Source organism: Nocardia sp. IBHARD005 (assembly GCF_052814245.1).
The window spans coordinates 3,721,587-3,834,848 of sequence record NZ_CP199935.1 but is presented as its reverse complement, the minus strand read 5'-3'; the positions used below and the strand labels follow the sequence as shown (position 1 = coordinate 3,834,848).

109 protein-coding genes, 2 tRNA genes, 3 rRNA genes, 4 pseudogenes and 1 riboswitch (2 of these 119 running past the window's edge) are annotated in these 113,262 nt (G+C 66.9%); of the genes and pseudogenes, 40 read left to right on the top strand and 78 right to left on the bottom strand.

From position 1 onward, the window contains the following. The 8 genes and pseudogenes from polA to ACTWPB_RS17880 form a co-directional block, all read right to left on the bottom strand. Positions 1-813 carry the 5' portion of a DNA polymerase I gene (gene polA / locus ACTWPB_RS17915; protein ID WP_446221760.1) on the bottom strand. Its footprint begins 1,920 nt before the window's first position, so only the first 813 of its 2,733 coding nucleotides appear in the window; its start codon is at positions 811-813; its stop codon lies beyond the left edge, outside the window. A gap of 631 nt (positions 814-1,444) precedes the next feature. Continuing rightward, positions 1,445-2,140: an ABC transporter ATP-binding protein gene (locus ACTWPB_RS17910; protein WP_446226395.1), complete on the bottom strand. Its 696-nt coding sequence runs from the start codon at positions 2,138-2,140 to the stop codon at positions 1,445-1,447. 138 nt (positions 2,141-2,278) lie between these two features. Then, positions 2,279-3,193, bottom strand: a pseudogene (locus ACTWPB_RS17905) (ABC transporter ATP-binding protein); the annotation flags it as partial. 41 nt (positions 3,194-3,234) lie between these two features. After that, positions 3,235-4,659, bottom strand: coding sequence for a branched-chain amino acid ABC transporter permease (locus tag ACTWPB_RS17900; RefSeq protein WP_446221759.1), 1,425 nt, complete (start codon positions 4,657-4,659; stop codon positions 3,235-3,237). Next, positions 4,656-5,693 carry a branched-chain amino acid ABC transporter permease gene (locus ACTWPB_RS17895; RefSeq protein WP_446221758.1) on the bottom strand — a complete coding sequence of 346 codons (1,038 nt, stop codon included), beginning with the start codon at positions 5,691-5,693 and terminating at the stop codon, positions 4,656-4,658. The genes ACTWPB_RS17900 and ACTWPB_RS17895 overlap by 4 nt, the downstream gene beginning before the upstream one ends. 72 nt (positions 5,694-5,765) lie before the next feature. Next, positions 5,766-6,923: a branched-chain amino acid ABC transporter substrate-binding protein gene (locus ACTWPB_RS17890; RefSeq protein ID WP_446221757.1), complete on the bottom strand. Its 1,158-nt coding sequence runs from the start codon at positions 6,921-6,923 to the stop codon at positions 5,766-5,768. 272 nt (positions 6,924-7,195) lie between these two features. Further along, the gene (locus tag ACTWPB_RS17885) at positions 7,196-7,807 is read right to left on the bottom strand and encodes an ANTAR domain-containing response regulator (protein ID WP_446221756.1); all 612 of its coding nucleotides are present in this window, start codon (positions 7,805-7,807) and stop codon (positions 7,196-7,198) included. A 167-nt stretch (positions 7,808-7,974) separates the two neighbouring features. Beyond that, positions 7,975-8,061 (bottom strand) — tRNA-Leu (locus ACTWPB_RS17880). 112 nt (positions 8,062-8,173) lie between these two features. Between ACTWPB_RS17880 and ACTWPB_RS17875 the strand changes: the two genes are divergently transcribed. From ACTWPB_RS17875 to ACTWPB_RS17865, 3 genes are all read left to right on the top strand, one after another. Beyond that, on the top strand, positions 8,174-8,659 hold the full coding sequence (locus ACTWPB_RS17875; RefSeq protein ID WP_446226394.1) for a monooxygenase family protein: 486 nt from the start codon (positions 8,174-8,176) through the stop codon (positions 8,657-8,659). Between the two features lie 215 nt (positions 8,660-8,874). Continuing rightward, positions 8,875-9,498 carry an arsenate reductase/protein-tyrosine-phosphatase family protein gene (locus tag ACTWPB_RS17870; RefSeq protein WP_446221755.1) on the top strand — a complete coding sequence of 208 codons (624 nt, stop codon included), beginning with the start codon at positions 8,875-8,877 and terminating at the stop codon, positions 9,496-9,498. Positions 9,499-9,690: 192 nt separating this feature from the next. After that, entirely contained in the window at positions 9,691-10,074 is a 384-nt protein-coding gene (locus ACTWPB_RS17865; protein WP_446221754.1) for a hypothetical protein, read from the top strand. 41 nt (positions 10,075-10,115) lie between these two features. On the opposite strand, the gene ACTWPB_RS17860 is transcribed toward ACTWPB_RS17865, so the two are convergent. The 9 genes from ACTWPB_RS17860 to ACTWPB_RS17820 form a co-directional block, all read right to left on the bottom strand. Beyond that, positions 10,116-11,012: an acyl-CoA thioesterase gene (locus ACTWPB_RS17860; protein WP_446221753.1), complete on the bottom strand. Its 897-nt coding sequence runs from the start codon at positions 11,010-11,012 to the stop codon at positions 10,116-10,118. A gap of 2 nt (positions 11,013-11,014) precedes the next feature. Continuing rightward, the gene (gene pyk, locus ACTWPB_RS17855; protein WP_446226393.1) at positions 11,015-12,433 is read right to left on the bottom strand and encodes a pyruvate kinase; all 1,419 of its coding nucleotides are present in this window, start codon (positions 12,431-12,433) and stop codon (positions 11,015-11,017) included. A 310-nt stretch (positions 12,434-12,743) separates the two neighbouring features. Further along, complete coding sequence (locus tag ACTWPB_RS17850) at positions 12,744-13,286, bottom strand: NINE protein (RefSeq protein ID WP_446221752.1); 543 nt, start codon at positions 13,284-13,286, stop codon at positions 12,744-12,746. A gap of 11 nt (positions 13,287-13,297) precedes the next feature. Next, the gene (locus ACTWPB_RS17845; protein ID WP_446221751.1) at positions 13,298-13,438 is read right to left on the bottom strand and encodes a hypothetical protein; all 141 of its coding nucleotides are present in this window, start codon (positions 13,436-13,438) and stop codon (positions 13,298-13,300) included. 72 nt (positions 13,439-13,510) lie between these two features. Then, the gene (gene lgt, locus ACTWPB_RS17840; RefSeq protein WP_446221750.1) at positions 13,511-14,665 is read right to left on the bottom strand and encodes a prolipoprotein diacylglyceryl transferase; all 1,155 of its coding nucleotides are present in this window, start codon (positions 14,663-14,665) and stop codon (positions 13,511-13,513) included. Positions 14,666-14,869: 204 nt separating this feature from the next. Continuing rightward, complete coding sequence (locus ACTWPB_RS17835; RefSeq protein ID WP_446221749.1) at positions 14,870-15,646, bottom strand: ESX secretion-associated protein EspG; 777 nt, start codon at positions 15,644-15,646, stop codon at positions 14,870-14,872. Then, positions 15,643-16,989, bottom strand: a complete 1,347-nt coding sequence (locus ACTWPB_RS17830; RefSeq protein ID WP_446221748.1) for a PPE domain-containing protein — start codon at positions 16,987-16,989, stop codon at positions 15,643-15,645. Before ACTWPB_RS17830 ends, ACTWPB_RS17835 begins: the two co-directional genes overlap by 4 nt. After that, entirely contained in the window at positions 16,989-17,384 is a 396-nt protein-coding gene (locus ACTWPB_RS17825) for a hypothetical protein (RefSeq protein ID WP_446221747.1), read from the bottom strand. Before ACTWPB_RS17825 ends, ACTWPB_RS17830 begins: the two co-directional genes overlap by 1 nt. A 31-nt stretch (positions 17,385-17,415) precedes the next feature. Continuing rightward, complete coding sequence (locus ACTWPB_RS17820) at positions 17,416-17,964, bottom strand: DUF3558 domain-containing protein (protein ID WP_446221746.1); 549 nt, start codon at positions 17,962-17,964, stop codon at positions 17,416-17,418. A gap of 531 nt (positions 17,965-18,495) precedes the next feature. Here ACTWPB_RS17820 and ACTWPB_RS17815 point away from each other — a divergent pair. The 3 genes and pseudogenes from ACTWPB_RS17815 to ACTWPB_RS17805 all read left to right on the top strand — a co-directional run. Then, entirely contained in the window at positions 18,496-18,999 is a 504-nt protein-coding gene (locus tag ACTWPB_RS17815) for a YbaB/EbfC family nucleoid-associated protein (protein WP_446221745.1), read from the top strand. Next, positions 18,996-19,316 carry a type VII secretion target gene (locus ACTWPB_RS17810; protein WP_446221744.1) on the top strand — a complete coding sequence of 107 codons (321 nt, stop codon included), beginning with the start codon at positions 18,996-18,998 and terminating at the stop codon, positions 19,314-19,316. The genes ACTWPB_RS17815 and ACTWPB_RS17810 overlap by 4 nt, the downstream gene beginning before the upstream one ends. Next, positions 19,317-19,709: pseudogene (locus ACTWPB_RS17805) on the top strand (WXG100-like domain-containing protein); the annotation flags it as partial. It abuts the gene before it with no gap. On the opposite strand, the gene ACTWPB_RS17800 reads toward ACTWPB_RS17805, so the two are convergent. From ACTWPB_RS17800 to ACTWPB_RS17785, 4 genes are all read right to left on the bottom strand, one after another. Then, positions 19,611-20,210 carry a hypothetical protein gene (locus ACTWPB_RS17800; protein ID WP_446226559.1) on the bottom strand — a complete coding sequence of 200 codons (600 nt, stop codon included), beginning with the start codon at positions 20,208-20,210 and terminating at the stop codon, positions 19,611-19,613. The pseudogene ACTWPB_RS17805 and the gene ACTWPB_RS17800 sit on opposite strands and share 99 nt — an antisense overlap. 512 nt (positions 20,211-20,722) lie before the next feature. Further along, positions 20,723-20,986, bottom strand: coding sequence for a hypothetical protein (locus tag ACTWPB_RS17795; protein WP_446226558.1), 264 nt, complete (start codon positions 20,984-20,986; stop codon positions 20,723-20,725). 126 nt (positions 20,987-21,112) lie between these two features. Further along, a complete protein-coding gene (locus ACTWPB_RS17790; protein WP_446226557.1) occupies positions 21,113-21,436 on the bottom strand; it encodes a hypothetical protein in 324 nt (107 codons plus the stop codon). A gap of 220 nt (positions 21,437-21,656) precedes the next feature. Next, entirely contained in the window at positions 21,657-21,998 is a 342-nt protein-coding gene (locus ACTWPB_RS17785) for a hypothetical protein (RefSeq protein ID WP_446226556.1), read from the bottom strand. A 123-nt stretch (positions 21,999-22,121) separates the two neighbouring features. On the opposite strand from ACTWPB_RS17785, the pseudogene ACTWPB_RS17780 reads away from it, so the two are divergent. From ACTWPB_RS17780 to ACTWPB_RS17765, 4 genes and pseudogenes are all read left to right on the top strand, one after another. After that, positions 22,122-22,670, top strand: a pseudogene (locus tag ACTWPB_RS17780) (toxin glutamine deamidase domain-containing protein); the annotation flags it as partial. 79 nt (positions 22,671-22,749) lie between these two features. Continuing rightward, positions 22,750-23,301 (top strand): hypothetical protein, encoded by a 552-nt coding sequence (locus ACTWPB_RS17775; protein WP_446226555.1) that lies wholly within the window; start codon positions 22,750-22,752, stop codon positions 23,299-23,301. A gap of 365 nt (positions 23,302-23,666) precedes the next feature. Next, entirely contained in the window at positions 23,667-26,432 is a 2,766-nt protein-coding gene (locus tag ACTWPB_RS17770) for a hypothetical protein (RefSeq protein WP_446226554.1), read from the top strand. 10 nt (positions 26,433-26,442) lie between these two features. Then, on the top strand, positions 26,443-27,534 hold the full coding sequence (locus ACTWPB_RS17765) for a hypothetical protein (RefSeq protein ID WP_446221743.1): 1,092 nt from the start codon (positions 26,443-26,445) through the stop codon (positions 27,532-27,534). Between the two features lie 107 nt (positions 27,535-27,641). Here the strand turns inward: ACTWPB_RS17765 and trpA are convergent, their stop codons facing one another. The 5 genes from trpA to ACTWPB_RS17740 all read right to left on the bottom strand — a co-directional run bounded on the left by trpA (position 27,642) and on the right by ACTWPB_RS17740 (position 32,937). Then, a complete protein-coding gene (gene trpA, locus ACTWPB_RS17760; RefSeq protein ID WP_446221742.1) occupies positions 27,642-28,442 on the bottom strand; it encodes a tryptophan synthase subunit alpha in 801 nt (266 codons plus the stop codon). Next, complete coding sequence (gene trpB / locus ACTWPB_RS17755) at positions 28,442-29,710, bottom strand: tryptophan synthase subunit beta (RefSeq protein ID WP_446221741.1); 1,269 nt, start codon at positions 29,708-29,710, stop codon at positions 28,442-28,444. The genes trpA and trpB overlap by 1 nt, the downstream gene beginning before the upstream one ends. Continuing rightward, positions 29,707-30,528, bottom strand: a complete 822-nt coding sequence (trpC, locus tag ACTWPB_RS17750; protein ID WP_378921480.1) for an indole-3-glycerol phosphate synthase TrpC — start codon at positions 30,526-30,528, stop codon at positions 29,707-29,709. Before trpC ends, trpB begins: the two co-directional genes overlap by 4 nt. Positions 30,529-30,652: 124 nt before the next feature. After that, positions 30,653-31,402 carry a TIGR02234 family membrane protein gene (locus tag ACTWPB_RS17745; RefSeq protein WP_446221740.1) on the bottom strand — a complete coding sequence of 250 codons (750 nt, stop codon included), beginning with the start codon at positions 31,400-31,402 and terminating at the stop codon, positions 30,653-30,655. Continuing rightward, on the bottom strand, positions 31,399-32,937 hold the full coding sequence (locus tag ACTWPB_RS17740) for an anthranilate synthase component I (RefSeq protein ID WP_446221739.1): 1,539 nt from the start codon (positions 32,935-32,937) through the stop codon (positions 31,399-31,401). The genes ACTWPB_RS17745 and ACTWPB_RS17740 overlap by 4 nt, the downstream gene beginning before the upstream one ends. 133 nt (positions 32,938-33,070) lie before the next feature. Here ACTWPB_RS17740 and ACTWPB_RS17735 point away from each other — a divergent pair, with 133 nt between their 5' ends. The 4 genes from ACTWPB_RS17735 (at position 33,071) to ACTWPB_RS17720 (ending at position 35,145) form a co-directional block, all read left to right on the top strand. Further along, entirely contained in the window at positions 33,071-33,349 is a 279-nt protein-coding gene (locus ACTWPB_RS17735) for a hypothetical protein (protein WP_378957320.1), read from the top strand. A gap of 73 nt (positions 33,350-33,422) precedes the next feature. Next, on the top strand, positions 33,423-33,893 hold the full coding sequence (locus ACTWPB_RS17730; protein ID WP_446221738.1) for a peroxiredoxin: 471 nt from the start codon (positions 33,423-33,425) through the stop codon (positions 33,891-33,893). A 67-nt stretch (positions 33,894-33,960) separates the two neighbouring features. Next, positions 33,961-34,533 (top strand): permease, encoded by a 573-nt coding sequence (locus ACTWPB_RS17725; protein ID WP_446221737.1) that lies wholly within the window; start codon positions 33,961-33,963, stop codon positions 34,531-34,533. Between the two features lie 144 nt (positions 34,534-34,677). Continuing rightward, positions 34,678-35,145 carry a MarR family winged helix-turn-helix transcriptional regulator gene (locus tag ACTWPB_RS17720; RefSeq protein ID WP_446221736.1) on the top strand — a complete coding sequence of 156 codons (468 nt, stop codon included), beginning with the start codon at positions 34,678-34,680 and terminating at the stop codon, positions 35,143-35,145. On the opposite strand, the gene hisI is transcribed toward ACTWPB_RS17720, so the two are convergent. Further along, positions 35,142-35,486 carry a phosphoribosyl-AMP cyclohydrolase gene (gene hisI / locus ACTWPB_RS17715; protein WP_378637196.1) on the bottom strand — a complete coding sequence of 115 codons (345 nt, stop codon included), beginning with the start codon at positions 35,484-35,486 and terminating at the stop codon, positions 35,142-35,144. The two genes, ACTWPB_RS17720 and hisI, sit on opposite strands and share 4 nt — an antisense overlap. Further along, positions 35,483-35,578, bottom strand: coding sequence for a hypothetical protein (locus ACTWPB_RS17710; RefSeq protein ID WP_446226392.1), 96 nt, complete (start codon positions 35,576-35,578; stop codon positions 35,483-35,485). The genes hisI and ACTWPB_RS17710 overlap by 4 nt, the downstream gene beginning before the upstream one ends. 30 nt (positions 35,579-35,608) lie before the next feature. Here ACTWPB_RS17710 and ACTWPB_RS17705 point away from each other — a divergent pair, with 30 nt between their 5' ends. Then, positions 35,609-35,761: a hypothetical protein gene (locus ACTWPB_RS17705; protein ID WP_446226553.1), complete on the top strand. Its 153-nt coding sequence runs from the start codon at positions 35,609-35,611 to the stop codon at positions 35,759-35,761. Here ACTWPB_RS17705 and hisF read toward each other — a convergent pair. The 4 genes from hisF to ACTWPB_RS17685 all read right to left on the bottom strand — a co-directional run bounded on the left by hisF (position 35,748) and on the right by ACTWPB_RS17685 (position 38,422). Continuing rightward, a complete protein-coding gene (gene hisF / locus ACTWPB_RS17700; protein ID WP_446221735.1) occupies positions 35,748-36,563 on the bottom strand; it encodes an imidazole glycerol phosphate synthase subunit HisF in 816 nt (271 codons plus the stop codon). The two genes, ACTWPB_RS17705 and hisF, sit on opposite strands and share 14 nt — an antisense overlap. Positions 36,564-36,568: 5 nt before the next feature. Then, positions 36,569-37,390 (bottom strand): inositol monophosphatase family protein, encoded by an 822-nt coding sequence (locus tag ACTWPB_RS17695; RefSeq protein ID WP_446221734.1) that lies wholly within the window; start codon positions 37,388-37,390, stop codon positions 36,569-36,571. Between the two features lie 8 nt (positions 37,391-37,398). Then, positions 37,399-38,130: a bifunctional 1-(5-phosphoribosyl)-5-((5-phosphoribosylamino)methylideneamino)imidazole-4-carboxamide isomerase/phosphoribosylanthranilate isomerase PriA gene (gene priA, locus ACTWPB_RS17690; RefSeq protein ID WP_446221733.1), complete on the bottom strand. Its 732-nt coding sequence runs from the start codon at positions 38,128-38,130 to the stop codon at positions 37,399-37,401. 133 nt (positions 38,131-38,263) lie between these two features. Continuing rightward, complete coding sequence (locus ACTWPB_RS17685) at positions 38,264-38,422, bottom strand: hypothetical protein (protein ID WP_446221732.1); 159 nt, start codon at positions 38,420-38,422, stop codon at positions 38,264-38,266. Positions 38,423-38,456: 34 nt separating this feature from the next. Between ACTWPB_RS17685 and ACTWPB_RS17680 the strand changes: the two genes are divergently transcribed. Then, positions 38,457-39,017 (top strand): hypothetical protein, encoded by a 561-nt coding sequence (locus tag ACTWPB_RS17680; RefSeq protein ID WP_446221731.1) that lies wholly within the window; start codon positions 38,457-38,459, stop codon positions 39,015-39,017. Here ACTWPB_RS17680 and ACTWPB_RS17675 read toward each other — a convergent pair whose 3' ends face one another. Continuing rightward, positions 39,018-39,620: a maleylpyruvate isomerase family mycothiol-dependent enzyme gene (locus tag ACTWPB_RS17675; protein ID WP_446221730.1), complete on the bottom strand. Its 603-nt coding sequence runs from the start codon at positions 39,618-39,620 to the stop codon at positions 39,018-39,020. A 124-nt stretch (positions 39,621-39,744) separates the two neighbouring features. Here ACTWPB_RS17675 and ACTWPB_RS17670 point away from each other — a divergent pair, with 124 nt between their 5' ends. From ACTWPB_RS17670 to ACTWPB_RS17660, 3 genes are read left to right on the top strand one after another with little or no spacing between them, the layout of a single operon-like run. Next, positions 39,745-41,103: a DUF2786 domain-containing protein gene (locus ACTWPB_RS17670; RefSeq protein ID WP_446221729.1), complete on the top strand. Its 1,359-nt coding sequence runs from the start codon at positions 39,745-39,747 to the stop codon at positions 41,101-41,103. 49 nt (positions 41,104-41,152) lie between these two features. Beyond that, on the top strand, positions 41,153-41,944 hold the full coding sequence (locus tag ACTWPB_RS17665; RefSeq protein ID WP_446221728.1) for a helix-turn-helix domain-containing protein: 792 nt from the start codon (positions 41,153-41,155) through the stop codon (positions 41,942-41,944). A gap of 52 nt (positions 41,945-41,996) precedes the next feature. Continuing rightward, positions 41,997-42,968, top strand: a complete 972-nt coding sequence (locus ACTWPB_RS17660; protein ID WP_446221727.1) for an alpha/beta fold hydrolase — start codon at positions 41,997-41,999, stop codon at positions 42,966-42,968. Positions 42,969-43,005: 37 nt separating this feature from the next. Here the strand turns inward: ACTWPB_RS17660 and hisH are convergent, their stop codons facing one another. From hisH to ACTWPB_RS17605, 11 genes are all read right to left on the bottom strand, one after another. Continuing rightward, positions 43,006-43,635, bottom strand: a complete 630-nt coding sequence (gene hisH, locus ACTWPB_RS17655; protein WP_446221726.1) for an imidazole glycerol phosphate synthase subunit HisH — start codon at positions 43,633-43,635, stop codon at positions 43,006-43,008. Further along, entirely contained in the window at positions 43,632-44,246 is a 615-nt protein-coding gene (gene hisB / locus ACTWPB_RS17650) for an imidazoleglycerol-phosphate dehydratase HisB (RefSeq protein ID WP_056824871.1), read from the bottom strand. The genes hisH and hisB overlap by 4 nt, the downstream gene beginning before the upstream one ends. A 23-nt stretch (positions 44,247-44,269) precedes the next feature. Next, positions 44,270-45,397, bottom strand: a complete 1,128-nt coding sequence (locus ACTWPB_RS17645; RefSeq protein ID WP_446221725.1) for a histidinol-phosphate transaminase — start codon at positions 45,395-45,397, stop codon at positions 44,270-44,272. Continuing rightward, positions 45,394-46,731 carry a histidinol dehydrogenase gene (gene hisD / locus ACTWPB_RS17640; RefSeq protein WP_446221724.1) on the bottom strand — a complete coding sequence of 446 codons (1,338 nt, stop codon included), beginning with the start codon at positions 46,729-46,731 and terminating at the stop codon, positions 45,394-45,396. Before hisD ends, ACTWPB_RS17645 begins: the two co-directional genes overlap by 4 nt. A 130-nt stretch (positions 46,732-46,861) precedes the next feature. After that, the gene (locus ACTWPB_RS17635) at positions 46,862-48,460 is read right to left on the bottom strand and encodes a protein kinase domain-containing protein (RefSeq protein ID WP_446221723.1); all 1,599 of its coding nucleotides are present in this window, start codon (positions 48,458-48,460) and stop codon (positions 46,862-46,864) included. Between the two features lie 88 nt (positions 48,461-48,548). Next, the gene (locus ACTWPB_RS17630) at positions 48,549-50,291 is read right to left on the bottom strand and encodes a penicillin-binding transpeptidase domain-containing protein (RefSeq protein ID WP_446221722.1); all 1,743 of its coding nucleotides are present in this window, start codon (positions 50,289-50,291) and stop codon (positions 48,549-48,551) included. Positions 50,292-50,358: 67 nt separating this feature from the next. After that, complete coding sequence (locus ACTWPB_RS17625) at positions 50,359-52,407, bottom strand: acyltransferase family protein (protein WP_446221721.1); 2,049 nt, start codon at positions 52,405-52,407, stop codon at positions 50,359-50,361. Between the two features lie 132 nt (positions 52,408-52,539). Next, positions 52,540-53,400, bottom strand: a complete 861-nt coding sequence (locus tag ACTWPB_RS17620) for an arylamine N-acetyltransferase family protein (RefSeq protein ID WP_446221720.1) — start codon at positions 53,398-53,400, stop codon at positions 52,540-52,542. Between the two features lie 65 nt (positions 53,401-53,465). Continuing rightward, positions 53,466-54,458 (bottom strand): alpha/beta hydrolase family protein, encoded by a 993-nt coding sequence (locus ACTWPB_RS17615; RefSeq protein WP_446221719.1) that lies wholly within the window; start codon positions 54,456-54,458, stop codon positions 53,466-53,468. Between the two features lie 149 nt (positions 54,459-54,607). Next, a complete protein-coding gene (locus ACTWPB_RS17610) occupies positions 54,608-55,588 on the bottom strand; it encodes a TAXI family TRAP transporter solute-binding subunit (protein WP_446221718.1) in 981 nt (326 codons plus the stop codon). A gap of 47 nt (positions 55,589-55,635) precedes the next feature. Next, positions 55,636-57,729, bottom strand: coding sequence for a TRAP transporter permease (locus ACTWPB_RS17605; protein ID WP_446221717.1), 2,094 nt, complete (start codon positions 57,727-57,729; stop codon positions 55,636-55,638). A 169-nt stretch (positions 57,730-57,898) separates the two neighbouring features. On the opposite strand from ACTWPB_RS17605, the gene ACTWPB_RS17600 reads away from it, so the two are divergent. Then, the gene (locus ACTWPB_RS17600; protein ID WP_446221716.1) at positions 57,899-59,077 is read left to right on the top strand and encodes a winged helix DNA-binding domain-containing protein; all 1,179 of its coding nucleotides are present in this window, start codon (positions 57,899-57,901) and stop codon (positions 59,075-59,077) included. A gap of 45 nt (positions 59,078-59,122) precedes the next feature. Here ACTWPB_RS17600 and ACTWPB_RS17595 read toward each other — a convergent pair whose 3' ends face one another. Next, positions 59,123-59,482, bottom strand: coding sequence for an Rv2640c family ArsR-like transcriptional regulator (locus tag ACTWPB_RS17595; protein WP_446226391.1), 360 nt, complete (start codon positions 59,480-59,482; stop codon positions 59,123-59,125). 99 nt (positions 59,483-59,581) lie between these two features. On the opposite strand from ACTWPB_RS17595, the gene ACTWPB_RS17590 reads away from it, so the two are divergent. The 4 genes from ACTWPB_RS17590 (at position 59,582) to ACTWPB_RS17575 (ending at position 62,049) form a co-directional block, all read left to right on the top strand. After that, the gene (locus tag ACTWPB_RS17590; protein ID WP_446221715.1) at positions 59,582-60,100 is read left to right on the top strand and encodes an ArsI/CadI family heavy metal resistance metalloenzyme; all 519 of its coding nucleotides are present in this window, start codon (positions 59,582-59,584) and stop codon (positions 60,098-60,100) included. Between the two features lie 75 nt (positions 60,101-60,175). Next, a complete protein-coding gene (locus ACTWPB_RS17585) occupies positions 60,176-60,547 on the top strand; it encodes a metalloregulator ArsR/SmtB family transcription factor (protein ID WP_446221714.1) in 372 nt (123 codons plus the stop codon). Continuing rightward, positions 60,544-61,623: an ACR3 family arsenite efflux transporter gene (arsB, locus tag ACTWPB_RS17580; protein WP_446221713.1), complete on the top strand. Its 1,080-nt coding sequence runs from the start codon at positions 60,544-60,546 to the stop codon at positions 61,621-61,623. Before ACTWPB_RS17585 ends, arsB begins: the two co-directional genes overlap by 4 nt. 15 nt (positions 61,624-61,638) lie before the next feature. Further along, entirely contained in the window at positions 61,639-62,049 is a 411-nt protein-coding gene (locus ACTWPB_RS17575; protein ID WP_446221712.1) for an arsenate reductase ArsC, read from the top strand. Positions 62,050-62,102: 53 nt separating this feature from the next. Here ACTWPB_RS17575 and ACTWPB_RS17570 read toward each other — a convergent pair whose 3' ends face one another. Continuing rightward, complete coding sequence (locus ACTWPB_RS17570; protein ID WP_378932282.1) at positions 62,103-62,819, bottom strand: NUDIX hydrolase; 717 nt, start codon at positions 62,817-62,819, stop codon at positions 62,103-62,105. Between the two features lie 78 nt (positions 62,820-62,897). Here ACTWPB_RS17570 and nadA point away from each other — a divergent pair, with 78 nt between their 5' ends. Beyond that, positions 62,898-63,935 carry a quinolinate synthase NadA gene (nadA, locus tag ACTWPB_RS17565; RefSeq protein ID WP_446221711.1) on the top strand — a complete coding sequence of 346 codons (1,038 nt, stop codon included), beginning with the start codon at positions 62,898-62,900 and terminating at the stop codon, positions 63,933-63,935. Positions 63,936-64,437: 502 nt separating this feature from the next. Here nadA and ACTWPB_RS17560 read toward each other — a convergent pair. Both ACTWPB_RS17560 and ACTWPB_RS17555 read right to left on the bottom strand, forming a co-directional pair. Next, positions 64,438-64,656 (bottom strand): hypothetical protein, encoded by a 219-nt coding sequence (locus tag ACTWPB_RS17560; protein ID WP_446221710.1) that lies wholly within the window; start codon positions 64,654-64,656, stop codon positions 64,438-64,440. Between the two features lie 261 nt (positions 64,657-64,917). Further along, a tRNA-Thr gene (locus tag ACTWPB_RS17555) sits at positions 64,918-65,014 on the bottom strand. Positions 65,015-65,229: 215 nt separating this feature from the next. Between ACTWPB_RS17555 and ACTWPB_RS17550 the strand changes: the two genes are divergently transcribed. After that, positions 65,230-65,580, top strand: a complete 351-nt coding sequence (locus ACTWPB_RS17550) for a hypothetical protein (RefSeq protein ID WP_446226390.1) — start codon at positions 65,230-65,232, stop codon at positions 65,578-65,580. Between the two features lie 114 nt (positions 65,581-65,694). After that, a complete protein-coding gene (gene nadC / locus ACTWPB_RS17545; RefSeq protein ID WP_446221709.1) occupies positions 65,695-66,555 on the top strand; it encodes a carboxylating nicotinate-nucleotide diphosphorylase in 861 nt (286 codons plus the stop codon). A 147-nt stretch (positions 66,556-66,702) separates the two neighbouring features. Here nadC and ACTWPB_RS17540 read toward each other — a convergent pair whose 3' ends face one another. From ACTWPB_RS17540 to bioB, 6 genes are all read right to left on the bottom strand, one after another. Next, positions 66,703-66,870, bottom strand: a complete 168-nt coding sequence (locus ACTWPB_RS17540; protein WP_446221708.1) for a hypothetical protein — start codon at positions 66,868-66,870, stop codon at positions 66,703-66,705. Between the two features lie 99 nt (positions 66,871-66,969). After that, on the bottom strand, positions 66,970-68,109 hold the full coding sequence (locus ACTWPB_RS17535) for an AI-2E family transporter (RefSeq protein WP_446221707.1): 1,140 nt from the start codon (positions 68,107-68,109) through the stop codon (positions 66,970-66,972). Positions 68,110-68,170: 61 nt separating this feature from the next. Next, a complete protein-coding gene (locus tag ACTWPB_RS17530; protein ID WP_446221706.1) occupies positions 68,171-68,704 on the bottom strand; it encodes a DUF1353 domain-containing protein in 534 nt (177 codons plus the stop codon). A gap of 60 nt (positions 68,705-68,764) precedes the next feature. Then, positions 68,765-69,385 (bottom strand): DUF2567 domain-containing protein, encoded by a 621-nt coding sequence (locus ACTWPB_RS17525; RefSeq protein WP_446221705.1) that lies wholly within the window; start codon positions 69,383-69,385, stop codon positions 68,765-68,767. A 29-nt stretch (positions 69,386-69,414) separates the two neighbouring features. Next, entirely contained in the window at positions 69,415-69,639 is a 225-nt protein-coding gene (gene bsaP / locus ACTWPB_RS17520) for a biotin synthase auxiliary protein BsaP (RefSeq protein ID WP_446226389.1), read from the bottom strand. A 108-nt stretch (positions 69,640-69,747) separates the two neighbouring features. Further along, positions 69,748-70,761, bottom strand: a complete 1,014-nt coding sequence (gene bioB, locus ACTWPB_RS17515) for a biotin synthase BioB (protein WP_446221704.1) — start codon at positions 70,759-70,761, stop codon at positions 69,748-69,750. A gap of 150 nt (positions 70,762-70,911) precedes the next feature. Here bioB and ACTWPB_RS17510 point away from each other — a divergent pair, with 150 nt between their 5' ends. Next, positions 70,912-71,496, top strand: coding sequence for a TetR/AcrR family transcriptional regulator C-terminal domain-containing protein (locus ACTWPB_RS17510; protein ID WP_378957473.1), 585 nt, complete (start codon positions 70,912-70,914; stop codon positions 71,494-71,496). Here the strand turns inward: ACTWPB_RS17510 and ACTWPB_RS17505 are convergent, their stop codons facing one another. Together ACTWPB_RS17505 and ACTWPB_RS17500 are read right to left on the bottom strand one after the other, a co-directional pair. Continuing rightward, complete coding sequence (locus ACTWPB_RS17505; RefSeq protein ID WP_446221703.1) at positions 71,497-72,642, bottom strand: alpha/beta fold hydrolase; 1,146 nt, start codon at positions 72,640-72,642, stop codon at positions 71,497-71,499. A gap of 69 nt (positions 72,643-72,711) precedes the next feature. Then, complete coding sequence (locus tag ACTWPB_RS17500; RefSeq protein ID WP_446221702.1) at positions 72,712-73,500, bottom strand: DUF6597 domain-containing transcriptional factor; 789 nt, start codon at positions 73,498-73,500, stop codon at positions 72,712-72,714. 62 nt (positions 73,501-73,562) lie between these two features. Here ACTWPB_RS17500 and ACTWPB_RS17495 point away from each other — a divergent pair, with 62 nt between their 5' ends. Next, positions 73,563-74,150: a TIGR03086 family metal-binding protein gene (locus ACTWPB_RS17495; RefSeq protein ID WP_446221701.1), complete on the top strand. Its 588-nt coding sequence runs from the start codon at positions 73,563-73,565 to the stop codon at positions 74,148-74,150. Between the two features lie 10 nt (positions 74,151-74,160). Here the strand turns inward: ACTWPB_RS17495 and ACTWPB_RS17490 are convergent, their stop codons facing one another. Genes ACTWPB_RS17490 through ACTWPB_RS17465 form a run of 6 tightly spaced genes read right to left on the bottom strand, consistent with a single transcriptional unit; the run spans position 74,161 to position 78,813 of the window. Then, a complete protein-coding gene (locus tag ACTWPB_RS17490; RefSeq protein ID WP_446221700.1) occupies positions 74,161-74,325 on the bottom strand; it encodes a hypothetical protein in 165 nt (54 codons plus the stop codon). Beyond that, positions 74,322-74,729 carry an MFS transporter gene (locus ACTWPB_RS17485; RefSeq protein WP_446221699.1) on the bottom strand — a complete coding sequence of 136 codons (408 nt, stop codon included), beginning with the start codon at positions 74,727-74,729 and terminating at the stop codon, positions 74,322-74,324. Before ACTWPB_RS17485 ends, ACTWPB_RS17490 begins: the two co-directional genes overlap by 4 nt. Before the next feature lie 46 nt (positions 74,730-74,775). Next, positions 74,776-76,125, bottom strand: coding sequence for an LLM class flavin-dependent oxidoreductase (locus ACTWPB_RS17480; protein ID WP_446221698.1), 1,350 nt, complete (start codon positions 76,123-76,125; stop codon positions 74,776-74,778). Next, positions 76,122-76,886, bottom strand: coding sequence for an ABC transporter ATP-binding protein (locus ACTWPB_RS17475; protein ID WP_446221697.1), 765 nt, complete (start codon positions 76,884-76,886; stop codon positions 76,122-76,124). Before ACTWPB_RS17475 ends, ACTWPB_RS17480 begins: the two co-directional genes overlap by 4 nt. Further along, on the bottom strand, positions 76,862-77,722 hold the full coding sequence (locus ACTWPB_RS17470) for an ABC transporter permease (RefSeq protein ID WP_446221696.1): 861 nt from the start codon (positions 77,720-77,722) through the stop codon (positions 76,862-76,864). Before ACTWPB_RS17470 ends, ACTWPB_RS17475 begins: the two co-directional genes overlap by 25 nt. Next, positions 77,722-78,813 (bottom strand): ABC transporter substrate-binding protein, encoded by a 1,092-nt coding sequence (locus tag ACTWPB_RS17465; protein WP_446221695.1) that lies wholly within the window; start codon positions 78,811-78,813, stop codon positions 77,722-77,724. The genes ACTWPB_RS17470 and ACTWPB_RS17465 overlap by 1 nt, the downstream gene beginning before the upstream one ends. Positions 78,814-78,890: 77 nt before the next feature. Continuing rightward, positions 78,891-79,037, top strand: a riboswitch (cobalamin riboswitch). Between the two features lie 18 nt (positions 79,038-79,055). On the opposite strand from ACTWPB_RS17465, the gene ACTWPB_RS17460 reads away from it, so the two are divergent. The 3 genes from ACTWPB_RS17460 (at position 79,056) to ACTWPB_RS17450 (ending at position 82,053) form a co-directional block, all read left to right on the top strand. Further along, positions 79,056-80,087, top strand: a complete 1,032-nt coding sequence (locus ACTWPB_RS17460; RefSeq protein ID WP_446221694.1) for a FecCD family ABC transporter permease — start codon at positions 79,056-79,058, stop codon at positions 80,085-80,087. A gap of 167 nt (positions 80,088-80,254) precedes the next feature. Continuing rightward, positions 80,255-81,022: an ABC transporter ATP-binding protein gene (locus ACTWPB_RS17455; protein ID WP_446221693.1), complete on the top strand. Its 768-nt coding sequence runs from the start codon at positions 80,255-80,257 to the stop codon at positions 81,020-81,022. Then, entirely contained in the window at positions 81,022-82,053 is a 1,032-nt protein-coding gene (locus ACTWPB_RS17450) for an ABC transporter substrate-binding protein (RefSeq protein WP_446226388.1), read from the top strand. Before ACTWPB_RS17455 ends, ACTWPB_RS17450 begins: the two co-directional genes overlap by 1 nt. Positions 82,054-82,122: 69 nt before the next feature. Here ACTWPB_RS17450 and ACTWPB_RS17445 read toward each other — a convergent pair whose 3' ends face one another. The 8 genes from ACTWPB_RS17445 to ACTWPB_RS17410 all read right to left on the bottom strand — a co-directional run bounded on the left by ACTWPB_RS17445 (position 82,123) and on the right by ACTWPB_RS17410 (position 92,244). Next, positions 82,123-82,617, bottom strand: a complete 495-nt coding sequence (locus ACTWPB_RS17445; protein ID WP_446221692.1) for an SRPBCC domain-containing protein — start codon at positions 82,615-82,617, stop codon at positions 82,123-82,125. Between the two features lie 36 nt (positions 82,618-82,653). After that, positions 82,654-83,115, bottom strand: a complete 462-nt coding sequence (locus tag ACTWPB_RS17440) for an ROK family protein (protein ID WP_446221691.1) — start codon at positions 83,113-83,115, stop codon at positions 82,654-82,656. 60 nt (positions 83,116-83,175) lie between these two features. Next, positions 83,176-83,292: ribosomal RNA gene (gene rrf / locus ACTWPB_RS17435) — 5S ribosomal RNA — on the bottom strand. Positions 83,293-83,413: 121 nt separating this feature from the next. Beyond that, positions 83,414-86,548: ribosomal RNA gene (locus tag ACTWPB_RS17430) — 23S ribosomal RNA — on the bottom strand. Between the two features lie 334 nt (positions 86,549-86,882). Continuing rightward, positions 86,883-88,399, bottom strand: a 16S ribosomal RNA gene (locus tag ACTWPB_RS17425). The 16S, 23S and 5S rRNA genes sit together here, the layout of an rRNA operon. 435 nt (positions 88,400-88,834) lie before the next feature. Then, positions 88,835-89,515 carry a dethiobiotin synthase gene (bioD, locus tag ACTWPB_RS17420; RefSeq protein ID WP_446221690.1) on the bottom strand — a complete coding sequence of 227 codons (681 nt, stop codon included), beginning with the start codon at positions 89,513-89,515 and terminating at the stop codon, positions 88,835-88,837. Continuing rightward, positions 89,512-90,666 (bottom strand): 8-amino-7-oxononanoate synthase, encoded by a 1,155-nt coding sequence (locus tag ACTWPB_RS17415; RefSeq protein ID WP_446221689.1) that lies wholly within the window; start codon positions 90,664-90,666, stop codon positions 89,512-89,514. Before ACTWPB_RS17415 ends, bioD begins: the two co-directional genes overlap by 4 nt. 288 nt (positions 90,667-90,954) lie before the next feature. Continuing rightward, positions 90,955-92,244, bottom strand: a complete 1,290-nt coding sequence (locus ACTWPB_RS17410; RefSeq protein WP_446221688.1) for an adenosylmethionine--8-amino-7-oxononanoate transaminase — start codon at positions 92,242-92,244, stop codon at positions 90,955-90,957. A gap of 288 nt (positions 92,245-92,532) precedes the next feature. Here ACTWPB_RS17410 and glgX point away from each other — a divergent pair, with 288 nt between their 5' ends. Beyond that, entirely contained in the window at positions 92,533-94,635 is a 2,103-nt protein-coding gene (gene glgX / locus ACTWPB_RS17405; protein WP_446221687.1) for a glycogen debranching protein GlgX, read from the top strand. A 48-nt stretch (positions 94,636-94,683) separates the two neighbouring features. After that, on the top strand, positions 94,684-97,071 hold the full coding sequence (gene treY / locus ACTWPB_RS17400; protein ID WP_446226387.1) for a malto-oligosyltrehalose synthase: 2,388 nt from the start codon (positions 94,684-94,686) through the stop codon (positions 97,069-97,071). 143 nt (positions 97,072-97,214) lie between these two features. Here the strand turns inward: treY and ACTWPB_RS17395 are convergent, their stop codons facing one another. Both ACTWPB_RS17395 and ACTWPB_RS17390 read right to left on the bottom strand, forming a co-directional pair. After that, positions 97,215-97,631 (bottom strand): hypothetical protein, encoded by a 417-nt coding sequence (locus tag ACTWPB_RS17395; protein WP_446221686.1) that lies wholly within the window; start codon positions 97,629-97,631, stop codon positions 97,215-97,217. A 43-nt stretch (positions 97,632-97,674) separates the two neighbouring features. Then, on the bottom strand, positions 97,675-98,031 hold the full coding sequence (locus ACTWPB_RS17390) for a nuclear transport factor 2 family protein (protein ID WP_446221685.1): 357 nt from the start codon (positions 98,029-98,031) through the stop codon (positions 97,675-97,677). A gap of 148 nt (positions 98,032-98,179) precedes the next feature. Here ACTWPB_RS17390 and ACTWPB_RS17385 point away from each other — a divergent pair, with 148 nt between their 5' ends. Then, entirely contained in the window at positions 98,180-100,954 is a 2,775-nt protein-coding gene (locus tag ACTWPB_RS17385) for an ATP-binding protein (RefSeq protein ID WP_446221684.1), read from the top strand. Positions 100,955-100,966: 12 nt separating this feature from the next. Here ACTWPB_RS17385 and ACTWPB_RS17380 read toward each other — a convergent pair whose 3' ends face one another. Further along, on the bottom strand, positions 100,967-101,182 hold the full coding sequence (locus ACTWPB_RS17380; protein WP_446221683.1) for a hypothetical protein: 216 nt from the start codon (positions 101,180-101,182) through the stop codon (positions 100,967-100,969). 97 nt (positions 101,183-101,279) lie between these two features. Between ACTWPB_RS17380 and ACTWPB_RS17375 the strand changes: the two genes are divergently transcribed. Together ACTWPB_RS17375 and ilvA are read left to right on the top strand one after the other, a co-directional pair. Next, positions 101,280-101,714, top strand: a complete 435-nt coding sequence (locus ACTWPB_RS17375; protein ID WP_446221682.1) for a nitroreductase family deazaflavin-dependent oxidoreductase — start codon at positions 101,280-101,282, stop codon at positions 101,712-101,714. A 98-nt stretch (positions 101,715-101,812) separates the two neighbouring features. Next, positions 101,813-103,156, top strand: coding sequence for a threonine ammonia-lyase IlvA (gene ilvA / locus ACTWPB_RS17370; protein WP_446226386.1), 1,344 nt, complete (start codon positions 101,813-101,815; stop codon positions 103,154-103,156). 91 nt (positions 103,157-103,247) lie between these two features. Here the strand turns inward: ilvA and ACTWPB_RS17365 are convergent, their stop codons facing one another. After that, complete coding sequence (locus ACTWPB_RS17365) at positions 103,248-104,396, bottom strand: RNA-guided endonuclease InsQ/TnpB family protein (RefSeq protein WP_446221681.1); 1,149 nt, start codon at positions 104,394-104,396, stop codon at positions 103,248-103,250. A 22-nt stretch (positions 104,397-104,418) separates the two neighbouring features. Between ACTWPB_RS17365 and tnpA the strand changes: the two are divergent. Next, positions 104,419-104,827, top strand: a pseudogene (gene tnpA / locus ACTWPB_RS17360) (IS200/IS605 family transposase); the annotation flags it as partial. 92 nt (positions 104,828-104,919) lie between these two features. Here tnpA and ACTWPB_RS17355 read toward each other — a convergent pair. The 3 genes from ACTWPB_RS17355 to ACTWPB_RS17345 form a co-directional block, all read right to left on the bottom strand. After that, complete coding sequence (locus ACTWPB_RS17355) at positions 104,920-106,170, bottom strand: serine hydrolase domain-containing protein (protein ID WP_446221680.1); 1,251 nt, start codon at positions 106,168-106,170, stop codon at positions 104,920-104,922. A 75-nt stretch (positions 106,171-106,245) separates the two neighbouring features. Next, on the bottom strand, positions 106,246-107,997 hold the full coding sequence (gene treZ, locus ACTWPB_RS17350) for a malto-oligosyltrehalose trehalohydrolase (RefSeq protein WP_446221679.1): 1,752 nt from the start codon (positions 107,995-107,997) through the stop codon (positions 106,246-106,248). Positions 107,998-108,042: 45 nt separating this feature from the next. Next, complete coding sequence (locus tag ACTWPB_RS17345; RefSeq protein ID WP_446221678.1) at positions 108,043-109,959, bottom strand: hypothetical protein; 1,917 nt, start codon at positions 109,957-109,959, stop codon at positions 108,043-108,045. Positions 109,960-110,103: 144 nt separating this feature from the next. Here ACTWPB_RS17345 and ACTWPB_RS17340 point away from each other — a divergent pair, with 144 nt between their 5' ends. Next, a complete protein-coding gene (locus tag ACTWPB_RS17340) occupies positions 110,104-110,676 on the top strand; it encodes a TetR/AcrR family transcriptional regulator (RefSeq protein WP_446221677.1) in 573 nt (190 codons plus the stop codon). 84 nt (positions 110,677-110,760) lie between these two features. Then, complete coding sequence (locus tag ACTWPB_RS17335) at positions 110,761-111,957, top strand: Cmx/CmrA family chloramphenicol efflux MFS transporter (protein WP_446221676.1); 1,197 nt, start codon at positions 110,761-110,763, stop codon at positions 111,955-111,957. Between the two features lie 60 nt (positions 111,958-112,017). On the opposite strand, the gene dnaE is transcribed toward ACTWPB_RS17335, so the two are convergent. Then, positions 112,018-113,262 carry the 3' portion of a DNA polymerase III subunit alpha gene (dnaE, locus tag ACTWPB_RS17330; RefSeq protein ID WP_446221675.1) on the bottom strand. The gene runs 2,346 nt beyond the window's last position, so 1,245 of the gene's 3,591 nt are visible here — the last part of the coding sequence; its start codon lies beyond the right edge, outside the window; it ends in the stop codon at positions 112,018-112,020.

The window sequence follows — 113,262 nt, the reverse complement described above, 5'->3', positions numbered from 1 at the left end:
CAGCGGCACCTCGCGCACCATCTCGGTGAGCTGGCGGTTGAGCACCACACTCGACAGGTTCGCGCGCAGCGATTCGCCGACCTTGCCCTTCACCTGGTCGACCCGGTCGACCAGGGTGGCGAGGTCACCGTATTCGCGAATCCACTTGGCGGCGGTCTTCTCCCCCACGCCGGGAATGCCGGGCAGATTGTCGCTCGGGTCGCCGCGCAAGGCCGCGTAGTCGGGGTACTGCGCGGGGGTGAGGCCGTATTTGGTCTCCACCTCGGCCGGGGTGAAGCGGGTCAGATCCGAGACGCCCTTCTTCGGGTAGAGCACGGTGACCTCGTCGTTGACCAGCTGGATCGCGTCGCGGTCGCCGGTGACGATGAAGACCCGGTAGCCCTGAGCGACGGCCTGGGTGGTGAGGGTGGCGATCACATCGTCGGCCTCGTAGCCGTCGATGGCCATCACCGGAATGCCCATCGCGCCGAGCACGTCCTTGGTGAGTTCGACCTGCCCACGGAACTCGTCGGGGGTGGCGCTGCGATTGGCCTTGTACTCCGGGTACGCCTCGGTGCGGAAAGTCTTGCGCGACACGTCGAACGCCGCGGCCACATGGCTCGGCTTCTCGTCGCGCAGCAGATTGATCAGCATCGAGGTGAATCCGTACACCGCGTTGGTGGTCTGACCCGTGACGGTCTTGAAGTTCTCCGCCGGTAGCGCGAAGAAGGCGCGATAGGCGATCGAATGCCCGTCCAGGAGCAGCAGCGTAGGCCGCTCCCCCTCGAGGGCGGTGGTCGTTGTCGATGCCTGCGCAGTCGTCGGTGAACTCACCCGCACGAGTCTAGGGATACCCCCCGACAGAACGACCACCGCCACGACCGCGCACGCCCCACCCAGCCACACCGCGCAACCCCGAGTCCGCAGCCCTACCGCACTCCCAGCCACACCCGTAAACCCCGAGTCCGCAGCCCTACCGCACTCCCAGCCACACCCGTAAACCCCGAGTCCGCAGCCCTACCGCACTCCCAGCCACACCCGTAAACCCCGAGTCCGCAGCCCTACCGCACTCCCAGCCACACCCGTAAACCCCGAGTCCGCAGCCCTACCGCACTCCCAGCCACACCCGTAAACCCCAAGTCCGCAGCCCTACCGCACTCCCAACCACACCCGTAAACCCCAAGACCGCCATGACCGCACTACCAACCCCGCACCCGCGACCCCGAGGGAGCGGCGGCCACGAAGTGGCCGGTCGCGGCCGGGTCGCCGGTTAGCCGCCGGGGCGTACGCGACGAAGGAGCAAGCCCCGGTGGCTAACCGGCGGCCCCTCAGGGCCGCGACTCGAGCGCGCCAGCGCTCCAATAAACACAGCGTCAAACCTGCCTGGGACTACCGAACACAGACCGTCCCTCGCACCCGCGACTGTAGGCGCCATAGTCGTCGCGGGCGCGAGTACTCCAACGATTCAGTCGACGCCCAAGTAGGCCGACATCACCGCGGGGTCGGTCAACAACCCCGCACCGGGACCGGACTTGGTGACCTCGCCGGTTTCCAGGATGTAGGCGCGATCGCTGCGGGTCAGGGCCTGTTGCGCGTTCTGTTCCACGAGCAGCACGGTGGTGCCCTGGCGGTTGATCTCGCTGATGATCCGGAAGATCTGCTGGATCACCATGGGCGCAAGACCCATCGACGGTTCGTCGAGCAACAGCAGCTTGGGCCGGGCCATGAGGGCGCGGCCGATGGCGAGCATCTGCTGTTCGCCACCCGACATCGTGCCGCCGACCTGCTTGCGGCGTTCGGCCAGGCGGGGGAACAGTTCGAAGACCCAATCGAGGGTTTGCTGGTATTCGGTCTTCTTCTCGAAAGGCCTGCCGTAGCAACCCATGTCGAGGTTCTCCGCGACGGTCATGCCGGGGAACACCCCGCGACCTTCGGGCGCCTGGATGAGACCCTCGACCACCCGATCGTGGGCCTTCATCGTGGTGATGTCTTTGCCCTGGAACAGGATCCGGCCCGAGGTGAGCGGGAGCAGGCCCGACATCGCCCGCATGGTGGTGGTCTTGCCCGCACCGTTGGCGCCGAGCAGGGTCACCAGTTCGCCCTGGGCGACCGAGAGCGAAATGCCGTGCAGCGCTTCGATCCGGCCGTAGTTCACGACCATGTCCTGCACCTCGAGCAGCGGCACCGCCTTCTCGGCAACGGCTTGCGGCTCGTCCTCGCGCGCCTGCACCACAGCGGCCGCAACCGGCGACGGGGTCGCCCCCTCCTCCGCGGCGGCCACGGATTCCTCACGCACCTCGGCGATGGTGTCCGCGTCGGGCACGCCGAGGTAGGCCGCGATCACCGCCGGGTCCTCGCGCACCGCGGTGGGCAGGCCGTCGGCGATCTTGCGCCCGAACTCGAGGACCACGATCCGGTCGGTCACGCCCATCACCAGGCGCATGTCGTGCTCGATGAGCAGCACGGTGTAGCCGTCGTCGCGGATCTTGCGGATCAGATCCATCAGCGCCGACTTCTCGCTGGGATTGAAACCAGCAGCCGGCTCATCAAGACACAGCAGTTTGGGTTCGGTGGCCAGCGCCCGCGCGATCTCGAGTCGGCGCTGATCGCCGTAGGACAGATTGCGGGCCTTCTCCACCGCGCGCGGCGCGATGCCGACGAACTCGAGCAGCGCCATGCCACGTTCGATGGCGTCACGTTCCTCGCGTTTGAACTTCGGCGTACGGAACACCGCGCCGGGCACCGAGGTGGTATGGCGAGCGTCGGTGCCGACGACCACGTTCTCCAGCGCCGTCATCTCGCCGAACAGCCGCACGTTCTGGAACGTGCGCGCGATACCCATCCGGGTGATCTCGTTGCGCTTGGTCTTGGCCAGTGGCCGACCGTCGAAGTGCACACTGCCCGACGCGGGCTTGTACACGCCGGTGATCGCGTTGAAGCAGGTGGTCTTGCCCGCGCCGTTAGGGCCGATCAGGCCGAGGATCTCGCCGCGACGGATCTCGAAGCTCACCCCGTCGAGCGCGGTCAGACCGCCGAACTTGACGGTCAGCCCGTCGGTGCGCAGCAGCGGCTCGCCGACAGCGGTCTCGATCGCGCGATGCGGCGCGACCACCTCGGCGACTGTCTCGGCATCGGCGAGTTCGGGCATCACCGCGGTGACGTCGACGTCGCCGGTTGGCTCGACCTCGGGCGGTGGCTGGTAGCCGGCCTTCATGTCTTCGTTGTCGTACAGCGCGTCTCCCGCGCCCGGCCCCGTCATTGCCCTACTCCGATCGATTCGGCCGCCGGCTTGCGCACAACGGCCTGGTACACCTGTCTGCCGTAGGCGAGCAGCTTCTGCCGCACCGGGAACAGACCCTGTGGCCGCAGAATCATCATCACCACGAGCGCGATGCCGAAGTAGAGGTACTTCAGGTCACCGAGGTTCTGCGCGCCACCCTTACGGAACAGCAGCACGCTGCCGAACAGCAGCAATCCGGCGATCACCGCGAAGATCGCCAGGGCGATCACCACGCGTCTGACCCACACGGCCAGCTGATCACCGCGCAGACGCCACAGCAACCACAGCCCGATCAGCAGCGCGATATCGAGGCCGAGCAGCAGGTAGCCGGTCGACTCGTTGGACACCAGCTGCACCGACTGCAACCGCATCGGCAGGTACGCGATGAGGAACGCGCCCACGATCACGCCGAGCTTGTTGCCCGAACCACCGAGCACGACGGCACACAGGAACAGCATCGACAAAATGATGTCGAACTGTTTGGGGTTCACGTAGGTGACCTGACCGGCATACATCGCGCCGGACAGTCCACCGACCGAAGCGCCGATCACGAACGCCCACAGCTTGAACTTGAAGGTCGGCACGCCCATGATCTCGGCTGCGTCCTCGTCCTCGCGGATGGCGACCCAGGAGCGGCCGACCCGGCTGCGCTCGAGATTGCCGATGATCAACAGCACCACGATCACCAGGACCATGCCGAGCCAGAACCACCAGGTACCGCTACTCGCGCGATCGAACGGGTTCCAGCTGCTCTTGTCGCCGAGGTTGCCCGGGGAGAAGTAGCCACCGGGGTGCGCTTCGGATTCACCGACCTCGGGGTAGGCGATCTTGGACAGGCCGAGGCTGCCGTTGGTCAGATCGCCCAGGTTGTCGGCCATCAGGCGCACGATCTCACCGAAGCCGAGCGTCACGATCGCCAGGTAGTCACCGCGCAGCCGCAGGGTCGGGGAGCCGAGGATCAGACCGGCCAGCGCGGTCAGCGCCACCGCGATCGGCAGACAGGCCACCCACGCCCAGCCCGAGCTGAGCCATCCGCCGTCGGTTTGGTTCCACGGACTGTTCGGGCTGGTCAGCAGGCCGACCGTGTAGGCGCCGACGGCGTAGAAACCGACATAGCCCAAGTCGAGCAAACCCGCCTGGCCGACCACCACGTTCAGGCCGATGGCGATCAACGCGTACATGGCGAACTGCGCCATCACACCACCGAAGCTCACGCCCGGAGTGTCGAGCAGCGGCGGCGGGAACAGCGGCATCAGCGCCAGCAAGGCGATGATCGGCACACCGACGGCCCACTGGGCCGGCCGCGAGAGCCCGTCCCACCAGCCGCGGATCGCGTCGCCGACGCCACGCCGATCCTTGGGTGCCACGGGAACTTCCGGAGTTTTCGTCAGGTCTGTCATGCGCGTGCCCTCCCCAGGCTCTCGCCGAGGATGCCGGTCGGCCGGAACATCAGCACGGTCACCAGCAGCACGAACGCGACCACGTCACGCCATTCGGTGCCGAACAGGATCTGCCCGTATTGCTCGGCGATGCCGAGGAGCAGACCGCCGAGCAGCGCGCCACGCAGGTTGCCGATACCGCCGAGCACCGCGGCGCTGAACGCCTTGATACCGAGGATGAAACCGCCGGAGAAGATGATGCCGGTGGGAATGTAGAGCGTGTACAACATCGCGGCGGCGCCCGCGAGCAGGCCGCCGATGAGGAAGGTCAGCACGATGACCCGCTCACGCGAGACACCCATCAGGGTGGCGGTGTCGGGGTCTTGGGCGACCGCGCGGATGGCACGACCGAATTTGGTTCTGTTGATGACGATTTCGGTGGTGATCGCGAGTACGACGGCCGCGGCGAAGATCACCAGCGCCACATTGGTGACCTGCGCGCCTAGGAAGCTGAACTGCACCTTCGGCTCCACGAGCCGGATACCGGTCTGGGCGTTGGACCCGCCGAGACCGGGCTTGATCTTGGGCAGGATGTAGTGGACGAACTCCTGGATCACGAACGACATACCGATCGCGGTGATCAGGAAGGCCAGCGGTTTCGCGCCACGCCTGCGCAGCGGCCGGTAGGCGATCCGTTCGAGCCCCACCGCCGCGATGCCCGAGACGAGCATGCCGAACAGCATCGCCACGCCGAGGTAGAGAACCGTCAGCGCGACACCCTGGGAATACACGTTGCCGCTCGGCGCGAAGCCGAGCAGTTCCAGTCCCACGTAGGTGCCGAACATGCCGAGCATGAAGATCTCGGAGTGGGCGAAGTTGATCAGTCGCAGCACGCCGTAGACCAGCGTGTAGCCGACAGCCACCAGGGCGTAGATCGAGCCGTAGGTCAGGCCGTCCACGGTCAATCGCCAGAACTGGTCGATCACCCCGGAGACGTTGAAATCGATGGACCCCTCGGCCAACAGGGTCACACCGAGCGAAGCCGCTGATGTCATGGTTACTCTCGCGTCAGGCGCGCGGTGCGCGTGGCAGCACAGCCACGCGCACCGCTGCACACGTCTTCGGAACTACTTGACCTGGTACATCCAGATCTGGATGTTGGCCAGCTCGCCGGTCTCGCCCCACTTGTACTGGCGGGCAACACCGGTGCCGTCGTAGTTACGGACGTAGTCGACGAGCTCGGCGCGAGTGACCTTACCGGCATCGATCCCCTTGAGCAGGATCGTGGTCAGGTCGTAGCCCTCGACGGAGTAGACGCCGGGGGCCTGGCCGTTGAGCGCCTTGTAATCGGCGGCGAACTTCTCCGGCGCCGGGCTGCACGGGCACGACAGCAGCGCGTCCTTGGACGACGAGCCTGCCTGACGGACGAACTCGGGATCGTTGCTGCCGTCGGCGGAAACGAAGGCCGCGGTCACGCCACCGGAACGCAGCTGCTGCACGAACGGCGCCGCCTCGGCGTAGTAACCGGCGTAGAAGATGGCGTCGGGCTTGGCCGCGGACAGCTTCGAGACCGCTGCCGAGAAGTCCTTGTCACCTTCCTTGACGCTGGTCCCGCAGGAGGCGTCGGCCGCGGGACCCGCGGCGGTGATGAAGGCCTGTGCCAGACCGGCACCGTAGTCGGTGTTGTCCTGCACGACGCAGATCTTCTTGAAGCCCTTCTCGCCGGTCAGGTATTTCGCGACCGCCGGGCCCTGCGAGTTGTCGTTGCCGAGGCCGCGGAAGAAGGTCTTCCAGCCGTTGGTGGTCAAGGTGGGGTTCGTGGCCGATGCCGTCAGCGTGGGCATGCCTGCCTCGCTGAGGATCTGGCCGGTCGCCTTGGTCTCACCCGAGAAGGTCGGGCCGACCAGGGCCACGATATTCGGGTCGGCGACGATCGTCGGGATCACCTGGCTGGCGATCTGCGGCTTGCCCTCGGTGTCGAACTGCTTCACCGAGACCTGGCAGTCCGGGTTGGCCTTGTTGTGCTGGTCGAGCGCGAGCTTCACGCCCATGATGATGTTGATGCCGAGGGCGGCATTGCCGCCGGTCAGCGGGCCCGCCATGCCGAGGGTCAGGGGAGCGCACTTGGCCTTGCCGTCGCCTGCGGGGTCCGCGGCCGCACCGGCGTCGGTGGTCGCGACCGCCTTGCCCTCGGTATCGAGCTGAACGACCGACTGGATGGAGAGATCGGAGTTGCCGCCACCGCCGCCATCGGACGACTTGTCACTGCATCCGGACAACACCAACGACGCGGCAGCTCCGATAACCAGAACTCCTCGCGTCGACCGACTGCGCCATGTCGAACTGAGCACGTCTCACCTCTATGTCCTGTGCTCCCCGGGTTCACCGAGGGGGCCGACCACGTTCAGCCCGCAGAGAACATATCGCCGCTGTGTTAGATCCGCATCACATTCGCATCATGTCGGAGGTCAGTTGTCCAGCAATAGTTCACATTATTGTTTCGCTTACGTAAATATTCTCTGCTTTCGGCCCGCGCGGCGGTGCGAGCCGGAGCGTGTCACTGCGGGGTGAGGTTGTCCAGCACGACTTCGGCGACCGCCTTCATGGTCGTGCGGCGATCCATCGCGGTGCGCTGAATCCATTTGAACGCTTGCGGTTCCGACAGCCCCTGGGTCTGCATGAGCACGCCCTTGGCCCGCTCGACCAGTTTGCGCGTCTCCAAACGGTCCGACAGATTCGCGACTTCTGTTTCCAGCGCGGTGATTTCGTGAAAACGACTGGCCGCGAGTTCGATCGCGGGGACCAGATCGGATTTGGTGAACGGCTTCACGAGATAGGCCATCGCGCCGGCGTCACGTGCGCGCTCGACCAGATCACGCTGGCTGAACGCGGTCAGAATCACCACGGGCGCAACACGTTTCGACGCGATCTCGGCGGCGGCGTCGATGCCGTCACGGCGCGGCATCTTCACGTCCATGATGACCAAATCGGGGCGCAACTCCTCGGCGAGCTCGACGGCCTGCTGCCCGTCGCCCGCTTCACCGACGACGTCGTAGCCCTCTTCCTTGAGCATCTCGACGAGGTCCATCCGGATCAAGGCCTCATCCTCGGCGACGACGACCCGCTTGGCCGCGGCCTCACGCGTGGCGCCGGCTGCATTCGTGCTCATAGGTTCGACCCCTCTGGATTGGAGATGCCTGTCGATCACACCACGACTGGCGATGTAAGAGTACCTTTTGCTTCCGCGCAGAGAATGCGCCTGCGATGAGATCGCGCGCACACCCTGCGCCGGATACTCCCCCGCGGAGCGCGGCTGCCTGCGCCGCGCTTCCGCCGTGGTGCCGAGTGTGGGACTCGAACCCACACGTCCTTCCGGACAACGGTTTTTGAGACCGTCGCGTCTGCCAGTTCCGCCAACCCGGCGCACCGCGGTCACTATAGCGTCTCGGCGCGCCGGGAAGCGAACCGCCGGTCGAACCGGACGTCCGCCTGCCCCGTTGCACCTCGAAAGGGCACCGTGGAAGCGGCTGCGATCCTGCGCGTGCACAGCACGACGGTCGACCCGGACGCCTACCCCGACCTGGTGATGATCCCGCTCGGCATGCGGGTACGCACCCCACGCGGCATGCTGCGGCTGCTCGGTGTCGGCCCGAAGTTGTCTCGCTCACATGCCGACCGGCCCGACGGATTACCGCGCCACGAGGACATCGTGTGGTCGATGTTTCCGCCGCACTGGGGCGCCCGGCAGGACTGGCGCGATCTGGATTCGCGCGAGCGCTGGACGCGATCGGAGCCGCACCGGCAGTGGCGGGGTCAATTCCTCCGCGATTCCGGCGGCACCGGCTTCTGGCACGAGGCCTACTTCCGCCGTGGCGGCATCGACGCGGTCTACGACGACATGTCGGCACCGACCGGGCTGGCGGCGTTCGCGCCGGGGCGCGGCCCGATGTTCTCCACTCGCGGCCGGGTACACGGCGCCCCACCGGCCATATGGCCGGTTATTACCGAATCGAATTATTAAAGAACGAACGATTACAATCGGAACGAGTGATGATCGACACATATCACCGCAAGGTTTCCGCGCCATATCTCGCGGGTATCACGTTGGCACACAACGGATTTGCGCATCATGATTGATGTACAGCGTTCAACCGAGAGGTGAATAAGTAGTACCGCGTTTGTGATGGTTACAATTCTGGCCTACTGCACGACAATCGACCCGATTACGGTGTCGGTATGCACGTGCTGTTCGTCTGCAACTCCAATGTCTGCCGGTCGGTGATCGCCGAACGGCTCACCCGGGCGTTCGCGGCAGAGCACGGTCTATCCGGCCTCACCGCGGAGAGCGCGGGCACCAGGGCCCTGGTCGGCTTTCCGCCCGAGCCGATGGCCGTGGAGACCATCCAGGGCCTCGGTGGCGACACCGCCGGCTTCAAGGCCCGAAAGCTCAAGCCCGAGATGGTCGATCGCGCCGACCTGGTCCTGACGATGACCGATTCCATACGCGACCAGGTCGGTGAGCTTGCCTTCGGCACCGCCCCGCGCACCTTCACCCTCGCCGAGGCGTACCGCATCGCCAAGGTCACCGGCGCTAAATCCATTGCCGCACTGCACCATGCGCGCAACAACCTGGCCTATGTCGGCCGGGAGAACATCGCCGACCCGATCGGCCTTTCCCCGGTTGCCTTCCTCGAGGTCGGCGACCGCATCGCCGAATTGCTGTTCCCCGTGCTGGGAGCGCTGGCACCGCACGAGCAGACGAAACGCTCCGGCGACGGCGATAGCACCGGCCTGGTGATAGCGCCCGGCGGGCCCGGCGGGCCACTGTCGGCATTCCTCGCCGCGCAGCGCAGGCGCTGAGTCCCCGCGAGGGCCGAGTCCACCCCTCCGCAATACGCCACCTTCGCGCTCTGACCGCTGTCAGGGCTGTTCGCGACGCCGCGCAGGGATTACACTTCGGCGCGGACGTGGGTGTTACCCCTTGCAGGTTCGACACACGACGGGACTACAGACTTGCCGAAACGCATTTCGGATGTTTCGCTCCATGTGTATGTGACACCGGAGATCCTCGACCGCATCGTCGCCAGTGTCCGGACGGTCCTCGACGACCATGTGCACGACCGCGATGTCTATGCCTGGCGGTTCACCATGCCCGTCGACGCGAGCGATCCGGTCCATCGCGATCTCGAATCACAGTGGCGCGGTAGCTGTCCCGGCCGCGAGCCGAGCACGGAGAGCACCTACGAGATCGCGCTGAGTCTGGTCGGCGACCCGGCCGACCTCACCGACGCCGACATCGCCGACCTCGAGCACGGTCTCGCCTTGGCCGTGTACGGCGCGGCCACACCGCATCCTGCCCGCGGCGTGCCCTTCACCTTGCGCGCGCATCAGCGCACCGATGTCGTCGAACCGGAACTCGACCACGAACTGCGTTGAGCTCGGCCGCGGGAGCCGTCAGCGGGGCCACACCGCCGCGCTCAGCGGGCCGGGAAATGCCGGATAACGCCTTCTTGCACGGTCGTGGCGATCAATTCGCCTGTGCGCGAATAGAACCGGCCGGTCGCCAGCCCACGTGAACCCGCCGCGACCGGTGACTCGGTGGCGTAGAGAACCCAGTCGTCGAAGCGGAACGGACGATGGAACCAGATCGAATGGTTCACCGTCGCCGCGAGAATCCGGTCCAGCCCCCACGACAAACCGTGCGTGGTGATGATCGAATCGAGCACCGTGGTGTCGGAGGAGTAGCCCAGCGCGGCCACGTGCAGCAGCGGATCGTCCGGCAGCGAGCCGTCGGTGCGCATCCAGACCCGGTTGTGGTTGAGCTTCTCGCCGGTGCCCTTGAGGATCCACGCCGGATCGTTGGTATAGCGCATGTCGATCGGGTGCGGCGCCTTGATGAACATCTCCAGCTTGTCCTCGAAGCCGGCGAAGCTCTCCTCCACCCGGGGCAGGGTTTCGGGATCGGGCACATCCGGGCCCTCGTGCGCGTGCTCGAGGCCCTTGCCCCAGTCCTGGAACGCGGCCAGCATGACGAACAGCTCCTGGCCGTCCTGGCTGGCCGTCACCGTCCGGTTGGCCAGGGCGCGACCGTCGCGGTGGCGCTGCACGTGGTACTCGATCGGCTTCTTCACATCGCCGCCGCGCACGAAATGCGCGTTGATCGCGTGCAGCGGCCGCTCCCCCGCCGTGCGGCCCGCCGCGATGATCGCCTGCGACACCAGCTGCCCGCCGAAGGTGCGGCTCCACACCTTCTCGGGATGGTTGCCGAGGAAGGTGTCCTCGCCGATCGCCTCGAGGTCGAGCAGGTCGAGCAACACCCGCAGATCGGGTGTCGGCTCGCCCTGGGTGGTCTCGATCTCGATCGAACTGTTCACTACTAGTGGTCCTCTTCGCCGATGCGGTGCACGTGGATCAGGTTGGTGGAACCGACGGTACCCGGAGGGGAACCGGCGACGATGACCACCAGGTCACCCTTGCGATAACGCTCCAGCGACAACAGCGCCTGATCCACCTGGTGGATCATCGCGTCGGTGGTGTCCACCATGGGCACGATGAACGTCTCGGTGCCCCAGGTCAGGGTGAGCTGGCTGCGCACCTCCGGCAGCGGGGTGAAGGCCAGCAGCGGCAGCGGAGTGTGCAGGCGGGCCAGACGGCGCACGGTGTCACCGGACTGGGTGAACGCCACCAGGGCCTTGGCATTGAGCCGCTCGCCGATGTCGCGGGCGGCGTAGGAGATCACGCCACGCTTGGTGCGCGGCACGTGGGTCAGGGGTGGCACCCGCGACGTTTCGGTCTCGACCGCGGTCACGATGCGGGCCATGGTGCGCACCGCGTCGATCGGCCACGCGCCGACCGAGGTCTCCCCCGACAGCATCACCGCGTCGGCGCCGTCGAGCACCGCGTTGGCGACGTCGGAGGCCTCCGCGCGAGTGGGCCGGGAGTTCTCGATCATCGATTCGAGCATCTGGGTGGCGACGATGACCGGCTTGGCGTTCTCGCGCGCCATCTGGATCGCGCGCTTCTGCACCAGCGGCACCTGCTCGAGCGGCAGCTCCACACCGAGGTCACCACGGGCGACCATCACCGCGTCGAAGGCAAGCACGATCGCCTCGAGGTTCTCGATCGCCTCGGGCTTCTCCAGCTTCGCGATCACCGGGACCCGGCGACCGACGCGGTCCATGATGTCGTGCACGAGTTCGATGTCGGACGGCGAGCGCACGAACGACAGTGCGATGAAGTCGACGCCGAGGTCAAGGGCGAATTCCAGGTCGGCGATGTCCTTTTCGGACAGGGCGGGCACCGACACGTTCATGCCGGGCAGCGACAGGCCCTTGTTGTTGCTCACCGGGCCGCCCTCGGTCACCCGGCAGACCACGTCGTTGCCCTCGACGGATTCCACCGTCAGGCCGACCTTGCCGTCGTCGACGAGCAGCCGGTCACCGGCCTTGGCGTCCTGCGCGAGCTCTTTGTACGTGGTCGAGACGCGGTCGTGAGTGCCGTCCACCTCGTCGACAGTGATCCGCACCTGCTCGCCGTTGACCCACACGGTCTTGCCGTCGGCGAAGCGGCCGAGGCGGATCTTGGGGCCCTGGAGGTCGGCGAGGATACCGACCGCGCGGCCGGTCTCGTCCGAGGCCGCCCGGACCATCTTGTAGTTGTCGGCGTGGTCGGCGTGATCGCCGTGGCTGAAGTTCAGCCGGGCCACATCCATGCCGCTTTCGACGAGCTCACGAATACGATCCTGGGTAGCAGTGGCCGGCCCCAAGGTGCACACAATCTTCGTCCGTCGCATCACGTGCCCCAGCCTAGTGCTCATCCGCCACTCCGTGAATTTGGCCGGTCGGGAGGTCGTAGTCACCTGACAACCGGACCGGCGGTTCTCGACGGGATGGGGCCGAGCGTTCCCGATGATTTATCCCTGTGTTCACGAAATCAGTTGTCACCTCGCGGCGACGTGCCTGGAAAGTCCTGTTTCCAAACGGCTTCGACCGAAGCCCGGAACCAGGCAGATCACCCTTTTCGATCGCGGTGAGTCGCTGGGGAAACGCGAAACGGGCGCTCCGCGTGAGCGGAGCACCCGTCTACCTCCCGGTGTGGGCGAGGATTCAGTCGCGCAGCGGGCGACCCTGCGGGTCGGGCACCTTGCCGGTGAGCATCATGATGCCGTCGATCAGCGGCCAGATGGCGCCGAGGCCACAGGTCAGCCAGGTGACCGCGATCTGGGCGATGCCGAGACCGGTGTAGCCGAGGTAGAAACGGCCGACGCCGAAGCTACCGAGGAAGATCTGCAGGAGACCGGCCATCAGCTTCTGCTTGTCCGAGAACGGCACGCCGTACATGTCCCGGCCGTAGGGCGCCTCCGGGTCGTTCGGGTTGTAGCCCTGCGGCATCGCACCGTACTGCGGCTGGCCGTAGCCCGGCTGCGGCTGCTGGGCGTACGGATCGGCGGGCTGGCCGTACTGCGGCTGCGGCGCACCGTATTGCGGCTGGCCGTAACCGGGCTGCGGCTGCTGGGCGTACGGATCGGCGGGCTGACCGTAGGCGGGCTGACCGTAGGCCGGCTGACCGTACTGCGGCTGCGAGCCGCCGTCCTGGGGCTTGCTCAGGTCAGGGCCGTACTGGGGATTGGGGTTGTAGGGGTCGGTCACTCATGTCTCCATCATTCGTGCGGGTACCCGTCGTGGCCCCCGGCCAGTGGCGATCGGCCGAACGGCGGTGCGCCCGCGACGATCACGCCGATATTGTTGCCGGTGCTGCCCGCTGTTGTCTTGTCGGGTACCACCCGATCGGCCTTCGCCACTCATTCGAAGTATCGCGGCGGGCGTCCGCACTGTTGCCGGACGCCCGCCGATTCGACGAAAACGGTCGTGGATCAGGACTTCTTCGCAGCCGATTTCGTCGGCTCCGAGGCGGCGCCGGTCGCGGACCCGGAATCCTCGCCGGACACATCCGCGGCGTCCTTCGCGTCAGCGGCGCCCTTCGCGCGATCGTCGGCGGGATCGGTCTCGTCCGCGTCGACCGAATCATGTTCCACCGCAGCGGAATCCGTCTTCTTCGTGACGTCGACCACCGCTGTCGCGGAGTCCGTCGCCGCCACGGTGCTGCCCGCCGCACCAGCGGCCCGCAGCGCGGAGAACTGCCACGGCCACGGGCGCGGCTCCCCGTCCGGCTGCAACTGCGCGGGCGTCTCGCGGCCCTTGGTCGCCAGCGCGAAATAGGCCATGGCGCCGAGGAAGACGAGCGCGGCAGTGAACGAGTTGATCCTGATGCCGAGAATGTGGGTGGCTTCGTCGCTGCGCAGCAGTTCGACGAAGAAGCGGCCGAAGCTGTAGCCCGCGACGTAGAGCGCGAACAGACGCCCGTGGCCGATCCGGTAGCGCTTGTCGAGCAGCACCAGCGCGATCACGACCAGCACGTTCCAGACGAGCTCGTAGAGGAACGTCGGCTGCACGACCTCGAGCACCCGCCCGGTCGACACCCCGTTCATCATGTCGCGCGCGCCGGTCTCCGCGTCGAACCGTTCGTAGATCTCCAGACCCCACGGGACCTCGGTGGCACGCCCGTAGAGCTCCTGGTTGAAGTAGTTGCCGAGCCGGCCGATCGCCTGGGCGAGCAGCACCGCGGGCGCGACCGCGTCGCCGAGCGCGGGCAGCGGGATCTTGTACATCCGGCAGCCGATCCAGGCACCGATGGCACCGAAGAACACCGCACCCCAGATACCGAGGCCGCCCTGCCAGATATACAGCGCCTCGACGGGGTGCTTGCCCGCGCCGAAGTACTTCTGCCAGTCGGTGGCGACGTGGTAGATACGGCCGCCGACCAGCCCGAACGGCACCGCGAACATCGCGACATCGAGGACGGCGCCCGGCTGACCACCGCGCTCGCGCCACCGGCGTTCACCCCACCAGATGGCGACGACGATGCCGAGAATGATGAACAGTGCGTACGCCCGCAGCGGGAAGGGTCCGAGGTGCCAGACACCCTGCGGCGGACTCGGAATGTAGGCCAGGACTGAGTTCACGGCCACCACGTTAGTTCAGTGGTGTACCGGGCGAGTGACCGTGACCCGAATGGCTGTGGTCCCGCACATGACGACGCCGCCGACAACCACTCGCCTCACGCGGTCCATCGAGAGCACAGAGCATCGCACCCAGCGCGGGATCGGGCCCGATCCTGACTCGAATCGAGGTCGGCACTTGTCGATCGGCCAGCTACCAGGGTGCGCGGTCGATTACCACGTGGTCGTCTGTGGGCGGCTCAGCATATCTATGCGGGTGCCGATCTGGCGCATGAGTTCTTCTGGGCCGCCGGGGATTACGGTGAAGTTCTCGCTGTCGTGGTTCTGGAGCAGGTAGCGGCCGTCCTCGGGGTAGTCGAGCCAGCAGAACGCGCGCCCGTCGCCGGTCGGGCGGGCATCGATCTGGTAGCCGGGGTAGACGGTGATCTCGCCGCCGCCGATGCGCGGGCGGTGGAAAAAGCGCCGTAGTTGTTCGGTCGGGGACAGCTGCGTGGGGTGGCGGGCGTAGACGGGGGTATCGAGATCGCCGCGTCTGCCATCGAAGCGAGGTCGGCTGCCTGCCTGCAACCGTGGTAACCGGGCGGTGACGTCAGCGGCGATGCCGGTGCTGCGATGTGTCGAGACCACAATGTCGCCGCCGTGGGCGTGGGTGGGTCCGGGCTGCTGGACAGCCAGTACCGCGATCGGACCCGCGATACCGACGTAGACGCGCAGGACCTGGGACTGCGGACCGTGCACGCCTTCGATCTCGATCCGCACCCGTGGTTCCAGTAAGACCTGGAACGTGGCATGCAACTGTTCGTCGTAGATCCGGCGCAGGCGCGTTCCCGCTTCGCGGCGGCGGCGCTCGTCGTCAGCGCGATAGGCCGCGAACTCGCGCCGATAGCTGAGCGGGTACGGGAACCGGTCGCGCCGGTTGGCTTCGAGGGCGAGCTGGAAGGTGAGACCGTCGAATTGGTACCGGAGTCCTGGAGCGAGACTGTCGGTCAACCGATGACTCCGCCCGGAGGCAACGCTGCGGGGAGTTGTCCGATCAGCTCGGACTCACGTTCGTGGATCAGGTAGTCCGGTATCTTGTGTTCGGTCTCGTCGTCGCCGCCTTGGCCGCGCCCGGCGCCACCACCACCCATCATGCCGGGCATTCCCCGTGTTCCCGAGCCCGGCCCCCGGGCAGCGGCGGCCGAATTACCCACTCCGCCTGCTGATCCCGCACCGGGCTTACCTGGTTGGGCAATACCGGCGACGGGGCTACCAGAGCCTGGCAGCCCGGAACCGGGAGCACCAGCCGACGGCGAGCCCGAACCGGGTGCACCAGAGCCACTCGGCACACCTCCGGTCGGCGTGGTGGCCGGGGTGCCAGCCGGGGTGGTCGGTGTCGTTTCCGGCGTGGTCGAGGCCGATGTCGTGTCGTCGTCGCCGGTGGTCACGTCTTCCGTGTCCGGTTCGGTGGTTTCCGGATCGCCGGTGCTCGGGTCCTCGGTGGTGGTGGCCGGGTTGGTCGACCGGCCGGTATCGCCACCACCGGGCTGGTTGGTGTTCGTTCCGGGGCCGCCGCCGTTGCGGTCACCATCGCCTAGTTCGCCGAGGGTGTTCTTGGCGACGGGTAGGACCGGGGTCTGTCCGTCGACCTGTACGGAACCGGGCGAATAGAAATTGGTCATGAGCTCTTGGGCGGCGGCCTCGGCTTCGTTGTATTGATGCCTGTCGCCCTTGAGTAGCCCGTTGCCCGGAATGGCGCCCGCGATCTTGTCCCAGGTACTGAGCTCCTCGGGTTCGGGGATGGCCATCTTGGCCTGGGCGAGGTAGCCCTCCATCAGGTCGATCCCGTTGGCGACGAGCTGGAATGCGGTCGGCAACTGTTTGGCCTGGGTGGCGTACTCCCGAACCCCGTCGACGGCCGCGTTGGCGGCCTGGCCCGACCACATTTCGCCGATCACCCGCGCGATCGTCGCGTCGTAAGTCGTGATGAGTTCGTCGACTGTCGTGGTCAACCGACGCCAGGCGTCCGCGCCGGCATTGATGTCGGCGGCCGAGACTCCGGGATCGCCGTCCGCACCGTTGAGCCTGGCGTAGATCATCCAGTGTGGCCAGGCTCCGAATCCTTCGGGCTCCACGACCTTCCCGGCTGGAGTTCCGGTGAAGCCGCTACCGAGCCGCTGGTACTCGTCGTTGATGATGGTCCGGTCAGGAGACCACTGATTCGAGGCTCCCTCCCCCAACCGACCACGCTCGGTCGCGGCCTCATGCGACTCCCGCCACCCGCCGATACCGCCCGCGAGGTAAGTGCCCGCGATGGGAATCAGTCCGACAGTTTCCTGCCAGCCCCACCCCATCAGATACCCGTCCCTGCGGCACGCAGCTGTGCCGCGCGCTGCTCGTCGACGAGTTCGAGCTTGCCGATCGCGGCAGCGAAGGTGTCGTGCTGCAGCCACGCGATGTCTATATGGTCCTGAATGCGTTGCGCGGCATTGTCATTGGGATCGGTGCCGCCGCCAAAGCCCTTCTGCTCGAACTTGACGCGCAACGCCTTCGCCGACGGCAACGACCCCCAACCTGACAGGCGGCCCAGCGTGGCGGTGTCCGCCTTGGCGCGCCCCAGTCCTTCGGCATAGACCTTCGCGGCGGCGCGGAGTGCTTCCCCGAGTTCGGGTTCCATCCGAAACACCCCTGCGACCGCCTGCTGCGCCAGCTGAGTCCAGTAGGCGTGCTGATCTTCAGTCCCACTCATACGAGTACTCCCCTCCCCGATTTCCGGCAGTCTACTTCGGCAACGAGGGTTCGAGCACCTGAGCATGCCGAGCCGCGATCTCACACACATCCCCCTCGCGGGATTCATACTCACTGAGCCAAGTGACTCTAACCTCAAACATGCCTTGTTCGGCTTCGAAGCTGATGTAGCAGCCGTCGGGGTCGCTGCGTTCTTTGCTGATCAGCCCTGGTCGGCCGTTGACGGTGGTCTCACCCAGCACCGTCGCGCTTTCCTTCTTTCGCGCTTCCTGCAATGTATGACTGGTGGAGAGTACGTACGCCACGTAGTTCGTCGGGCCATACCGCTCATCGAGTGGGTCCCATCTGCACACTCGGAAGCTCGACACCCCGGTCGGCGGATCAGTGAAAACACTCTTCGTGGCAGGGTCCAGCCCCGCCGCACGCAACGCTTCATCACTGATCCCCGGATCCCGGCACACGTTGTACACGATGATCTCGTCGATATTGCGGGTACTCGGCTTCGCCGCCCCACCCGTCGAACCACCGCAACCGGCCAGCACCGGCAACACCATGGCCCCGCCCAGAACGGCCGAAACCATCTGACCTCTTCGCACAGCTCTCCCTCGCCGACCCATCCGGAACATCCCGGTCATCATCGTGGACGCACCGAGCGGGCTTCCAGTTCCCACCGATCTCGAATCACGTGGCGATCACCCTACCGGCCCCCACACCGAACCGCCGACCTGCCGCGCCCCCGACCACATGGGCGAGAACGCCCACACCACCGCCTCCGCAGGTTTCGCTTCATGCCGCGACCCGGATGTCCCCAGAAGGGCTTTCGACACTGGCCTTCGACAACCGTCGAGCGACGAGCCTCCCAACCAATCACCTACCAGAGGCGACCTCCTGCTCAGCTGGACGCACGACCTGTCGAGGTCAAGCCCGGTGCACGGCTGACTACACTGCTCGCCGAGCAGATAGGCAAGATGCTGGTTGCGTTGCGAATGGAACTACGTGCGAAAGATGCTGCACGGCAGTCCATCAAGTGAGATCCCGGTCACAAGATGCAACCGTAGCCTGGTCTCGCGCGTCCAATCCTGTGGACATGCTCTCTATCGGATCGAGGCTTCATGGACGACTGGTCGGTGCCCACCCGGACTGAAAACGACGCGTTGCGCGCGCAGATCGACTCGATGCTCGACACCTTCAACGCCGAGAAGTCGGCCCTGATCGACGCGCAAGCCCAGGCCGCGGCGCTGGTGAGCGTGTGGTCCGAGGACGGGTTGGTTCGCGCGTCCGGGACTATCGCGGGCGTCTCGGAGGTTCATATCGCGGCGGACGCGTTCAAGCGGGCAACGACGGAATCGCTGGGTAGATCGGTCACCGAGGCCATCACCGAACTGTCGCGGCAGACCTCGCAAACCCAGCAGCACGCGCTGGGCCCGCTGACAGCGTCGATGCCGGAGTTGTCCGACCTGATCCCCGGTGCCCCGAGTATCAAAGACCTGATCGCCGAACTCACCCCACCACCGCCACCGCCACCCGAACCGGTCGTCGAGGCCCCCGGACGTCTTGTCGATGACAGCGACGACGACGAAGGCGACTACTTCCGCAACCGAAGCTACCTGCGATGAGTTCGGTCGAGGTCAACCCCGAAGCCCTGCGCAATACCCAACCCGGCTTCGTCGCGGTCGCCTCCACGATCACCACTGCCGCCCAAGCACTGGCCGCGGTGATCGCCGCCGAGGGCCAGTGTTGGGGTGGTGACGAGATCGGTGCCGCGTTCGCCCAGAACTACACCCCCGGTGTCGACCCCGGCCAGAAAGCAGTCACCGGGTTGGCGACGACGATGACCCAACTGGGGGCGAACATGGTCACCGTCGCCGATACCTTCCAAAACCAGGACACCACCCAGGCAGGCGCGCTCGGTCAAGCAGCGGGTTCGCTGTAAATGGGCATCAATATCCCCGACGAACTCCAATGGGTCGCGAAATACATTCTCGGCGCCGGTGATTGGCCCGACGGCGACGAAACCGCCATGCGTCGAGTGGCCGACGGGTGGTCTGCGATGGCCAACACCCTCAACACCGTCGACGACGACGCCGCGAAAGTCTTGAACGTGGTGTTGGCGGCGATCTCCGAGGGCGAAACCCACACCGCGATCAACGCTTTCCGCGACAAACTGTTGTCCGGCGACCAGGCCGCCTTCGCCGCGGTCCGGAAATGGTGTGCGACGCAGGCGGAGTTACTCGACGACGGTGCCAACGATATCGCGCACACCAAGCTCGTGATCATCGGCACGATGATCGTGACCGCGATCGAGATCCTCGCGACCGCGTGGACCGGTGTCGGATTGATCGCCTCGGCCGGCGCGCGGATCGCCGGGCAGATCGCGGTCCGGATCGCGGTGCGTCAATTGATCGCCCGCATGCTCACCCGTGGTGCGGCCAAAGCCGCAGCCCGACTCGCATTGCGCGGCGCTTTCTGGGAGGCCCTCGAAGAAGGCGGCGTCGATCTCGCCGCCCGGATGATCCAGGTCTCCAACGGTGATCGCACCCTGGACAAGTTCGGGTTGACCGACCTGGGGTTGGCGACTCTCGGTGGCGCCGTTGGTGGCGCGGTCGGTGGCGTATTGGGTGGTGGTACCGGCGCTCTCGGTGACGCGGCATCCTCGGCAGTGGGTCGCGCGGCGAGCAAAGTCGCTGGCGGCGCTGTCACCGAACTGGGTGCCGATGTCTCTGCTCAGGTCGCCAGCGCAGGTGTCGGTGCGGCGTTCTTGGGCCGAGAATTCCAACTCGATATCGGCGTGGATACGTTCACCAGTGCCGGCGCGGGTGGTGTGCACAGCGCGATCGATTCCAGCGTTCATGGTGCAAGTGCCACGGCCCCGACAGTTCCCGAACTCGGCACCGAAACACCCGGTGCGACAGCACCCGCGGGGACCGACGCACCATCAGATGGTGTAACCCCGTCGCCGACGGGGACCGATAACGACGGCTCGACGAACGGCGCGCCGACCACCCCAGCCGGAACCGATACCGGCAGCCCAACCAACGGCGCCCCCACCACCCCAGCCGGAACCGATACCGGTTCCCCGACGGCCCCCGCCTCCACCGGTGATCCCGGCGCAGCCGACGAGGCAGTGACCTCACCTCAAAGCGGTACGCCCGAGAGCCCTGCCGCGGGTGATCCCTCCGCGTCGACCCCGAACAACAACGGCGCGAACGGAACTCCGGCGGCAGGCGACTCGACTCCTCTTAGTACCGATAGCAACAGTTCGGGCGCCACCGGTGCCTCGAACGGCGGAGATACTGCTGCACCATCGTCCAACCCAGACGATGCTGTGTCCCCGCAGACTCAGCCCGGTGACTCTTCACCATCGAGCCCGAACACCAACACACCCACCGAAACACCGTCGACCGTCGACACCGCCCCGTCGACTCCGAACGCCGACGGGGCCACGGCAACCCCCACCCTGGGCGATACCCCGGCATCTTCTGCCAACGGCACCGACACACCGACACCGACCAACAACCCTGCATCGACCAGCCCGACCACCGAAACCCCCAGCAACCCGCCCACCGGCGACCCTGCGTCCTCACCCAGTTCCTCGGGCAACATGGGCTCGTCGCTGGACCTCCCCTCGCAAGAACCCCTACCCCAGCCGAGCACTCCGACCGACAACACTCCGGTGAGTACCCCAACCGGACCACAGAATCCGACGACCGCCGCACCAGAATCGACGGCTCAGCAACCAACAACGTCGACTCCCGCCGCCGCTACCACCAACCCGACGCCCTCTACCACGTCTCCACCGTCAACACCCACGTACAACCCCGACACCACCCGCCCGACCGCCACGGACACCTCGACCGCCACAACAACTCTGGCTCCGCAAACCGCAACCTCTACGCCCACAACAGCTGTCACCCCACCTCCCACAACCACTCCGCCGTCGTCCCCCCCGCCGCCCTCATTCGTCCAGGGCCCGTCGTCCCCCCAGCCGACCTCTACGCCACCCCGGACAACCGCGACGCCCGCAACTACGAGCCCGACAGTCGCCCCCGACACTGCTTCCCCGGCAGCGCCCCCTATCGATCAGACCGCGACCACCCCGACAGCACCTATCGAAGCGCACACCACGACTGACTCCGACAGCCATCCCAGTTCCACCCAGGCAACGCCGCAAACCACAACGCCGACAACAACACCGACGACGACGAACCAGCCCCCCGATCCCGGCTACAGCCCCGACGCCCGTCCACTGCGCGAAGCCCTCCGTAACCAACCGTCACACGACGGCCGGACGACAACCGTCGACACGAACCAAAACCCTTCCCAACCGCGACCCGCCTACCGAATTCGCCGCTTTCAGGTAGGCAACCGCTGGGTATCGGTCGCCACCATCCGCGCCCATATCCCCAACATGCACCTCATGACTCCGGCGGAATTGAGTCAGGAGATCGAATTCGCCCAGCATGCAGTCGATTCCGCATTCAATCACGTTCAAGATCTCCTCAGCGGCGACCAATTTCTGGTCGATCTCGAGCTGACCACTGACCCGAATGCCGCTGACCTGCAGCTGAACTTGCAGCAACACGCGTTCGATCTGGCCAACGATCTCCGCGCCCACCTGGGGTTACCGCGGAGCGCACCGGACACTCCGCTGAGTCCAGATGACCTCCGCGCGATCAGCAACGACATAGCCCGAGCTAACACACCGGCCCGGTTCACCAACCCGTCCGACAACCGAGTCATGGCACCGCACCGACTCGAACCCGTTGAGCAGGCGTCGTACCAGAACATGGTCGAGGACCAACTTCGCAACGGAAACCAATTCACGGTCGGCGCAGACCCTCGCACACATCCATACGGCCAATCCGTCAACGACGGCGGACCGACGCGAGACGGGCGAAGCAATAACTGCCTTGATTGCTCTCTGTCGGCATTGTCATCTTTTTACGGCGTTCCCCAGGTGTCGGCTCCCCGGTGGCCCGATCCACTGCCAAATGGCTCCCGGGACAACAGTAGTGGCGAACAACTCGGCCCTCAGCGAGCCGAAACTTGGCTCGGCCACGGATTCAGTCATTTCGCCGGTATGTCGATCCAGGACCAGTTCCGCGCACTGCACAACCATATCGCCAACCTCGGTCCAGGCGCTTCCGCGCTGGTCGTCAACTGCTGGCACGCAAGAGACAAAAACGGAAACCTCGAATACAACGCCGACGGTTCTCCAGTGATTCGCGCCTCGCACGCCACCGTCATTGTCTACCCACCCGGCGCACCCGGACCCGTATGGTGGGATCCGCAGTCGGGAGCGACCTCCGACGTCCCACCTCCAAACATGGTCGCCCGATCTGCCGCCCTGGACTTCATCCCTATCGATGCATACGGAGGTATCACGAATGCCGGAACCAATTCGAACGGCGGAACAGGCCAACCAGCTGCTGACCAAGATTTTCGGGCCGAGCCGGGAGTTTCAGACGATCGAGACCCGGCACGGCTGGGTAGCCCAGGCGATTCTTTCCCCCGAGGAATTGGAGCAGGGCATGGGGTTGGGGCTGGGGAACTACGTACTGAACAAGCAAACGGGAGTCGTGACAGCTCACCGGAGCCTGCCGCCGGACATGATCGGAGAGGAATTCGACCAGGCGATCGAAACGGGCCAGCCGATCCAGGGCGGCCAGGTATATCCCCCACTCCGTCGAATCCACCTACTGAAAACCTTCGAGGACCCACAGACAGTCCAGTACCAAGTCCGGGTGACCGACCTGGATCAACCGACCAACCCGGAGACAACCGAACTGATCACGATCAACAAGGAAACCCTCTACTTCCATCCGAGCGGGGGCCCGCTCTCGGCAGCGACGGCTTGGGCCGAAATGCTCAGCCGGACAACGGGATCCTGGCCGACGGAGGAAACGATCGAACGGTAGCGAGCGTTCAGGACGCCCAGTCACCGACAGTATCGGTCGACCCGACGGCTACGCCAAGTTCCACACTCACCCAGCAAGAGCTCGCCAACGCCGAGAGCGCCCGCCAAGCGCGAGAATCCCTGCGCCCCAGCACACCCGAGAACAACCGATCAGTCCGAGTGAACCCTTACGGCGGCAGCCCGTACCGGGTCGCTCGCTATCCCCATGCGTTCGGCCAACCGGTCCAGGTTCTCCGCCTCACCGCCCACATCACCAGCGATCCGGGCCTACCCGCAGCTGCTCTGGACGCGATCACCGACAGTGCCCATCGAAGCATCGACCACAACCTCAACCAGGGTCACCAATTCGCGAACGGTGACGGGATCATGGTTGACATCGTCCCTGCCGCCGATCCGGGCGATGCCGACTTGCACCTCGACCTCAGCGACACCACCACCTCCGAATTTGCCGACACTGTCCGCCAACACCTCGGCCTCCCACCACGCAGCGCTCCCGGCCTCACCCCCGAAGACATCCGGCAGCTCGCCGCCGACATCGACCGCGCGACAATGACTAGTGCACACCAACCCTCATGGGCCGACCAGCACGCCGCGATCTCGACCCCGCAATCACCGCCGACATCGCCCACCCCGACACCAGCTGCCGATTCATCTGGCGACAGATCGCCGCATATAGAAGCAGGTGGCGCCAGGCGCCCACGTAACGCTTACGACACCGAGGCTCAGGATGCCTGGGCGAACAACGCTTACGACCACTTCCGCAACACCGATAATGACCTCGACGGCATGGTCGCAGAACTCGCTGACGTACCGAGACCAGACGGCTCCACAGGATTCGGTCGGGCCGAGCTCGAGCGCATCAAAAACCATCTCTTCAGGGAGGTGCATCCGCTATCCATAACCGACGATGACGGTAAGGACATCGGGATCGAATATCGACGATACGACGCCTATGCCGATATCGCCGAAGCCTGGATACGGATGTCCCTCGGCCGAGCAACCCCCGACGACATCGTTCTGCTAGAGCATGAGCTGGCCGAAGCCCAATACTATGAAAGCCATCCGGGCGCGCCGTACCAGGAAGCTCACCAGTTCGCCAACCTGAGCTTCAACTGGGAAGCGATGCAGCACGCTCGTACCGGCGAGAATATCGATGAATGGAGATCAGTCTATGGCAATGTATCTGGTCTTCCGACTGGAGTCGGAGACCGACCAGGAAGTGACGTACCGGTTCGGCGGGGCGGACCACAATCTCAATCGGACCCTGACGATCAACAAGGCGGACTACTCGGTGACGGTGGCGGACGGGAAGGAGGACGCGATGGCCGTGAGAACAGCGGGCACAGCGATGACTCGTCACCGTCAGGACGGGGTGTGGATCAAGGCGGGCAACTTCCAAGCCTGAACTACCACTCACCTCGCCAATCGGGAGGCCACAGTAGCGCCGGTGGTCAACTGCCGAATTCACCGTCGAGCGCCCCCAGTCCATCTCCGGAATCGGTGCCGCATCAGGGTCCAGCCACTACCGCGGTTCCACCACCAACCTCGCCGACATCACAACAGGTGCGCGATGCCAATCAATCGCGCATCGCTCGCGACAATTTGCGTCGCCACCAACCCGACGGAGGAGTTCAGCCGGTCACAGACTCGAGTGGCAACCGCCGCTTTACCTTGGGCAGATTCACTTCCGCATTCAATCAGCCAGTGTCGATGCTACGGATCGGCCTCCATGTATCCGGCACGAGTCACCTCGACCCAGCACTCGTCCAAGCGCTGATCGATCGTGCCCAGTTCGCCGTAGACCTCCGCTTCAATGGAGGAATTCGGCTCCCGTCCGGCGATTGGATGATGGTCGATCTGGTCCCAGTCAGCGACCCAGCCGCGGCCGATATGACTATCGATCTCGATACGGCGAATCCGCACAGCACACCGACCGATGCCAACCTCGACAACCTCACCGCGATGTTGCGAGAACAGCTCGGGCTGGATCCGTCAACCGAGAGCGAACTGTCCCCCGGCGACGTCCAACGGATCAGCAACGAAATCGACCATGCCGTGCCCTCCTCGACCACTTCTCCACGAGTATCTCCCGGCCCTGTCACAACCGATTCGCCTCTGGATCTTCCCGCCCAGGCCGCCAGTCCCGCTAGCCGTCCTGATTCAACAGCGCACGTTCCCAACATCGCGTCAGCTCATCCGAGCTCGGCCCGGAGAGAATCGCCGAATCAGACCCACCCCCATACTCCGATAGCACCGAACAACCAGAGCCAAATCCCTCCTCGGGCACCGGATCATCGCGCACCTGAATCGACCCCACCTCCGGTGAACGCATCCCACTCAACTTCGCCGACAGGTTCCACAAATAGCCCCTCCGTCCCAAACAATCCTGATTTCACACCCCAGACTCCCCAGTGGCACCAATCGTGGGGAGCCCCGAACCCCAGTCAGCGCTCAACCGGTTCCATTCGACGAATGGTCCGAAAGCTCTTCGGGGCGCAGCCGAGCCGAAACAACGTTCCGTCGGCGCCACCACCGACCCCAACGACTCAGCGGCCGTCGTCCGTTGCGCCGGGAACTCCTCCTGACACGAACAGTCCTCAGCAAACATCGGCACCGGAAAATTTCTCGGACCTTCCGTACAGCGTCGGCCCGCCCTATACGACTCAGGAAATGAATCCCACTTACCGAGGCGAGCACGAGGTCGGCAATTCCGTCTGGCCAAATCCGCTGCGGGTTTCATATCTCGATGAAATCGCACGTCGACGACTCAGACTCCATGTAATAGACGGAAGGATATACGACGCCGACGGGAATTTGTTCGATACAAGTTCCGGTACGACCGCCTGGGGCGGCGCAGGGAGAGCCATCTTCGTCATGGACGAACATGGCAATCTATATGCCTCAAATTATCATGAGCGTGGACTCTTTCACCACTCGAGCTTCCTGTCCGGTGGGAATGTAGCCGCGGCGGGAGAGCTGATCGTCATCAACGGCGAAATCCAGATGGTGACCGACTCGAGCGGGCACTACCAACCCTCCCGAGGCCATACGATGCAAGCAATTAATCAACTCAGGAACATGGGCATCCCGATTACTCCACAACAGGTAGAGTTCAAGGCGCCACCACAATGAAGGGAGCGATGTGAGCAACTGGCAAGGTATCGTAAATTCGATACTGTACTCGGTTCAGTTCGAGAGCGAGCTCAACGACGGGGTTGTCAACAGGATCGCGTATGCACTGTTGACAGAGCCGCTCTCCTCGTTGACTCCGGATGACGAATATCAGAGTCTATCGGATGGCCTCGCAGCGGACACTCCCCTCCCAAATGCCGTACCGATGCGCCAAGAATCGACAGAGCTGCGAGAATTCTTGAGTCGGGTTGTGGCGCGAATGGACAACATGAGACCGTGGCCCGAGCTACCTTATCACCGATTGCCCGAAGACAGCATTTCAGATTTCAAGAATGCTATTCCAATTGCACGCATCTCGTCAAGCGTCAACGATATCGAAACCAGCATATCTCGCGGATTCTATTGGGGGACAGAATTTGGCACCTTCATTCCCCTGAAGATGAGTTCCGGGCGAGTCATTGGCATGTTCACTCCGTTCTGGGACGATAGTGACGACATCGTTCTCGTCGATGCCACGCGCGAACCCGACCCGAGCGGCGCCATCGATGAACTGTTGTCGGTAACGCGATTAGACTCCAGTAAGGTAACGCGCTTGACAGCCGGAGACCTCGAGAGATTTACCGAGGAGTACGCGACAACTCCAATTCAACCCAGTTTTCGCGGCGAGCATATCCCGGGAAATCCCGTATGGGATGGCAAGCACGTCAAGTACTTGACTGAAGCCGATCGGGAACAGTTCCGCCTTGCGGTACACGACGGTTTGCTATATGACAGCAATGGAAACCTGTTCGATACCGCATCGGCCCGCACCCTATGGACACCGAATGGAGGTCGAGCAATCTTCGCGATGGATAAAGATGGCTACCTGTACGCCGCACCATTCCACATCCTCGGCGAATTCCATCATTCGAGCTTCTTGGCTGGCGAACCGGTTGCTGGGGCAGGGGAAATTGCGGTAGCCCAGGGAAGGGTACTGATGATCAGCGATCACAGCACCCACTACCAGCCTGCCCGGAAATTCACCCGGCAGGTGCTGGACAGCCTGCGTCGCCAGGGTGCGGAGATCAGCGACCACCAAGTTGAATATCACTCTTCTGTCTGATCGGCGCGAACGGAGGCAGGCATCACAGAGTTGGACGTCGAGTAGGCCGACCCGGTGACGAACGATGGGCCCGGCCACACATCGGCGGCCGGGCCCATCGTGGGACCTTAGGAACGGACGGTCGCCGAACGCACACCCTCGGCGAGTTCGGCCGTCAGTGCGCGGACCGCGTCTAGGCCCTCCGGCACGGCCGAGACCAGCGCCGATCCGACGATGACACCGTCGGCGTAGGCGGCGATCTCGGCGGCCTGCGCGCCGGAGCGCACGCCGAGGCCGACGCCGATCGGGATGTCGGAGTGCGCGCGGATTCGCGAGCACAGTGCGGGCGCGGCCGAGGAGACCGCCTCGCGAGCACCGGTCACACCCATGGTCGAGGCCGCGTAGATGAAGCCGCTCGAGGCCTCGAGGGTCTTGACCAGACGTTCTTCGGTCGAGGACGGTGCGACCAGGAAGATGCGATCCAGGTTGTGGGTGGCCGAGGCGACGAACCAGTCGTCGGCCTCGTCGGGGATCAGGTTCGGCGTGATGATTCCAGCGCCACCGGCTGCGGCCAGGTCGCGGGCGAAGGTGTCGACGCCGTATTGGAGCACCGGGTTCCAGTAGCTCATCACCACGGCCTGACCACCGGCGCCGGAGATCGCCTCGACGACGGAGAACACGTCGCGCACGCGCACCCCACCGCGCAGCGCCTGCTCGGCGGCGGCCTGGATGACCGGGCCGTCCATCACGGGATCGGAGTAGGCGACGCCCACTTCGACGATGTCGCAACCGGATTCGACCAGCGCGCGGCAGGCGGCGATGGATCCGGCGAGGTCGGGATAGCCGGCGGGCAGGTAGCCGATCAGGGCGGCCCGACCTTCGCTGCGCGCGGCGGCGAAGGTGTTCGCGAGGCGGGACTGCTGACTCACTACTTGTTCTCCTCGGCGGCGGCGTCGTCATCGAACAGACCGAACCAGCGGCCCGCGGTGTCCATGTCCTTGTCACCACGACCGGACAGGTTGACCAGGATGACCGCGCCTTCGCCGAGCTCGACACCCAGCTTCAGCGCGCCCGCCACGGCGTGCGCGGACTCGATCGCCGGGATGATGCCCTGGGTACGCGAGAGCAACAGCAGCGCGTCCATCGCCTCGGTGTCGGTGATCGGCCGGTATTCGGCGCGGCCGGTGTCCTTGAGGTACGCGTGCTCGGGGCCGACGCCCGGGTAGTCCAGACCGGCCGAGATCGAATGCGATTCGATGGTCTGGCCGTCCTCGTCCTGCAGCAGGTACGAGTAGGCGCCCTGGAACGCGCCGGGCGTGCCACCGGTGAAGGTGGCCGCGTGGCGTCCGGTTTCGACGCCGTCACCGGCCGCCTCGAAACCGACCAGGCGCACCCCCGCGTCGGGAATGAAGGCGTGGAAGATGCCGATGGCGTTGGAGCCACCGCCGACGCAGGCCACGACGGCATCGGGCAGCTTGCCGGCCTGCTCAGGGAGCTGGATCTGCTCGCGCGCTTCCAGACCGATCACGCGCTGGAAATCACGCACGAGCAGCGGGAACGGGTGCGGTCCCGCGGCGGTGCCGAAGCAGTAGAACGTGTCGTCGGCGTTGGTGACCCAGTCGCGCAACGCCTCGTTGATCGCGTCCTTGAGGGTCTGCGAACCCGAGGTCACCGGAATCACCTCGGCGCCGAGCAGCCGCATGCGGGCCACGTTGAGCGCCTGGCGGGCGGTGTCGACCGCGCCCATGTAGATCACGCAGTCGAGGGCGAGCAGCGCGCACGCGGTCGCGGTGGCGACGCCGTGCTGGCCCGCGCCGGTCTCGGCGATGACGCGGGTCTTGCCCATCCGCTTGGCGAGCAAGGCCTGGCCGAGCACATTGTTGATCTTGTGCGAGCCGGTGTGGTTGAGGTCCTCGCGCTTGAGGAAGATCCGCGCGCCACCGGCGTGTTCGGCCAGCCTGGTGCATTCGAACACCGGCGAAGGGCGGCCGGTGTAGTCGCGCTGCAACCGGTCGAGCTCGTCGAGGAAGGTGCGGTCGGTGCGGATCTTGTCGTACTCGGCGGTGACCTCTTCGATCACGGCCATCAACGCCTCGGGGACGTGACGTCCGCCGTAGACGCCGAAGTGGCCGCCCGCGTCGGGTTCGTAGTCGGAGTGCTGCGCGACGCCGGCGCTCGCCGGGGGAAGCACCGTCACCGGATGCTCCGCCGAGCAGGCTTCGGGCAGGACGGGTGCGTACCGGCGGTCACCAGCTCGGACACAGCCGAACGCGGGTTACCGCTGGTCACCAGGCCCTCGCCGACGAGCACGGCGTCGGCGCCCGCACCGGCGTAGGCCAACAGGTCGGCGGTGCCGCGGATGCCGGACTCGGCCACCCGGATGACCTCGGAGGGCAGGCCGGGCGCGATCCGCGCGAACACATCGCGGTCGACTTCGAGGGTCTTGAGGTTGCGCGCGTTGATGCCGATCACCGTCGCACCGGCCTCGAGAGCGCGGTCGGCCTCTTCCTCGGTGTGCACCTCCACCAGGGCGGTCATGCCGAGGGATTCGGTGCGGTCGATCAGCGAGGCCAGCACGTCCTGTTCGAGCGCGGCCACGATCAGCAGGATCACGTCGGCGCCATGGGCACGGGCCTCGTGGATCTGGTACGGGCCGACGACGAAGTCCTTGCGCAGCACCGGGATGTTCACGGCGGCGCGCACGGCATCGAGATCGTCGAGCGATCCGCCGAAGCGGCGACCCTCGGTGAGCACGCTGATGATGCGCGCGCCACCGTCTTCGTATGCCTTGGCCAGCACGGCGGGATCGGGGATGTCGGCCAGCGCACCCTTGGAGGGGCTGGCGCGCTTCACCTCGGCGATGACACCGATTCCGTCCTCGTGCAGCGCGGCGTATGCATCCAGCGGTCCCTTGACCGCGGCGGCAGCAGCTTTGATCGCTTGAAAATCGAGGAGGGCTTCGCGAGCGGCAACATCCGCCCGGACCCCGTCGAGAATCGAGTCGAGTACCGTCATCTGGCTCGAATCCTTTCTGGGGAGACGCACATCTCGCCCGAGAGTCCCCTCAGGCGCTGTCTCACCGATGCTGGTAAAGAATAAATGCCCGCCGCGCGTGTCACTGCGGCGGGGGTGCTGCCGGTCACTTGTTCTCCTCGACCGGACCGTGGTCGGTGCCGGGGGTATCGGAGGTGTCGGTCGGGTCGGTACCCGCGTCGAGCGCGTCCCACAGCACCCGGTCCGACAGTGGCGCCGCGGTTCCGGTCTGCGCGTTCTGTTTGCTCACCGCGGCGCTGGCGTCGGCACGGCGGAACACCGGGTTGTCGTATTTGCCGGAGAGCTCGGCGCGTTCGCCGCCGCGACGGGTGAGCAGGATGCCCGCGGCCAGTGCCAGGGTAGCGCCGAGGATCGACAGGATCGCCGGACCCAGGTGCGTGTCGGCGCCGCTGACGACCGCGCGCACCGGCAGTTCGGCCAGGGTGCCTGCACGGTCGGCGGTATTGCCCGCCCCGACGGCCAGCGCGAAGCCCGGTACCGCGGCGGCCGCCGCGACCACCGAGATCACCACCCCGAGCAGCTGACGCAGCACACCCTTGACCGCGAACACCGCCGCGATCGAGGCGACCAGCACCAGGGCGAGTGGGGTGAGCGCGCCGAACCACACACCGCCGTTGAGGTCATCGGTGCGCGGTTCGGTGAGACCGTCGGCCGAGTGCACCGTCACCCACGTCATCCGCGAGGCCGCCCACAGCCCCGCCGCGGCCAGCGCCAGCAGCACGACCGGAACTATCGGCTTGGCCGCCGGAGCGGGCGGCCCAGCCGTGGTGGAGTCCGCCGCCTGCCTGTCGGCGTCCGTCGAGCCGGGGTCGTCTTCGCCGGGCGTGGCCGTCATAGGTCCCCGCCTTCGTAGGTGCGCAGGGTCTGTGCCGCCGCGATCGCCTTGAGCACCGCCATGGCCTTGTTGCGGGCCTCGGTGTCCTCGTAGACCGGATCGGAGTCGGCGACCACACCCGCGCCCGCCTGCACATAGGCGATGCCGTCTTTGAGCAGGGCGGTACGGATGGCGATGGCGGTGTCGGCGTCACCGGCGAAGTCGAGGTAGCCGACCACGCCGCCGTAGACGCCGCGCCGGGTCGGTTCCAGCTCCTCGATCAGTTCCATCGCCCGCACCTTCGGCGCACCGGACAGCGTGCCGGCCGGGAAGCAGGCCCGCACCGCGTCGAGCGCGACCTTGCCCTCGGCGAGCAGCCCGGACACCGTCGAAACCAGGTGCATCACGTGGCTGTACCGCTCGACGTGGCGGTACTGGGTGACCTTCACCGTGCCGGGACGACAGACCCGGCCCAGGTCGTTGCGGCCCAGGTCGACGAGCATCAGGTGCTCGGCGTTCTCCTTCTCGTCGGCGAGGAGGTCCTTCTCGAGCAGGATGTCGTCCTCGGCGCTGTCGCCGCGCCAGCGGGTGCCCGCGATCGGATGTGTCGTCGCCACCCCGTCTTTCACGGTGACCAGCGATTCGGGACTCGAACCGACGATGGAGAACGCGGTGCCACCCTCGCCGTCGGGGATGTGCATCAGATACATGTACGGACTCGGGTTCGAGGCCCGCAGCATCCGGTAGACCGCGAGCGGGGAACCGGTGTAGTCCATTTCGAAGCGCTGGGAGAGCACCACCTGGAACGCCTCGCCCGCCTCGATCTCCTTGATCAGGCGGCGCACGCCCGCACCGAATTCCTCGGTGGTTCGCCTGCGCAGGAACTGCGGATCAGGCCGGTCGAAGACCGACACCGTCGAGGTCGCGGGTGCGGCGAGCGCGGCGGTCATCCGGTCGAGCCGGGCGAGCGCGTCGTCGTAGGCGGCGTCGACCCGGGAGTCGGTGCCGTCCCAGTTCACCGCGTTGGCGATGAGCGTGATCGCGCCCTCGTGGTGGTCGAACGCGGCCAGATCGGTGGCCAGCATCAGCACCAGCTCGGGCAGCCGCAGATCGTCGGCGGCCAGCTCGGGCAGCCGTTCGATCCGGCGCACCGCGTCGTAGCCGAGATAGCCGACCATGCCACCGGTGAGCGGCGGCAGACCGGGCAACCGTTCGGTGCGCAGCAGTTCGAGGGTCTCGTGCAGCACGCGCAGCGGGTCACCGCCGGTGGGTGCGTCGGCGGGCACCGTGCCGAGCCAGGTGGCTTCGCCGTCGACGACGGTCAGCGCCGACGGGCTGCCCGCGCCGATGAACGACCAGCGCGACCACGAGCGCCCGTTCTCCGCGGATTCGAACAGGAAGGTGCCCGGCCGGTCGCCTGCCAGTTTGGAATAGGCCGAGAGCGGAGTTTCGGAGTCCGCCAGCACCTTTCGGGTCACCGGGACGACCCGGTGCTCGGCGGCGAGCAGCCGGAACTGTTCGCGGGTCGTGGTGGTTGGTGTCGACGCGCCCTGCATGAGCCCATCATCCCAGGCGTGCCGCCGCCGACGCGCGCGGACCCGACCCCGCGCCGAATCGGGCGGTGACCGGCATCACTACACTCGCGCGGGTTCCATGTCGCATGCGGTAATCCCCTTTCCGAGAGGAGCAATGTTGTACCCCTCGCACCAGGGCGCACAGGACAGCCGCCTGGCTGTCCCGTCGCAGCAGCACTACGGTCCGGGCCAGCAAGCGGTGACGGCGAGCGCGATCAATTCGTTCGTCACCTACGCCAAGGCCATCCAGGACCTCGACAAGAAGAACTTCCCCGACGAGTACGCCGGGCACAGCGACCGCATCCGCGAGCTAGAACCGCTGCTGCGCGCGCACGGCATCCTCGACGTGATGCAGATCCGCAATCCCGACGTCGCGGCGCTGCTCGGGCAGTAGGCCCCGCAGATCCCCGTTCGCGGGCGCGAACGGGGATCTTCCTAACTCGGCCACCGGTCGTTACTGTCTGGGCATGCAGCCAGGCCAGCGCGCTCCGCAGTTCGAGCTCCCCGATCAGTCCGCACAGCTCCGCTCGCTCGACGGCTTGCTCGCCGACGGCCCGCTGGTGCTGTTCTTCTACCCCGCCGCCAATACCCCCGTGTGCACCGCCGAGGCCTGCCACTTCCGCGATCTGAGCGGCGAGTTCACCGCGCTCGGCGCCTCGTGCGCCGGCATCAGCACCGACAGCACCGAGGTGCAGGCGGGCTTCGCCACCAAGCAGCGCCTCGACTACCCCGTGCTGTCCGATCGCGACGGCGCGGTGGCCGCCGAATTCGGTGTGAAGCGTGGACTGCTCGGCAAACTCGCCCCGGTCAAACGGCACACCTTCGTCATCGGCTCCGACCGCACGATCCTGAAGATCATCACCGGTGAACTGCGAGCGGCAGTACATGCCGACGAAGCACTCGCCTTCCTGCGCGAACGCGGCACCGCCCCGAAGTAGTACCGATCGAAGAATCGCCGGGCGCCGGATCGACGCCCGGCGACCCCGACGCACTTACGCTGGGCAGATGACAACCGGCCAGGTGCAGTCGAGCGGCCAGAAATCCACCGCCGTCCTATGGCGTAACCGGGCGATCATGGCGCTCGCCACGGTGGTGGTGCTGGTGATCGCCTACTTCATCCTGTCCTCGTTCATCCCCCGATGGTGGGCACAGCGGCTGGCCACTATCGTGCACGGCAGTTTCAGCGCGGGCATCTGGTGGGGACTGGTGTACGGGTTCCTGTTCACGCTGCTGCCACTGCTGCTGCTGGTATTCGCGGTGCGGGTGTGGAAGCGCAAGGGCGGCAAGTTCATCGCGGGTGCGGCGGTGATCGTCGCACTGGCTTGCTCGCTGCCGAATCTGATGACCTTGACGATCGTGCTCGGTGGCAACAATGCCGCACACGCCGGTCAGCGCATTCTCGATGTCGACGCGCCTGCCTTCCGCGGCGCCTGCCTGGTCGGCGCCATCATCGCGGCGGTGGTGTTCGCGCTGATACTCGCGCTGATGGGCAAGCGTGGATTCAACCGTCACCAGGCCGCCAAGGCCGCGGCACGCCCGCCCGAGCCCACCATGCCGCCGATGACCGGCGACCGGTAGCCGATATCGGCGACCTCGCGGTGATGTGAGTGACCTCACGACCACCACCATCTCACGGACGCCGCAGCGACGTCGTGGCAAACTCTTTCTCGTGCGCGCCTCACTCCACCATGTCCGCCGTCCGGCCGCGAGGCAGTACCGGCGATGAGTCAGTGGCTCGACCCCGTCGAACAGCGCGCATGGCAGGCGATCGTCGCGCTCATGACCCGGATTCCCGGCGCGTTGGACACCCGGCTGCAACGCGAGTCCGGGCTCACCCATTTCGAGTTCCGGGTGCTCAGCCTCCTCTCGGAGGAGGCAGGCCATCGCCTGCAATTGAGTGATCTCGCCCACAAGGCAAATGCGTCGCTATCGCGGCTGTCACATGTGGTGTCCAAGCTCGAACGCCTCGGCTGGGCACGACGCGACACCACCGCGGGCAGACGCGGGGTGTACGCGGTACTGACCGACGCGGGTTTCGAGAAGGTGATCGAAGCCGCACCCGGCTATGTGGATGCCGTACGCAGGCTCGTCCTCGACGGTCTCACCGACAAGCAGACCGCGCAACTGGCGGTGCTCGGCGAAACGCTGTCCGACCGGCTCAATCGAATCCTCGTCGAAGACGGCGACTAGTCCGCGGCGAGCAATACGTCGGTATCGAAGCAGGTGTGGGTGCCGGTGTGACAGGCCGCGCCTTCCTGATCGACGATCAGCAGCAGCGTGTCGCCGTCGCAATCCAGGCGTACCTCGTGCACGTACTGCGTGTGCCCGGAGGTCTCGCCCTTGACCCAGTACTGCTGACGCGAGCGCGAATAGTAGGTCGCCTTACGGGTTTCCAGCGTGCGGGCCAGCGCCTCATCGTCCATCCACGCCATCATCAGCACGTCCCCGGTCGCCTTTTCCTGCGCGATCGCGGCGATCAGTCCGTCCTCGGTGCGCTTGAGGCGGGCGGCGATGGCGGGGTCCAGGCTCATGCCTCGTTTATAACAGCAGCCAGTTCGATGGCCACCAGCAGCTCGACGAGGTCGTCCACGCTGCGCGCATTTCGGCCGGTGAGCTCCTGGATCCGGCCCAGCCGGTACTTGGCCGTATCGAGGTGGATGTGCAGGGTGCCGGCGGCGCCGTGGCCGCCATCGTCGACGTGGTGTTGCGCCGACCCCAGGGTGCTCGGGATTACGTGCTCGCTCGCGAGGTCGGGCCGGATGCCACCCTCGCGCGGGTGGCCCGAACGTTCGTCAGCGGACGGTGATGCCGTCCGCGCGCATCGCGTTCTTGACCTGGCCGATGGTGAGGTCGCCGAAGTGGAAGACGCTCGCGGCCAGTACCGCGTCGGCGCCTGCGTGCACGGCGGGCGGGAAGTGTTCGACCGCGCCCGCGCCGCCACTGGCGATCACCGGTACGCGCACCGCGGCGCGTACCGCGGTGATCATCGGCAGATCGAATCCGGCTTTCGTGCCGTCGGCGTCCATCGAGTTCAGCAGGATCTCGCCCACACCGAGTTCGGCGCCGCGGATGGCCCATTCGACGGCGTCGATGCCGGTGCCACGCTTACCGCCGTGGGTGGTGACCTCCCAGCCAGACGGGGTGGCGGGCTGACCGTCGGGCACGGTGCGCGCGTCGACCGAGAGCACGATGCACTGGGCACCGAAGCGCTGCGACATCTCGAACAGCACTTCGGGGCGGGCGATGGCGGCGGTGTTCACCGACACCTTGTCCGCGCCCGCGCGCAGCAGCCGGTCGACATCGTCGACCGTGCGCACGCCGCCGCCGACAGTGAGCGGGATGAAGATCTGTTCGGCGGTGCGAGTCACCACGTCGAGCATGGTGCCGCGGTCGCCGGTGGAGGCGGTGACGTCGAGGAAGGTCAGCTCGTCGGCGCCCTGGGCGTCGTAGGTCGCGGCCAGTTCCACCGGGTCGCCCGCGTCGCGCAGGTTCTGGAAGTTGACGCCCTTGACGACGCGACCCGCGTCGACGTCCAGGCACGGGATCACGCGGACCGCCAGGGTGCTCGGCGCCGTGGTGCTCGGTCGTTGGTCGGTGCGCGGTGTCATGCTGTTCACCCTCGTTCTTCTTCGCTGACGGTGCAAATCATCTCCAGCAGCTCTTCGTGCACGCCCGGCGCGGCGGCCAGCACCGAGCCGGAGGTGATCGTCCACGGCGCGCCCGCCAGATCGGTGACCACGCCACCCGCGGCGCGCACCAGCGCGACCCCGGCCGCGTTGTCCCACGGATGATGCCCGAAGACCACCGCGCCGCCGAGCACCCCGGACGCGGTGAACGCCAGGTCGATGCCGGTGGCGCCGTGCATACGCACCCGCGAGGACAACCGGCTCAAGGCGCCGAGCAGGTCGAATCGGAACTGACCGGGGATGCGGCCTGCCGAGTCGAGGTTGAAGGCACCGAACCCGATCATGGAGTTGGCGAGTTTGCCCGGTTCCAGCGGCGGCAACGCGACACCGTCGAGGTAGAGCGGCCCACCGGTCACCGCGGCGTAGCGGCGGCCGAGCATGGGCAGCCAGGTCAGGCCGATCACCGGTTCGCCTTCGTGCACCAGCGCCAGCAGGGTGCCCGACATGGGGTGGCCGGAGGAGTAGTTGAAGGTGCCGTCGATCGGATCGAGCACCCAGGCCGTGCCAGAGGTGAGCGCGGGCCCACCGAATTCCTCACCGTGCACCGCGATGCCGGTGCGCTGCTGGAGCTCGGCGGAGATGGTGCGTTCCAGCTCGAGATCGAGTTCGGTGGCGAAGTCGTTGCGGCCCTTGGTCACCGCGCTCGGCGCGCCGAGGCCTTCGACGAAACGCGCAACCACGCCGTCCAGGGTCTGGGTGGCGACGGTCAGCAGGTCGGTCAGTTCGGCGGTGCTCGGCGTGGCGGTCATCGGCGGTGTCAGCGCACCGCGGCCAGTGCTTCGGGCAGTGTGAACCGGCCCGCGTACAACGCCTTGCCGATGATCGCGCCCTCCACACCGTCTTCGGCCAGGCCCGCGATGGCGACGAGGTCGTCGAGCACCGAGATACCGCCGGACGCGACCACCGGTGCGTCGGCGGCGTTGGCGACCTCGCTCAGCAGCTCGAGGTTGGGGCCGGTCAGTGTGCCGTCCTTGGAGACGTCGGTGACGACATAGCGTGCGCAACCGTCGCGCTCGAGGCGTTCGAGCACCTCCCACAGATCGCCGCCGTCGGTCACCCAGCCCCGGCCGCGCAGCCGCCACTGCCCATCGATCTGCTTCACGTCGAGCCCGACCGCGATCCGGTCGCCGTACTCGCCGAGCACCCGGGCACACCACTGCGGGTTCTCGATCGCCGCGGTGCCGATGTTCACCCGCGCGCACCCGGTCGCCAGCGCCGCCTTCAGCGAATCGTCGTCACGGATACCACCGGACAGTTCGACCTTGACGTCGAGCTCGCCCACGACCCGGGCGATCAGTTCCCGATTGCTCCCCTTGCCGAAGGCCGCGTCCAGATCGACCAGATGCACCCACTCGGCCCCCGCTTGCTGCCACGCCAACGCCGCGTCCCGAGGCGACCCATAGCTGGTTTCGCTACCGGCCTCCCCTTGCACAAGGCGCACGGCCTCACCATTGGCGACATCGACAGCGGGCAACAGCACAAGACTCACGCATTCAGACTAGTAGGTCTGTGTCCCCGTTCCCGCAACGGTCCGCGGCGGTGAGGCCCGTGTCACGCGAACCTTCCGCACACGTGCGCAGTGTGTCGGCCGGATGCGATGGTCCCGGCCGACCGCGATTCACTCAGTCGGCCGCGGCCTCGAACGTTCCGGGCTCGGAGGAGCCACCCTGCCGGCGCAGGAGGACGCCGAGTCGGTTGGCGGGGTTGATCACCGAGGCCGAAGCGGCGACCTGCTCGTCGTCGTAGTGCTCGCGCACTGGGGCTCCGGTCTCATCGGACACGCCATGAGTGGCAACGGCGGCGCACCGAATCCTGTTGGGCTGGCATCGATTACGGCACGTGTCGGTGGTTCTGGATACAGTTCGTCCCGACGCGCGGATCCGCGTCGGCTGGACCGATCAAAGGAAAATTGTGTTCCGTACAGGTGTACTGGGTAGTTTGCTGGGTTCGATCGCGATGGCGGCGGTGATCGTGGCGCCGAATGCGGCGGCAGGCGCCCCGGATGCGGCGCGGCTCGCGGGCTGCGATTTCGGCCGTGAAATCTCGACCTACGACCACGCACACGACCTCGACGGCTACTTCGCGCGTGTCCTCGACCGCAGCACCGGCGCATTCCACGCCGAGTTCACCCAGGGCAGGGACGCACTGGCAGCGGCCATGCGCCAAGCGCAGGTTCGCTCCACCGCCGAAAACATCACCTGCGGCGTGGTGAACGGCGATTTCCTCAACGCGGACGTTCTGGTGACGATGACACAGATCCGTTCCAACGCGAACGCTCCCGAACCCGAGCGCCTCAACATGGTCATCAACGTCAAACTGACCAATGTCTGGGGGCGGTGGCTCGCGCACGAACTCGATTCCCCCCTGTTGAAGTAGTCAGCCGAGGCGGCGGCGGAGTTCGGGGAGTCCGCCACCGGTGAGGTCGTCGAGCGCGACGGTGCGGCCGACCACGGCCAGGGCGATGGCCTCGCCCGGGCCGCGGACTTCCGGGCCGTCGCCCGAGGACCAGGAGATATCGGTGGCGACGAAACGCAGGCCCTTGGTGAATCTGCCGGGGAGGGCGAACGGGTCGGGGAAGTCGAGGACCGCGGTGAGACGGTCGGCGGGGATGGTTCGCGGGCGGGCGAGCGGGCGGCGGATGTCTTGGTGGTGGACCACGAGGTCGGAGAGCATGAGCCGGGGCGAGTACTTCGACAGGCGACCCGACTCGTTGTCGAGCTCGTCCACCAGCTGATCGGTCGTCAGCCCCGAGAACGACTGCGCGAGTGCGTTATTGGTGCGGTTCACCGAGCCGCGACTTTTCACCACGACCGCCGCGTAGCTCAGCGGACTCAGCGTGTCCGTCAGCAGATGCCCGACGACATCACGAACCCGCCACCCCGCACACAGCGACGGCGTCTCCCACTCCTGCTCGCTCAACCCCCGCAGCAGTTCGACCAGTTCGGCCCGTTCGTCGAGCAACATCCCCCGATAACTCATACCGCCACTCTAGTCGCACCGACCGCCGTCGGAAATCCTTCCACGGTCGGATTCTCGTGGGCGAGCATCGATTACCTGATCCGCGATCCACTCAGGTCGGCTGACCTGCTCCGACGCTTCGCAGTTGACCACACGACCGTGCCGCCCCGCTGCGGCGATACGCGACAATGGACGCCGCGAACTTCTCGCCGCTGTCCACCTCATCGCGGGCAGCGCCTCCACGAACAGATCGGCGCACACTTTGGCCAAGCAGAATCGTCGGCGTCGTACCGGTCGCAAGCCGGCGGCCGCTCCCGGACTTCCGGTCGATGCCGCGTTGTCGGGTGACCCGTCGCAGGTCGCCGAGGCGATCGCGACCGTCGCCTTCCTCGCCGCCCACGGCGACAAGAACGCGATCGAGCGGTTCGTCGAACAGGTGGCGGGAGCGGAGTCAGGAGCGGGGGTTCAGCTCGCCGCCGCGCGAATCATCGCCCGCGCCTTCGACTTCGGCTGGTTGCCCAGCGACATCCACGAGGCCGCACGCAGGCGGGTGGACGAATTCGCGATCGGGTACCTGACCGATCTCATCGCCGACCACCGCGCCGGCTTCGCACCCGGGTCCGTCGACGAGATCTGGCAGCGGCAACTGGACGAACTGAGCGCCACGGTGTGGTGGACATCTGATCGCCCCCACCTCGAGCAGTGGGCCGACCGCGCGCTGCTCACCGACGCCGAGGCCCTCACCGCGGCTCTCACCGCCCTCGCCCTGCTCATCCAACTCCCGAAACTCGAGCAGCTCGTCCCCCTCCCGGGCACCCGTGGACAGACCGCCACCCACCACCACGTCGACGAGAGGACCCTCGGCCGAGTCCGCGGCCTCCTCGCCAAGGCCGAGTCGACGTCCTTCGCCGAGGAAGCCGAGACCCTGTCCGCCAAGGCGCAGGAACTCATGACCAAGTACGCGATCGATCGCGCCCTGATCGATGCCGAGCGCACCGACCCCGATCTGCCCGCCGCCCGCCGAATCTGGCTCGAAACCCCTTACACCGACGCCAAAGCCCTGCTCATCGACATGGTCACCCGTGCCAACCGCTCCCGCGCGATCTTCGTCGCCGAGTGGGGTTTCGTCACGATCGTCGGCGACGATCCCGACCTCGACGCCGTAGAAATCCTGTCCACCTCCCTCTTGGTCCAGGCCACCCGCACCATGATCGACAACGCCACCACCGAAGAATCCCGCTCCCGCCACTACCGCAAGGCCTTCCTCACCGCCTACGCCTCGAGGATCGGCGAACGCCTCGCCGAGGCCGCCGCAGCGACGATCGCCGACTCCCCCGACGCCACCCACCTACTCCCGGTCCTGGCCAACCACCAACAGCGAGTAGACAAAGCCTTCGACACCTACTTCCCCACCGTCCGCACCCGAGGCATCACCATCCGCTCCGCCGAAGGCTGGACCGCGGGCACCGAGGCCGCCGACCGAGCCGACGTCGACAACCCCTGACCCGTTCGCCCCGTTGCCAGGCCGACAACAACCCTCGTACGCTCGGCGGATGCGGCCGATCATGTCCGAACGGGAGCTGGATGCCGGCTGGGACCTGGCGCGGTCGACCGGATCGGCGATGGCGGGGATCACGATGGAAGGATTTCGCGATCGCGCCTCGACAGGGTGCGATATGCGAATCTTCGCTCGGCCGGAGGTCACTGTGGTGATCCAATTCGGCGATAGTCGGCTGACTGTGGAGGGGGGCGGCCGTAGGTCCACCTTCGATGGTCTGGTCGCCGGTCTCACCCCGGGAATTAGCCATGTTCAGGCCGCGCGGGTCGAATGTGTCGAATTGCGGATGTCGCCGATCGCCGCGTTCGGCCTGCTCGGTGTCGCACCGGCCGACCTGAACGGCACGATGATCGGGCTGGACGATATCTGGGGTTACGCGGCACCGCTGCTGCGCGAGCAGTTGTCCGAAACAGCAACGTGGGCGGACAGATTCGCGGTAACAGCGAAATTTCTCACCGCACGGGAAACGCCGAGGACGGCCGATCCCGAGGTCGTCGCGTGCTGGGAGCGAATCGTCGCGGACAACGGCGCCGTGCGGGTGCGGGAGCTGGCCGAACTCACCGGGTGGAGTCGTCAGCGCCTGTGGTCGAGGTTCACCGCCCAGGTCGGCGTGACACCCAAACGCGCCGCGATGGTGGTCCGATTCCGATCCGCGTTCGACCTGCTGACGGCGGGCCGATCCGCCGCCGAAGTTGCTGTGACATGCGGCTATTCGGACCAATCGCACCTCCACCGCGACCTCTCGGCCTTCGCCGGAATCACTCCGGGCGCACTCGCGGCGCCCTGACGCCGAACATTCGTCCAAGACCGCGACGGCACCCGCACCCGACAGTGGTTGCATGAGCATTCCCCAGAGACTGGAGCTGCGGATCCGCGCGGCCGAACAACGCGTGGCCGACACCTACGGGCTGACGATCACCGAACACAGACTCACATTGAGCGCTCCTTCGGTGCAGGTGCGCGTTCTGACAGCCGGCGAGGGTGAGCCGCTGGTCCACATCAACGGCATCTCAGCGCCTGCCATGGGCATGGCACCGCTGATCGCCGGGTTGCCCGGCTTCCGCCATATCCTCATCGACCTGCCCGGCCACAGCCTCGCGCCGCCGTATATGTGGCAGGAACGGACCGTCCGCGAGCTGGCGGTCGGCGTACTGACCGGAACTCTCGACGCCCTCGACATCGACCGGGCCGCGTGTGCCGGCAGCTCCCTCGGCGGCTTGTTCACGCTCTGGACGATGCTCGACGCACCCGGCCGAGTATCGCGAGCAGCGCTGGTCGGCACCCCCGCCACAGCCCTCCCCGGATCGCGAGGCATCGCCGAGATGGCATCCCTGACGTCCCCGATCCGGGGACGGCTCGACCAGAGCCTCATGCAACTGCCGTCGCCTCGGTTCGTCGCCCGTTTCGCCCTCACGGAGGCACTCGGTGCGAATGCGACGCGCGCGATGTCGGACGACCTTCTCGACCTGCACCGGCTGCCACTGCGCCTACCAGGACAAGCCGCGTCTTACCGAGCCCTCCTGTGCCGACTGATGCGGGGCCGCACCCCACGCCCGGAAAACGTCCTCACCGACGACGAGCTCGCACGGATCGGCACACCAGCCCTGTTCGTCTGGGGTGAGCACGATGTATTCAGCTCACCCGACCAGGCGCGACCCTTCGTGACGAAAATCCCCGGCGCGCGTCTCACCGTCGTACCCGGCGGCCACAACCCGTGGTTCGACGACGCACCTCGCTGCGCGGCCCTGGTCCGCGACTTCCTGGCCGAACCGGTCCGCTCTACGACGGAGGAGGGGAACTACCGTACGTAATCACGGGCGACACAGAAGAACCCGCGCACCGTCTGAACTACAGCGACCCGATCCAGTTCCGCAGCAACTGCGCACCCGCATCCCCGGACTTCTCCGGATGGAACTGGGTAGCCGACAACGGCCCGTTCTCAACGGCAGCCAGGAACGGGACACCGTGCTCGGCCCAGGTGAGCTTCGGGGGTGCGATGTGCTCGTTCTCCGGCAGCTCCCACTGCTGAGCCGCGTAGGAGTGGACGAAGTAGAAGCGGGTGTCGGCGTCCATGCCGGCGAACAGGGTGCTGTCGGCGGGTGCCTTGACCGTGTTCCAGCCCATGTGGGGCAGGACGGGCGCGTCCAGGCCCGCGACCGTGCCGGGCCATTCGCCGCAGCCTTCGGTCTCGATGCCGAACTCGACCCCGCGGTCGAACATGATCTGCATACCGACGCAGATGCCGAGCACGGGACGACCGCCCGCCAGGCGCTGCCCGATGATGCGTTCACCGCGCACCTCGCGCAGGCCCGCCATGCACGCCGCGAACGCGCCGACACCGGGGACGACAAGTCCATCAGCGGCCAGCGCGGCCCCGGGATCGGCGGTGACCTCCACCTGCGCACCGGCCCGCACCAGCGCGCGCTCGGCGGAGTGCAGGTTGCCGGAACCGTAGTCGAGCAGCACAACGGATTTCACAGCACACCCTTCGTGGACGGCACGCCGCTGACCCGGGGGTCGATCTCGACAGCGGCACGCAGAGCCCGTGCGACAGCCTTGAATTCGGCCTCGGTGATGTGGTGCTGATCGCGGCCGTAGAGCACCCGCACGTGCAGCGCGATACGGGCGTTCTGCGCGATCGACTCGAAGACGTGCTTGTTGAGCACGGTGGAGTACGAAGCGCCGGGGCCCGCGCTCGGAATGATGGTGTGCACCAGGTGTTCCGGCTCACCGGTGAACACGCAGTACGGCCGGCCGGACACGTCGACGGCGGCGTGGGCGAGGGTCTCGTCCATCGGGATGAACGCGTCGCCGAAGCGGCGGATGCCCTTCTTGTCGCCCAGCGCCTGCCCGAGTGCCTGGCCGAGCACGATCGCGGTGTCCTCGACCGTGTGGTGCGCTTCGATCTCGATATCACCCTCGGCCCGCACGACCAGGTCGAACCCGGCGTGCGCGCCGAGCGCGGTCAGCATGTGGTCGTAGAACGGCACCCCGGTGGAGATCTCGGTCTGCCCGGTGCCGTCGAGGTTCAGCTCCACCAGAATCGAGGACTCCTTGGTGACGCGTTCCACCCGCGCTGTTCTGCTCATGATGTGTTCCTCCACAGGTGGATTCAGTGAGTAAGGTCGGTGCCCGCGATATCGCGGCTCACGCGCAGGAATTCGTCGTTCTCGGCGGCGAGGCCGATGGTGGCGCGCAGGTACCCGGGGATACCGACATCGCGGATCAGCACGCCCGCGTCGAGGTAGTGCTGCCACGCGGCGCCTGCGTCGGTGAACCGGCCGAACAGCACGAAGTTGGCGTCGCTGGGGATCACGTCGAAGCGCAGCGACACCAGCACGGCGGCGACCCGATCACGCTGGGCCGCCAATTCCGCGACGCTGCCGAGGGTTTCGTCAGCATGCCGCAGCGCGGCGCGCGCGGCGGCCTGGGTGACGACCGACAGGTGATACGGCAACCGCACCAGCAGAATCGCGTCGATCACCGCGGGCGAGGCGGCCAGGTATCCCAGGCGCCCACCCGCGAAGGCGAACGCCTTGCTCATGGTGCGGGTGACCACGAGCTTGGTCGGGAACCGGTCGATCAAGGTGATCGCACTCGGGGCCGCCGAGAACTCGCCGTAGGCCTCGTCCACGACGACGATGCCGGACGCGGCATCGAGAATCCGCTCGAGCTCGTCGATCGGGATGCTGTGCCCGGTCGGGTTGTTCGGACTCGTCACGAACACCACATCGGGGCGGCGTTCGACGATCTGCGCCACCGCGTAGTCGATGTCGAGCGAGAAGTCACCGCTGCGCTTGGCCTCGACCCACTCGGTATCGATGCCTTCCGAGATGATCGGGTGCATCGAGTACGACGGCACGAAACCCAGTGCGCTGCGGCCTGGCCCGCCGAACGCCTGCAACAGCTGCTGCAGAATCTCGTTGGAGCCGTTGGCCGCCCACACATTCGCGGTGTCCACCGCGACACCGGTCTGGCGGGTCAGATACTCGGCCAGGTCGTGACGCAGTGCGACGGCATCGCGATCCGGGTACCGGTGCAGGTCCGCGGCGGCGGCACGCACCGATTCGGCGACGTCGTCGATCAGCGCCTTGCTCGGCGGGTGCGGATTCTCGTTGGTATTGAGCTGCACGGGCACCGTCAATTGCGGTGCGCCATAGGGAGATTTGCCCCGCAGGTTGTCGCGCAGGGGAAGCTGGTCCAGCGTCGCCGAGGCGCCGGGCACAGTGGGAGTACTCATGACAGCGCCTCGAAACGCGCCTGCACGGCCTGACCGTGCGCGGGCAGGTCCTCCGCATTGGCAAGGGCGACAACGTGTCCGGCGACATCCTTCAACGCCGCTTCGGTGTACTCCACGATGTGGATACCACGCAGGAACGTCTGCACGCTCAGCCCCGAGGAGTGCCGCGCGCACCCCGCGGTCGGCAGCACGTGGTTCGAACCAGCGCAGTAGTCACCCAGGCTGACCGGCGCCCACGGCCCGACGAAGATCGCGCCCGCGCTGCGCACCCGCGCGGCGACCGCGGCGGCGTCGACGGTCTGGATCTCGAGGTGCTCGGCGGCATAGGCGTCGACGACCCGCAGACCCTGCGCGATGTCGTCGACGAGCACGATCCCGGACTGCTTGCCGCTCAACGCTTCCCGCACTCGATCGTGGTGCTTCACCACGGCGAGCTGAGCGTTCACCGCGGCGTCGACCGCGTCGGCCAGCGCGGGGGAATCGGTGACCAGAACACTCGCCGCGAGCACATCGTGCTCGGCCTGGCTGATCAGATCGGCGGCCACATGCACCGGATCGGCCGTGGCATCGGCCAGCACCGCGATCTCGGTCGGGCCGGCCTCGGCATCGATGCCGACCAGCCCACGGCACAGCCGCTTGGCCGCGGTGACGTAGATATTGCCCGGCCCGGTAATCAGGTCGACAGGCTCGAGCGCGCCGCCGTCGGTATCGACACCGCCATAGGACAGCAACGCCACCGCCTGCGCGCCACCGACCGCCCACACCTCGTCGACACCGAGCATCGCGGCGGCCGCCATGATCGTCGGGTGCGGCAGTCCACCGAACTGCGCCTGCGGCGGTGAGGCCACCACCAGCGACTCGACGCCCGCGGCCTGCGCCGGGACCACATTCATCACGACCGAGGACGGATACACGGCATTGCCACCGGGCACATACAGCCCGACGCGCTCCACCGGCAGCCACTTCTCGGTCACGGTGCCGCCGGGTACGACCTCGGTCACCGTGTCGGTGCGCCGCTGATCGGCGTGCACCTTCCTGGTCCGCTCGATCGCCACCTCGAGCGCGGCGCGCACCGCCGGGTCCAGCTCGGCGAGAGCTTTTGTCAGCTCGGCAACAGGCACCCGCACCACGGCGGGGCGCACACCGTCGAACTTCTCGCTGTAATCCAGCGCCGCCTCCGCACCCCGGTCACGAATATCCTCGACGACCGGCCGCACATGATGCAGCACCGAGTCCACGTCGACCCCTCCGCGCGGCAGCGCGGTGCGCAGCTCGGCAGCGGAAGGAGTACGACCGCGCAGATCGACGCGGGCGAGCTCGATGCGGGAAGTCATATCGGGGTACGGTCCTGTTCTGTGCTGGGGCTCAGGTCAGCTACCAGCCTAATGGTCGCCCGCCATCGGTTTTCCAGCACATCCCGCCGACGCGACGGACCCGACCCGGCGGATCCGTCGCATGCACCAGCTAGCGGGTATCCCCGTCGATGCGCAGACTGCCACCCGAGCTCACCACGCGCATGACCATGGCCTTGGTCGAGCCGTTGATGGTGATGCTGGCCAGGCGCATATTCGTGGAACCGTCGGCATTGTTGCCGCTCACCGCGGTGATGCTGGCGAAGGTGTCGACGGTGCGGGCGTTCCAGTATTCGCGGAACGCGGACTCACTGCCGTAGACCTGCTGTGCGGCGGGAGTGAGCAGCGACCACGAGTCGGCCGGGTTGCTGAAGAAGTTCTCGACCAGCAGACCGGCCGATCCGATATCGACGGTGCCCACATTGCTGGCCTGCCCGAGCGGGGGAACCGCCGCGCTCGGCTTGGGGGCCGACGAGGCCTGCACCGAAGTCTGCGGACCGGCCTGCACGTTCGGCGAGTCCGAATCGGAGGTGCTCAGCGCACTGATGGCGACGGCGATCGCCGCCACCACCGCGCCGACACCGGACCCGATCAGCACCGCGCGTCCCTTGCCTGCCTGCTTGCGCGGGGCGGGCATGGGCTGGGCCTGGGTGCGCGGGTGCGCGGCGGTGTCCGCACGGACCTGCGGACGCGGGTTCGAGCGGATCTGGCGGGTGGTGGCCGTCGACGCGCCCGCATGCGAGGCCCGTCGACCGGACTGCCGGATCACCTGGGTGGTCGCCGCGGAGTTGCGGCGATTGAAAGCCTCGCTGGCAGGCACGAATCCGGCGGGGACCGCGTTCTCGTCGTCGGCGAAGGCGGCCAGCGCGTCGCGGGCCTCGGTCATCGTCGGACGGTCCAGGGGGTCCGGGCTGAGCAGGTCGAGCAGGAAGTCGGTGGCCGGGCCCGCGTTGTGGGGCTCGCGCACCTGTCCGTTGGCGGCGGCGTAGAGCACCGCGAGGGGGTTGGCGTTGGCGCCGTAAGGCGGTTCGCCTTCCAGCGCGTGGAAAAGCGTTGCGCCGAGGGCGAATACGTCGGCGGCGGGCGTCGGATCGGAGCCGCGCGCGACCTCGGGTGCCAGGTAGGCGGCGGTACCGCAGATCAGCCCGGTCTCGGTGAGCGTCACGTCGCCTGCCGCGCGGGAGATGCCGAAGTCGGTGATCTTCACCTCACCGTGGTCGCCGAGCAGGATATTGCCCGGTTTCACGTCGCGGTGCACCAGGCCGGCCTGGTGGGCGGCGATCAGGGAGGATGCCACCTTCTCACCGATGCGGGCGACCTCGAGCAGCGGCAGCGGGCCCTTCTGGCCCAGCTCTCCCGCGAGACTGACCGACTTGAGGTACTCCATCACCAGGCACGGATCACCGTTGTGCTCGGTGATGTCGAATACCACGATGGCGTTGGGATGCTGGAAGCGTGCCGCGTTGCGGGCTTCCCGAATCGCGCGCTGGCGCAACACATTCCGCTCGCCCTCGGGCAAGCTGGGTTTGATGTGGATCTGCTTCACTGCCACGGAGCGCTGGAGGCGTTCGTCGACAGCACGCCATACAACGCCTGTGCCGCCGCTACCAATACGCTCGACCAGGCGGTAATGCTCCGCGATCTTCTGACCGGTATCGATGGCGCCTACTCCGAACCTTCTCGAAATTGTGACATCCCGCGTATTGACCATGGATATGGTCCGCCGCCGAGTGTAGCTGGCTGGGTGATGACCGCGTGCGGCAGCGGGGGGATTGCTCGCCTGCGGGGGGAAAGACGACTCATGGTGTCACACGTAGCATCCGTCCCGCTGCCTCGACCGCCGGTCCGGAGCTCCGGGCGTCCGCGACGAACACCGCGAACGCCAGGTCGCCCTTGATACCGACGAACCAACCGTGGGCATGGGTGTCGTCGAGGTACTCGGCGGTGCCGGTCTTGCCGAGCAGGCCGGGGATATCGCGCAGCGCGGTGGCTGTTCCCGCACTCACCGTCTCCCCCATCATGGTCTCCAGCTGCGACGTCACCGTCGCGGGCACCGGCGACGAAGGCCGATCCGGGGTGCCGGGACGGCCCCGGATCACGCTCGGAGCGGGCGCGGAACCGTGCGCGAGGGAGGCCGCGACGAGCGCCATCCCGAACGGCGAGGCGGTCACCGTGCCCTGTCCGATGCTCGATTCGACCCGTTGCGCGGGATTTTCAGCGGGTGGAACTTTCCCTGTGACAGTCGTCAAGCCGGGTGTCACATAGTCCACCCCGAGACCTAGCTGTTGGGCGGCCGCGGTCAATCCATCGGCGGGCAATGTCACTCCCAACTCGGCCATCGTGGTATTGCAGGAACGTGCGAACGCGGTGTGCAGGGGCACCATACCCAGGTCGAAGCCGTTGTCGTTGGGAATCGTGCGGCCCTCGATGGTGGCGCGGCCGGGGCAGGGCAGCACGGTGTCCGCAGTGACGCCGCCCGCTTGCAGTGCCGCCGAGACCGTGACGGTCTTGAACGTGGAGCCCGGCGGGTAGAGCCCGGTCAGCGCGATCGGGCCCTGAGCGTCGGCGGGCGCGTTCTGCGCGACGGCCAGCACCTCGCCGGTCGAGGGCCGCAGTGCGACGATGGCGGACGGGGTAGCGATCGGGGTGAGCGCGTCCTCGGCGGCGTGCTGTAGGTCGATGTCGATGGTGCTGGCGATGTCGGCGGTCGGCTTCGCGTCGGGTCCGGCGATGCGCTGGGTGCCTTCGGCGGTCTGGGCGCGGATCGCCCAGCCGGCCGCGGCGTCGGCCTGCTCCTGCCAGATCTCGGAGAGGCCCCCGAGGGTGGGTCCGGCCAGGGTCTTGTCGACGGTGAGCAGCCGGGTCTGTGGCGCGAGCGTCACTCCGCGCACGCCGGTCAGCGCCTGCCGCACAGGCGCGATGTCGGCATCGCGCAGGGCGAGGGCGGTGATCGGTTTACCCTGTGCCGCAGCCAGATCCGTCCGCAGGGTGGCCTCGGTGATACCCTGCGGCGCGAGCAGCGCGGCGACGGCGGGCAGGTCGGCATCGGGGGCGACGTTCACCAGCGTGACCACCTGCTGGGTCATCAGGTCACCACCGGAGGCGTCGAGCACTCGGGCCGGTTCGGCGGCGACCGGGCTGTAGCTGAGCGCGCCGAGGTCGAGGCCGGGCGCGACCGTGGTCGGCTGCCAGGCGATCTTCCACTCATCGCCGCCGGTGGTGGTTCCGGCACTCGAGTAGGTCCACGCGTTACGGCCGTCGGGGCCGAATTTCCAGGTGGATTCCAGCGTGAAGGACGTGTCGTCGGTGGACGACACCCGGACCGTGTCGTTCTTGCCGAGGTTGTCGAACAGCGCGGTCAGGACCGGGCGGGCTTGCTCGGGTGAGTCGGTAAGTGCGGCGGCGGCGGACGCGTCTCCGCTGGTCAGTGCGGCGGCAAAGGATTCGGCGACGGTCTGCGGTTGGTCGGGTCCGGACGAGCAGGCTAGAGGTAGCGCAGCGAGCGCGACGAGCAGGACCGATGCCTTCCGTGGTGTGCGCACGGGTCCGAGACTAGCTCGATCCGTGGTGCCGGTGGGATTATCGTTTCTGCTGTGACGAGCCCGGCCACTACCACCACCCCGTGATCGCCCCGATCTGGCGGCCGAGTTCGGGAGCGAGCGAGCGAGCGTAGCTGGCGGTCAGGTGGTGTTCGTCGCGATAGATGAGCACATTGCCCTCGACCACCCGGCAGCGCTGCGGTCGGCAGACGGCGTCGGACAGGTCGAGCGGATGGACATTCGGGTAGCCGGCCGCCGGTTCCTGGGCGGGATCGCGCGGGTCGAGGACGTCGGTGCGATCGAGTCCGCAGCTGTCGGGGTCGCCGCGGTGGGCGAGGCAATCGGTGGCGCGGTAGAGGACACCGTCGCGGCGCAGCCGTGGCGTGTCACGCAGCGCGAGCACATTGAACCCCCGGTCCTGCATCGCCGTCCACACCTCGAGGTATTCGGCGGGCACCTCGTCGCCGAGACCGTTCATGCGGTAGCGGGTGGACAGGGTCAGCACCCAGTTCGGTGGTTCGGCGGAGAGCCGGTCGAGCACCTCCACGGACCATTCGTGGCATTCGGGGAACGGCCACTCCGCGTAGGACGGCTGATCGGCGAGCACGACCGGGCACCCTTCCTTGAGATAGGAGACCACCCGGAACCCGTGTTCGACGGCGAGCGGTTCCAGCGCGGGCAGCCAGTGCTCGGAGTGCGAGCCGCCGACCAGCGCGATCGAGCGGGTGGCGGTGGGATCGCCGTAGGTACAGACACGCACTTCGCGGTTGGGCGTGATGCAGCCATCGGTGGTCGGCGGTGGGGTGTCGGCCTGTCCTTCGAAAACCGTGGGGCGCATGGGTTCCGGTGCGTATTCGGCGCCCGCGAACAGGGCCGCGGCGCCCGGATAGCGGTGGGTGTCCAGTGCCTGCGGCGGCGCGGCCGGGTTCGCCACCAGCACCACCTGCCACCCCACCGAGGCGATCAGTACCGTGACCGCCGTTGCGGTGACCAGGGCGCCGGTCACCTTGCGGTTTTCCGCCCGCTCACCGCGAGGCGGCATCCGCAGTGGCGTCTCGATCAGGCGGGTGGTCGCATAGGCAAGGACGAGCGAGGCGCCGATCACCACCAGCCCGTCGACAACCCCGGCATCGGCGCGCCCGGTCTCGCCCAGATAGAAGATCAGGATCGGCCAGTGCCACAGGTACAGCGGGTAGGCCAGCGCGCCCAGTTCGGTGCAGAACCGTCCGGCCAGCAGCCGGTTCGGCCACGCCGGTGTTGCAGGCGCGAACCCCGAGGCGATCACCAGGCAGGCGGCCGCCACCGGCCACAGCGCCGCGACACCGGGGAACTGATTCGCACCGTCGAACAGCGGCCCGCACGCGGCCACCATGGCCAGCCCGATCGCGGCCGCGAGCCCACGCAGCCGGTTCGGCATCCGCAACCAGGGTGCCGCGACGGCCAGAATCGCACCGGCCAGCAACTCCCAGCCGCGCGCGACACTGTCGTAATAGGTCCACGCCTGGTGCTGCGCGGTGCCCGATGCCGCGTACCAGAACGACAGCGCCGCCAGCCCGGCCAGCACGATCACCAAGGTGCGGCGCCCGGCCGTTCCACGCCTGCGCAACCAGGCCCACCCGGCCAGGAGCGCGAGGATCACCAAGTAGAACTGCCCCTGCACCGACATCGACCACAGATGCTGCAGCGGGCTCACCGACGGATCGGGTGAGAGATAGTCGTGCTCGGCGGTGGCCAGATACCAGTTCTGGCTGTAGAACATCGAGGCCACTGTCTGGGCGGCGGCCTCACCCAGCTGCGTATACGGCCGCAACACCACCGTGGCCAGCAGAACCGCCGCTAACACCACGACCAGCGACGGCATCAGCCTGCGCACGGTCCGTCGCGCCGTCTCCCTCGCCGGCACCGCGCCGCTGCGCTCTACCCCGCGCAGCACAGCGCCGGTGAAGAAGAACCCCGACAACACCAGGAAAACGTCGACACCGCCGGATACCCGGCCCGCCCACACGTGGAACGCCACCACCAGCGCGATCGCTACCCCACGCAGCCCGTCCAGATCCTGGCGCCGTTCGACGGTGCCACGGACCGCCGCACCCGGCGATGCGGTCCGGACATCCGGCACCAACGACCCCACAGAATCGGCCCCCACACCCACAGAATCGGCCCCCACAAAGGAATTGTTTCCCGGCAAGTAACCATCAATTTGCCGTAGGGACATCCAGGAAGCAAACCGCCGTGCCGTGCGGGGCGGGTGCTAGCCCGTGCGCCAGGGCGTGGTCGCGAGGGTGGCGGCGTCGGTTTCGGTGAGGTCGATATCGAACATTTCGGCCAGCACCTTGGTCAGCTCGGCGGGATCGATGTCACGCGAAGTGGCGGTGCCGTCGGGATATTCCGAGCTCAGCGTCAGGTCGTCGAGCACGTGGTGGACCTCGGGCAGGAACCGCTGGAGGAAGGGGCGGGTGGTGAACGGCGAGCGTGGCGAGGTCGACACGTAGTGGTTGCCCACCGCGTAGTCGATGCGGAACTGCGGGTTCTCGGTTAAGGTGTAGCGGTCGATCCAGCCGTCGCGGCCGAACTGGAACAGCACCCAGAGGTCACCGGGGCGGCGCTCCAGCCGGTAGCGCCAGTCGCCGAGCGCGAATTCGCCGCTGCTGTCGACCAATTCGAACGGCTCGAGTGGTCCGAAACCGAAACCGACATCGCAGATCCAGACGCGATCGTCGTCGGGAGTGGTCACGCGCAGCAGGGCATGGGTCGCGGGCCGCAGCGCGCCGGTGTCGGCCACACCGTAGGTGACCCGGCCGCTGAGTCCGGTGACACCGAACCCGAACCGTTCGAGCGCGGCGGCGAAAACCCCGACGTTCTCGTAGCAGTAACCACCGCGGTGGTGACCGATCATCTTGTCCTGCAAGGAATTCAGGTCCAGCGCGATGCCCCGTCCGAGGATGATCTCGAGATTCTCGAAGGGGATCGAGGTGGTGTGGGCGCGCACCAGTGCGCGCAGGGTCTCGACCGAGGCGGTGCGCGGCCCGGCATAGCCGATCCGCACCAGATAGGCGTCCAGATCGAGCTCGCCACCCTGCCAGCCGTGATCGTCGGGCACTACGTCGGTCATCGCATCCTCGTTCCGGTCGGTGTTCCTCGCACAACCACGGTTCGGCACACGGTGTTCCCACGCCCTCAGGCCGCGCATTTCGCGCCCGCGGGCGCCGGGGGCGCCGTGACCAGGCCGTGCTCGACATCGACGACATAGTCACTGACCTGCGGTGCGAGCGGCTCGGTCCCCGCGAGCAACCGCAACACCACACACCCGCCCTCGAACAGCGCGGGCCCCACCGAGTGGTCGCCGGGGACGATCGCGCCGGTGAGGTCGCGCCCGCTGACCACGGTGTAGAAGGACAACGGTGTGCCCGCCGCGGTCAGCGCCGCGCGCAATTCCACGGTGGTAGCGAAGGGCACCACGGCATCGGCGGTGCCGTGGATCAGGAAGGCCCGGCGCATGCTCATCCGGTCGGCGAGCAGCGCGGGAGAGCGTTCGATGTAGGCGAGCGGGCAGATCATCGGCGTACAGCCGCCCGCGTCACGTTCGATCTGCCTCGGCAGTGCCGGATTCACCGACCCGCCTGCCGCCCACAGGGTGAAATCATCGGCGGGACCGTAGTTGTCGACCCAGTAGTCGAACAGTCCGGGCGGCCCGTGTGCCACCGCGAGCCCGCTGGTGATGCCGCCCTGACTCCATCCCCACAGCACGGTGGACGCGATACCGGGATGCTCGCCGCGATACCACTGCGTCGCCGCCACCAGGTCGTGCCAGCCCGCCCACAGATTCCAGTCGCCGGTGCGCCACGGTCCGTCGGCGTCGCGCAGATCCATGAGCAGAATCGGCGATCCGCCCGTCATCGCGAGCGAGGTCATATACGGCGCGAAATCGGCTGACGACCCACCGTGCCCGTGCACGGCGACCACCAACTTCGTCGCCGAGATATCGCCCGGGACACAGCGATACGGCTCGTACACGCGCCCGGTCGCCCGCTCGCCGTCCACCGTGATCGCGACCTGCCGCAGGTCGGCACCGGCGGTACACGCCGGTTGCGCACGCGAGCCTGGTCCGACCCCGGCCGCCACCGCGAACAGCAATGCGCACACCGCCACGACGACCACTGCCCGCTTCATGCCGCGATTGTCCCCTCACCCAGGGCGGGGGTCCAGCACATCGTCGCGCGTTCGGTCGACCACATGACACGGTCCTCGCACCCCTACCCATCGCAGGGGCTCGCAAGGACCGCCGGAACCCATGTGCCGACGCGGGTCCGTCCGAGGCGTCAGCGCAGTGCGACCTCCGACCCGCGATGCAGCTGCACCGGCGCCGTCTTGCTCGCGGTGTCGGCGTTGATCCCCTTGGCGGCCGGATTCGCCTGTTCCAGCTGGGGCTTGCGATCCAGCAGCGTCTCGGTGAGCACGCAGGCCAGGTTCGCGTCGAGGTCCTCACGCACGACGAGCAGGTTGGGCACCACGATGGTCGGCATGTCGGCGGAAAGGCCGTAGGTGGCGGCCGGGATCGAACCTGTCTCGTAGACCGGGTTGATCTCCTTCAGTTTCGGCAGGACCCCGGTGATGTCGAGGAAGCGGACCTTGTCCTTGGCGGTGGTGAACAGGTCGGTGATGCCCGGCGTCGGCAGGCCACCGGACCAGAACATGGCGTCGATGGACCCGTCCTTGAGTCCGTCGACGGTCTTGGTCAGGTCCAGGCGCTGAGCGGCGACGTCACTGTCGGGGTTCAGGCCCGCGGCTTGCAGCACGCGCTGGGCGATCACCTCGGTGCCCGATTTGGGCGAGCCGGTGGAGACCCGTTTGCCGCGCAGGTCGGCGAGAGAGTTGATGCCCGCGTCGGTGCGCACGATGACCTGGGTGTAGTTGTCGTAGAGCCGGGCCAGTGCGCGAATCGGCTGCGCGCTGGTGAAGCTGCCCTTGCCCGCGACCGCGTCGGCCGCGGAGTCGGCGAGCGAGAAGCCGACCTGATAGGTGCCGCCCACGACCTGCTGGATGTTCTGCACCGAGGCGCCGGTCTCGGCCGCGGTCGCCTTCACGGTGCCACCGGTGGCGGCGGAGATCTGCTCGGCATAGGCGTTGCCCAGCGCGAAGTACACGCCGGTCGCGTTGCCGGTGGCGATGCCGATCCTGGTGTCCTGCTTCACTTCACAGGTCACCTCACCACCCGCGTCGGCCGTCGGGGTGTCCTGTCGGCCACCGCAGCCGGTGAGTAACGCGGCGGCCGCGACCACGGCGACAATTGTTCTGACCATGAGGTCCCCTTCCGTCGACGGCCGGGCCGCCTGCCGATTCCCGCGGATCACGGTGTGTCCGTGGATGTTCTGTACGCCCGTTCGGCCAGGCCCGCCACCACGGCGACGACCAGCAGTCCGAGCCCGATCCCGGTGGCGACCGGATTCGGGTACAGCAGTGTCAGACCCGCCGCGGCGGCGATCACCCGCGCGACCGGGCCGATCGCGCCGATTCCGAACAACCATCCGCCCGTCGCCGCCGCCAGCGCCGCGACACCAACGCAGGCGGCCACGCTGACCCACAGCACGTCGAGCACCGCACCGCGTCCGAGCAGGTGCTGCCCGGAATCGGTGAGCACGAACATCAGTGGCACCAGGAAGGCGGGCAGCGCGTACCGCAGGGCGTGCCACATCGTCGGCATGGCCTTCGCGCCGGTCACCGCGGCCGCACCGACGGCGGCCAGCGCGGTCGGCGGCGTCACCTCCGAGAGCACCGAGAAGTAGAAGACGAACATGGCGGCGGCGGGCGCGGCAACGTCCAGGTCGAGCAGGGCGGGCCCGATGATCACCCAGCCGATGACGAACGACGCCGTCACCGGCACCGCCAGGCCGAGCAGCGACAACGCGATCGCCGCCAGCACCGCGGTGGTCGCCAAGACAATGGCGGGATCGTCGGACAGTGCGGATCCTGCCTTGACCAGCAGCGCGGCCAGTTGCGCGCCGAGCCCGGTCTTGGTGGTCATCGCGGTGATCACGCCCGCGGCCGCACACACCGCGACCACTGGCAGAGCCGAGCGCATACCGAGTGAGAGTGAGCGCAATGCCTCGATCACGAACTGCGTGACGGTTTTTCGTGTCCACCGATGCCTGACCGGCGCGTCCGCCGCAGCGGCCTCCGCAGACCTGCTCAGCATCCGATCCGGGATGGCCAGGAGCAGCGCCAGCACGGTGGCATAGACGACAGCGCGCGTCGCACTCATCCCGGCCAACAGGAGCACAACGATCACGATCAGCGACGAGAAGTGATACCCGAAGCGTCCCAGCAGTTTCCACGACGGCGTCGGCAGCGGCCCATCGGCCGGATCGACCGGCGCGCGCCCTTCCGCGTGGATCCGGCGCGCATCGATCTCGACCGACAGCAGGATGCCGAGGTAGTACAGCAGTGTCGGGATCAGCGCCCACCCGAGCACCGTCACATACGACACGTCGAGATATTCGGCGACGATGAACGCCGCGACACCCAGCGTCGGCGGCGACAGAATCGCACCGACACCCGCCGCGGCCAGCATCCCGCCCGCCTGTTCGGGCCGGTAACCGGCCTTGCGCAGAATCGGCCAGGTCACCGCGCCGGTGCTCACCGCGGTCGCGGTCCCCGACCCCGAGACGGTCCCGAGCAGAAACCCCGACGCCACCGCCGTCCGCCCCGCCGCACTGTGCGAGCGACGGAACAACGACACCGACAGATCGACGAAGAACCGTGCCGCACCGGAGAATTCGAGTACCGCCCCGTAGAGCGTGAACAACACGATGTAACTGGCGGCCACATCGAGCGGTGTCCCGTAGAAGCCGCTGCCGGAGTTGTACAGCGCGTCGACGATCTGATCGACATCGAGCCCCGCGTGCGCGATCGACCAATCCTGCGGCAGCAGACCGCCGTAGTACCCGTACCCGAGGAACACCAGACACACCACCGGCAAGATCACCCCGGTGGTCCGCCGGCACGCCTCCAGCACGAGCACCAGCAGCAACCCACCCATGACGACATCGAGCGGCGCCAGCATCCCCTGCCGGTCGAGAAACGCGTCGTATCCCCCACCCGCGTCACCAATTCCGATCGGCAGCACCGGATACAGACACACCACCAATGTGATCCCCGCCAGCACCCAGTCGAGCACCGAGGGCCCCTCCGCCCGATCGAGCGGACCCCACCACGACCGATAGCTCAGATACACCAGCGGTAGCGCGACAGCCAGAAAAATGACCAGGTAGTACTGACTACCCTGCGCCAACGGCCGAAACACCTGCCACACCGACAACAGCGCGAGCCCGAGCGCGACAACACCGACCAGCCGACCGGCGAATCCGGAAAGCACCCGCGCGGGCCGCTCCTCATCGTCCACCCCCAGCTCAGCCGCAGCGACAACCGGTGGCGCTGCGCTCATGAGCGGACGATAGCAACGGGATTCACGCCCGGTGACCGAATCGGCAACCGCACAGTCTGTACAAAATGGACACTATGGGCCGTCGGCAGCGACCACTCGGCCGCACTGCTCGCCGACCGTCCGACGCCATCGATCGCAGGTTGTCGGTGCCCCCGCATACCATCCGCTCATGCTCTCGATCGATATCGCGCAGCGTCGTGCCCGCCTGGCGACCAGGCATCGCCTCGCGCCGTCGGCCCGCTCGAACGACCCCGTCGACATCGCGCGTTCGATGGTGGTGCTGCACGCCACCGATCCGGCGACGGTGTTCCTTTCGATCGGCGCCCGGGGTATCGATCTCACTCCGGCCGATGTCGAGAAGGCGCTCTATGACGACCGCGCCCTGATTCGGATGCTGGCCATGCGCCGCACGATGTTCGTCGCGCCGACCGAGTTGCTTCCGGTTCTCCAGGCGTCCACCTGCGATGCGCTGGCTCACAAGCAACGCCGCACCTACGGCCGCTATATCGAACAGGCAGGCGCGGTCGACGGTGACATTTCGGCATGGCTCGCCGATGTCGAAGCCGAGACCCACGCGGCGCTGCTGACCCGCGGCGCGGCAACCGGTGTCCAGCTGAGCAAAGTTGTGCCGCGCCTGCGCACCCAGATCGACGCGGCCCCCGGCAAGTCCTATTCCAAACCGACCAGCATCACCACCTGGGTGCTGGTGGTGCTCGGCGCCGAGGGTCGCATAGTGCGCGGCCGCCCGAACGGCAGCTGGACCAGCAGCCAGTACACCTGGTCCCCCGTGGAAACCTGGCTCCCCGAAGGGTTTTCACCCTTGCCCGCCGCGCAGGCGCGCAGCGAATTGGTGCGCCAGTGGTTGCGCGCTTTCGGCCCGGCGCCGATCACCGATCTGAAATGGTGGACCGGCTGGACCCTGGGTGAAGTCCGAAAAGCCTTGGCAGCACTCGACACCGTCGAAGTGGACCTCGACGGCACCCCGGGCATAGTCCTCGCCGATGACCTCGCCCCGGTCCCTACCCCCGAACCGTGGGCAGCCCTTCTCCCGGCCCTCGACCCCACCCCCATGGGCTGGCAATCCCGAGACTGGTTCCTCGGCCCCCACGCCCCCGCCCTCTTCGACACCAACGGCAATATCGGCCCTTCCCTCTGGGCCGACGGCCGCATAGTGGGCGGCTGGGCCCAACGCCCCGACGGCGAAGTGGTAACCCGCCTGCTGGAAGACGTCGGCACCGACACCGAAAAACTCATCGACGCCGAAATAGCCCGCACCACAACCTGGTTCGGCGAAGTCCGGGCCATCCCCCGCTTCCGCACCCCCTTGCAACGCGAACTCACCGCCTGAGGGGCGGATCCGCCCAGGACGGGAACCCGCCGACAGGGCGGATGATCACGGGCAGCAGTTGGGATCCAGCACCGTGCACAGCGCGGAGAGTGCGTCGCGGCGGGCGCGGTGGATCGTGTTCATCCCCCGCCGCTCGGACTCGACCAGACCCGCCTTGCGTAACTGGCCGAGATGATGAGAGACCGTGGACTCGCTCAGCCCGACCGCGGCAGCGAGGTCGCCACCGTTCTCCTCGCCGAGCGGACTGGTCAGCAGCAGGGACAGCAATTTGACCCTGGCCGGGTCAGCGATCGCCTTCAGTCGCAACGCCACCTCCAGCGCGGCCGCGTCGTCGACGGGCCCCGCCGCGACGGGGGCGCAGCAGACGGGGGCGGACATGTCGATCAGGGGTAGCGCCTTGGGCATGAAACCGACCTTACCCGCGGTATTGACATATGTCGAAAAGGTGGGCACACTCGACATCGCAAGTTCTTCGATATATGTCACACAAGTGGAGGTTCGATCATGTCTCGTATCCAGCTGGCCCTCAACGTCGACGACCTCGACACCGCCGTGCGGTTCTACTCCACCCTGTTCGATACCGAACCGGCCAAGCGCAAGCCCGGCTACGCCAACTTCGCGATCGCCGAGCCCCCGCTCAAGCTCGTACTGATCGAGAACGCGGGCCAGGGCGGCTCCATCAACCACCTCGGGGTCGAGGTCGAATCCTCCGAACAGGTACACGGCGAGATCGCCCGCCTCTCCGAAGCGGGCCTGTTCACCGAAGAGCAGATCGCGACCACGTGTTGCTTCGCCACCCAGGACAAGGTGTGGGTGACCGGGCCGGGCGCCGAACGGTGGGAGGTGTACACGGTGCTGGCCGACAGCGAAACCTTCGGCACCGCACCCGAACTCGGCCTCAGCGACGCCGAAGCGGTCGATGTCTGCTGCGGCACCGCCGCCGAAGCCGAGGCCGAGGGCGCCTGCTGCGGTACAGCGGCCAAGACGAAGGCCGTCGACTCCGGCGCGAGCTGCTGCGGCTGACCGAACCCTCGCGCGTGAGCGGGTTCACCCGATGTTCGCTTGCCTTCTTGATTCGATATCGATCAATATCGACATATGTCGAATCAGGATCTGCCGCTGAGTGTGGCCTCACCCTCGTGTGAGGCCACACCCCGCACCCGCCCACCGATGACCGGCGAGACCGCCACCGAGCTGGCCGTGCTGTTCAAGGCGCTCGCCGACCCGGTCCGGTTGCGGCTGCTCTCGGCGATCGCGTCCCGCGCCGACGGCGAGGCCTGCGTGTGCGACCTGTCGACGGGTATCGATGTCACCGGGCCGACCATCTCCCACCACCTGAAGGTGCTGCGCGAAGCCGGTTTGCTGACCAGCGAACGCCGCGCGTCCTGGGTGTACTACCGGGTCGTCCCGCACGCGCTGCAACGGCTTTCGGATGTGCTCGCGACCGAGGCAGGCGCGGTGATCGTATGACCACCACGACCGACCATCCCGCTGTCGTGGGCAAACTGTCGACCTTGGACCGTTTCCTGCCGGTCTGGATCGGCGTCGCGATGGCCGCCGGACTGCTGCTCGGACGGATGATTCCCGGCCTCGGCGATGCGTTGTCCGCCGTGGAGATCGACGGCATCTCGCTGCCGATCGCGATCGGGCTGCTGATCATGATGTACCCGGTACTGGCCAAGGTCCGCTACGACCGCCTCGACTCCGTCACCGGCGACCGCAAGCTCCTGGTCAGCTCCCTGGTGTTGAACTGGGTGCTCGGACCCGCGCTGATGTTCGCCCTGGCCTGGCTGTTCCTGCCCGACCTGCCCGAATACCGGACCGGCCTGATCATCGTCGGTTTGGCCCGCTGCATCGCCATGGTGATCATCTGGAACGACCTGGCCTGCGGCGACCGCGAAGCCGCCGCGGTACTGGTCGCGTTGAACTCGGTGTTCCAGGTCTTCATGTTCGCCGCCCTCGGCTGGTTCTACCTCTCGGTCCTGCCCGGCTGGCTCGGCCTCGAGCAAACAACCATCGACGTCTCACCGTGGCAGATCGCGAAGTCGGTACTGATCTTCCTGGGCATTCCGCTCTTGGCAGGGTTTTTGACCCGCCGCCTGGGCGAACGCGCCAAGGGCCGCGAAGGGTACGAATCGAAGTTCCTGCCGACCATCGGTCCGTGGGCGCTCTACGGGCTGCTGTTCACCATCGTGATCCTGTTCGCCCTGCAAGGTGACCAGATCGCCGCCCACCCCCTCGACGTAGTCCGCATCGCGATCCCGCTGCTGGCCTACTTCGCGATCATGTGGGGCGGCGGCTACGCCATGGGAGCGGCCATCGGCCTCGGCTACGAACGCACCACCACCCTCGCCTTCACCGCCGCGGGCAACAACTTCGAACTCGCCATCGCCGTCGCGATCGCCACCTACGGCGCCACCTCCGGCCAAGCCCTCGCCGGTGTCGTCGGCCCCCTTATCGAGGTCCCCGTCCTCGTCGGGCTGGTCTACGTCTCCCTGGCGCTGCGTAAACGGTTCAAGACCGCCCCCGCTTCGTCCGCCATCTGAAAGGCATTGCCCCACATGAGCACCAAGCCCAGCGTGCTATTCGTCTGCGTCCACAACGCCGGACGATCTCAGATGGCCGCCGGATTCCTCACCCACCTCGCCGGCGACGCCATCGAGGTCCGCTCCGCGGGCAGCGCGCCCGCCGAGACGATCAACCCGTCCGCGGTGGCGGCGATGGCCGAACTCGGCATCGACATCGCCGACCAGACCCCGAAGATCCTCACCTACGACGCCGTGGAAACCTCCGACGTCGTCATCACCATGGGCTGCGGCGACACCTGCCCCCTGTTCCCCGGCGTGAGCTACCGCGACTGGGTCCTGGATGATCCCGCGGGCAAAGGCGTGGAGTCGGTGCGCCCGATCCGCGACGAGATCAAGTCCCGCGTCGAAGCCCTTGTCGCCGAATTGCTGCCGACCCGAGCCTGAATCCCGGTACCGAGACCAGCCGGCTGCCAGGCCTGAGCGGGAGCCGCTCGTGCTCAGGTCGGTGGCCGGAGGGCGGCGAATTCGTCGGTGACGCGCAGGCCGGAGTCGGTGAAGCGGTAGAGAGCCGCGGGGCGGCCGCCCGCTCGGCCCGAGGGGGCGGTGGCGCCGGTGGGGGTGATCACCTTGCGGCGGGTCAGGACTCGCTGGAGGTTGGTGGTGTCGACGTCGTAGCCCAGTGCGGCGCAATAGATTTCGCGCAGCGTCGACATGGTGAACATGTCCGGGGCCAGAGCGTAGGCGATGTTGGTATAGGAGAGCTTGGCGGCCAGGCGGGTGCGGGCGTGGTCGACGACGGTGCGATGGTCGAAGGACATGTCGGGCAGATTCGAGACCGGGTGCCAGGTGGTGTCGGACGGAAGTTCGGGTTCGGTGGTGAGCGGGACCAGGCCGAGGTAGGCCGAGGCGATGCGGCGGGGCGCGGGGACTCGGTCGGGGTTGCTGAACACCGACAGTTGCTCGAGATGGGCCAGTTCCCGCACGTCGACTTTTTCGGCGAGCTGGCGCCGGGCGGAGGTGTCGAGGTCCTCGTCGTCGCGTAGCCGCCCGCCCGGCAGCGACCAGGTGCCCTTCTGCGGATCGAGTGCGCGTTCCCACAGCAGAACCGCCAATTCCGGGTGCTTGGCGCCTCTACCTGCGGAAATGCCGGGGGGAAAGCGGCGAACCTGGAACACCGCGGTGAGCGATTCATGGATGGTGTTACTATGAGGCACGTTTTCGATTATAAGTCGAAAACCTGGTTTGGTGCGAATCGCGGCGATGGAGCCGCTCGCATGAGGAAGGGAGCCACCATGGCGACGACGACTGCACAGCGGACGCTGATGGATTCGGTCTTCGATGGACCCACGGGCTACACGGGTGTCGAGGCGACGCCGGAATGGGCGCAGGAGGTGCGCCGCCTGGCGCGCGAACGCAATGCGACCATCCTCGCGCACAACTACCAGCTGCCCGAGATCCAGGACGTGGCCGACCACGTCGGCGACTCGCTGGCGCTCTCGCGCATCGCGGCCGAGGCCGAAGAGGGCACCATCGTGTTCTGCGGCGTGCACTTCATGGCCGAGACGGCCAAGATCCTCAGCCCGGCCAAGACCGTGCTCATCCCGGACCAGCGGGCCGGCTGCTCGCTGGCTGACTCGATCTCCGCCGACGAACTGCGCGCCTGGAAGGCCGAGCACCCCGACGCGATGGTGGTGTCGTATGTGAACACCACCGCCGAGGTGAAGGCGCTCACCGACATCTGCTGCACCTCCTCCAACGCCGTCGACGTGGTCGAATCGATCGACCCCGACCGTGAGGTGCTCTTCCTGCCCGACCAGTTCCTCGGCGCGCACGTCAAGCGCGAGACCGGGCGCGAGAACATGCACATCTGGGCGGGCGAGTGCCACGTGCACGCGGGCATCAACGGCGACGAGCTCACCGAGCAGGCCCGCACCCACCCCGATGCCGAACTGTTCGTGCACCCGGAATGCGGCTGCGCCACCTCGGCGCTGTATCTGGCCGGTGAGGGCGCGTTCCCGGCCGAGCGCGTGCACATCCTGTCGACCGGCGGGATGATCGACGCGGCGAAGGCGTCGCACTCCAGCCAGGTGCTGGTGGCGACCGAGATCGGCATGCTGCACCAGCTGCGCAAGGCGGCGCCCGGGATCGACTTCCAGGCCGTCAACGATCGCGCCTCCTGCAAGTACATGAAGATGATCACCCCGGCCGCGTTGCTGCGCTGCCTGGTCGAGGGCGCCGACGAGGTGCATGTCGACCTGGCGATGGCCGAGGCCGGTCGCGCCTCGGTACAGCGGATGATCGCCATCGGCAACTCCGGCGGTGGCGAATGACCGCCCTCGCGAGGCCGAGCCGGTAACGACCATGACGGTTCCGGTTTCCTGGGAAGCCGAGGTCGACCTGGTCGTCATCGGCGGTGGCGTCGCCGGTCTCACCGCCGCGCGCACGGCTTCGTTGCGTGGGCTGCGGGTGCTCATCCTCAGCAAAGGCGGTCCGACCGATACCTCGACCCAGTACGCGCAAGGCGGCATCGCCGTCGTCGCACCGCGCGGTGATTCGGTGGACTCGCACGTGCGTGACACGGTCGAGGCCGGTGCCGGGCTGTGCGAGGTGGACGCGGTGCGATCGATCGTCGAGGGCGGACAGGCCGCGGTTGCCGCGCTGACCGACCTCGGTGCGGTCTTCGACCTCGGTCGGGACGGGCAGATCTCGCGTACCCGCGAGGGCGGGCACAGCACGCGCCGGATCATCCACGCCGGTGGCGACGCGACCGGCGCCGAGGTGCAGCGCGCGCTCAACGCGGCGAAGCTGCCGGTGCTGTTCGGTGCCGCCGCACTACGGGTGGTGACCGGCGCCGACGGCGTGCAGGGCGTTATCGCGGTGTCGGACAACGGGTTCGGTGTCGTGCACACGCCCGCCGTGCTGCTGGCCACCGGCGGGCTCGGGCAGCTCTATGCGCTGAGCACCAATCCGCCAGGGGCGACCGGCGACGGTGTGGCGCTGGCATTGTGGGCCGGGGCGGCGGTGGCCGATCTCGAGTTCGTGCAGTTCCATCCGACCGTGCTCTACACCCCGGGCGGGGTGGGCAGGCGGCCGTTGATCAGCGAGGCGGTTCGCGGAGAAGGCGCGATACTCGTTGATTCCCAAGGGAACTCGGTGACCACCGGCGTGCATCCGCGCGGCGACCTGGCCCCGAGGGACGTGGTGTCGCGGGCGATCGCGGAGCGCATGCGGGCGCTGGACACCGACCACGTGTACCTCGATGCGCGTGCCGTCGACGGGTTCGCCCAGCGGTTCCCGACGATCACGGCCTCGTGCCTGGCGGCGGGAATCGACCCTGCGGCGCAACTGATTCCGGTCGCGCCCGCGGCGCATTACCAGTGCGGCGGCGTTCTCACCGATACGCACGGGCGGACCGGTGTCGCGGGGCTCTACGCCGCGGGCGAAGTCGCCAGGACCGGGCTGCACGGTGCGAATCGACTGGCCTCCAACAGTTTGCTCGAAGGGCTCGTGGTGGGTGAGCGGGCCGGTGCGGCGGCAGTCGAGCGCGCCGGGGTGCGCGCTCGGGTGGATGAGATCTCTTCGTGGACACTCGAATTCGCCGATCGTTCGGTAGTGCAGCAGGCGATGACCGAGCACGCTTCCGTCGTGCGTGACGGCACCGGACTCGCCGCAGCGCTGGAGCGAATCGATGCGGCGACGTCGATAGTGCCGATGCTCGACACTGTCGAGGACTCGGTGACCGCCGCACCGCACCTGCGGCGCATCGAGGACGCGGCGCTCACCTTGACGGCGCGCGCTCTGCTGCGCACGGCGGCGGCACGTGCGGAGAGTCGCGGCTGCCACACACGCTCGGAGTATCCCGGGACAGTCGACCAGCAGCGGTACAGCACCGCGGTCCGCCTCGACGTGCACGGCGGACTCGAGCTGACCACCGCGGCAATCGATTTCGAGCCCGTCCCGGTAGGGATGCGGTAACGATCGCCACCCGTCACCGGGTGGCTCGGCCTGTTGTTCAAGCAATGCCGGCGGCGCGAAAACCGCCCGCCCGATCGACGCGGCGCACAGTCGCCCGAGAACAGGAGTGCAGTGATGGCTCTGGACGCCACCCTGGACCGTGATGAGCTGCTGACGCTGATCCGTACCGCTCTCGACGAGGACCTGCGCTACGGGCCCGACGTCACCACGGTCGCCACCGTCGCCGAAGACGCCGTGAGCAAGGCCACGGTGGTGTCGCGCCAGCACGGCACTGTCGCGGGTATCGACGTCGGGCTGCTCGTGCTCGACGAGGTCATCGGCGCGGGCGCCTACGAGATCACCGCGCGTGTCCCCGACGGCACCCGGGTGGAGCCGGGCACGTCGGTGCTGAGCATCGTCGCGCCCACCCGCGGCCTGCTCACCGCCGAACGGACCATGCTCAATCTGGTCTGCCACCTGTCCGGTATCGCCTCCGCGACCGCCGCCTGGGTCGACGCCGTCGACGGCACCCAGTGCAAGATCCGCGACAGCCGGAAAACGTTGCCCGGCCTGCGCGCCCTGCAGAAGTACGCGGTCCGCGTCGGCGGCGGCGTCAATCATCGGATGGGTCTCGGCGATGCCGCGTTGATCAAGGACAACCACGTGGTGGCCGCCGGTTCGGTCGTCAACGCCCTGCGCGCGGTCCGCGCAGTGGCACCGGATATCGCCTGCGAGGTCGAGGTCGACAGCCTCGAACAACTCGACGCCGTTCTCGCCGAGAACGTCGAACTGGTGCTGCTGGACAACTTCCCGCTCTGGCAGACGCAGGCCGCCGTCCAGCGCCGCGATGCGGCGGCTCCCGACACGAAACTCGAGTCCTCCGGTGGCCTTTCGCTCGAACAAGCCGCCGAATACGCGGGCACCGGTGTCGACTACCTCGCCATCGGCGCCCTTACCCACTCCGTGCGCGTGCTCGATCTCGGGCTCGATATGTGAGTGCCAACCAGTGCTGACCGGTACGGCGAGTTCGCGGCATGGGCGCCGGCGGAGCAATTCCCTGCCGGCTGAATATCAGCCCGAGGTCGACAAGCCGTTGCCGCTGGTGGTGCTGACCAGGACCGAACCGGGATAGCCCGGCCCCCTTCAGGAATCGTGGCGGCGATCGCGATGCTTCGACGAGCGCCGATAGGTGCGCCCGCTGGGTACCGCGGTGGCCGCGGACGAGCTGCGCAGGGCATGGCGGCGGCGCCAGGCGACCAGATCGGGTCGCTCGGTGGGCTGCTCAGTGGCCTGTTCGGCTGCGGTCTTCATGGTCAAGGTCCTCCCCCGAAAATGACGATGCTGCCAGGATAGGGAGCGGGTACGACCACATTCCACCGGTTTTTCCGGTGCACCGATTCCCGGCCGCCGCTATTCCTTGTCCCCCGCCGTGTCGGCGGCGGCGGACTTGCCCGATTCCTGCTGCGGCGCAGCCTTTTTGTCCATCGGTGCACCGATCAATACATCCGCCCACCGCGTCGTCGGGTCGATGTCGAGCAGCAGCGCCTTCACCAGCAAGGTCAGCGGAATCGCCAGCAGCGCACCGAGCGCACCGAGCACCCACGCCCAGAACACCAGCGACAGGAAGGTGATGGTGACCCCGAGGCCGACGGCGTCACCGACGAACTTGGGCTGAATGATCGACTGGATCACGAAGTTGATCACCGAATAGACCACGATCACCCAGAGCATCAGCACCGGCCCGCTGTCGAGCAGGGCAAGCAGCGCGGGTGGGATGACGCCGATGACGAACCCGACGTTCGGGATGTAGTTGGTGATGAACGACAGCAGCGCCCACAGGATCGGCAGCGGCACCCCCATCAACCACAGCGCCCCACCATCGATCACGGCCACGATGGCACCGAACACCGTGGACACGAGGAGGTATTTGCGTGTCCCGGCGACGAAACTGTCCAGTGCCTGCGCGATCGCCGGCCGTTCGCGGGCCACCATCGCCAGCCGGCGGTCCATCGTCATCCCGTCGACTGCCATGAACAGCAGCAGCGCCAGCACGAAGAACAGATTCGAGAAGACCCCGAGCACGCCGCCGAGCACCTGCTCGATCCAACCGGCGGCCTTGCCCACATCGATCCCGCTGAGCGCCTTGTGGATCTGATCGGAGCTCACCCCGAGATCCGACAGCCAGTCGCGCACATGGTCGAGCAGTTCGTTGAGTTTGTCGGCGTAGTCGGGCAGCAGCGAGGCCAGCTGCACCGCCGACAGAGCCAGCGCGCCACCGATTCCGAACAGAATCGCGACCACCGCCGTCAGCGCCGCGGCCATGCCGAGCCAGGCAGGCCAGCCCTTGCGCCGCGCCCAACTCTGGATCGGCTGCACCGCGATGGTCAGCATGAGGGCGAGGAAGACCGGTCCGACCACGCCGGAGAAGGCTTGCAGTCCCGCGACGGTGACCACCGCGGCCCCGAGCGAGAGCAGCACGATCAGGCCGCGCGGAATCGACCATTCGGCGGGCGGGCCCGGAGCTGCGGTGTCGGTGCTCGGCTCGGACATGCGCCGAACGATAGCCACACGAAGGTGCCCCCACCTCCCCCGTTCCGGGTGAGATCCAGGCTCAGGCCGTCTTCATCTGTGGCTTCGGCGGCGGTGCCGCGGTGCGGCGCGTGACCCGTCCCCAGGCCCAGAACCCCAGCTCGACCACCCAGAACACCAGCAGCGCAGCGGTCACCACCAGCACGGGGACCGCCAGAAACACCAGGGAGGGCACCGCGATCAGCAACCAGCCGAGCACATCGACCGCACGCGCCCCGCGTAACCGGCTGCCGAGGCGAACCGCCGCCCACATCATCCAGCGTCGAGGCACCGATACCCCGGCCTCGTGCAGGCTGCGCCGGAATATCCCGTCGGCATCAGCGAGTCCGACTTCGCCTGTGCGGCAGAGATAGTCGTGCAGGATCGCGGCTCTGGTGTAGGCGCCGTAGCGCGGGATCAACCACACCAGCGCACGCGGTACCGAAGCGAAGTCGGTGCGGAATCCGGCGGGCACCGTGAAGGTTTCGACCGCGCCCTGATAGGTGAGCGGTTCGGTGAGCCGCCAGAATTTCGCGTCGAGTTCCTCGACGACCGGACCACCACCGATGAATGCCACGACCGTTCCTCTCGCACCACTACCTGCTGTTATACAGAAATGGTATCGCTCGGAGGTCGCTCAGCCGCGTGGTTGCGAACTCGGATCGAAATCGCCGCTCGGCCGATACTGTTCGGCACCGTACGGCAGGCGGTAGCCGTCGAAACCGTCGCCGAAATCGGCTGGGCGCAAGTCTCCGAGCAGTCCGGCAGCACCGGAATTGAGATCGGCGGCCGGGTGCAGTGCGGCGAGAAACAACAGCACGAGCGCAGCGAGGAACGGCTGGATCAGCAGGGCGAGATCGGTCCCGACTTCCGCTGGCAGCGCGACGATCTGGCCGATCACCGGATCGTCGGGACGCGGATGACGCACGCCCGCAACCCATTCCCCGATCCACATCATCAGCGCCGCGCCCAGCCCCGAGGCGACCAGCATGCCGACGACGAGGGCGGGCCCGCGCGTGATCCGCACCCGCCATGCCCCGACCGCGCTCACGACCGCGACCACCGCGCCGATGCACAGGAACATCCCGACCGCGTCGAACAGGTGCAGACTCTCGCCGGTGAGCACGGCGGCGCGACCGGGCTGGGTCACCCGCAACCGCTCGGTCGGTGCGAGCAGACCCCACACCACCCCGGCCACCGCACTCGCCACCAGCACCACCGCGATGACGACGCCGACGCCGATCACCTCGCGACGCAAGACCTCCGGGCGTTCCCCGCAGCCGAGCACTAGCGGCGTTCCAGCTGTGCCGATTCGATGACACCGTGCCGCGAGCACTTGGCCCACCAGCCATCCGGGCTGATCTGCACGATCATCCGGCGACCGCACTGCTCGCAGAATCGCGGCGGTTCGAGACCGAGCGCGGCCGACGCGGGCATCGCGTCGTCGAGCCCGGCCACGATCCGCTTACCCGTGAACGGGTTGTAGCGCTCACTGTCGAGTCCGGGCACGATCGGCTCACGCTGCACCGGGTTGTCGCGCTCGTCCAATGCTGTTACCGCCTCTGTGAAGTGCGACTCGACGGCCGCGACCTGGGTCGATACTCGATCGTACACAGCGTTTCAGAGGGTATCGTTGAGCGCCTTGATCGGCATGCTCAGCTCACCGAGCAGATCGAGATCGGACTCGGCGGGACGTCCGAGGGTGGTGAGGTAGTTGCCGACGATGACGGCGTTGATCCCGCCGAGCATGCCCTGCTTGGCACCGAGGTCGCCGAGCGTGATCTCGCGACCACCGGCGAAACGCAGGATGGTGCGCGGCATCGCGAGCCGGAACGTGGCGATAGCGCGCAGCGCGTCGGCGGCGGGCAGTACCTCGAGGTCACCGAACGGGGTGCCGGGTCGCGGGTTGAGGAAGTTCAACGGGACCTCGTCGGGGCTCAGCGCGGCCAGCTGCGTGGCGAACTCCGCGCGCTGCTCGATGCTTTCGCCCATACCGAGGATGCCGCCGCAGCACACCTCCATGCCCGCTTCGCGCACCATCCGCAGGGTCTCGAAGCGCTCCTCGTAGGAGTGGGTGGTGACCACCTTGGGGAAGTGCGACTTGGCGGTCTCGAGATTGTGGTTGTAGCGGTGCACACCCATCGCGGCGAGCTGGTCGACCTGCTCCTGGTTGAGCATGCCGAGCGAGCAGGCGACCTGGATGTCCACCTCGTTGCGGATGGCCTCCACACCGGCGGCGACCTGGGCCATCAGGCGCTCGTCGGGACCGCGTACCGCGGCGACGATGCAGAACTCGGTGGCGCCGGTCTTGGCGGTCTGCTTGGCCGCCTCGACCAGGCTGGGAATGTCGAGCCAGGCCGCGCGCACGGGCGACTGGAACAGGCCCGACTGCGAGCAGAAGTGGCAGTCCTCGGGGCAACCGCCGGTCTTGAGGCTGATGATGCCCTCGACCTCGACCTCGGGGCCGCACCACTTCATCCGCACTTCGTGGGCGAGCTCGAGCAGCGCTTCCAGGCGATCATCACCCAGGCGCAGCACCTCGACGGCCTGCTGCTCGGTGAGGCCCTCGCCGCGCTCGAGCACCTGCTCACGGGCGATGGCCAGAATATCGGTCTGGACGGGTGCCTGTGTCACGACGTGATGTCCCTTCGACGGGGGTGTGCGCACGAGCCGTGGGTGTGGTCCACCCGGCGTGGCCGTGCAACTTGAACGGTGTTCAGGATAGGGTAGCGGCTACGAGTGAGTCACGACACTCGGGTCGGAAATTCGGACGGAAGGACGCGCGTGCAACTGCGGAAGACGGATGTGGTCGACGCCGCCGTCGCGATTCTCGATCAGTACGGGCTCGCCGACCTGACGATGCGCCGGCTCGCGGGCTCGCTGCAGGTGCAGCCGGGGGCGCTGTACTGGCACGTCAAGGACAAGCAGACCCTGCTCGGTGCGGTGGCCGACCGGATTCTCGCCCCGATGGACGAGCCGATCACCGCCACCGAATGGCCCGCACAGCTCACCGAGCTGGCGCATCGACTGCGCGACTGCCTGCTCGCCTATCGTGATGGCGCCGAACTGGTTTCGGCCACCTACGCTTCCCGCCTGACCACGAGCAAGGCGCGTGAACGCCTGGCGGGCATCGTCATTCGTGCCGGAATGACCAGGGAGGAAGCCGATCTCACGGCCTACACCCTGCTCTATTACGTGCTGGGCCAGACCGTCGACGAGCAGTCGCGCATGCAGATGGACTCCGTCGGCGCGCTGCCCGAGGACAACACACCGTTGCTCGACACCCCTGATCCCACCGCGCGATTCGACTTCGGCTTGCAACTGTTCATCGCGGGCGTGCGCACCATTCTCGGTGCCCGCGTGCGCTGATCAGGGCGGATCGTTGCGATTGGCTTCCTGATAGCGGCGCACGAACGGCAGTACCTGCGCTTCGATGACCTCGTTGTATTCGCGGGGTCGCTGAATCGGATTCGCATGCTCGATCCGATTCGGCCGCACCACCGACAGGGTGCCGTCGACGCCGCCGGAATGTTCGATCAGCACCTGGTGCGAATACTCCACGTCCACCACGTCATCGCGCGACCCGTCGCGGGGCCGGATGAACACGATCGCCGGGTTTCGCTTGTCCGGATTCGGCTTGCCGAGCGCCCGCAGATCCGCGGCCCCGCCGCCCGCGACGATCGCCAGGAACTGCGCTTCGATCAACCCGTTGCTGGCGGCATCACGAGAGAAGATCTTGTCGCGCAATACCTCTGCCGACGCCCGGCTCATGGCGCGGTAGTCGATATCGAAGTACAACCCGTCCCGCTGCGCGAAACGTTCACGCCGAGCCCACATCTCGACCACGAAGCGCAGCAGCCTGCTCTCCCTCGCGCCGGGTAGCCCGCCCACCCACCGCACCAGATCGGCACCGCGACTGCGACTCTCGGGTCGAACCGCGTCCAGATCCATCGGCGTGCAGTCCAGCACGACCGCGACCAATCGCCGATCGCTACCCAGGTGGATATGCCGCGCCACTTCGAGCGCGATGATCCCGCCCATACTGTGACCGACCAGCACGATATTGCGCACATTGCCGTATCTGGCAGCCCGCACGATCATCTCGGCGATGACCTTGGTATCGATACCCGCGTTGTCGTAGCGCACGGCCCACACGACCCCGAGGCGACTCAACGCGGGAAGTGCCGCGGCGGTCGGTAGCGCATTGACTCCCCCGAGCCCGACCAGGTCGACGACCGCGGTATCCCAATCCCGCGCGTCAGTGGGCAGATGGGCGGGCAGTAATTCCGGCGCGGTCTGCGCCAGGCGCGCACGCTCGGGGACGACATCGTGGACCCAATACTGGCCGAACACGATCATCGCTACCCCCAGCACCGCGATGATTCGCAGCACCGCCAGTCTGGTCCGGCGCCAGCGACGCCAACCGTGTCCGAGCCGGGTTTCGCGCAACCGTTCCCGCCGCCGCGCATCGTCGAAATCCGCGACGGTAGACGGATGCCGATCGAATGACGACATCCCTCCACTGTAGGGACCGCCGAAACCAGCTGCTTCCGGTCGTCATTGCGAGCATCGCTGCGCAGTGCACTATCGACGTCGGCTTCGCCGGTCGGGCGGTGATTTCCCGGACGACTCGTACCGCTGCGCGTAGCGCGTGGGTGGTTCACCGAAGATCTTGCGAAAGTCGCGGCTGAGGTGCGGTTGGTCGGCGTAGCCCAGGTCCGCCGCGAGTGCGGCCCAGTCGATCTCGACGCCGTCGGCGAGCCGCGCCGTGACTTCCTGCAGGCGGTAGCGGCGGATCACCCACTTCGGCCCGATGCCGACATACTCGGCGAACAACCGCTGCACGCGGCGAATACTGAGCCCGCAGCGCGCCGCGAGCGCGTCGACCGTGGTGATGCCCGCGTCCTCGGCGATCATCGCCACCATCCGTCCCGCGTACTCAGCCGCCGGGTCGGCGACGGGCAGGTGCGCGCGGAGATGGCATTCGACCGAAACGACATCCACCGGATCAGGCACTTCCGGGCCGAAAACCGTTGCCGCGTCGACTACTCGATCCCGCAGGTTCGCTACCGGACCATCGAGGAAAGGACCGAACATGCCCGGCCGGAAGGCGACGCCGAATACCGAACCCGAGCCGGTGAGCTCGCGGTAGACGTGCGAGGAGGAGGGCCCGTGCAGTTCGGCACGACCGTCACGGAACGTCAGGTGGACGTTCGGCAGCGGTGCGACCAGCTGCCGATACGGCCGCTCGTAATCCCAGGTGACGACCCAGTACCGCTCGACATATCGCGCCAGGTCACCCGACGGCGCGATGAACGTATGGCGCTGCGACAGCTGCGAGGCGCCGCCCAGTTCGCGGGGGTCGCGTTCCACCCGGCGAGTCTATGTCGCGTTTGTTCAAGACAGCGCCCTCGTCGCGGTGGTTACCTCGGTACATGTCCGAAACCGAACGTGTCGCGCGCGCCGCGACGACCTTGTCGAAGATCATCCGCACCGTGCAGCCGAGCCGGCTCGCCGACCCGACACCCTGCGCCGAGTTCGATGTCCGAGCCCTGCTCGATCACCTGCTGTTCTGGGGACCGTCGCTGGTCGGCGCCGCGCGCAAGGAAGCAGTGGCGCCGGCCGAATCCGCTGTCGATCGCACCGCGGACGACTGGGTCGCGGCCCTGGACGCGCACCTCGACGAGCTCGCCACCGCGTGGCGTGACCCCGCCGCATGGCAAGGCGTCACCTACATGGGCGGACCCATGGAACTTCCCGCACCGCTGGTCGGTGGGATGGTGGTCGGCGAACTGGTCGTCCACGGCTGGGACCTCGCCCGCGCGACCGGCAGCACGCCACACTGGGACGACGACCTGCTGCGCGAGACGTACAACGACACCGCCGCCACCGCCGATCAAGGCCGTGAGATGGGTATCTACGGCCCGGAGGTCCCCGTCGCGGCCACCGCCCCGCTCCTCGACCGCATCCTCGGCCTCACCGGACGCGACCCCGCCTGGCCATCGGCCGTCGTCACGCCGTAGGCCTTCCCGGTCAATTGCTCTGCACCGACTCCCTGGTTTCGATCGGACTCGCGGCCCGCTGTCGCGGCACCGTCACCGTGCCGACCGGGCGCCCGGGGAACCAGCGATACATCGCGGCCGCTCCGCCAAGCCCCGCCACCGCGAGCGCGCCCGCCGCCGCACCGAGCACCGTCACCGCGCTGATCGCGCCGACCGCGATCGGGCCCGCGAACATCCCGATGTCAGGTAGGTCTGTCTGGCCAGACCCCACACCGCACCCGAAGCACCATTGATCAGTAGCCCGACCGCGAACACCGTGATATTCGGCGCGAGGATGGCCACGAGCAGGCCGAGCGCACAGGTCAACGAGCCGAGCGCGATCGCCTTGCGCTCGCCGGTGCGCGCCACCAGCCACCCCTCGGGCAGATCGCCGAGATTGAGCCCGAAGCCCATCATGGCGACCACCACACCCGCCGTTGCGACCGACGCGCCGAGTTCGAGTGCGTGCAGCGGCAGCATGGGAGCCGCTGCGCCCGAACCGATTCCGTAGATGGCGGAAGGAACGAACACCGCCAGCGCCATGGATCGCAGCTGAGTCACGACGCCACCACCGACCGTCGAGTCCTGTTCCGGCTACAGCCCACCGTCATCCGGCCAGTGCGGCGCTACGAGCGAACTGACTCTCCGGGCGCGCGAGCCCGAAGTGGTCGCGCAACGTGGTCCCGGTGTATTCGGTGCGGAACAGCCCGCGCTCCTGCAGGATCGGCACCACCGTTTCGGCGAACACCTCGAGCCCACCGGGGTAGTACGGCGGCATCACATTGAAGCCGTCTGCCGCACCCTGGGTGAACCACTCCTCGATGGTGTCGGCCACTTGCTCGGGCGTCCCCGCGAACACCCGGTGTCCGCGCGCACCCGCCAGCCGGTGCAGCAGCCCACGCAGGGTCGGCCGTTCCCGCTCGACGATCCCGGCCACCACCTGCAATCTGCTGCGCGCGTTGTCGGTGACATCCCCCGCCCCCGCGAACACTTCCACCGGCACCGGCTCGTCGAGCGCGAGGGTGCGCAGCGAGGTGCCGGTGATCGATTCGAGCTGCTTGATCCCGTATTCGGGCACCGTGAGCTCGTTGAACTCGCGTTCCAGGCGCAACGCGGCGGCCTCGGTGCCGGCGATGAACGGGCTGATTCCCGGCAGGATCTTCACCTCGTCGGCGGTGCGCCCGAACTCGGCGGCCTTGGACTTGATGTCGGCGTAGAAGGATTGCGCGTCCGAAAGCCGTTGATGCGCGGTGAATATGGCCTCCGCGTACTTCCCGGCGAAGGCGCGCCCCTCGTTCGAGGCCCCGGCCTGCACCAGCACCGGTCGTCCCTGCGGCGTCCGCGCCGCATTGAAAGGCCCACGCACGCTGAGGTGTTCACCGACGAAGTCGATCGGATGGATCTTGTCCGGATCGGCATACACACCGGCGGCCCGGTCGAGCACGATCGCATCGTCTTCCCAGCTGTCCCACAGCCCGACCACCGCGTCGACGAATTCCCTTGCGCGGGCGTAGCGTTCGGCGTGATCCGGGTGCCGTTCGAGCCCGAAGTTGGCCGCGGCCAGGTCGGTTCCGGTGGTGACGATGTTCCAGCCCGCGCGTCCGCCGGAGATGTGGTCGAGCGAGGAGAACAGCCGCGCCAGATTGTAGGGCTCGTAATAGGTGGTCGACGCGGTCGCGATCAGGCCCAGATGTGTTGTCGCCGCGGCGATCGCGGTGAGCAAGGTGATCGGCTCGAGGCCGGGCGCGGCATTGTGACGCACGTCGGTGCGCAGGGCGGGACCGTCGGCGAAGAACACCGCGTCGAGCTTCGCCGCCTCCGCGGTGCGCCCGATCTCCTGGTAGTAGGAGACGTCGTAGATGCGGTCGGGCCTGCTGCCGGGATGGCGCCAGGCGGCCTCGTGGTGCCCGGACGGGTAGATGAACGCGTTGAGACTCAGTTGACGCGGTGCACTCATGACGCCTGTATCACTTTCTCGAATTCTGTTGTGTCGACACCGAGCCCGGTCAGCAGCGCTTCGCGCAGCCGGACGAACTCCGGGTGCGCGTGCCTGCGCGGGCGCGGGGTCTCGATGCGCTGATCGATCGTGATCCGGCCTTCGTCGAGAACCAGCACCCGATCGGCGAGCAGCACGGCCTCGTCCACATCGTGGGTCACCAGCAGCACGGCGGGCCGGTGCCGCTCGCACAGCGCCTGCAGCAGGGCGTGCATCCGAATCCTGGTCAGCGCGTCGAGCGCGCCGAACGGTTCGTCGGCCAGGAGCAGTTCCGGCTCACGCACCAACGATCTGGCCAACGCCACCCGCTGTTGCTCACCGCCGGAAAGCTCACGTGGCCAGGCCTTCTCGCGCCCGGCCAGCCCGACCTCGGCCAATGCCGATCGTCCCCGCTGGTCCGCGTCGCGCCCGGTCAACCCGAGCACCACATTGTCGAGCACCCGCGCCCACGGCAGCAGCCGCGAATCCTGGAACACCACCGCGCGTTGCGTCGGCACCGTGAGCTCGCCGGAACCCGGTACCTCGGAATCGAGTTCGGCCAGCGCCCGCAACAGCGTGCTCTTGCCCGAACCACTGCGCCCGAGCAGCGCGACGAACTCACCGCGCCGGATCTCGATATCGATGCCGTTCAACACGATTCGCGTGCCGAAGCCGCGGGTGAGAGCGCGGGTGCGGACGACGACCCGCTCGTCGGAGCTCAGTCGCCCAGTGTCTGTCGCCATGCCAGCACCTTTCGTTCCGTTGCCCGCACGGCGAGGTCGCCGAACAGTCCGAGCAGTCCGTAGATCACCAGACCCACGACGATCACGTCGATCTGGCCGTAGGTGCGCGCCTGCGTCATCAGGTAGCCGATGCCGCTGGTCGCGTTGACCTGTTCGACCACCACCAGCGCCAGCCAGGAAATCGTCACCGCCAGCCGCAACCCGAGGAAGAACCCCGGTAGCGAACCCGGCAGCGCGATCCGCCGCAGGAAGCCCCACCGCGACAGCCCGACCGTCTCGGCCAGTTCCACATAGCGCGCGTCGACGCTGCGCAGGTAGGCATGGGTGTTGATATAGATCGGGATGAGCACACTGGTGGTGATCACGATCAGCTTCATCTGCTCGCCGATCCCGAACCAGACGATGAACAACGGGATCAGAGCCAGCGTCGGGATCGCCCGCTTGATCTGCACGGGACCGTCGACCACCGCCTCACCGAGCTGGCTCAGGCCCGAGACCAGCGCGAGCACCACACCGATCGCCACACCGAGGACGAGGCCGATCACGGCACGCTGCAACGAGGTCAGCAGGTTGGACTGCAACCGGCCGTCGGCGATCAGCTCGCCAGCGGTCTGGGCGACCGTCCACGGTGCGGGCAGTGTCTCCGGGTCGATGGCGCCGATCGCGGAGCCGACCACCCAGGTGCCGATCAGCAGGGCCGGTCCGAGGGCGAAGCCGAACCAGATGGGCTTGCCGGGTCCCAGTCTGCGCCTGCCCCGCCCGCGCGGCGCGAGCGCCTCGGCCGGGGCCTTGCTCGCCCTGATCCGGCGCAGCACGCCGGCGTCGAGGGTGGCCATCAGCCCGCCGCCGGCGCGAACGCCGCCCCACTGGCGGTGACGGCCTCGGTGACCGCGGCATCGAAGCGCAGGTCGAAACCGTCGACGGCCTTGATCTTCTTGGGCAGTTCACCCACGGCGTCGATCGCGTCGATGGTGCTCTGCTGCCGGGCGATCAGCTGCTGGTCCAGGTGCGGGAACGTGAAGGTGCCCAGCGATTCGACGATCCGCTTGGCATCGTCGGCGCTGACCTTCTGGCTGTCGACGTAGTAGCGGGTCGCCCATTCCTCGCGATGGGTGTTGGTCCACTGCCAGGCCCGCACGAACGCGCCGACCAGGGCGCGGGTCGCGGCGGCCTTCGCCGGATCCTGGACCACCGCCCGACGCGCGTACACATAGGCCAGGCCGCTGTAGATGCCCGTGGTCTCCGAATCCGGGACCAGCGAGGCGCCCTGGGTGCGGAGGAACCTGGTCACATTGGGCTCGATCAGCGGCGCGACATCGACCTGACCGGTGCGCACCGCGTCCGGGAATTCGGCCAGCTGCAGCCGGACCAGCTCCACATCGGTGGGCTTCAGGCCCGCCTTGGTGAGCGCCTTCAGCACCGACGCCTGCTGGGCGGTGCCCTCGGCGTAGGCGATCTTCTTACCCTTCAGATCTGTGAGCTTCGAGATCGAACGGCCCGGTGCGACAGCGAGTTTCATCGCCTTCGGGTTGGTCTGATAGGCGCCGATGATCGGCACGTCCTGCCCCGCGGCCAGCGCGTGGATCGGCGGCACATCACCGACCTGACCGACATCGGCCGCGCCCGCCCGGAAGGCCTCGAGAATGGCCGGACCACCGACGAAGTTCGCGAACTCGATCTTGAACGGCAGCTTGTCCAGCTCGCCGGACAGCCGCAGCGCCGATTGCAGACGTTCCTGCTGATCGGCGACGACGAGTGTGGTCCCGGGCGGAACCTCGGTCGGCAGCGGCGCGTCGGGGGTGCCGACCGGTGCGTCGTTGCCCTGTGCGCAGCCGGTCAGGCCGAGCGTCGCAACGGTTGCCATCGCGAGCAGTGCGGCGGTGGCGCGGCCACGCAGGCCGGGTCGAAAGGTGTTCGGTCGGTACATAGCGGAATTCAAGCAACCGCGATCACCCGCAAACACCCTTAGCGTTTCCATGATTCGAAGGGCCCGGCTCCTCGTTGGCACTGAGTGCCGCGTTAGAGTTCGGGCGTCATCCCCGGCGGGTGCGGGAATCCGGTGTCACTCCGGAACGGTCGCGCCACTGTGATCGCCTCGCGGCGAAAGTCAGACCTCCCTCGCCGGGACACCCTCTGAAAGGGCCGCGCCTTGCCTGTGGAGAATTCCCGATGATCCGTGCCCGGATCTCGCTCGCACTGCCCCTGATCGGGGCGTTGTTGCTGGCGGCCATGATCGGTGCCACCGGATTCGGTGCGGAGATCGTGCCCGTGTCCGCGGTGCTCGACACCCTCATCGCCCGGCTCACCGGCGCGACACCCACCGATCTCGGCATCGACACCATCGTCTGGCAACTCCGGGTGCCACGCACGCTGCTGGCAGCGGTGGTCGGCGCCGGATTGGCACTGGCCGGTGCGGCGATGCAGACGCTGGTGCGCAACCCACTGGCCGACCCCTTCCTGCTCGGCGTCTCCTCCGGCGCCGGTGTCGGCGCGGCCGCGGTCATCACCTCCGGATTGTTCGCCGGTGCGGGCATCTGGGCGCTGTCGGGCGGTGCGCTGCTCGGTGCATTCGGCGCCGCGACCCTGGTCTTCCTGATCGCGTTCGCCCAGGGCGGTCTCACCCCGCTGCGGCTGGTGCTCACCGGCACCGTGCTCGGTTCGGCGTTCGCCGGGTTCAGCAGTTTCCTCGTTTTTCGCAGCACCGATCCCGCGGCGGCGGAGTCGGTGCTGTTCTGGCTGCTCGGCAGCCTCGCCGGTGCCGATTGGACGACCATCGCCCTGCCATTGACCGTGGTGCTGGCCTGCGGCGCGATCCTCATGGCGAGCGCGGGCTGGCTGGACGCACTCACGCTCGGCGCGGACACCGCGTCGTCGGTCGGCGTCCCGGTGCGACAGCTGCGCATCGGCCTGTTCGTGCTGCTCGCGGTGCTCGTCGGGGTCCTGGTCGCGGTGTCGGGCGGCATCGGCTTCGTCGGCCTGGTCGTCCCGCACGCCGCCCGGATGATCGTCGGCCCCCGCCACCGCAACCTGCTCCCCACCTGCGCGCTCGGCGGTGCGCTGTTCCTGGTGGTCGCCGACGCCGCCACCCGAATACTGGTGCGCCCCACCGAGATCCCGGTCGGCGTACTCACCGGCCTCATCGGCGCTCCGACCTTCCTGCTGCTGATGGGCAGACGCCGCTACCAGTTCGGTGCATCATGAGCGGCCGCCTACCCACGTTCGGCCGACGGGCACAACGGCGACCGACGCCGACCGCAGACACCTGCGCCCCGGACAATCGGGAGCCGAACCGCACCGCCCACCGACCAGAGAGCCTCGGACTTCCTGCGACGGAGCCCGATTCGCTTGCTCGGGCCGATCCAGGCCGATTGCGAGCAGTCGGGCTCACCTGTACGGTCGGCCGACGCAACATCGTGGTCGGCGCGGAATTTTCGATCGGGGCCGGGGAGACCGTCGGAATTGTCGGGCCCAATGGCAGCGGCAAGTCGACATTGCTGCGCGTACTGGCGGGGGTGCGAAAGCCAAGGCAAGGCAAGGTGCTCGTCGACGGGCACGTGCTGCATTCTCTCCGACCTCGACAGCGCGCCGCGACCGTGGCATTGGTGGCGCAGGACGAGGCCCCGCCCGCCGACATGCTGGTCGGCGAGGTAGTGGCCTTGGGCTTGACCCCTTATCTGCCGCCATGGGGCCTCGGTGGTCCGCGCGAACAGCACCGTGTGGCACAGGCCTTGGCGGCAGTCGACCTCGACGGCTTCGCCGGCAGGCAGGTGCAGCAGCTCTCCGGCGGCGAACGGCAACGGGTTCTGTTGGCACGGGCGCTGTTGCAGGACACCCCGGTCCTGCTGCTCGACGAACCGACCAACCATCTCGATGTCACCCATCAACTCGAACTGCTCACCCTGATGCGGAAACTGAACCGGACCGTCGTCGCCGCCCTGCACGATCTGTCCCTGGCCGATCGCTACTGCGATCGAATCATTGTGCTGCACAACGGTTCCGCCCGAGCACCGGCACCACCGGCCCAGGCGCTGACACCCGATGTCGTCGCCGAGGTATTCGGTGTCGACGCCACGCGCGTCCAGCACCCGCTGACCGGCGAAGACCACCTGTTGATCACCCCGCGAGAGGCGCGATGATGAAGAACCACGGCCGGATCCTGGCCACCACTGCCCTTGCCGCCGTTCTGACGGCCTGCACCGGCGCCACCACAGAGTCCGCGACGACGGTCCCGATCCTCAACTGCGGCAAGGAATCCCAGTTCCCCGCCCCGGCACAGCGCCTGTTCGTCAACGACGGAAATCTCATCTCGATGGTGCTCGCGCTCGGTGCGCAGGACCAGGTCGTCGCGGTCTCGAGCATCCAGCGCGACGTTGACACCCTGCGTGCGCACTACGGCGCCGACATCGTCGACGGCCTGAAATCCGTTGCCCCCGAGTACCCCTCGCGTGAGACGGTGCTCGCCCAACGCCCGGACGTCATGGTCGCCGGCTGGAGCTACGGCTACGACGAGGCCAGCAACCTCACCCCCGCGTCACTGCGCAAGGACGGTATCGCCGCCTACGTCCTCACCGAGAGCTGTCGCCAACTCGACGGCGCCGCCGCACGCGGCACCGTCGAACCATGGACCGCGTTGCGCACCGACCTGACCGACCTCGGCACGATCACGGGCCATCCCGACCGCGCGCGGGAGGTCACCGCCGACCTCGACCACCGGCTCGCCGCCCTGACCGCCGCCCCGAAACCGGCGCGAACCCCAACGGTGTTCCTGTTCGACAGCGGCACCGACACCATCTACTCCAGCGGCAAATACGGTGCGCCACAAGCGATCCTCGAAGCCGCGGGCGCCCGCAACATCCTCGACGATGTCGACGACACTTGGACCAAGGTCTCCTGGGAGCGGCTCGCTGCCGCCGACCCGGACGCGATCATGTTCGTCGACTATCCCGGCCAGAGCTACGAGCAGAAGGTCGAACTGCTGCGTTCCAAGCCCGGTATCAACGGTCTGCGCGCGGTCCGCGACAGCCGGTTCTTCAACTTGCCGTACGCGCTGTGGACGAGCGGGCCACTCAATATCGATGCGGCCGAACAGATCCGCAAGCAGCTCGAAACGTGGAACCTCGTCCCCGCCTCTGGTATCACACCCCGCGCAGACGACGCCGTACGTTGACCCCGGCCAGGCGCCGGTCCAGGCTGTGGCTGACTCGCGCTGCCGGTAGACCGTCGCACCGGGCGGAACTCAGTCGGTCGTGCCCCGCTCGGCGAGCGCCACCAGTTTCGTCAGCGCCATCTGCCAGCCGATTTCGTTCTCCGCGGGACTGAGCCCGGGCGGAACCCCCTCGTGCAGTACCTCGAGGTGGGTGCCGCCGTCAGCGTCTGTCAGGGTGAAGGTGATGGCCTGCGCCCCGGTCATATGCGGCTTCTCCGTGACGAATTCCAGCACCTCGACCACTTGCTCATCCGAGGTCAGCGAGCGGAACGTCCCGAAGTAGGCGTCGTGCTGCTGGCGCACGGTTCCCGCATCGTAGTTCCCCGTCTCGTCCGCGTCGTTGGGCTCGTCATGGGTGAGGGTGATCGAGAACGATCCGCCCTCCACCGGCTCGAACCGATGCACATCGACAGTTATCCCGTCGGGCATCATCCAGGCAGCCACCGCGTCGCCATCGAGCAGCAGACGGTAGACCGTCGAACGAGGCGCGTTGATCTGCGTGCCGATCCTGGTGGTCGTCGCCATGGCTTTCACGATAGCCGCCCTGCCGACGCCAGCCGGTCAACCACCGGAGCTACGCGCCAGTGTCTGCAGTGGGTCGGTCAGCACGTCGGCGAACGCCAGTTCAGCGGCCCCGATCAGCGGGGCGTCGTCGGCCAGCGCCGAGGTCCGCAGCCGGACACGTTCGCGGACCGCGAGCAGTCCGTTCACGGCCAGCCTGCTGCGGACCTGGGCGGCCGAGCCGAGGTAGATCTCGCGCAGCACCCCGCCGAACACGACCATCGTCGGGTTGAAGATGTTCACCAGGTTGGCCACCCCGTTGCCGAGCCAGTCTTCGATGGCGCAAGCTCGGCTGGCGCCTCGATCAAAGTCAGGTCCTGGAACTTGTGGAGCAGGTCCGCGACGTACGCAACGAGTTGATGCACTTCGCCACCGATCCGCTGTCCGCGGGTCAGGAGGCCGCGGTGCACGGTCTGTTTGGAACTCCTGCGTACCGCGGAATCCAATCCCGAACCGGGACACTATATTCCGGGAACGCAAAAATGCCCTCCAACCGAAGTTGGAGGGCCTTTCGCAATGATGTTCCGGCAGTGTCCTACTCTCCCACACCCTGTCGAGTGCAGTACCATCGGCGCAGGTGGCCTTAGCTTCCGGGTTCGGAATGGGACCGGGCGTTTCCCCACCGCTATAACTACCGTAACTCTATGAAACCAGACAGCGCTCCCCGAAACACCGAAACCCCATTCTCATGGGACCCGATGATCAGGTTTGCTGCAGTGCCTGTTGTTTCAGAAACCGCACAGTGGACGCGTAACACCTTTGTAGTAAGCCCTCGGCCTATTAGTACCAGTCACCTACACCAGTTACCTGGCTTCCAATTCTGGCCTATCAACCCCATGGTCTGTAGGGGGCCTTAACCCATCAAGTGGGAGAGAAACCTCATCTTGGAACAGGCTTCCCGCTTAGATGCTTTCAGCGGTTATCCCTTCCGAACGTAGCCAACCAGCAGTGCTCCTGGCGGAACAACTGGCACACCAGAGGTTCGTCCGTCCCGGTCCTCTCGTACTAGGGACAGCCTTCCTCAAGTTTCTTACGCGCGCGGCGGATAGAGACCGAACTGTCTCACGACGTTCTAAACCCAGCTCGCGTGCCGCTTTAATGGGCGAACAGCCCAACCCTTGGGACCTACTCCAGCCCCAGGATGCGACGAGCCGACATCGAGGTGCCAAACCATCCCGTCGATATGGACTCTTGGGGAAGATCAGCCTGTTATCCCCGGGGTACCTTTTATCCGTTGAGCGACACCGCTTCCACTTGCCGGTGCCGGATCACTAGTCCCGACTTTCGTCCCTGCTCGACCTGTCAGTCTCACAGTCAAGCTCCCTTGTGCACTTGCACTCAACACCTGATTGCCAACCAGGCTGAGGGAACCTTTGGGCGCCTCCGTTACATTTTGGGAGGCAACCGCCCCAGTTAAACTACCCACCAGGCACTGTCCCTGAACCAGATCATGGTCCGAGGTTAGAAGTCCAATACGATCAGAGTGGTATTTCAACGACGACTCCACCCGAACTAGCGTCCGAGCTTCACAGTCTCCCACCTATCCTACACAAACCGTACCGAACACCAATACCAAGCTATAGTGAAGGTCCCGGGGTCTTTTCGTCCTGCCGCGCGTAACGAGCATCTTTACTCGTAATGCAATTTCGCCGAGTCTGTGGTTGAGACAGCAGAGAAGTCGTTACGCCATTCGTGCAGGTCGGAACTTACCCGACAAGGAATTTCGCTACCTTAGGATGGTTATAGTTACCACCGCCGTTTACCGGGGCTTAAATTCTCAGCTTCGCCCATGACAGGCTAACCGGTCCTCTTAACCTTCCGGCACCGGGCAGGCGTCAGTCCGTATACATCGTCTTACGACTTCGCACGGACCTGTGTTTTTAGTAAACAGTCGCTTCTCTCTGGTCTCTGCGACCCCACCCAGCTCAGGAAGTAAATTCCGTCACCAGATGTGGTCCCCCTTCTCCCGAAGTTACGGGGGCATTTTGCCGAGTTCCTTAACCACAGTTCTCTCGATCGCCTTAGTATTCTCTACCTGACCACCTGTGTCGGTTTGGGGTACGGGCCGTGTACCAGCTCGCTAGAGGCTTTTCTCGGCAGCATAGGATCACTGAATTCCCCTCAACGGGTACGCATCACGTCTCAGGCTACATGTTGTGCGGATTTGCCTACACAACGCCCTACACGCTTACACCAGGTATTCCATCACCTGGCCCAGCTACCTTCCTGCGTCACCCCATCGCTTACCTACTACAGCCGGGGTCCTGTGCAGCCGTCATCCCCCTCGCCCGAAGGCTCAGTAAGACAACATTTGGACAGTTAGCACAACTGATTCAGCATTGGGCGCGGATACACGGGTACGGGAATATCAACCCGTTGTCCATCGACTACGCCTGTCGGCCTCGCCTTAGGTCCCGACTCACCCTGGGCGGATTAACCTGGCCCAGGAACCCTTGGTCATTCGGCGGACGAGTTTCTCACTCGTCTTTCGCTACTCATGCCTGCATTCTCACTCCCGTGGCCTCCACAGCTAGTTCACACTGCTGCTTCCACGGCCACAGGACGCTCCCCTACCCATCCACACACCTGGCCCTTACCAAAAGTAAGGACGGGTTATTGTGTGAATGCCGCGGCTTCGGCGGTGTACTTGAGCCCCGCTACATTGTCGGCGCAGGATCACTTGACCAGTGAGCTATTACGCACTCTTTCAAGGGTGGCTGCTTCTAAGCCAACCTCCTGGTTGTCTAAGCGACCCCACATCCTTTTCCACTTAGTACACGCTTAGGGGCCTTAGCCGGCGATCTGGGCTGTTTCCCTCTCGACTACGAAGCTTATCCCCCGCAGTCTCACTGCCACGCTCTCACACACCGGCATTCGGAGTTTGGCTGACTTCGGTAAGCTTGTGGGCCCCCTAGGCCATCCAGTAGCTCTACCTCCGATGTGAAACACGTGACGCTGCACCTAAATGCATTTCGGGGAGAACCAGCTATCACGGAGTTTGATTGGCCTTTCACCCCTACCCACAGCTCATCCCCTCAGTTTTCAACCTAAGTGGGTTCGGGCCTCCACGACGTCTTACCGTCGCTTCACCCTGGCCATGGGTAGATCACTCCGCTTCGGGTCCATAATGTGCGACTAGAGTTCGCCCTATTCAGACTCGCTTTCGCTACGGCTACCCCTCGACGGGTTAACCTCGCCACACACCGATGACTCGCAGGCTCATTCTTCAAAAGGCACGCCATCACCCCACACACTCAAGAGTGCGAAGGCTTTGACGGATTGTAAGCGCACGGTTTCAGGTACTATTTCACTCCCCTCCCGGGGTACTTTTCACCTTTCCCTCACGGTACTAGTCCGCTATCGGTCACCAGGGAGTATTCAGGCTTACCGGGTGGTCCCGGCAGATTCACAGCAGATTTCACGGGCCCGCTGCTACTCGGGTATCACTCACGAGAGCCAAGAAGTTTTCGTTTACCGGGCTATCACCGTCTATGGCAGGCCGTTCCAGACCATTTCAACTAACCACTTGGTTTCTTACTCTCGCCCAGTCCGGCAGAACTGAGAAGAATGACCCCACAACACCGCATACACAACCCCTGCCGGGTATCACATGTACACGGTTTAGCCTCATCCGCTTTCGCTCGCCACTACTCACGGAATCACTGTTGTTTTCTCTTCCTGTGGGTACTGAGATGTTTCACTTCCCCACGTTCCCTCCACACACCCTATATATTCAGATGCGGGTAACACGACATCACTCGTGCTGGGTTTCCCCATTCGGAAATCCTCGGATCTCAGCTCGGTTGACAGCTCCCCGAGGCTTATCGCAGCCTCCTACGTCCTTCATCGGCTCCTGGTGCCAAGGCATCCACCGTACGCTCTTAAACACTTACTAACAAAGATGCTCGCGTCCACTGTGCAGTTCTCAAACAACACACCCGCATCGGATTGAATTCCTGACCTACTCGACAGTTACCTGCCGGCGGTTTCGAAGGAGATCCGAGCGGATCGTTTGTTTTGCCATGAAAAAACACATTCGCGTGTTCTTTCAGGACCCAATAGTGTGTCGGTATACCCATCGCGGACGATCACTGAGGACCATCCGTATGCGATGAAAGCTGTCAGTGTTCCACCCATGAGCTCCAGCCGGACCACGAATGGGTCCGAAACTGTCTCTGCCAACCACTCACCAACCTCTGTTGGGAATGCGCTGGAGAATTGCTCCTTAGAAAGGAGGTGATCCAGCCGCACCTTCCGGTACGGCTACCTTGTTACGACTTCGTCCCAATCGCCGATCCCACCTTCGACGGCTCCCTCCACAAGGGTTAGGCCACCGGCTTCGGGTGTTACCGACTTTCATGACGTGACGGGCGGTGTGTACAAGGCCCGGGAACGTATTCACCGCAGCGTTGCTGATCTGCGATTACTAGCGACTCCAACTTCACGGGGTCGAGTTGCAGACCCCGATCCGAACTGAGACCGGCTTTAAGGGATTCGCTCCACCTCGCGGTATCGCAGCCCTCTGTACCGGCCATTGTAGCATGTGTGAAGCCCTGGACATAAGGGGCATGATGACTTGACGTCGTCCCCACCTTCCTCCGAGTTGACCCCGGCAGTCTCTCACGAGTCCCCGCCATTACGCGCTGGCAACATAAGATAAGGGTTGCGCTCGTTGCGGGACTTAACCCAACATCTCACGACACGAGCTGACGACAGCCATGCACCACCTGTACACCGACCACAAGGGGGCCTACATCTCTGCAGGTTTCCGGTGTATGTCAAACCCAGGTAAGGTTCTTCGCGTTGCATCGAATTAATCCACATGCTCCGCCGCTTGTGCGGGCCCCCGTCAATTCCTTTGAGTTTTAGCCTTGCGGCCGTACTCCCCAGGCGGGGTACTTAATGCGTTAGCTACGGCACGGATCCCGTGGAAGGAAACCCACACCTAGTACCCACCGTTTACGGCATGGACTACCAGGGTATCTAATCCTGTTTGCTACCCATGCTTTCGCTTCTCAGCGTCAGTTACTTCCCAGAGACCCGCCTTCGCCACCGGTGTTCCTCCTGATATCTGCGCATTTCACCGCTACACCAGGAATTCCAGTCTCCCCTGAAGTACTCTAGTCTGCCCGTATCCCCTGCAAGCTTAAGGTTGAGCCCCAAGTTTTCACAGAAGACGCGACAGACCGCCTACAAGCTCTTTACGCCCAGTAATTCCGGACAACGCTCGCACCCTACGTATTACCGCGGCTGCTGGCACGTAGTTGGCCGGTGCTTCTTCTACAGGTACCGTCACTTGCGCTTCGTCCCTGTCGAAAGGGGTTTACAACCCGAAGGCCGTCATCCCCCACGCGGCGTCGCTGCATCAGGCTTTCGCCCATTGTGCAATATTCCCCACTGCTGCCTCCCGTAGGAGTCTGGGCCGTGTCTCAGTCCCAGTGTGGCCGGTCACCCTCTCAGGTCGGCTACCCGTCGTCGCCTTGGTAGGCCGTTACCCCACCAACAAGCTGATAGGCCGCGGGCCCATCCTGTACCGATAAATCTTTCCACCTTCAGACATGCATCCGAAGGTCATATCCGGTATTAGACCCAGTTTCCCAGGCTTATCCCGAAGTACAGGGCAGATCACCCACGTGTTACTCACCCGTTCGCCGCTCGTGTACCCCGAAGGGCCTTACCGCTCGACTTGCATGTGTTAAGCACGCCGCCAGCGTTCGTCCTGAGCCAGGATCAAACTCTCCGTTGAAGACTCTCGAAAACACCCCGGAGGGTGCAATCAAAATTATCTAACTAGAGTCCGAAAACCTAGCAAAGCCAAACACCAGCAAAAAATTTCGCTGTTGTTTTCAATGTCCAACCTCCCACGACCGGGGGGTACGCGAAGGTTGGAACCAATATAAATATTGGCACTGACATTCATCGACACACTATTGAGTTCTCAAAGAACACACGCACACACTTCTGCCCACAACATCTCGTAGGGGTTTCGGTGAGGCAAGGGTTCGTACTTTAGCTCAAGACCAACCTCGGAAGCAAATCCCGGAGCATGTTGCCATGAACACATGATCAGTCAGGCGCTCATCGTACTACCTCGTGTCCCAGCCAGTGGCTGAGTCGGTGTCCGTGTCGCTCTGACTCGAATAAAGTTACGTGCCGACTAACACGAAGTCAAATCGGCTGGTCAAGGGTGGTTTCCACGCAGCAGGCCGGTAGTGAACCAGTTGGGCGCGGCCGCGGTGAAACGGTGGCGATCCCACTGTCCCGCGCCTGCGGGGATTGTGCCGACAACCGGAGTCTCGGTGACTCGTGGAAGGTCATCGAGATTGCAGCGAGCGGCGAGGTCGGGCTCGCTCGGCCATGAGCCGATGACCAAGCCGGCGCAGGGAACGCCTGCCGCGGCGAGCGTGCGGGTGGTGAGTTCGCTGTGGTTGAGGGTGCCGAGTCCGGCCGCGGCGACAACCAGCACCGGGGCACCGAGCTTGCCGGCGAGGTCGAGCAGGGTGAACTCGCCCATCCGCACCAGCAGTCCGCCCGCACCTTCGACCAGCACCAGGTCGGCATCGGCGAGCGAATCGACGGCGGCGACGGTCTCGCTCAGAGTCAGTAGTGGCATGGCCGCGCGGCGTGCGGCGGTGTCGGGGGCGAGCGGTTCCGGGTAGCGGGCGAGTTCGAGGGTGCGGGTCACCCCGCTCAGGCGGGTGATTTCGGCGAGGTCGCCGGGTTCGCCCGGGGCGATGCCGGTCTGGGCGGGTTTGCAGACCGCGACGGCGCGGCCCGCGGCCGCTGCGGCGGCGGCCAGCGCCGCGGTGACGACGGTTTTGCCGACGTCGGTCGAGGTGCCGCTGATCAGCAGAACAGTCATGCCGTCACCGATTCCTTGCCGCGGGCCGACGCGAGAACATCGCTGAGGACCTCAGCGATCGTCTCGAGTTCGGCGGAAGTGAGGTCGGCACGGGCGGTGAGACGCAGCCGTGAGGTGCCTTCGGGAACCGAGGGCGGGCGGAAGCAGCCGACGTCGAGTCCGCGGGCGCGGCAGGCCTGCGCCGCATCGAACGCGACCTGTGCCTCGCCGAGAACTACCGAGACCACCGCGGAATCGGGGTCGGGCACTCCGGCGATCCGGGCGATGTCGGCGGCGCGGTCCAGGACGCGGGCGGCCATCGCCGGATCGCGTCGCAGCAGCGCGAGGGCGGCGCGCGCCGCGCCGACCGCGGCGGGAGCGAGGCCGGTGTCGAAGATGAAGGTGCGGGCGGCGTCGATGAGGTGGGCGCGGATCCTGGCATCGGCCAGGACTACCCCGCCCTGGGCGGCGAATGCCTTCGACAGGGTGGCGGTGACGACGAGGTCCGGTTCGCCGGCCAAGCCCATCTCGTGCACGAGCCCGCGTCCGCCCGCGCCGCGCACCCCGAGTCCGTGGGCCTCGTCGACGATCAGGATGGCGCCGTTCGCCCGGGTGACGCGATGCAGGTCGGCCAGTGGCGCGAGATCGCCGTCGGCGCTGAAGACCGAATCGGTGAGGACCAGCGCGCGCTCCTCGGTGCGGTCGGCGAGCAGCCGCTCGACCGTGGCGACATCGCGGTGCGGTGCGATCGCGACCCTCGCGCGGGAGAGCCTGCACGCGTCGACCAGCGAGGCGTGCGAGCCCGCGTCGGAGACCACGAGGGTCCCGCGTCCGGCCAGTGCGGTGACCACACCCAGGTTGGCGGCATAGCCGGTGGCGAAGACCAATCCTGTTTCGGCGCCGACGAATTCGGCCAGTTCGAGTTCGAGGAGTGCGTGCTCGGTGGTCGTTCCGGTGACCAAGCGCGAGCCGGTAGCGCCGACTCCCCAGCGACGCACCGCCTCGATCGCGCCCTCGACCACCTCGGGGTGCCGGTGCAGGCCCAGGTAGTCATTGGAGGCGAGGTCGATAGCGGGCGACTCGGCGACGCGCTCGTGCAAATGCCTGCGTAGCCCGGCGTCGACCCGTTCGGCCGCACGCTCGTCCAACCAGCTCAACGGATCCGTACTCACAGTTGAGCAGCATACTTGAACACCGTTCAGGACGGTCGGGATGCACCGATCCCGCGGCACGCGCCGGACTCGAATGGGCGTCGGCTGCCCGAGATTGCCACTCGGCCGCGCTCCTCACCCGACGATGTCCACGTTCAGCCGAGCGACGCCATCGCCCCGGTCGCGACGGCAACGATGCCCGTCGCACGTTCAGCCGAGCGACGCCATCGCCGCGGTCGCGACGGCAATGGTGCCCGTCGGCTGGACGCGCATCCGAGGCGATGCCGCAGTGCGGCGCACCGGTATTGATCAGCCGCACACTCCTGCTACCGAGGCCTTCACCGCCGCGCGCACGGCCTCGGTGATGGTGGCGATGTCGGCCGTGCTGCTGATGAACGGGGGCATCGTGTAGACGAGGTTGCGGAACGGGCGAAGCCAGGCGCCCGCGTCGACGGCGGCATCGGTCGCGGCGCGCATATCGACGGGTTCATCGAGTTCGACGACGCCGATCGCGCCGAGCACGCGAACCTCGGCGACGCCGGGCAGCTCGGCGAGCGGCGCAAGGCCCGCCCGGAGTTCGGACTCGATCCTGGCCACCTCGCCTCGCCAGTCTCGCGAGCGCAGCAACTCGATCGAGGCGACCGCGACGGCGCAGGCCAGCGGATTGCCCATGAAGGTCGGCCCGTGCATCAGCCCGCCGTGCGCCGCGCTGATCGTTTCGGCGATCCGCGCGGTGCACAATGCCGCGGCCAGAGTGAGATAGCCGCCGGTCAGCGCCTTGCCGACACACATCACGTCCGGCGTGACGCCTGCGTGGTCGGCGGCGAACAGCTCACCCGTGCGGCCGAATCCGGTGGCGATCTCGTCGAAGACGAGCAGCACGTCGTTGTCGTCGCAGATCCGCCGCAGTTCGGTGAGGTAGCGCGGATCGTGCCAGCGCATGCCACCCGCGCCCTGCACGACCGGTTCGACGATCACCGCGGCCAGCTCGTCGCGATGAGTGGCGACCGCGCGTTCGAGTACGGCGACGTAGTCGGATTCGAAGTCGCGCGGCGGCGCGGGGACGAAGACCTGCTCGGTGAGAACGTCGGTCCACAGTGCGTGCATACCGCCGTCGGGGTCGCAGACGCTCATCGGCGTGAAGGTGTCGCCGTGGTATCCCCCACGCCAGGTGAGCAGCCGGTTCTTCGCCGGGCGCCCGACGCCGCGCCAGTACTGCAGGCACATCTTCGTCGCGACCTCGACCGAGACCGAGCCGGAATCACAGAGGAAGACCTTGTCCAAGCCGGCGGGTGTGAGTTCGACCAGCAATTGGGCCAGGCAGGTGGCCGGTTCATGGGTGAGGCCGCCGAACATCACGTGACTCATCCGCTGCGATTGCGCGAGTAGCGCCGCGTCCAGGACGGGGTGGCAATAGCCGTGGACGGCCGCCCACCACGAGCTCATCCCGTCGACGAGTTCGCGCCCGTCGGCGAGAGTGAGTCGCGTGCCCGCCGCACTGGCCACGACCAGCGGCCGGGTGGTCGCGGGAAATCCGCCGTAGGGATGCCAGACGTGTTCGGCATCGAGGGCGGTGATCTGCTCGGGGCTCAGGTCCACAGGTTTCCTCGTCGTCGCCCGGGGCTGCCGAGACGACAGCCTTGAACGCCGTTCAAGTTATCACTTGCCGTCGTCGGCGGGAACGGGTCTGCGCTCCACGTATCCGCGCTTCTCCCAGTGCGTGACCAGCTACCGAGCCCCGCGCGCAGCACGGGTTCAGCGTGCGCTCGTAGGCATCGACCGCCTGGACCATGTGATCCGTCCACCGCTGCAACCGCCTGAGCAGCGTCAGCGAGCGCCCAGTCACATCGTGCACGGTGGGGCCATGGGTTCCATTACTGTCGTAGCATGTCGAGCCCGAACGACCGACCCGAGGTGTGGCCGGGCACCGCGTATCCGCTCGGCGCTACCTACGACGGCGGGGGCACGAACTTCTCGGTGTTCTCCGAAGTCGCCACGAAGGTCGAACTCTGCCTGATCTCCAAGGACGGCTCCGAGACCCGCGTCGACTTCGACGAAGTCGACGGTTATGTCTGGCACGCCTATCTCCCCTCCGTCACGCCTGGTCAGCGCTACGGCTATCGCATCCACGGCCCCTACGATCCGGAGCTCGGATCACGCTGCGATCCCAGCAAACTGCTGCTCGACCCGTACGGGAAGGCATTCGACGGCGAGTTCGTCAACGACCCCTCGCTCTATACCTACGGGCTGGATTCGCTGGGCAACACGATGACCGGGGTGGTGATCAACCCGTTCTTCGACTGGGGTCCCGACCGGCCGCCCAACCGGCCCTATCACGAGACGGTGATCTACGAGGCGCACGTCAAGGGCATGACGATGACGCACCCGGAGATCCCGGAGGATCTGCGCGGCACCTATGCGGGCCTGGCACATCCGGCGATCATCGGACACCTGAAATCGTTGGGCGTCACCGCGATAGAACTGATGCCGGTGCACCAGTTCTTCCACGATCACGTGCTCACCGATCAGGGATTGCGCAACTACTGGGGCTACAACAGCATCGGGTATCTCGCGCCGCACAACCAGTATTCGGCCCGGCCACGCGGCGACGGTGCGGTCGCGGAGTTCAAGGCGATGGTGCGCGCGATGCATGCCGAGGGCATCGAGGTGATTCTCGACGTCGTCTACAACCACACCGGCGAGGGCAACCACAACGGGCCGATTCTGAGCCTGCGCGGCATCGACAATGCCGCCTACTACCGGCTCGACGAGACCGACCCCGAGTACTACAAGGACTACACCGGCACCGGCAACAGCCTCAATGTCCGGCATCCGCACACGCTGCAACTGATCATGGATTCGCTGCGGTACTGGATTCTGGACATGCACGTCGACGGCTTCCGCTTCGACCTCGCTGCGACACTGGCGCGCGAATTACACGATGTGGACCGGCTTTCCGCGTTCTTCGACCTCGTGCACCAGGATCCGGTGGTGAGTCAGGTCAAGCTCATCGCCGAACCGTGGGACGTCGGCGAAGGCGGCTACCAGGTCGGCAACTTCCCCAGCCTGTGGACCGAGTGGAACGGCAAATACCGGGACACGGTGCGTGATTACTGGCGTGGGGAGCCTGCGACATTGGGCGAGTTCGCCTCTCGGCTCACCGGGTCGTCGGATCTGTACGAGTCGACGGGGCGCAGGCCGGGCGCCAGCATCAACTTCGTCACCGCGCACGACGGTTTCACGTTGCGAGATCTGGTGTCCTACAACGAGAAACGCAATGACGCCAACGGCGAGGGCAATCGGGACGGCGAAAGCCACAATCGATCGTGGAACTGTGGCGTCGAAGGCGAGACCGACGATCCGCGGATCCTCGCGCTGCGTGCTCGACAACTTCGCAATCTGCTGGCCACGCTGATCCTGAGTCAGGGCACGCCGATGCTGGCCCACGGCGACGAGCTCGGACGCACCCAGCTCGGCAACAACAATGTGTACTGCCAGGATTCGCCGCTGGCGTGGATGGACTGGTCGCTGGCGCAGACCAATGCCGACCTGCTCGAGTTCACCCGGGCGGTGATCGCCTTGCGCACCGCGCATCCGATCTTCCGGCGGCGCCGTTTCCTGGCCGCCGGTCCCAGCGACGACCAGGGGCACCGGCGCGAGATTGCCTGGTTCGCGCCCGCCGGCACCGAAATGACCACCGACGACTGGGACAGCGGCTTCGGGAAGTCACTGGCTGTGCTGCTCGACGGCGACGGCATCGCCGAACCGGGTCCGCGTGGTGAACGCATCACCGACGACTCGTTCCTGCTGTGCTTCAATGCCCACGACGAAGCGATCGATTTCGTGCTGCCCGGCCCGGAGTTCGGTGCGCGATGGTCGCTCGCCCTGGATTGTTCGACCCCGACCGGCGCGGCCGACGCGGTGTACGCCGCGGCGGCGACCCTGCCGGTTGCCAGCCGCTGCCTGCTCGTATTGCGCCGAACCGCCTAGCCGCCGAGCGAGACGATGACCGAGACCTATGTGACCGACCCGGTGACCATGCTGCACCGCGCGCCCGTACGGGCGGGCACGGTACGCAGCACCTACCGGTTGCAGCTGCGCCCCGACGCGCTCACCTTCGCCGACGCCCGCGCCATCGCCGAATACCTACAGCAGCTCGGCATCTCGCACCTGTACCTGTCGCCGATCCTGACCGCGGCGCACGGGTCGACGCACGGTTACGACGTCACCGATCCGACCACGGTCTCGGCCGCGCTCGGCGGGCCGACGGGACTCAAAGCGCTCTCGGACGAAGTGCGCAGCCGCGGCATGGGATTGATCGTCGACATGGTGCCCAACCATGTGGGTGTCGCCGATCCGCGGCAGAATCCGTGGTGGTGGGATGTGCTGCGCAACGGCCAGAAGTCGCCGTACGCCAAGTATTTCGACATCGACTGGAGCTCGGGCAACGGCGCGGGCGGGCGGCTGGCGCTGCCGGTCCTGCAGAACGAGAACGACCCCGCCGCCCTGACCGTCGACCGGTCGGGGGCGGAACCGATGCTGGCACTGCACGATCTGCGATTCCCGATCGCGGCGGGTACCGACGGCGACAACGCGCTGCGCATCCACGACCGCCAGCACTACCGGCTGGTGAGCTGGAAGGCCGGGGTGTGCACGTATCGGCGGTTCTTCGCGGTGAGCAGTCTGGCCGCGATCCGGCAGGAAGACCCAGAGGTGTTCGAGGCGACGCACCGGGAGCTGGCGGCCTGGTGCGAACACGATCTGATCGACGGAGTCCGGATCGACCATCCGGACGGATTGTCCTATCCGAGTGCGTATCTCACCCGGCTGCGCAGGCTGATCGGGCCGCAGCGGTTGCTGCTCATCGAGAAGATCCTCGCCAATCGCGAGCCCCTCGACGCGACCCTGCCGGTCGACGGAACCACCGGCTACGACGCGCTGGCCGATCTCGGCGGGGTGCTGATCGATCCGGCGGGTGAGACGACGCTGACCGAACTGTCCCAGCACGTCGCCGGGCACGGTAGCGACCGGGCATGGTTCGGCGAGACCGAGCATCGGATCAAGCGGGCCGTCGCCGAGACCATTCTGGCGCCGGAGATCCGGCGCTTGGTTGCCGCGATCAAACGCGACGGCAACGCGGGCAGTTTCGACACCCTCGCGGTGAGCAACGCGACCATCGAGGTGCTCGCTTTCATGCCGGTGTACCGGGTGGACTACGCGCCGCTGGCCGGGATGACCGCCGCGGTCGTGGCGGAGGTGGAGAAGCGCAATGCCGAACTGACAGCACCACTTTCGGTACTGGTGACCGCGCTGACGATGGGCGGTGAAGCGGCGAGGAGGTTCTCGCAGGTGTGTGGGGCGATCACCGCAAAGTCGGTCGAGGACACCATGTTCTATCAGGGTGCGCGGCTGGTGTCGCTCCAGGAGGTAGGCGGGAATCCGGCGCGATTCGGCCACTCCGTCAACGACTTCCACCTGTCCAACAGCGAACGCGCGCAGCGCTGGCCCGCGACCATGACGACCATCTCGACCCACGACACCAAGCGCGGTGAGGATGTGCGCGCGCGGATCGGGGTGCTGTCACAGGTCGCCGATGTCTGGTCGCAGCGGGTTCGAGGGTGGCTGGAGACCACCCCGGCACCCGACGGGGCGACGGCACTGTTCTTGTTGCAGAACATGTTCGGTGTGTGGCCTGCCGACGGACGGCCCGCCTCGTCGGTGCCCGGCCTGCGCGATCGGCTGCACCTTTTCGCGGAGAAGTCCATTCGCGAGGCCGGGACCAAGACGTCATGGGAAGAGCCCGACGCGGAGTTCGAATCGGCCGTGCACGGTTGGCTCGACGCGGTGATCGACGGGCCGGTCGGTACCGGCATCGGCGACCTGGCGCACGAGCTCGCACCACACGCATGGTCGGACGCGGTGTCGCAGAAGCTCTTGCAGCTGGGCGCGCCGGGGATTCCCGACATCTATCAGGGCACCGAGCTGTGGGAGGACTGCCTGGTAGACCCTGACAATCGGCGGCCGGTCAACTTCGCCACCCGGGTGGGGATGCTCCAATCACTCACCGACACACCCACTCTGGATACCACCGGCGCGGCGAAGATGTGGGTGGTCGCGTACGCGCTGTGGTTGCGCCGGGAGCGGCCGGAGTGCTTCGTCGGCGGGATGTACCGGCCGCTCTACGCCATCGGTGAGCACGCGAATCGGTTCATCGCCTATGGGCGGGGGCCCGCGGGAGAGGCGCCGGAGGTGATCGTAGCGGCGACCCGGCATTCGGTCGGGCTCGGCACAACCGGCTGGCTCGACACCACTGTGCCGCTACCGCAGGGTAATTGGACTGATCGTCTCACCGGACACACCTTCGCGGGTAGTGCGCGGCTGGACAAACTGTTCGCCCGACTGCCTGTCGCGCTGCTGGTGCGCTGAACAGCACAGGCGAGGGATCCAGTTCCTCGCGTCTGCTCGTCGCCGCGTCGGTCGCGGTCGGCCGGACCCCACGAGGCATCGCGCGGTAACAGCGAAACCGGCGAGCGGACCGACGCAGCGTGCGCCGGTCCCTCGTGGTCGGCTCAGCGGCTTCGGCGTAGACCGAGGTACTGCAGGGCGGCGAAACCGCCGACGGTCACCGACTGCATCACCGCCCACACCGCGCCCACCGTGGTGAGACCGAGTACGCCGGTCGACAGCGCGGCGAGGCTGGCCACGACCCAGGCGGTATTGCCCATCGCCACCACCGACGCCGCGGCCCGGTGGACGGGCGAGGATCGGCCGACGACCGCGACGGCGAGGCCGTAGGCGGTGAGGAAGGCACCGATCGCGAGGCCGACACCGGCCTCGAGGCCGAGAAGCCGTTCCAGCGGTTGCGCCAGCGCCAGGTAGGCGAGGCCGTTGGCGGTGGTGACGACGGCGTCGAGGCGCAACGACAGCCGCAGCAGGTGCTCACCGGAGGCGAGCAGTGCGGACAGACGGGACGGGGCGGTGGTCATGGCTGATCTCCTTGGCTGCGAAAGGGTTAGGCGAGCGCGCCTGTCAGGTAGTGGTGGGGACCTGGTCGAGGAAGCCGTACACGCTGTCGATGCGGCCCTCGGCGAGGACGGCGACGTCGAAGCCGATCACTACGGCGGGGGCGTCGGCAGGGCCGAGGCCCCAGGTGAAGCGGACCTGGTCGTGATGGGCGTCGACGGGGCCTGCCAGGGTGAAGGTCCAGTCGGGGAACTGGGACTGCACTCCCGCGATAGCGGCTTCGAGTTCGGCATGGCCGGTGACCGCGACCAACGGGTCGACGTAGCGGGCTTGCGGAGTGAACAGACGGGCGACCGCGCAGCGGCGGGCGGCGGGCTCGCGGGTGTTCCAGGCTTCCAGGTACTGCGCGACGACGGTGTTCATCTCGACCTCCGAAATGGGCTTTGAGCTGGTACTTCGCGGGTTGTTCCGGCGATGGGACCAACGTTATGGCCCGAGGGGGGTCGGTCGAATCAGTCGCCTATAGGTACTTTCTCCGTCGCGGTACCGGTACGGCGATACGGTGGTGCCCATGCTGCGCGGACGCGACACCGAACAGGCCAGGATCGATGACCTGCTCAGTGGGGCGCGCGCCGGCCGGAGCGGGGCCCTGGTCCTGCGCGGTGAAGCCGGGATCGGTAAAACCGCCCTGCTGGATTACGCAGCGGCGCAAGGGATTGCGACTGTGCGCAGTGCTGGCATCGAGTCCGAGGCCGAATTGCCCTTCGCGGCACTACATCTGCTGGTCCGGCCCGGCATGGAGCTGGTGCGGCACCTGCCGTCGCGACAGCGTGACGCACTGGAGGCGGCGTTCGGGCTGGGCGAGGGCGCACCCGCCGATCGGATGCTGATCGGGCTGGCGGTGCTGACGCTGCTCGCCGAGGAGGCGGCGCAGGGGCCGCTGCTGTGCTTGATCGACGACGCGCACTGGCTGGACCGGGCCACCGCGGAGGCATTGCTGTTCGCGGCGCGCAGGCTCGACGCCGAGGGGGTGGTGATGCTGTTCGCGACTCGCTCGGGGCCACGGGATTTTCCCGCTCCCGGGCTGACGGAACTCGCATTGTCAGGGTTGCGTCCCGACGCGGCGGCGGCACTGCTCGACACCGGTACGACCCCGTTGAGTCCGGCCGTGCGGTATCGGCTGCTGGCCGAGTCGGACGGCAATCCGCTCGCGCTGCTGGAACTTCCGTCCGTAGTCGGCGAAGGCATCGTCGACGAGACGAATCCGCTGCCGTTGACGCAGCGGTTGCAACTGGCTTTCCACGGGCGGGTCACCCGACTACCCGCGGCGACCAGAACCGTGCTCCTCGTTGCCGCGGCGGCCGGTGCGGCAGACCTCGCTCCGGTACTGCGTGCCGCGTCCACGCTCGGCGCGTCACTCGAAGATCTGCAACCCGCGCAGGACGCGGGCATGGTCGCCACCGACGGTCAGGTGCTCACCTGGCGCCATCCACTGTTGCGCTCCGCGGTGTACCAGGGCTCAGCGCTCACCGACCGCCTCGCCGCCCATCGTGCGCTCGCCGACGCGCTGGGCGGCGACGACGCCGCCGACCTGCGCGCGTGGCACCTCGCTTGTGCGGCAACAGGTCCCGACGAGCACACCGCGAACGCGCTGGAGCGAACGGCCGATCGCGCCCGGCGCCGCCACGGCTTCCACGGCGCCGTCGCCGCCTACGATCGCGCGGCGGCGTTGAGTACCGACGCCGGTACACGGGTGCGCAGACTCGTCCTCGCCGCCGAGACCGCGACCGAAGCAGGTCTCACCGATCGAGCCGAGCGACTGGCCGAGCGGGCCGAGTCCCTTTCCCACAGCACAGAATTCGATGCCGGAAAGCGCCAGATCGACCAAGCGGGGACCGACCCGATGAGCCGGTCGGTGCGGTCGGGCCAAGGAGCCACGGATGAGACCGGGTTCGGTCTGCGGCTGGACTTGGTACGCGCGCAGGCCGAATTCGCCAGTGGTAAAACGGGTTCCGCGCATCGGCGGCTGATGTCGGCGGCCATCGCAGCACGCGCGACGGACCCTCGTGGCGCTGCCCGCATTCTGACCAAGGCCGTCCACACCGCGTGGTACCTCGGACCCGATGAGCTCCACGAGGTCGCCGCCATCCTCACCACGCTGCGGCTGGTGGAGGACGATCCCGCGACGCCGATTGTGCGGTACCTGTCCGGGTCGGTGACGGGACAGCGGGTCGCTGACCTGCGCGACGCGGCGGCTGCGGCGAGGGCGAACGGGGCGGACAGTCCGGCCGATCTCGTGCAGCTGTGTGGCAGCGGCTTGGTTGTCGGCCAAGACGAGCAGGTCGAGGAGCTGGCTGGTGAGTTGATCAGGCAATGCCGGGAGCAGGGGCGGATCGGGCTGCTGGCGCCGCTGTTGTTCTTCCGTTCCGAGGGGTTGTCGTTCGGTGGGCGGCCGCGGGAGAGCCGGATCGCGGCCGAGGAGGGGCTGCGGATCGCACGCGACATCGGGCAGGCGCAGTGGGTCAGTCAGATCCACGCGTTTCTGGCCTATCTTGCGGCACTTCACGGTGATTCGACATCCTGCCGCGACCATGCCGATCGCGCGGTGGCCGAGGAATTCGGTGGGCCGGGCGCGGTCGGTGCGTCGTGGGCGCACGCGGCCATGGCGCTGCTCGCACTCGGGGAAGGCCGACTGGAGCAGGCGCGGACAGAGCTCGCCCATATGACGATCGAGCCGGCTCGCCACCACGTCATCGGGCTGCGCACGCTCCCGGATCAGATCGAAGTGGCGGTTCGCCTCGGCGCGACCGACCGTGCGACCGAAGCGCTGGAGCGGCTCACCCACTGGTCACAGCGGGCCGGACAGGAGTGGATCGCGGCGCTGGCCGCCCGCGGACGTGCGCTGCTGGCCGACGGATCAGACGCCGAGCCGCACTACATGGCCGCGCTCGCCGCGAACCGCCCGTTCGACGAAGCCCGTACTCGCCTGCTCTACGGCGAATGGCTGCGCCGCGACAAACGCAAGGTCGACGCGCGGGCTCAGCTGGAGCAGGCCATGAACCTGTTCGATCGACTCGACGCGGCGCCGTGGAGCGAACGCGCCCGCACCGAATTGGGCGCGCTCGGCGTCGGCACCGGTGCCCGCGCGAGCGGCGGCCCGCTGAGCTTGCTCACTCCGCAGGAATCACAGATCGTCCGGCTGGCGGCGCAGGGCTTGTCGAACCGGGAGATCGCGGCGCGGTTGTTCCTGAGCCACCGCACCGTCGGCCATCACCTGTACAAGGCATATCCGAAGCTGGGCGTTCTGTCGCGTGGCGAGTTGAGCGCGCTCGACCTGACGGAGTGAATCCGCCACGGCTCAGTGACGCGAGGCGGTGCGGGTCGGGCCCACAGTCCAGCGAACGGCGGCGACTGCTGCCGCGGCCAGCACCGCGACCTGCGGCGACCCGACGATCAGCAGCAACAGCGCACCGATCACGAGCGCGGCGACGAGCGCCTCGAGCTTGTAGACCGGCCAAGCGCTACCCGCGATGTCGACGGTCGCGGATGCTGCCGATGAGGTGAGCACTGCCATGCAGACCAGGATAGGCGCACATCGAAGTTCGGGCCACCGAACTTTCCCTGGTCGCCCTGTCGGGAACATCACACAGCGTCGATTCGTTGTGCAGGTCATGCCACTGACAGGAGAGTACGCACCGAGCACCTCGGACTGGGCACGCGAGCAGGCCGAGACCTACGAGAATTCCGGCGGCGCCGAGGGCACCTCGCTGCAAGGCAAGCCCGTCATCCTGCTCACCACCACAGGCGCCAAGTCCGGAAAGCTGCGCAAGACGCCGCTGATGCGGGTCGAGCACGACGGCGAGTACGCCATTGTCGCGTCGCTGGGCGGGGCGCCGAAGAACCCCGTCTGGTACCACAACGTCAAGGCCGATCCGCACGTCGAACTGCGCGACGGCACCACCACCAAGGACTACACCGCGCGCGAGGTCTCCGGCGACGAGCGAGCGCAGTGGTGGGAGCGCGCGATCGCCGTGTGGCCCGACTACGACGAGTACACGAAGAAGACCGATCGCGTGATCCCGGTCTTCGTCCTCACCCCGCGCTGAACCCGCAGGTCCGAGCACACCCGCCGTGACTGCCACGGCGGGTGGTTCCGCTCATCGAGCGCGTGAGCCGCCTCGGTAGCATTGTCCGGGTGTCCCCCATCGCTGACGTCGCCGACGTGTCCGTAATCCGTCCGCCGCTCACCGCGGACGAGATCGACGCCGCCGCCAAGCGAATTTCCGACATCATCGAGCCGACTCCGCTGCAGTACAGCGCGCGACTATCGGCGAGCACCGGTGCGCAGGTCTACCTCAAGCGCGAAGACCTGACCGCGGTCCGTTCCTACAAGCTGCGCGGCGCCTACAACCTGATGGTGCAGCTCACCGCCGCCGAGCGCGCGGCCGGTGTGGTGGCCGCCAGCGCGGGCAACCACGCGCAGGGCGTGGCCTTCGCCTGTCAGGCGATGGGTGTGCGCGGGCGCATCTATGTGCCGACCACCACCCCCAAGCAGAAGCGCGACCGCATCCGTGTGCACGGCGGTGAGTTCGTCGAGCTGATCGCCGTCGGCGAGACCTACGACGCCGCGGCCGCCGCGGCCGCCGACGATGTCGCCCGCACCGGCGCCACCATGGTGCCGCCCTTCGACGACCCGCGCACCGCCGCGGGCCAGGGCACCATCGCCGCGGAGTTCCTCGAGCAGCTCGGCACCGCGCCCGACCTGGTGATCGTCCCGGTCGGTGGCGGTGGCTGCCTCGCCGGCATCGGCACCTACCTGCGCGAACGAGCACCGCAGACCAGTCTGCTCGGCGTCGAACCCGCCGGCGCGGCCTCGCTCACCGCCGCACTCGTCGCCGGTGCTCCGGTGACACTGCCCGAGATCGACCCGTTCGTCGACGGCGCCGCCGTGCGCCGCATCGGCGACCTGCCCTACCGGGCGGCGGCCTCGTTCGGCGGGCGGATGGTCTCGCACGCCTCGCTGCCTCTGCTCACCACACCCGAAACTCATACCGGCGCAGCATCTTTCCGGGTGATGCTGGTCGACGAGGGCGCCATCTGCACCGCGATGCTCGACCTCTACCAGAGCGAAGGCATCATCGCCGAGCCCGCGGGCGCACTGGCCACCGCCGCACTGACCGAGATCGACGTCGAGCCGGGCAGCACGGTGGTGGTGCTGGTCTCCGGCGGCAACAACGATGTCTCGCGCTACGGCGAGATCATCGAACGCTCACTGGTGCACCGCGGCCTCAAGCACTACTTCCTGGTCGACTTCCCGCAGGAACCCGGTGCGCTGCGCCGCTTCCTCGACGATGTCCTCGGCCCCGACGACGACATCACCATGTTCGAGTACGTCAAGCGCAACAATCGCGATACCGGGGCCGCGCTGGTCGGCATCGAACTCGGCGCCACCGACGACCTGGCCTCGCTGATGCACCGCATCGAGGAGTCCCCGATCCAGGCCGAACGCCTGGAACCGGGCTCCCCCGCCTACCGCTACCTCACTTGACGTCCTCCCCGCCCTGAAGGGGCGAGGATTCCTCCCACGGCGCTCACGCACCGCTGGGGTGGGTTCCTGTTTCACTGGGGCTTGCCTTCCGCTAAGCGGCTGGACTTACAGCCCCTCCGCAGGCGTTTAACCTCTCAGCGCGTCCCGCCGCGAGGATATTCTTGGCCGCGTTCAGATCACGGTCATGGACCACACCGCAGACACAGGCCCACTCCCGCACCTGCAACGGCTTCTTGCCACTGACCACCCCGCACACCGAACACAGCCGGGTCGACGGGAACCAGCGGTCCACCTTCGAGAAGTGCCGCCCGTACCGGGCGGCTTTCTCCTCCAACATGCGAGTGAACATGCCCCACCCGGCATCATGAACCGACTTCGCCAGCCGGGTACGCGCCAAACCCTTCACACACAAGTCCTCGACGAACACCGCTTGGTTGTCGCGGATGATCCGTGTCGAGTGCTTGTGCGCCCAGTCCTGGCGTGTGTCGGCCACGCTGGCGTGTGCCTTGGCGACCTTGATCCGAGACTTGGCCCGGTTCGCGGAGCCTTTCTGTTTGCGCGACAACCTTTGCTGGGCTTTACGGAGTCGCCGTTCGGCTTGTCGCAGGAACTTCGGCGAGGCGATCGTCTTCCCGTCCGACAGGACCGCGAACGTAGACAGGCCCAGGTCGATACCCACCTCGGAATCGACCGGCGGCAGCGGCCGGTCGACGACAGCGACGACGAACGACGCGAAATACCGGCCCGCCGCGTCCCTGATGACCGTCACCGACGAGGGACCCGAGGGCAGTTCCCGTGACCAGCGCACATCCAGATCGCCGATCTTCGGTAGTCGCAGCTTCCCGCCGGCGGTGACCGCGAACCTGGCGTTCTTCGTGAACCGGATCGCCTGCCGATTGTCCTTACGGGACCGAAACCTCGGCGGCGCTACCCGCGCACCCTGACGTTTCCCTGTCACCGACTGAAAGAAGTTGCGGTAAGCGGTATTCAGGTCGGCCAGCGCTTGTTGCAGCACCACCGACGAGACCTCGCCCAACCACCCGCGTTCCGGGGTTTTCTTGGCTTCGGTCAACGCCTTCGACAGCGCGGCGTCGGTCACGTACGGCAACCCGGCCTCACGGGCCTGTTGCCGTAACCGCAACCCGTCGTTGTACACCACTCGCGCGCACCCGAACGCCTTCGCCAGCCAGACTTGCTGGCCAGGCGTCGGATAGACACGGAAGTTATACCGCAACAACATAACCCGAGGATATCAGGGGTTCATGGCCACAGAACATCAGACAAGGACCGGCAGGCACTGCGTTTTCGCTCTACACGCCCACCTGGTTTTCGTCACCGCGTATCGGCATCGAATGCTCTCCGCACGCCACCTCGACCGAATGGAACAGATCATGGCGGCGGTGTGCGCCGACTTCGAGTGCGAGCTGGTCGAGTTCAACGGCGAAGACCCCGTGCACCTGCTGGTGAACTTCCCGCCGAAGGTCGCGCTGTCACGGCTGGTGAACTCGCTCAAAGGGGGTGTCGTCACGGCGGACGCGGCAGGAGTCCCCCGAGCTGGTCCGCCACTATTGGCGGGCGCAACGGTTGTGGTCGGGTTCCCACTTCGCCGGTTCGGTCGGTGGCGCTGCGATCTCGGTGTCGCGGCAGCACATCGAGGGGCAGGCCCGTCCGGTTCAGGGCACGCTCGGGCCTTGGCGGCCCTCCCGCCTGGGCTTTCACCACCGCCGTGGCGGGCGGCGCACTAGCCCACATTTCGGTAGCGGTTAAGCCGCCGCGCGGTCCTCACCGGATCCGGGTACGCGGCTCGCGCGCACGCTCGACAGGACCAGCGGCAGCAGCCAGCCCATGGCGACCTGGTCGTACGGCAGCAGTATCTGGTCGAGGCGGTTGTGGACGTAGGCCACCGACAGGCCCGACTGCGGGTCGACCCAGCCGAACGAACCACCCAGCCCGATGTGGCCGAAGCCGTGCCGTGCGCCGGGGATGGGCAGGGAGTGGTAGCCCAGGTGCCACATCATCGGGAGGTAGAACAGTGCGTGGTCGAGCCGGTAGGTCTGGACCCGGCGGATCGCGGCGTGCGTGCTCGGCCGCAGGTACGGTGCGCCGTCGACGGTGAAGCCGTCGGACAGCGCGGCGTACATCTTCGCCAGCCCGGCGGCGGTGGCCACACCGTTGCCCGCGGGCATCTCGGTGTTCAGGATCGTCGGGTCGTCGCCGTCGAGGATGGCGTCGAGGCCGGGCACGAACAGGCAGCGAGCGGCCGCACCGAGCGGTCCGGGCAGCCGGAATCCGACCTTCGCGAGGAAGCCCGCGGCGAGCGGGTGCGCGGCGAAGCTCATGTGCGCGCCCGCCAGCCGGGCGTATTCGGTCGAGGAGTCCGCGGCGGGGCGCCCGAGGTGGATGCCATCGATACCGAGCGGATCGGTGACCTCGCTGCGGATCAGCTCACTCATGCTCCGGCCGGTCACCCCCCTGGCCAGGCCCGCGAGCAGCCAGCCGTAGGTCAGGGCGTGATAGGTCGGGGTGCCGCGCATGCGGTCCGGCGTGGCCAGCGCGAGGCGGTCCTCCATGAGTTCGTGATCGAGGGCTTCTGCGGCGGTGTTCGCCACCGCGGACAGCGACGACAGTCCGGCGCGGTGGGTGAGCACGTCGGCGACGGTGATCGAACCCTTACCGTGCGCGGCGAAGCGCGGCCAGTACTCGGCGACCGGCGCCTGGTAATCGATCAGTCCGCGATCGGCGAGCCGGTGGATCACGGTGGCGGTGACGCCCTTGGTCGCGGAGAACACGATCGCACCGGTATCCGCGTTCCACGGCCGGTCACCCCCGCTACCGGTCCAGAAATGGGCCAGCGGTTCACCGTGCCGATAGATGGCGATGGCACCGCCCGCGTCGCGGCGATGGCCGATCAAGGCGGCGAATGCGCGCACCAGCGGGCCGAACCCGGCCGGGGCGTAGCCCCCGACACCGGCCGGGAGGGCAGCGCTTTCCTGCCCGTAAGCGTCGTTGCTCATCATCTGACTATACGGCGTTATGCCTATTCGGCAATGCCGCGTTTCGGACTGTAGCCGACTCGTGCTCCGGCGTCATCACTCGGTGACCACCGTGCCCGCGCCGTCACCTTCCTCGAGTACGGCGAAACTGTGGCCCGAAATGAGTGTTCCCGCACCGCTTTCGGTGGCGGGTGACCAGGCCAGCAGTACCCGACCGTGCACCGGGATCACCACGTCGTCCTCGGCGAGGTTGCAGACCACCGAGATTCGGCCACGCCGCAGGATGAACCAGCGCTCGGCCTCGTCGTAGTCGGCCCAAACTCGTTCCAGCCATGGGTCGGTGAACTCCGGCCTCGACGTGCGCAGGGCGAGCAGGCCGCGATAACAGGCGAGCAACCGGGCGTGCGGTTCGCGACCGACCTCGGTCCAGTCGAGCTTGGAGCGGGTGAAGGTGGCCCGATCCTGCGGGTCGGGCACCTCCTCGGTGGACCAGCCGTGCTCGGCGAATTCGGCGCGTCGCCCGGTGGCGGTGGCCGCGGCGACGACCTGGTCGGTATGGGAGGTGAAGAACTGGAACGGGGTGCGCGCGCCCCACTCCTCCCCCATGAACAACATCGGGGTGCTCGCCGAGAGCAGCACCAGCGCCGCCTTCACCGCGAGTTGGCCGGGGGTGAGGTAGTCGCTGGGGCGATCACCGATCGCGCGATTGCCGATTTGATCGTGGTTGCAGGTGTAGCCGAGTAGCGCGCTGCCGGGCACGAGATCGCGCGGGATGGGGGCACCGTGCGTACGGCCACGGAAGCTGGAATACGTTGCGGCATGGAAGAACCCGTGCGTGAGCGTCTGCATGAGACAGGCCAGTGAGCCGAAATCGGCGTAGTAGCCCTGTCTTTCGCCGGAGACAGCCGTGTGGACGGCGTGGTGCAGGTCATCGTTCCACTGGCCGGTGAGCCCGTAGCCGCCCGCCGCGCGCGGGGTGATCAGGCGGGGATCGTTGAGGTCGCTCTCGGCGATCAAGCTGAGCGGGCGGCCCAGATGTGCCGCCAGCGCGGTCGTTTCGACGGTGAGCTCGTCGAGCAGGTGGGTGGCGGTGCGGTCGACCAGCGCGTGGACGGCATCGATGCGCAGTGCGTCGAGGTGGAATTCGCGCAGCCAGCGCAGGGCGTTGTCGATGATGTAGGCGCGGACCGCGTCCGAGCCCGGACCATCGAGGTTGAGGCTTTGCCCCCAGGTGTTGCGGCCGGTGGTGAGGTAGGGGCCGAAGCGTGGCAGGTAGTTGCCACAGGGGCCGAGGTGGTTGTAGACCACGTCGAGGCACACGGCGAGGCCGCGGGCGTGGCAGGCGTCGACGAAGCGTTGCAGGCCGTCGGGGCCGCCGTAGGTTTCCTGTACCGCGTACCAGAGGACGCCGTCGTAGCCCCAGTTGTGGGTGCCGTCGAAGGCGTTGACCGGCATGAGTTCGACGGTGGTGACGCCGAGGGTGACGAGGTGGTCGAGATGGGCGATCGCCGCGTCGAAGGTGCCATCGGGGGTGAAGGCGCCGATGTGGAGTTCGTAGAACACCGAGCCGGCCAGGGCTCTGCCGGTCCAGTTCTGGTCGGTCCAGGCCGTCTGGTCGAGGTCGTGGACAGCGGAGGTCTCGTGTACGCCCTCGGGTTGACGAGGCGAGCGCGGGTCGGGCAGTACCGTCGGATCGTCATCGATCAGGAACCCGTAGCGCGCCCCCTGACCTGCGTCGACACGCACCGACCACCAGCCGCCGCCATTGCGCCGCATCGGATGCTCGATCCCGTCCAGTTGCAGCCGCACCGTTCCCGCCTCCGGTGCCCACACCCGAAACTGCCTCATCGGCCCAGCATCGCATGGCCCGCGCCGGTGTGCTCGATCAACGATTCAGCGCGCGTGTGCGGCGACCCCGACCGGTCCCGCGCCGATGCACAGCGACTGCCGCTCGTCGAGGGACCTGATCCGCAGGGTGTCACCGCCACCGAGCAGTCGCACGTACACGGTGTTCAAGCCCGCCCGCACGTCGGCGATCGTTTCGGTCTCGCCTTCGAAGGACAAGGCGATCCGCCCGTCGCGTTCGGCGTTGTAGTTCACCTGGGCGGTCCAGTCGCGGATCTGCATCGGGCCGTCGAGTGGGAGGTTGACACCGGTGGCGCCGGGAACGCGGTAGCCGCAGCGGGGTTCGGGACCCTCGACGATGGCGCGATTCCACCAGACCTGCGCGTCGACGATGGCGCCTTCGTCGGTGATCATCCGTAGGCGCGGGGTCGAGAGGGCGAAGGTGGTGGGAGTCGCGATCGGCGCGAAGACACGGTCGGTCATATTCTCGGGGAAGGCCAACGGGTTCAAGACATTCCACGGAACCTCCTGCGGCAGCAGTGGCGCGTCCGCGGCGCCGGGGAGAGCGGCCCGCACGCCGGTGACGTAGGTGCGAGCCGGGCTCGGTTCCCATGATCTGGTGAAGGTGATCGTCGAGTACACACTGCTCGCCAGGAACAGTCCGATCGCCGCGACACCCGCGAGCTGTCGTACTCGGCCATCGCGCCCGGCGTCGATCGGAGCCGACCCACCCATGGTGTGTGCAGGTGCCGGGGTGGCTCCCGGCAGAACCTGTCGCTTGTTCGATCGATTCGCCGAGCTCGACCCGTGCCGACCGGGCGCCAGCGCGATCAGCGCCAGTGCGACAGTCGCGATCACCGCGAAGTCGGCGAAGTAGCGCAGAGATTGCAGGAGCAGACCCGCGGTGCTCGGGCCGTCGCGCAGGATGACCACGGGCGCGATGGTCAGTACCGCGTAGCCGGCAGTGCACGCCAAGACCTCGACGACCCGACGGCGGGTGCGAATCGTCCACGCCGCGAACAGGATCAGCGCTAGCGAGCTCAGCGCGACCAGCACGCTCGGTGGATCGGCCCACGGGGTGGCGGGTTGCCAGCGCTCCCAGCGCCACGGACCGCCCGACAGCGCGGGCACCAGCCCGTCCGAGAACGCGCGACTCCAGAGGGAGCCGGGATGTTCGGGAGGCGAGAGTCCGCGCGGGCGCTGGATGACGAGCAGGAAGCACGCCGACCACGCCAGCAATACGGCACCGCCCGCCGTCCACAGCGCGGCCCCATGCCGGGCGGCGGCGCGCACCGACCCGCCGGACACGTGCGCCGCGAGCACCGCGACCGCGAAGGCCACCGGCAGCACGACCACCGATTTCTCGAAGAACAGCAACGCCACCGCGAACACGACGGCACCCGACACCGCGTATCCGCGCCGCCCGGTCCGCACCAACCGCACCGCGTCCGCGCTCACCCAGGCCAGGGCGATCTGCAAGGGCAGCGCGTTCACCGCCGCCGCCCACCAGGCGAACGCGGGCACCGCCAACGGCACGAACAGGTAGAACGCCAACGGCCACAGGATCCGCGCCCGCACTCCGAGCAGGACGACAACCAGGCGCAACACCGCAAGCGACGCGAGCAACTGCAACGCCACCAACACGATGACCGCCACCGCCCAATTCAGCGGCGCCACCTCGGTGACCAGCCACGTCAGCACGAAGGCCAGCGGCATCACGTGCCCGTCGTGACTGGTGAACAGCAATTCCGTCGACCACACCGGCTGACTGCTCACCCGCCCGATCAGCAGGAAATCGTCCCAGTAGAAGAACCCGGAGCCGGCCACCCAGCCACGCAGTACCAGCTGCGCGATGATCAAGCAGGCCGCGGCGAGCAGCACCGTCCGCCCGGACAACGCGCGCCGCACCGGCCGAGACGACATCTCGGCGGGCGATGGCGATTCGAGCAGCGGCACGGACGTCACATCTCTCGACGCTAGCTTGTGGTTCGGGGGGCGGCCATCACGACCCACCACAGGGTGTCGCCGATGGCCTGTGCTCTGACACAGCACCACATGGCACAGCACAATTTTGGACTGATCTGTTCAAAACGTGCTACGGTGGTCGCCATGGCCAGACCCAAGGAATTCGACGAGCACAACGCGGTGGATGCCGCGATGCGGGCGTTCTGGTCCGCGGGCTACGAGGCGACCTCCACCCAGGATCTCTGCGCCGCAACAGGTTTGGGTCGCAGCAGCATCTACAACACCTTCACCAGCAAACACGACCTGTTCGATCGCGCGCTACAGCACTACATCACCGTGAAGAACGCGACCCTCTTCGACATCCTCGACAGCGACGCGCCGGCGCGCGAGCGGATCGGCGCCGTTCTACGTCTGGCCGCCGACGCACCCGATTCCGAACCGGCGGGCTGCCTCGTCGTCAACTCGATCGTCGAACTCGGGCCGCACGACGCCGACGTCAACGCCTGCCTGCTCGCCGACCAGGAGCGCCGCCTCGACGCGCTCACCGCGACCATCGTGAGCGGCCAGCGCACCGGCGAATTCGCCGCCGATCGCGAGCCACGCGCCATCGCCCAATTCCTGACCGCCACGATCAGCGGCATGCGGGTCGCGGCGCGCGGTGGCGCGGACCACGCCACCCTCGCCGCGATCGCCGATACCGCGATGGGCTGTCTCTGAGATCACCGCCCCCGAGCTGTCTTTCGCCATGTCCTCATTTTGGACTGATTGATTCAAAACAGTCCGATGCCAGGAAGGTTTGTCATGCCGACCGCCATCTACATCCTCGGCCTGTCCATCTTCGCGCAGGGCACCTCCGAGCTGATGCTCGCCGGTCTCCTGCCCGAAATGGCCGCCGACCTGGATGTCTCCATTCCCAGTGCCGGACTGCTCATCTCGGCCTTCGCGCTGGGCATGCTGATCGGCGCGCCCCTGCTGGCCGTGGTGACACTGCGCTGGCCGCGCCGCGACGCACTGCTCGCCTTCCTCGCGATCTTCGTCGCCGCCCATGTCGTCGGCGCGCTGAGCGAGGACTACTGGGTGATCTTCGCGACGAGAGCGGTGAGTGCCTTCGTCTACGCCGGGTTCTGGGCGCTGGCGGCGGCGACCGCGGTGAGCCTGGTGGCACCGCAGCTACGCGGACGAGCGATGAGCATCGTCGCGGGCGGGCTCACCATCGCGACGATCTTCGGGGTACCCGCGGGGACCGTGATCGGCCAGCATCTGGGCTGGCGCGCGGCCTTCTGGGCGGTCGCCGGACTGTCCGCGCTGACCATGATCGGTGTATTCACGAAGATTCCCGGCGGTCGGCCGAGCACGGTCGCGGCGCTGCGCGGCGAATTGCGCGTGATGGCGAACCCGCGACTGTGGGTCTCCTACGGCGCCACCGCGCTGTCGACGGGTTCGGCGTTCGTCACCTTCGCCTACCTCGGCGCGATGCTGGCCGACACCACCGGCATTTCGGCGGCATGGGTCCCGGCGGTGCTGGGTCTGTACGGTGTCGGCGGGTTGATCGGCATCATGATCGGTGGGCGCTTCGCCGACGCGCACCCGTTCCGCACCCTGTACGTGGGGGCCGCCGGGATGACGGTGGTCGCGGCCGCGATCGCCGTCACCGCGCACTCCCCCGCGGCGATGATCGTGCTCGTCGTGCTGCTCGGCGGTTTCGGGTTCGCCACGAACCCCGCACTGAACACTCGCGTCTTCGCACTGGCCGACGGTGCGCCGACGCTGGCCGCGGCGACCAACTATTCGGCGTTCAACGTCGGGATCACGGTCGGCCCGTGGCTCGGTGGGCTGGCCATCGGTGCCGGGCTGGGCTTCGCCTCGGTGGGCTGGATCGGCGCCGCCCTCGGCCTGGCCATGCTCGCCACCGTGGCCCTGTCGCACCGACTGGAGCGTGAATCCGTCACGGCCGCTGCTTCTTCCGAGCCTCGCGTACCCGAGTTCGCCCCCCAGTAGACCCGCAACCAGCAAAACCACCCGCAGCGCTGCGGGTGGTTTCGCTGGTTGCGAGCTTGCTCAGCCCAGGCAGCCGGGGCCGAGCAGTGCTTTCAGATCGCCCATCAACGCCGAGGACGGGGAGACCCGCCACGCGTCGTCGAGTTTGAGCATGGTGGTCTTCTCGCGGGCGCCGACGTGGCGGATGAAGACATCGGAAGTGCCCTGATGGCGGGTGAGGACCTTCTCGAGTTCACCGAGCTTGTCGGGTGTGCACATCCGGGTCGTCATCACTACCGCCACCGGCTTGGCCACGCCGATGGCCGAGAGATCGGGCACGACAAGGTCGTTGGCGATCAGCGAGATGCGGTCGTCACGCACGGAGACCCGGGCCTTCACCAGCACCACGGCGTCTTCGACCACATCCATGCCGTACACCGAGTACGACTGCGGGAAGAACAGCACCTCCACGCCACCGGTGAGGTCTTCCAACTGCGCCGAGGCCCAGGCCAAGCCATTCTTGTTGATGCGGCGGTTCACCGAGGCGAGGATGCCGCCGATGGTCACCTGCGCGCCGTCCTTGACATCGCCTTCCAGGATCGCCGGGATCGGCGTGTCGACCTGGGCGGCCAGCACGTGCTCGACGCCGTTGAGCGGATGCCCGGACACGTAGAGGCCGAGCATCTCTCGTTCGAGGGCGAGCTTGTGCTTGGTCTCCCATTCGTCCTCGGGGACTTTGACGTTGAACACCGACGCCATCGAGTCGTCGCCGTCGTCGAGGCCGCCGAACAGGTCGAACTGGCCGATCGCCTCGGCCTTCTTGGTCGACATCACCGCGTCGATCGCATCGGAATGGATCAGCAGCAGGCCCTTGCGCGGATGCCCGAGGGAATCGAAACCGCCTGCCTTGATGAGGGATTCGGTGACCTTCTTGGAGCAGGCGATCGCGTCGATCTTGTTCAGATAGTCGGAGAAGTCGGTGAACTTCGACTTCTCCTTGCGCGCGGTGATGATCGAGCCGACCACGTTGGTGCCGACATTGCGGACCGCGCCGAGACCGAACCGGATATCGGTGCCGACCGAGGCGAAGTTCAGCTCCGATTCGTTGACATCGGGCGGCAGCACCGTGATGCCCATCTTGCGGCAATCCGACAGGTAGATCGCGGCCTTGTCCTTGTCGTCACCGACGGAGGTGAGCAGGCCCGCCATGTATTCGGCCGGGAAATTGGCCTTGAGATAGGCGGTCCAGAACGAGACGAGGCCGTAGCCGGCGGCGTGCGATTTGTTGAACGCGTAACCGGCGAAGGGGAGAATCGTGTCCCACAG

Excerpts from the sequence above, each read along its gene's own strand:
- treZ (WP_446221679.1), bottom strand. The coding sequence starts at position 107,997 with ATGAGGCAGTTTCGGGTGTGGGCACCGGAGGCGGGAACGGTGCGGCTG.
- ACTWPB_RS17645 (WP_446221725.1), bottom strand. The coding sequence starts at position 45,397 with ATGAGTACTCCCACTGTGCCCGGCGCCTCGGCGACGCTGGACCAGCTT.
- ACTWPB_RS17535 (WP_446221707.1), bottom strand. The coding sequence starts at position 68,109 with ATGTCCGAGCCGAGCACCGACACCGCAGCTCCGGGCCCGCCCGCCGAA.
- ACTWPB_RS17635 (WP_446221723.1), bottom strand. The coding sequence starts at position 48,460 with ATGGTCAATACGCGGGATGTCACAATTTCGAGAAGGTTCGGAGTAGGC.
- ACTWPB_RS17495 (WP_446221701.1), top strand. The coding sequence starts at position 73,563 with ATGTCCGAAACCGAACGTGTCGCGCGCGCCGCGACGACCTTGTCGAAG.
- ACTWPB_RS17820 (WP_446221746.1), bottom strand. The coding sequence starts at position 17,964 with ATGGTTTCGGCCGTTCTGGGCGGGGCCATGGTGTTGCCGGTGCTGGCC.
- ACTWPB_RS17660 (WP_446221727.1), top strand. The coding sequence starts at position 41,997 with ATGAGCATTCCCCAGAGACTGGAGCTGCGGATCCGCGCGGCCGAACAA.
- ACTWPB_RS17695 (WP_446221734.1), bottom strand. The coding sequence starts at position 37,390 with ATGACCGCCACGCCGAGCACCGCCGAACTGACCGACCTGCTGACCGTC.
- ACTWPB_RS17575 (WP_446221712.1), top strand. The coding sequence starts at position 61,639 with ATGAGCACCAAGCCCAGCGTGCTATTCGTCTGCGTCCACAACGCCGGA.
- ACTWPB_RS17445 (WP_446221692.1), bottom strand. The coding sequence starts at position 82,617 with ATGGCGACGACCACCAGGATCGGCACGCAGATCAACGCGCCTCGTTCG.
- ACTWPB_RS17620 (WP_446221720.1), bottom strand. The coding sequence starts at position 53,400 with ATGACCGACGTAGTGCCCGACGATCACGGCTGGCAGGGTGGCGAGCTC.
- ACTWPB_RS17335 (WP_446221676.1), top strand. The coding sequence starts at position 110,761 with ATGCCGACCGCCATCTACATCCTCGGCCTGTCCATCTTCGCGCAGGGC.
- ACTWPB_RS17390 (WP_446221685.1), bottom strand. The coding sequence starts at position 98,031 with ATGAACACCGTCGTCGCGCAGTACCTGGAAGCCTGGAACACCCGCGAG.
- ACTWPB_RS17605 (WP_446221717.1), bottom strand. The coding sequence starts at position 57,729 with ATGAGCGCAGCGCCACCGGTTGTCGCTGCGGCTGAGCTGGGGGTGGAC.
- ACTWPB_RS17725 (WP_446221737.1), top strand. The coding sequence starts at position 33,961 with ATGACAACCGGCCAGGTGCAGTCGAGCGGCCAGAAATCCACCGCCGTC.
- hisI (WP_378637196.1), bottom strand. The coding sequence starts at position 35,486 with ATGAGCCTGGACCCCGCCATCGCCGCCCGCCTCAAGCGCACCGAGGAC.
- ACTWPB_RS17910 (WP_446226395.1), bottom strand. The coding sequence starts at position 2,140 with ATGGTCGTGAACTACGGCCGGATCGAAGCGCTGCACGGCATTTCGCTC.
- ACTWPB_RS17505 (WP_446221703.1), bottom strand. The coding sequence starts at position 72,642 with ATGTCGTCATTCGATCGGCATCCGTCTACCGTCGCGGATTTCGACGAT.
- ACTWPB_RS17550 (WP_446226390.1), top strand. The coding sequence starts at position 65,230 with ATGACCGAGCACGCTTCCGTCGTGCGTGACGGCACCGGACTCGCCGCA.
- ACTWPB_RS17745 (WP_446221740.1), bottom strand. The coding sequence starts at position 31,402 with ATGACGGCCACGCCCGGCGAAGACGACCCCGGCTCGACGGACGCCGAC.
- ACTWPB_RS17595 (WP_446226391.1), bottom strand. The coding sequence starts at position 59,482 with ATGCCCAAGGCGCTACCCCTGATCGACATGTCCGCCCCCGTCTGCTGC.
- ACTWPB_RS17825 (WP_446221747.1), bottom strand. The coding sequence starts at position 17,384 with ATGAGTGGGACTGAAGATCAGCACGCCTACTGGACTCAGCTGGCGCAG.
- ACTWPB_RS17340 (WP_446221677.1), top strand. The coding sequence starts at position 110,104 with ATGGCCAGACCCAAGGAATTCGACGAGCACAACGCGGTGGATGCCGCG.
- ACTWPB_RS17465 (WP_446221695.1), bottom strand. The coding sequence starts at position 78,813 with ATGTACCGACCGAACACCTTTCGACCCGGCCTGCGTGGCCGCGCCACC.
- ACTWPB_RS17585 (WP_446221714.1), top strand. The coding sequence starts at position 60,176 with ATGTCGAATCAGGATCTGCCGCTGAGTGTGGCCTCACCCTCGTGTGAG.
- ACTWPB_RS17885 (WP_446221756.1), bottom strand. The coding sequence starts at position 7,807 with ATGAGCACGAATGCAGCCGGCGCCACGCGTGAGGCCGCGGCCAAGCGG.
- arsB (WP_446221713.1), top strand. The coding sequence starts at position 60,544 with ATGACCACCACGACCGACCATCCCGCTGTCGTGGGCAAACTGTCGACC.
- ACTWPB_RS17720 (WP_446221736.1), top strand. The coding sequence starts at position 34,678 with ATGAGTCAGTGGCTCGACCCCGTCGAACAGCGCGCATGGCAGGCGATC.
- hisB (WP_056824871.1), bottom strand. The coding sequence starts at position 44,246 with ATGAGCAGAACAGCGCGGGTGGAACGCGTCACCAAGGAGTCCTCGATT.
- ACTWPB_RS17830 (WP_446221748.1), bottom strand. The coding sequence starts at position 16,989 with ATGGGGTGGGGCTGGCAGGAAACTGTCGGACTGATTCCCATCGCGGGC.
- ACTWPB_RS17665 (WP_446221728.1), top strand. The coding sequence starts at position 41,153 with ATGCGGCCGATCATGTCCGAACGGGAGCTGGATGCCGGCTGGGACCTG.
- ACTWPB_RS17900 (WP_446221759.1), bottom strand. The coding sequence starts at position 4,659 with ATGACAGACCTGACGAAAACTCCGGAAGTTCCCGTGGCACCCAAGGAT.
- glgX (WP_446221687.1), top strand. The coding sequence starts at position 92,533 with ATGTCGAGCCCGAACGACCGACCCGAGGTGTGGCCGGGCACCGCGTAT.
- ACTWPB_RS17385 (WP_446221684.1), top strand. The coding sequence starts at position 98,180 with ATGCTGCGCGGACGCGACACCGAACAGGCCAGGATCGATGACCTGCTC.
- ACTWPB_RS17365 (WP_446221681.1), bottom strand. The coding sequence starts at position 104,396 with ATGTTGTTGCGGTATAACTTCCGTGTCTATCCGACGCCTGGCCAGCAA.
- ACTWPB_RS17735 (WP_378957320.1), top strand. The coding sequence starts at position 33,071 with ATGTTGTACCCCTCGCACCAGGGCGCACAGGACAGCCGCCTGGCTGTC.
- ACTWPB_RS17610 (WP_446221718.1), bottom strand. The coding sequence starts at position 55,588 with ATGGTCAGAACAATTGTCGCCGTGGTCGCGGCCGCCGCGTTACTCACC.
- ACTWPB_RS17730 (WP_446221738.1), top strand. The coding sequence starts at position 33,423 with ATGCAGCCAGGCCAGCGCGCTCCGCAGTTCGAGCTCCCCGATCAGTCC.
- ACTWPB_RS17560 (WP_446221710.1), bottom strand. The coding sequence starts at position 64,656 with ATGGAACTGCACGAACTCGAGATCGGCCACCGCCGCCCCGGCCCACAA.
- ACTWPB_RS17815 (WP_446221745.1), top strand. The coding sequence starts at position 18,496 with ATGGACGACTGGTCGGTGCCCACCCGGACTGAAAACGACGCGTTGCGC.
- nadA (WP_446221711.1), top strand. The coding sequence starts at position 62,898 with ATGGCGACGACGACTGCACAGCGGACGCTGATGGATTCGGTCTTCGAT.
- ACTWPB_RS17675 (WP_446221730.1), bottom strand. The coding sequence starts at position 39,620 with ATGAGTTATCGGGGGATGTTGCTCGACGAACGGGCCGAACTGGTCGAA.
- ACTWPB_RS17775 (WP_446226555.1), top strand. The coding sequence starts at position 22,750 with ATGCATACGGAGGTATCACGAATGCCGGAACCAATTCGAACGGCGGAA.
- ACTWPB_RS17355 (WP_446221680.1), bottom strand. The coding sequence starts at position 106,170 with ATGAGCAACGACGCTTACGGGCAGGAAAGCGCTGCCCTCCCGGCCGGT.
- ACTWPB_RS17895 (WP_446221758.1), bottom strand. The coding sequence starts at position 5,693 with ATGACATCAGCGGCTTCGCTCGGTGTGACCCTGTTGGCCGAGGGGTCC.
- bioD (WP_446221690.1), bottom strand. The coding sequence starts at position 89,515 with ATGACTGTTCTGCTGATCAGCGGCACCTCGACCGACGTCGGCAAAACC.
- ACTWPB_RS17475 (WP_446221697.1), bottom strand. The coding sequence starts at position 76,886 with ATGGCGACAGACACTGGGCGACTGAGCTCCGACGAGCGGGTCGTCGTC.
- ACTWPB_RS17795 (WP_446226558.1), bottom strand. The coding sequence starts at position 20,986 with ATGTTGCCCGAGGAACTGGGTGAGGACGCAGGGTCGCCGGTGGGCGGG.
- ACTWPB_RS17395 (WP_446221686.1), bottom strand. The coding sequence starts at position 97,631 with ATGACCACCGCCCCGTCCCGTCTGTCCGCACTGCTCGCCTCCGGTGAG.
- hisF (WP_446221735.1), bottom strand. The coding sequence starts at position 36,563 with ATGACACCGCGCACCGACCAACGACCGAGCACCACGGCGCCGAGCACC.
- ACTWPB_RS17810 (WP_446221744.1), top strand. The coding sequence starts at position 18,996 with ATGAGTTCGGTCGAGGTCAACCCCGAAGCCCTGCGCAATACCCAACCC.
- treY (WP_446226387.1), top strand. The coding sequence starts at position 94,684 with ATGCTGCACCGCGCGCCCGTACGGGCGGGCACGGTACGCAGCACCTAC.
- ACTWPB_RS17600 (WP_446221716.1), top strand. The coding sequence starts at position 57,899 with ATGCTCTCGATCGATATCGCGCAGCGTCGTGCCCGCCTGGCGACCAGG.
- trpC (WP_378921480.1), bottom strand. The coding sequence starts at position 30,528 with ATGACGGTACTCGACTCGATTCTCGACGGGGTCCGGGCGGATGTTGCC.
- ACTWPB_RS17870 (WP_446221755.1), top strand. The coding sequence starts at position 8,875 with ATGCACGTGCTGTTCGTCTGCAACTCCAATGTCTGCCGGTCGGTGATC.
- nadC (WP_446221709.1), top strand. The coding sequence starts at position 65,695 with ATGGCTCTGGACGCCACCCTGGACCGTGATGAGCTGCTGACGCTGATC.
- ACTWPB_RS17480 (WP_446221698.1), bottom strand. The coding sequence starts at position 76,125 with ATGAGTGCACCGCGTCAACTGAGTCTCAACGCGTTCATCTACCCGTCC.
- hisD (WP_446221724.1), bottom strand. The coding sequence starts at position 46,731 with ATGACTTCCCGCATCGAGCTCGCCCGCGTCGATCTGCGCGGTCGTACT.
- ACTWPB_RS17375 (WP_446221682.1), top strand. The coding sequence starts at position 101,280 with ATGCCACTGACAGGAGAGTACGCACCGAGCACCTCGGACTGGGCACGC.
- ACTWPB_RS17740 (WP_446221739.1), bottom strand. The coding sequence starts at position 32,937 with ATGCAGGGCGCGTCGACACCAACCACCACGACCCGCGAACAGTTCCGG.
- ACTWPB_RS17590 (WP_446221715.1), top strand. The coding sequence starts at position 59,582 with ATGTCTCGTATCCAGCTGGCCCTCAACGTCGACGACCTCGACACCGCC.
- ACTWPB_RS17615 (WP_446221719.1), bottom strand. The coding sequence starts at position 54,458 with ATGAAGCGGGCAGTGGTCGTCGTGGCGGTGTGCGCATTGCTGTTCGCG.
- ACTWPB_RS17460 (WP_446221694.1), top strand. The coding sequence starts at position 79,056 with ATGATCCGTGCCCGGATCTCGCTCGCACTGCCCCTGATCGGGGCGTTG.
- ACTWPB_RS17450 (WP_446226388.1), top strand. The coding sequence starts at position 81,022 with ATGAAGAACCACGGCCGGATCCTGGCCACCACTGCCCTTGCCGCCGTT.
- ACTWPB_RS17770 (WP_446226554.1), top strand. The coding sequence starts at position 23,667 with ATGGTTGACATCGTCCCTGCCGCCGATCCGGGCGATGCCGACTTGCAC.
- ACTWPB_RS17470 (WP_446221696.1), bottom strand. The coding sequence starts at position 77,722 with ATGGCCACCCTCGACGCCGGCGTGCTGCGCCGGATCAGGGCGAGCAAG.
- ACTWPB_RS17380 (WP_446221683.1), bottom strand. The coding sequence starts at position 101,182 with ATGGCAGTGCTCACCTCATCGGCAGCATCCGCGACCGTCGACATCGCG.
- ACTWPB_RS17540 (WP_446221708.1), bottom strand. The coding sequence starts at position 66,870 with ATGAAGACCGCAGCCGAACAGGCCACTGAGCAGCCCACCGAGCGACCC.